Annotated in this window: 106 protein-coding genes (2 of these 106 running past the window's edge); 77 read left to right on the forward strand and 29 right to left on the reverse strand. The window is 63.4% G+C overall.

What is annotated here, in order from left to right:
• Positions 1 to 751, forward strand: partial view of a sigma-54-dependent transcriptional regulator gene (locus F0P96_RS10135; RefSeq protein WP_151078741.1) — the 3' portion only. The gene continues 638 nt to the left of window position 1, outside the view; the window shows 751 of its 1,389 coding nt (coding positions 639-1,389); its start codon lies beyond the left edge, outside the window; it ends in the stop codon at positions 749 to 751.
• Positions 752 to 887: 136 nt separating this feature from the next.
• Complete coding sequence (locus tag F0P96_RS10140; RefSeq protein WP_151078742.1) at positions 888 to 2,198, forward strand: sensor histidine kinase; 1,311 nt, start codon at positions 888 to 890, stop codon at positions 2,196 to 2,198.
• Between the two features lie 61 nt (positions 2,199 to 2,259).
• Here F0P96_RS10140 and F0P96_RS10145 read toward each other — a convergent pair whose 3' ends face one another.
• Positions 2,260 to 5,736 (reverse strand): T9SS type A sorting domain-containing protein, encoded by a 3,477-nt coding sequence (locus tag F0P96_RS10145; RefSeq protein ID WP_151078743.1) that lies wholly within the window; start codon positions 5,734 to 5,736, stop codon positions 2,260 to 2,262.
• 232 nt (positions 5,737 to 5,968) lie between these two features.
• Between F0P96_RS10145 and F0P96_RS10150 the strand changes: the two genes are divergently transcribed.
• On the forward strand, positions 5,969 to 6,652 hold the full coding sequence (locus tag F0P96_RS10150; protein ID WP_151078744.1) for a DUF1345 domain-containing protein: 684 nt from the start codon (positions 5,969 to 5,971) through the stop codon (positions 6,650 to 6,652).
• 87 nt (positions 6,653 to 6,739) lie between these two features.
• Here F0P96_RS10150 and F0P96_RS10155 read toward each other — a convergent pair whose 3' ends face one another.
• The 3 genes from F0P96_RS10155 to F0P96_RS10165 form a co-directional block, all read right to left on the reverse strand.
• Complete coding sequence (locus tag F0P96_RS10155) at positions 6,740 to 6,952, reverse strand: hypothetical protein (RefSeq protein WP_151078745.1); 213 nt, start codon at positions 6,950 to 6,952, stop codon at positions 6,740 to 6,742.
• 247 nt (positions 6,953 to 7,199) lie between these two features.
• Positions 7,200 to 8,153: a hypothetical protein gene (locus tag F0P96_RS10160; RefSeq protein WP_151078746.1), complete on the reverse strand. Its 954-nt coding sequence runs from the start codon at positions 8,151 to 8,153 to the stop codon at positions 7,200 to 7,202.
• A gap of 943 nt (positions 8,154 to 9,096) precedes the next feature.
• Positions 9,097 to 10,173 (reverse strand): aldose epimerase family protein, encoded by a 1,077-nt coding sequence (locus F0P96_RS10165; RefSeq protein ID WP_151078747.1) that lies wholly within the window; start codon positions 10,171 to 10,173, stop codon positions 9,097 to 9,099.
• A gap of 381 nt (positions 10,174 to 10,554) precedes the next feature.
• Here F0P96_RS10165 and F0P96_RS10170 point away from each other — a divergent pair, with 381 nt between their 5' ends.
• Positions 10,555 to 11,937: a lysophospholipid acyltransferase family protein gene (locus F0P96_RS10170; protein ID WP_160620226.1), complete on the forward strand. Its 1,383-nt coding sequence runs from the start codon at positions 10,555 to 10,557 to the stop codon at positions 11,935 to 11,937.
• A 243-nt stretch (positions 11,938 to 12,180) separates the two neighbouring features.
• Here the strand turns inward: F0P96_RS10170 and F0P96_RS10175 are convergent, their stop codons facing one another.
• From F0P96_RS10175 to F0P96_RS10210, 8 genes are all read right to left on the reverse strand, one after another.
• Positions 12,181 to 12,879 (reverse strand): hypothetical protein, encoded by a 699-nt coding sequence (locus tag F0P96_RS10175; RefSeq protein ID WP_151078749.1) that lies wholly within the window; start codon positions 12,877 to 12,879, stop codon positions 12,181 to 12,183.
• On the reverse strand, positions 12,863 to 13,681 hold the full coding sequence (locus F0P96_RS10180; RefSeq protein WP_151078750.1) for a metallophosphoesterase family protein: 819 nt from the start codon (positions 13,679 to 13,681) through the stop codon (positions 12,863 to 12,865). The genes F0P96_RS10175 and F0P96_RS10180 overlap by 17 nt, the downstream gene beginning before the upstream one ends.
• Positions 13,682 to 13,784: 103 nt before the next feature.
• Positions 13,785 to 14,426: a hypothetical protein gene (locus F0P96_RS10185; protein ID WP_151078751.1), complete on the reverse strand. Its 642-nt coding sequence runs from the start codon at positions 14,424 to 14,426 to the stop codon at positions 13,785 to 13,787.
• Positions 14,426 to 15,274, reverse strand: coding sequence for a metallophosphoesterase family protein (locus tag F0P96_RS10190; protein ID WP_151078752.1), 849 nt, complete (start codon positions 15,272 to 15,274; stop codon positions 14,426 to 14,428). Before F0P96_RS10190 ends, F0P96_RS10185 begins: the two co-directional genes overlap by 1 nt.
• 147 nt (positions 15,275 to 15,421) lie before the next feature.
• The gene (locus F0P96_RS10195; protein ID WP_151078753.1) at positions 15,422 to 17,083 is read right to left on the reverse strand and encodes an NAD(P)/FAD-dependent oxidoreductase; all 1,662 of its coding nucleotides are present in this window, start codon (positions 17,081 to 17,083) and stop codon (positions 15,422 to 15,424) included.
• Between the two features lie 90 nt (positions 17,084 to 17,173).
• Positions 17,174 to 18,574, reverse strand: a complete 1,401-nt coding sequence (locus F0P96_RS10200; RefSeq protein WP_151078754.1) for a sensor histidine kinase — start codon at positions 18,572 to 18,574, stop codon at positions 17,174 to 17,176.
• A gap of 125 nt (positions 18,575 to 18,699) precedes the next feature.
• Positions 18,700 to 20,484, reverse strand: coding sequence for a tail fiber domain-containing protein (locus F0P96_RS10205; RefSeq protein ID WP_151078755.1), 1,785 nt, complete (start codon positions 20,482 to 20,484; stop codon positions 18,700 to 18,702).
• A gap of 174 nt (positions 20,485 to 20,658) precedes the next feature.
• Positions 20,659 to 21,105, reverse strand: a complete 447-nt coding sequence (locus F0P96_RS10210) for a DUF2846 domain-containing protein (protein WP_151078756.1) — start codon at positions 21,103 to 21,105, stop codon at positions 20,659 to 20,661.
• A gap of 220 nt (positions 21,106 to 21,325) precedes the next feature.
• On the opposite strand from F0P96_RS10210, the gene radA reads away from it, so the two are divergent.
• The 4 genes from radA (at position 21,326) to F0P96_RS10230 (ending at position 26,157) form a co-directional block, all read left to right on the forward strand.
• Positions 21,326 to 22,711, forward strand: coding sequence for a DNA repair protein RadA (gene radA / locus F0P96_RS10215; RefSeq protein ID WP_151078757.1), 1,386 nt, complete (start codon positions 21,326 to 21,328; stop codon positions 22,709 to 22,711).
• 312 nt (positions 22,712 to 23,023) lie between these two features.
• Positions 23,024 to 24,493 (forward strand): TlpA family protein disulfide reductase, encoded by a 1,470-nt coding sequence (locus tag F0P96_RS10220; RefSeq protein ID WP_151078758.1) that lies wholly within the window; start codon positions 23,024 to 23,026, stop codon positions 24,491 to 24,493.
• A 161-nt stretch (positions 24,494 to 24,654) separates the two neighbouring features.
• A complete protein-coding gene (locus tag F0P96_RS10225; protein WP_201743843.1) occupies positions 24,655 to 25,074 on the forward strand; it encodes a VOC family protein in 420 nt (139 codons plus the stop codon).
• A 60-nt stretch (positions 25,075 to 25,134) separates the two neighbouring features.
• On the forward strand, positions 25,135 to 26,157 hold the full coding sequence (locus F0P96_RS10230; RefSeq protein WP_151078759.1) for an SPASM domain-containing protein: 1,023 nt from the start codon (positions 25,135 to 25,137) through the stop codon (positions 26,155 to 26,157).
• Positions 26,158 to 26,259: 102 nt separating this feature from the next.
• Here F0P96_RS10230 and F0P96_RS10235 read toward each other — a convergent pair whose 3' ends face one another.
• Positions 26,260 to 29,292 carry a M16 family metallopeptidase gene (locus F0P96_RS10235; protein ID WP_151078760.1) on the reverse strand — a complete coding sequence of 1,011 codons (3,033 nt, stop codon included), beginning with the start codon at positions 29,290 to 29,292 and terminating at the stop codon, positions 26,260 to 26,262.
• 381 nt (positions 29,293 to 29,673) lie between these two features.
• Here F0P96_RS10235 and F0P96_RS10240 point away from each other — a divergent pair, with 381 nt between their 5' ends.
• Entirely contained in the window at positions 29,674 to 31,614 is a 1,941-nt protein-coding gene (locus tag F0P96_RS10240; protein WP_151078761.1) for a zinc-dependent metalloprotease, read from the forward strand.
• A 75-nt stretch (positions 31,615 to 31,689) separates the two neighbouring features.
• Here the strand turns inward: F0P96_RS10240 and F0P96_RS10245 are convergent, their stop codons facing one another.
• Entirely contained in the window at positions 31,690 to 33,270 is a 1,581-nt protein-coding gene (locus tag F0P96_RS10245; RefSeq protein ID WP_160620224.1) for a family 43 glycosylhydrolase, read from the reverse strand.
• A gap of 725 nt (positions 33,271 to 33,995) precedes the next feature.
• On the opposite strand from F0P96_RS10245, the gene galK reads away from it, so the two are divergent.
• Positions 33,996 to 35,153 (forward strand): galactokinase, encoded by a 1,158-nt coding sequence (galK, locus tag F0P96_RS10250; protein WP_151078763.1) that lies wholly within the window; start codon positions 33,996 to 33,998, stop codon positions 35,151 to 35,153.
• Between the two features lie 92 nt (positions 35,154 to 35,245).
• Here the strand turns inward: galK and F0P96_RS10255 are convergent, their stop codons facing one another.
• The 5 genes from F0P96_RS10255 to F0P96_RS10275 all read right to left on the reverse strand — a co-directional run bounded on the left by F0P96_RS10255 (position 35,246) and on the right by F0P96_RS10275 (position 44,321).
• The gene (locus F0P96_RS10255) at positions 35,246 to 40,909 is read right to left on the reverse strand and encodes a cadherin domain-containing protein (protein WP_160620222.1); all 5,664 of its coding nucleotides are present in this window, start codon (positions 40,907 to 40,909) and stop codon (positions 35,246 to 35,248) included.
• Positions 40,910 to 41,561: 652 nt separating this feature from the next.
• Positions 41,562 to 42,512 carry a methionyl-tRNA formyltransferase gene (locus tag F0P96_RS10260; protein WP_151078765.1) on the reverse strand — a complete coding sequence of 317 codons (951 nt, stop codon included), beginning with the start codon at positions 42,510 to 42,512 and terminating at the stop codon, positions 41,562 to 41,564.
• A 90-nt stretch (positions 42,513 to 42,602) separates the two neighbouring features.
• The gene (locus F0P96_RS10265; protein WP_151078766.1) at positions 42,603 to 43,139 is read right to left on the reverse strand and encodes a phage tail protein; all 537 of its coding nucleotides are present in this window, start codon (positions 43,137 to 43,139) and stop codon (positions 42,603 to 42,605) included.
• A gap of 54 nt (positions 43,140 to 43,193) precedes the next feature.
• Entirely contained in the window at positions 43,194 to 43,733 is a 540-nt protein-coding gene (locus F0P96_RS10270) for a phage tail protein (RefSeq protein ID WP_151078767.1), read from the reverse strand.
• A 51-nt stretch (positions 43,734 to 43,784) separates the two neighbouring features.
• Positions 43,785 to 44,321 (reverse strand): phage tail protein, encoded by a 537-nt coding sequence (locus F0P96_RS10275; RefSeq protein ID WP_151078768.1) that lies wholly within the window; start codon positions 44,319 to 44,321, stop codon positions 43,785 to 43,787.
• Positions 44,322 to 45,193: 872 nt separating this feature from the next.
• Between F0P96_RS10275 and F0P96_RS10280 the strand changes: the two genes are divergently transcribed.
• Complete coding sequence (locus tag F0P96_RS10280) at positions 45,194 to 48,166, forward strand: sensor histidine kinase (RefSeq protein ID WP_235917450.1); 2,973 nt, start codon at positions 45,194 to 45,196, stop codon at positions 48,164 to 48,166.
• 28 nt (positions 48,167 to 48,194) lie between these two features.
• On the opposite strand, the gene F0P96_RS10285 is transcribed toward F0P96_RS10280, so the two are convergent.
• Entirely contained in the window at positions 48,195 to 48,830 is a 636-nt protein-coding gene (locus tag F0P96_RS10285; protein WP_160620218.1) for a response regulator transcription factor, read from the reverse strand.
• Positions 48,831 to 49,001: 171 nt separating this feature from the next.
• Here F0P96_RS10285 and F0P96_RS10290 point away from each other — a divergent pair, with 171 nt between their 5' ends.
• A complete protein-coding gene (locus tag F0P96_RS10290; RefSeq protein ID WP_151078771.1) occupies positions 49,002 to 50,201 on the forward strand; it encodes a hypothetical protein in 1,200 nt (399 codons plus the stop codon).
• Positions 50,202 to 50,410: 209 nt separating this feature from the next.
• On the forward strand, positions 50,411 to 54,193 hold the full coding sequence (locus F0P96_RS10295; RefSeq protein ID WP_160620217.1) for a tail fiber domain-containing protein: 3,783 nt from the start codon (positions 50,411 to 50,413) through the stop codon (positions 54,191 to 54,193).
• Between the two features lie 109 nt (positions 54,194 to 54,302).
• Here the strand turns inward: F0P96_RS10295 and F0P96_RS10300 are convergent, their stop codons facing one another.
• On the reverse strand, positions 54,303 to 56,453 hold the full coding sequence (locus F0P96_RS10300) for a glycoside hydrolase family 97 protein (protein WP_151078773.1): 2,151 nt from the start codon (positions 56,451 to 56,453) through the stop codon (positions 54,303 to 54,305).
• A 581-nt stretch (positions 56,454 to 57,034) separates the two neighbouring features.
• Here F0P96_RS10300 and F0P96_RS10305 point away from each other — a divergent pair.
• From F0P96_RS10305 to F0P96_RS10320, 4 genes are all read left to right on the forward strand, one after another.
• On the forward strand, positions 57,035 to 58,081 hold the full coding sequence (locus F0P96_RS10305; protein WP_151078774.1) for a methyltransferase domain-containing protein: 1,047 nt from the start codon (positions 57,035 to 57,037) through the stop codon (positions 58,079 to 58,081).
• Positions 58,082 to 58,133: 52 nt separating this feature from the next.
• Entirely contained in the window at positions 58,134 to 59,180 is a 1,047-nt protein-coding gene (gene arsS / locus F0P96_RS10310) for an arsenosugar biosynthesis radical SAM (seleno)protein ArsS (RefSeq protein ID WP_151078945.1), read from the forward strand.
• Positions 59,181 to 59,222: 42 nt separating this feature from the next.
• Positions 59,223 to 59,897 (forward strand): TIGR04282 family arsenosugar biosynthesis glycosyltransferase, encoded by a 675-nt coding sequence (locus tag F0P96_RS10315; protein WP_151078775.1) that lies wholly within the window; start codon positions 59,223 to 59,225, stop codon positions 59,895 to 59,897.
• Positions 59,898 to 60,143: 246 nt separating this feature from the next.
• The gene (locus F0P96_RS10320) at positions 60,144 to 60,644 is read left to right on the forward strand and encodes a hypothetical protein (RefSeq protein WP_151078776.1); all 501 of its coding nucleotides are present in this window, start codon (positions 60,144 to 60,146) and stop codon (positions 60,642 to 60,644) included.
• Positions 60,645 to 60,793: 149 nt separating this feature from the next.
• Here F0P96_RS10320 and F0P96_RS10325 read toward each other — a convergent pair whose 3' ends face one another.
• The gene (locus tag F0P96_RS10325; protein WP_151078777.1) at positions 60,794 to 63,055 is read right to left on the reverse strand and encodes a pectate lyase family protein; all 2,262 of its coding nucleotides are present in this window, start codon (positions 63,053 to 63,055) and stop codon (positions 60,794 to 60,796) included.
• Positions 63,056 to 64,150: 1,095 nt separating this feature from the next.
• Between F0P96_RS10325 and F0P96_RS20960 the strand changes: the two genes are divergently transcribed.
• Positions 64,151 to 64,792 carry a glycosyltransferase gene (locus F0P96_RS20960; protein ID WP_160620215.1) on the forward strand — a complete coding sequence of 214 codons (642 nt, stop codon included), beginning with the start codon at positions 64,151 to 64,153 and terminating at the stop codon, positions 64,790 to 64,792.
• Positions 64,793 to 64,820: 28 nt separating this feature from the next.
• Here F0P96_RS20960 and F0P96_RS10335 read toward each other — a convergent pair whose 3' ends face one another.
• Positions 64,821 to 65,843 (reverse strand): UbiA family prenyltransferase, encoded by a 1,023-nt coding sequence (locus tag F0P96_RS10335; RefSeq protein WP_160620213.1) that lies wholly within the window; start codon positions 65,841 to 65,843, stop codon positions 64,821 to 64,823.
• A 117-nt stretch (positions 65,844 to 65,960) separates the two neighbouring features.
• On the opposite strand from F0P96_RS10335, the gene F0P96_RS10340 reads away from it, so the two are divergent.
• Both F0P96_RS10340 and F0P96_RS10345 read left to right on the forward strand, forming a co-directional pair.
• Positions 65,961 to 66,791 carry an ABC transporter permease gene (locus tag F0P96_RS10340; protein WP_151078780.1) on the forward strand — a complete coding sequence of 277 codons (831 nt, stop codon included), beginning with the start codon at positions 65,961 to 65,963 and terminating at the stop codon, positions 66,789 to 66,791.
• A gap of 64 nt (positions 66,792 to 66,855) precedes the next feature.
• A complete protein-coding gene (locus F0P96_RS10345; RefSeq protein ID WP_151078781.1) occupies positions 66,856 to 68,082 on the forward strand; it encodes an ABC transporter ATP-binding protein in 1,227 nt (408 codons plus the stop codon).
• 45 nt (positions 68,083 to 68,127) lie between these two features.
• On the opposite strand, the gene F0P96_RS10350 is transcribed toward F0P96_RS10345, so the two are convergent.
• The 4 genes from F0P96_RS10350 to F0P96_RS10365 form a co-directional block, all read right to left on the reverse strand.
• Positions 68,128 to 69,009 carry a class I SAM-dependent methyltransferase gene (locus tag F0P96_RS10350; RefSeq protein WP_151078782.1) on the reverse strand — a complete coding sequence of 294 codons (882 nt, stop codon included), beginning with the start codon at positions 69,007 to 69,009 and terminating at the stop codon, positions 68,128 to 68,130.
• Positions 69,010 to 69,124: 115 nt separating this feature from the next.
• The gene (locus F0P96_RS10355) at positions 69,125 to 70,285 is read right to left on the reverse strand and encodes an acyltransferase family protein (RefSeq protein ID WP_151078783.1); all 1,161 of its coding nucleotides are present in this window, start codon (positions 70,283 to 70,285) and stop codon (positions 69,125 to 69,127) included.
• 123 nt (positions 70,286 to 70,408) lie between these two features.
• Positions 70,409 to 71,359, reverse strand: coding sequence for a glycosyltransferase family 2 protein (locus F0P96_RS10360; RefSeq protein ID WP_151078784.1), 951 nt, complete (start codon positions 71,357 to 71,359; stop codon positions 70,409 to 70,411).
• A gap of 493 nt (positions 71,360 to 71,852) precedes the next feature.
• Positions 71,853 to 72,377, reverse strand: coding sequence for a helix-turn-helix domain-containing protein (locus F0P96_RS10365; protein WP_151078785.1), 525 nt, complete (start codon positions 72,375 to 72,377; stop codon positions 71,853 to 71,855).
• 136 nt (positions 72,378 to 72,513) lie between these two features.
• Between F0P96_RS10365 and F0P96_RS10370 the strand changes: the two genes are divergently transcribed.
• The 12 genes from F0P96_RS10370 (at position 72,514) to F0P96_RS10425 (ending at position 77,819) form a co-directional block, all read left to right on the forward strand.
• Positions 72,514 to 72,738 (forward strand): hypothetical protein, encoded by a 225-nt coding sequence (locus tag F0P96_RS10370; protein WP_151078786.1) that lies wholly within the window; start codon positions 72,514 to 72,516, stop codon positions 72,736 to 72,738.
• The gene (locus tag F0P96_RS10375; protein WP_151078787.1) at positions 72,738 to 73,448 is read left to right on the forward strand and encodes a Rha family transcriptional regulator; all 711 of its coding nucleotides are present in this window, start codon (positions 72,738 to 72,740) and stop codon (positions 73,446 to 73,448) included. Before F0P96_RS10370 ends, F0P96_RS10375 begins: the two co-directional genes overlap by 1 nt.
• 115 nt (positions 73,449 to 73,563) lie before the next feature.
• The gene (locus F0P96_RS10380; protein WP_151078788.1) at positions 73,564 to 73,782 is read left to right on the forward strand and encodes a hypothetical protein; all 219 of its coding nucleotides are present in this window, start codon (positions 73,564 to 73,566) and stop codon (positions 73,780 to 73,782) included.
• 66 nt (positions 73,783 to 73,848) lie between these two features.
• The gene (locus F0P96_RS10385; RefSeq protein ID WP_151078789.1) at positions 73,849 to 74,100 is read left to right on the forward strand and encodes a hypothetical protein; all 252 of its coding nucleotides are present in this window, start codon (positions 73,849 to 73,851) and stop codon (positions 74,098 to 74,100) included.
• A gap of 13 nt (positions 74,101 to 74,113) precedes the next feature.
• On the forward strand, positions 74,114 to 74,566 hold the full coding sequence (locus F0P96_RS10390; protein WP_201743842.1) for a S24 family peptidase: 453 nt from the start codon (positions 74,114 to 74,116) through the stop codon (positions 74,564 to 74,566).
• A gap of 13 nt (positions 74,567 to 74,579) precedes the next feature.
• The gene (locus F0P96_RS10395) at positions 74,580 to 75,068 is read left to right on the forward strand and encodes a hypothetical protein (RefSeq protein WP_151078790.1); all 489 of its coding nucleotides are present in this window, start codon (positions 74,580 to 74,582) and stop codon (positions 75,066 to 75,068) included.
• A 4-nt stretch (positions 75,069 to 75,072) separates the two neighbouring features.
• On the forward strand, positions 75,073 to 75,279 hold the full coding sequence (locus F0P96_RS10400; protein ID WP_151078791.1) for a hypothetical protein: 207 nt from the start codon (positions 75,073 to 75,075) through the stop codon (positions 75,277 to 75,279).
• 146 nt (positions 75,280 to 75,425) lie between these two features.
• On the forward strand, positions 75,426 to 76,166 hold the full coding sequence (locus F0P96_RS10405) for a hypothetical protein (protein WP_160620211.1): 741 nt from the start codon (positions 75,426 to 75,428) through the stop codon (positions 76,164 to 76,166).
• On the forward strand, positions 76,163 to 76,384 hold the full coding sequence (locus F0P96_RS10410; RefSeq protein ID WP_151078793.1) for a hypothetical protein: 222 nt from the start codon (positions 76,163 to 76,165) through the stop codon (positions 76,382 to 76,384). The genes F0P96_RS10405 and F0P96_RS10410 overlap by 4 nt, the downstream gene beginning before the upstream one ends.
• Positions 76,381 to 76,575, forward strand: coding sequence for a hypothetical protein (locus tag F0P96_RS10415; RefSeq protein ID WP_151078794.1), 195 nt, complete (start codon positions 76,381 to 76,383; stop codon positions 76,573 to 76,575). Before F0P96_RS10410 ends, F0P96_RS10415 begins: the two co-directional genes overlap by 4 nt.
• Positions 76,572 to 76,973: a hypothetical protein gene (locus tag F0P96_RS10420; RefSeq protein ID WP_151078795.1), complete on the forward strand. Its 402-nt coding sequence runs from the start codon at positions 76,572 to 76,574 to the stop codon at positions 76,971 to 76,973. Before F0P96_RS10415 ends, F0P96_RS10420 begins: the two co-directional genes overlap by 4 nt.
• 3 nt (positions 76,974 to 76,976) lie before the next feature.
• Entirely contained in the window at positions 76,977 to 77,819 is an 843-nt protein-coding gene (locus F0P96_RS10425; protein ID WP_151078796.1) for a DNA adenine methylase, read from the forward strand.
• Positions 77,820 to 77,834: 15 nt separating this feature from the next.
• Here the strand turns inward: F0P96_RS10425 and F0P96_RS20965 are convergent, their stop codons facing one another.
• Positions 77,835 to 77,996: a hypothetical protein gene (locus tag F0P96_RS20965; RefSeq protein WP_160620208.1), complete on the reverse strand. Its 162-nt coding sequence runs from the start codon at positions 77,994 to 77,996 to the stop codon at positions 77,835 to 77,837.
• A 164-nt stretch (positions 77,997 to 78,160) separates the two neighbouring features.
• On the opposite strand from F0P96_RS20965, the gene F0P96_RS10430 reads away from it, so the two are divergent.
• From F0P96_RS10430 to F0P96_RS10525, 20 genes are all read left to right on the forward strand, one after another.
• Complete coding sequence (locus tag F0P96_RS10430; RefSeq protein ID WP_151078797.1) at positions 78,161 to 78,859, forward strand: hypothetical protein; 699 nt, start codon at positions 78,161 to 78,163, stop codon at positions 78,857 to 78,859.
• Positions 78,856 to 79,269 carry a hypothetical protein gene (locus F0P96_RS10435; protein ID WP_151078798.1) on the forward strand — a complete coding sequence of 138 codons (414 nt, stop codon included), beginning with the start codon at positions 78,856 to 78,858 and terminating at the stop codon, positions 79,267 to 79,269. The genes F0P96_RS10430 and F0P96_RS10435 overlap by 4 nt, the downstream gene beginning before the upstream one ends.
• Positions 79,266 to 80,192: a YdaU family protein gene (locus F0P96_RS10440; RefSeq protein WP_151078799.1), complete on the forward strand. Its 927-nt coding sequence runs from the start codon at positions 79,266 to 79,268 to the stop codon at positions 80,190 to 80,192. Before F0P96_RS10435 ends, F0P96_RS10440 begins: the two co-directional genes overlap by 4 nt.
• The gene (locus tag F0P96_RS10445) at positions 80,189 to 80,614 is read left to right on the forward strand and encodes a hypothetical protein (RefSeq protein WP_151078800.1); all 426 of its coding nucleotides are present in this window, start codon (positions 80,189 to 80,191) and stop codon (positions 80,612 to 80,614) included. Before F0P96_RS10440 ends, F0P96_RS10445 begins: the two co-directional genes overlap by 4 nt.
• On the forward strand, positions 80,611 to 81,639 hold the full coding sequence (locus F0P96_RS10450) for a DnaB-like helicase C-terminal domain-containing protein (RefSeq protein WP_151078801.1): 1,029 nt from the start codon (positions 80,611 to 80,613) through the stop codon (positions 81,637 to 81,639). Before F0P96_RS10445 ends, F0P96_RS10450 begins: the two co-directional genes overlap by 4 nt.
• Before the next feature lie 41 nt (positions 81,640 to 81,680).
• Positions 81,681 to 81,890 (forward strand): hypothetical protein, encoded by a 210-nt coding sequence (locus F0P96_RS10455; protein WP_151078802.1) that lies wholly within the window; start codon positions 81,681 to 81,683, stop codon positions 81,888 to 81,890.
• A gap of 74 nt (positions 81,891 to 81,964) precedes the next feature.
• A complete protein-coding gene (locus F0P96_RS10460) occupies positions 81,965 to 82,168 on the forward strand; it encodes a hypothetical protein (RefSeq protein ID WP_151078803.1) in 204 nt (67 codons plus the stop codon).
• A 7-nt stretch (positions 82,169 to 82,175) separates the two neighbouring features.
• The gene (locus tag F0P96_RS10465) at positions 82,176 to 82,610 is read left to right on the forward strand and encodes a hypothetical protein (RefSeq protein WP_151078804.1); all 435 of its coding nucleotides are present in this window, start codon (positions 82,176 to 82,178) and stop codon (positions 82,608 to 82,610) included.
• Positions 82,607 to 82,789: a hypothetical protein gene (locus F0P96_RS10470; protein ID WP_151078805.1), complete on the forward strand. Its 183-nt coding sequence runs from the start codon at positions 82,607 to 82,609 to the stop codon at positions 82,787 to 82,789. The genes F0P96_RS10465 and F0P96_RS10470 overlap by 4 nt, the downstream gene beginning before the upstream one ends.
• Positions 82,782 to 83,120: a hypothetical protein gene (locus F0P96_RS10475; protein WP_151078806.1), complete on the forward strand. Its 339-nt coding sequence runs from the start codon at positions 82,782 to 82,784 to the stop codon at positions 83,118 to 83,120. The genes F0P96_RS10470 and F0P96_RS10475 overlap by 8 nt, the downstream gene beginning before the upstream one ends.
• Before the next feature lie 10 nt (positions 83,121 to 83,130).
• Positions 83,131 to 83,427 (forward strand): hypothetical protein, encoded by a 297-nt coding sequence (locus F0P96_RS10480; protein WP_151078807.1) that lies wholly within the window; start codon positions 83,131 to 83,133, stop codon positions 83,425 to 83,427.
• A gap of 56 nt (positions 83,428 to 83,483) precedes the next feature.
• Complete coding sequence (locus F0P96_RS10485; RefSeq protein ID WP_151078808.1) at positions 83,484 to 83,744, forward strand: hypothetical protein; 261 nt, start codon at positions 83,484 to 83,486, stop codon at positions 83,742 to 83,744.
• Between the two features lie 131 nt (positions 83,745 to 83,875).
• Positions 83,876 to 84,169 carry a hypothetical protein gene (locus tag F0P96_RS10490; RefSeq protein WP_151078809.1) on the forward strand — a complete coding sequence of 98 codons (294 nt, stop codon included), beginning with the start codon at positions 83,876 to 83,878 and terminating at the stop codon, positions 84,167 to 84,169.
• Between the two features lie 80 nt (positions 84,170 to 84,249).
• Entirely contained in the window at positions 84,250 to 84,789 is a 540-nt protein-coding gene (locus tag F0P96_RS10495; protein WP_151078810.1) for a hypothetical protein, read from the forward strand.
• Between the two features lie 41 nt (positions 84,790 to 84,830).
• On the forward strand, positions 84,831 to 85,592 hold the full coding sequence (locus F0P96_RS10500; RefSeq protein WP_151078811.1) for a terminase small subunit: 762 nt from the start codon (positions 84,831 to 84,833) through the stop codon (positions 85,590 to 85,592).
• Positions 85,576 to 87,048, forward strand: coding sequence for a phage terminase large subunit (locus F0P96_RS10505; protein ID WP_151078812.1), 1,473 nt, complete (start codon positions 85,576 to 85,578; stop codon positions 87,046 to 87,048). Before F0P96_RS10500 ends, F0P96_RS10505 begins: the two co-directional genes overlap by 17 nt.
• A 260-nt stretch (positions 87,049 to 87,308) precedes the next feature.
• On the forward strand, positions 87,309 to 89,150 hold the full coding sequence (locus tag F0P96_RS10510) for a hypothetical protein (protein ID WP_151078813.1): 1,842 nt from the start codon (positions 87,309 to 87,311) through the stop codon (positions 89,148 to 89,150).
• On the forward strand, positions 89,150 to 89,356 hold the full coding sequence (locus tag F0P96_RS10515; RefSeq protein WP_151078814.1) for a hypothetical protein: 207 nt from the start codon (positions 89,150 to 89,152) through the stop codon (positions 89,354 to 89,356). Before F0P96_RS10510 ends, F0P96_RS10515 begins: the two co-directional genes overlap by 1 nt.
• Positions 89,357 to 90,259, forward strand: a complete 903-nt coding sequence (locus F0P96_RS10520; RefSeq protein ID WP_151078815.1) for a hypothetical protein — start codon at positions 89,357 to 89,359, stop codon at positions 90,257 to 90,259.
• Positions 90,260 to 90,294: 35 nt separating this feature from the next.
• Positions 90,295 to 90,588: a hypothetical protein gene (locus tag F0P96_RS10525; protein ID WP_151078816.1), complete on the forward strand. Its 294-nt coding sequence runs from the start codon at positions 90,295 to 90,297 to the stop codon at positions 90,586 to 90,588.
• Between the two features lie 52 nt (positions 90,589 to 90,640).
• On the opposite strand, the gene F0P96_RS10530 is transcribed toward F0P96_RS10525, so the two are convergent.
• A complete protein-coding gene (locus F0P96_RS10530) occupies positions 90,641 to 90,829 on the reverse strand; it encodes a hypothetical protein (RefSeq protein ID WP_151078817.1) in 189 nt (62 codons plus the stop codon).
• Between the two features lie 56 nt (positions 90,830 to 90,885).
• Between F0P96_RS10530 and F0P96_RS10535 the strand changes: the two genes are divergently transcribed.
• From F0P96_RS10535 to F0P96_RS10655, 25 genes are all read left to right on the forward strand, one after another.
• Positions 90,886 to 91,215 carry a hypothetical protein gene (locus F0P96_RS10535; RefSeq protein ID WP_151078818.1) on the forward strand — a complete coding sequence of 110 codons (330 nt, stop codon included), beginning with the start codon at positions 90,886 to 90,888 and terminating at the stop codon, positions 91,213 to 91,215.
• 1 nt (position 91,216) lies between these two features.
• The gene (locus tag F0P96_RS10540; protein WP_151078819.1) at positions 91,217 to 91,429 is read left to right on the forward strand and encodes a hypothetical protein; all 213 of its coding nucleotides are present in this window, start codon (positions 91,217 to 91,219) and stop codon (positions 91,427 to 91,429) included.
• Positions 91,430 to 91,452: 23 nt separating this feature from the next.
• Complete coding sequence (locus tag F0P96_RS10545; protein WP_151078820.1) at positions 91,453 to 92,340, forward strand: hypothetical protein; 888 nt, start codon at positions 91,453 to 91,455, stop codon at positions 92,338 to 92,340.
• 36 nt (positions 92,341 to 92,376) lie between these two features.
• A complete protein-coding gene (locus F0P96_RS10550) occupies positions 92,377 to 93,408 on the forward strand; it encodes a hypothetical protein (RefSeq protein WP_151078821.1) in 1,032 nt (343 codons plus the stop codon).
• A gap of 118 nt (positions 93,409 to 93,526) precedes the next feature.
• A complete protein-coding gene (locus F0P96_RS10555; protein WP_151078822.1) occupies positions 93,527 to 94,519 on the forward strand; it encodes a hypothetical protein in 993 nt (330 codons plus the stop codon).
• Positions 94,520 to 94,524: 5 nt separating this feature from the next.
• Positions 94,525 to 94,812 carry a hypothetical protein gene (locus tag F0P96_RS10560; protein WP_151078823.1) on the forward strand — a complete coding sequence of 96 codons (288 nt, stop codon included), beginning with the start codon at positions 94,525 to 94,527 and terminating at the stop codon, positions 94,810 to 94,812.
• A gap of 2 nt (positions 94,813 to 94,814) precedes the next feature.
• Positions 94,815 to 95,324, forward strand: coding sequence for a hypothetical protein (locus F0P96_RS10565; RefSeq protein WP_151078824.1), 510 nt, complete (start codon positions 94,815 to 94,817; stop codon positions 95,322 to 95,324).
• A 38-nt stretch (positions 95,325 to 95,362) separates the two neighbouring features.
• Positions 95,363 to 95,728 carry a hypothetical protein gene (locus F0P96_RS10570; protein ID WP_151078825.1) on the forward strand — a complete coding sequence of 122 codons (366 nt, stop codon included), beginning with the start codon at positions 95,363 to 95,365 and terminating at the stop codon, positions 95,726 to 95,728.
• A gap of 1 nt (position 95,729) precedes the next feature.
• On the forward strand, positions 95,730 to 96,026 hold the full coding sequence (locus tag F0P96_RS10575; RefSeq protein WP_151078826.1) for a hypothetical protein: 297 nt from the start codon (positions 95,730 to 95,732) through the stop codon (positions 96,024 to 96,026).
• Between the two features lie 2 nt (positions 96,027 to 96,028).
• The gene (locus tag F0P96_RS10580; protein ID WP_151078827.1) at positions 96,029 to 96,667 is read left to right on the forward strand and encodes a hypothetical protein; all 639 of its coding nucleotides are present in this window, start codon (positions 96,029 to 96,031) and stop codon (positions 96,665 to 96,667) included.
• Position 96,668: 1 nt separating this feature from the next.
• Positions 96,669 to 97,076, forward strand: coding sequence for a hypothetical protein (locus tag F0P96_RS10585; RefSeq protein WP_151078828.1), 408 nt, complete (start codon positions 96,669 to 96,671; stop codon positions 97,074 to 97,076).
• Positions 97,061 to 97,567: a hypothetical protein gene (locus F0P96_RS10590; protein WP_151078829.1), complete on the forward strand. Its 507-nt coding sequence runs from the start codon at positions 97,061 to 97,063 to the stop codon at positions 97,565 to 97,567. Before F0P96_RS10585 ends, F0P96_RS10590 begins: the two co-directional genes overlap by 16 nt.
• A gap of 193 nt (positions 97,568 to 97,760) precedes the next feature.
• Positions 97,761 to 101,495 (forward strand): tape measure protein, encoded by a 3,735-nt coding sequence (locus F0P96_RS10595; protein WP_151078830.1) that lies wholly within the window; start codon positions 97,761 to 97,763, stop codon positions 101,493 to 101,495.
• Between the two features lie 19 nt (positions 101,496 to 101,514).
• Positions 101,515 to 102,078 (forward strand): hypothetical protein, encoded by a 564-nt coding sequence (locus tag F0P96_RS10600; protein WP_151078831.1) that lies wholly within the window; start codon positions 101,515 to 101,517, stop codon positions 102,076 to 102,078.
• A gap of 9 nt (positions 102,079 to 102,087) precedes the next feature.
• Entirely contained in the window at positions 102,088 to 102,555 is a 468-nt protein-coding gene (locus F0P96_RS10605; protein ID WP_151078832.1) for a hypothetical protein, read from the forward strand.
• Between the two features lie 42 nt (positions 102,556 to 102,597).
• Positions 102,598 to 104,706, forward strand: coding sequence for a hypothetical protein (locus F0P96_RS10610; protein WP_151078833.1), 2,109 nt, complete (start codon positions 102,598 to 102,600; stop codon positions 104,704 to 104,706).
• Positions 104,706 to 105,662 (forward strand): hypothetical protein, encoded by a 957-nt coding sequence (locus tag F0P96_RS10615; RefSeq protein ID WP_151078834.1) that lies wholly within the window; start codon positions 104,706 to 104,708, stop codon positions 105,660 to 105,662. The genes F0P96_RS10610 and F0P96_RS10615 overlap by 1 nt, the downstream gene beginning before the upstream one ends.
• A 3-nt stretch (positions 105,663 to 105,665) precedes the next feature.
• Positions 105,666 to 106,145, forward strand: a complete 480-nt coding sequence (locus tag F0P96_RS10620) for a DUF5977 domain-containing protein (RefSeq protein WP_151078835.1) — start codon at positions 105,666 to 105,668, stop codon at positions 106,143 to 106,145.
• A gap of 30 nt (positions 106,146 to 106,175) precedes the next feature.
• Complete coding sequence (locus tag F0P96_RS10625; RefSeq protein ID WP_151078836.1) at positions 106,176 to 106,760, forward strand: hypothetical protein; 585 nt, start codon at positions 106,176 to 106,178, stop codon at positions 106,758 to 106,760.
• An 84-nt stretch (positions 106,761 to 106,844) separates the two neighbouring features.
• Complete coding sequence (locus F0P96_RS10630) at positions 106,845 to 108,374, forward strand: hypothetical protein (RefSeq protein WP_151078837.1); 1,530 nt, start codon at positions 106,845 to 106,847, stop codon at positions 108,372 to 108,374.
• Between the two features lie 3 nt (positions 108,375 to 108,377).
• The gene (locus tag F0P96_RS10635) at positions 108,378 to 109,289 is read left to right on the forward strand and encodes a hypothetical protein (RefSeq protein WP_151078838.1); all 912 of its coding nucleotides are present in this window, start codon (positions 108,378 to 108,380) and stop codon (positions 109,287 to 109,289) included.
• A 1-nt stretch (position 109,290) separates the two neighbouring features.
• On the forward strand, positions 109,291 to 110,988 hold the full coding sequence (locus F0P96_RS10640) for a hypothetical protein (protein ID WP_151078839.1): 1,698 nt from the start codon (positions 109,291 to 109,293) through the stop codon (positions 110,986 to 110,988).
• A 51-nt stretch (positions 110,989 to 111,039) separates the two neighbouring features.
• Positions 111,040 to 111,384 carry a hypothetical protein gene (locus tag F0P96_RS10645; protein ID WP_151078840.1) on the forward strand — a complete coding sequence of 115 codons (345 nt, stop codon included), beginning with the start codon at positions 111,040 to 111,042 and terminating at the stop codon, positions 111,382 to 111,384.
• A gap of 6 nt (positions 111,385 to 111,390) precedes the next feature.
• Positions 111,391 to 111,627, forward strand: a complete 237-nt coding sequence (locus F0P96_RS10650) for a hypothetical protein (RefSeq protein ID WP_151078841.1) — start codon at positions 111,391 to 111,393, stop codon at positions 111,625 to 111,627.
• A gap of 1 nt (position 111,628) precedes the next feature.
• Positions 111,629 to 112,005, forward strand: partial view of a hypothetical protein gene (locus F0P96_RS10655; protein ID WP_151078842.1) — the 5' portion only. The gene runs 304 nt beyond the window's last position; only the first 377 of its 681 coding nucleotides appear in the window; it begins with the start codon at positions 111,629 to 111,631; its stop codon lies off the right edge, out of view.

The raw sequence follows: 112,005 nt of genomic DNA on the forward strand, positions 1-112,005 counted from the left end.
GTTCGAAAGCGAAATGTTTGGGCACCGCCGCGGCGCTTTCACCGATGCCAAAACCGACCGCGTGGGCCGCTTCGAAATGGCCAACGGCGGCACCATTTTCCTCGACGAAATTGGCGAGCTGGACCTGGGCAGCCAAGTGAAGCTGCTGCGGGTGCTGCAAGACCGTACCTACGAAGTGCTGGGCGACTCGCGCAGCCGCTCGCTCGACATCCGGGTGATTTGTGCCACCAACCGCAACCTGGCCGAGATGGTGCGCGAAGGCCGGTTCCGCGAGGACCTGTTCTACCGCATCAACCTGATTACGGTGCGCCTGCCCGCCCTGCGCGAGCGGCCCGATGACGTGCCGCTGCTGGTGCAGCACTTCGTGCAGAACCTGCGCACGGCCTACAACCGCCCGGCTCTGAAAGTGGGCACCCGCGCCCTGCACTGGCTGCGCGAGCAGCCGCTGCCCGGCAACATCCGGGAGCTGAAAAACCTGGTGGAGCGCGCCGTGCTGGTGAGCGGCAAAGACGAGCTGGGCCCCGAGGACTTTCAGGCCCAAACGCAGCGTGTGGTGGTGAAAGCCGCCGAAGGCGAGCTGCCCGCCGTGGGCGTGATGACGCTCGATGAGATGGAGGCCCAGATGATTCGCAAGACTGTGGATTTCTACGCCGGCAACCTCTCGCGCGTGGCCAAAGCCCTCGGCCTGAGCCGCGGCGCCCTCTACCGCCGACTGGAGAAGTTCAACATTCCCTTCGATGCCGCGCAGTAGCTTGGTAAGACACCTGAACAGTCATGCTGAGCTTGGCGAAGCATCTCTGCCGTTTCGTTGAATCGTTGCAGACAAAGCGGTAGAGATGCTTCGGCAAGCTCAGCATGACGTTTCTTTATTGCGCGCACCCTCCCGCATGACGCTCCGCACCAAGTACATCCTGTTTGTCGTCCTCATTCACACCGCCATTGCCGGGCTGGCGTTTCAGTTTCGCGAGTCCAACGTGGTTCTGTTCGTGGCTACCGAGGCGCTGCTGCTGGCCACGGCCGTCATCAGCGTGCAGCTTTACCACGGTTTTGTGCGGCCCCTGAACCTGATTGCGGCCGGCACCGAGGCCATTCGCGACCGGGACTTCACCATGAAATTTCTGCCTGTGGGCCAGGCCGAGATGGACCAGCTCATCGACACCTACAACCAGATGATTGACGAGCTGCGCCAGGAACGCGTGAGCCAGCAGGAGAAAAGCTACCTGCTCGAGCGCCTCATCAACGCCTCGCCGGCCGGTATTCTGCTGCTCACTTTCGAAGGCACCATTGAGGCCGCCAACCCCGCCGCCGAGCGGTATCTGCAGCAGCCAGCCACTGTGCTCGTCGGCCAGCGGCCCGACGCCTTGCCGGGCGAGTGGGGCCGGGCCCTGGGCACACTGGAGCCGGGCCAGCCGCAGGTGGTGCAGCTTTCGGGCGTGCAGACCTATCGGGCCAGTGCCTCGCACTTCCTCGACCGCGGCTTCACCCGCTACTTCATCCTGCTCGAAGAGCTAACGCAGGACCTGATTCGGCAGGAAAAGCAGGCGTATGAGAAGCTCATTCGGATGATGTCGCACGAGATAAACAACTCCATCGGCGCCGTCAACTCCATTCTGCAGAGCTTCCACCACTACGCCCCGCAACTGCGCGACGACGACCGCGCCGACTTCACCGAAGCCCTTGATGTGTCGGTGAACCGCAGCACGCACCTGGCCAATTTCATTGCCAACTTCGCCAACCTCGTGCGCCTGCCCCCGCCCACGCCGCGCCCCACCGACGTGCACGAGCTGCTGCGCGCCACCTGCCGCCTGCTGCAGGTACAAAGCGAGAAGCGCCAGATCCGGTGGCACTGGCACCTCGCGCCCGGCCCGCTCTACGTCGACCTCGACGCGCAGCAGCTGGAACAGGCCCTGCTCAACATCGGCAAAAACGCCCTCGAAGCCATTGGCGAAGGCGGCAACGTGTGGGTGCACACCACGGCCCAGCCACCCGCCCTCGTCATCGAAAACGACGGCCCCGGCATTGCGCCCGAGGTGCAAACGCGCCTGTTCACGCCGTTCTTCAGCACCAAGCGCGACGGGCAGGGCATTGGCCTCACGCTGGTGCGCGACATTTTGCTGCAGCACGGCTTCGCCTTCAGCCTCACCTCCAATGCGGCGGCCGGCCGCACGGCGTTCCGCATCGAGCTGAAAAAGCCGTAGCCGCTGGCGGATTCTCTGCGAACAGAATCCACCAGCGGCTACCGCATTGCAGTGCTCCGGCTTACTCCACCAACACCCGCTGCGACACCACCGTGCCGGCCGAGGAAAGCCGAAGCGTGTAGACACCGGCTGGCTTGCCGAGCACCGGCAGCACCATTGGCGTGCCGGCCCCGGTGTTAGACGCTACCCGATCCAGCACCACGCGCCCAAACGCATCCAACAGTTGCAGGCGCACCTGCTTGGCCTGAGCCAGCTCCGCCGGCAGCAGTACCGACACCGCTTCATGGGCTGGCTGCGGGTACACATGAGCTACGGGGTTGGCTGATGCAACTCGGCTTGCCGCCGGTACAAGTTGCAGCGTAAACCGCCGGTCCAGGTTGCCGTTGTTTCCTTGGAAAGTATACCCAGCGGCCTGCCGCAGGTCGTAGGAACGGTTGGCCACGCGGTCGAGCAGCAGCACAGCCGTGCCGGGCGGTACGTTGCGCAGCGTGGCGCCAATGGTGCATTGAGCAGGCCGGGCAATTTCGAGGCTCAGCGGCACCGACACGGTGGCACTGCCCAAGGCTGGCAGGCCATTCACGGCCAGCAGATCGGAGCCGGCCCACGAGCCCAATACCGGTTTTGGTGTGGTGCTGGTGATGGGAAAAACGGCGTCGGCCGGAATCTTCCACGCATCGGCCGAGGCCTCGGCCGCCGCCGTAGCACCGGCATCGAAGTACACCGTGGTGCGGTCGGTTTCGCCCGTGGCGGTGCTCACCGCTAGCTGCACCAGGGGCCGCGCGTCGGCGGTGGGTACGAAAGCGGAAGCGCGGGGTACGCTGGCCGTGCGGGCGGCATCGGTGAAGCTGAATGCAACGGCTGGGCTACCCACCGGGCCCACTACCCGCACGAAAAAGCCCTGCATCACATCCGTAAGCGGATTGCCGATGCCGTTGACGTAGTAGCGGAAAGCGCCGGCTTGCTCGTCGTACACGTACAGCGCGCGGCCCACGCCGGCCGGTAGGGTAGGAGCTACCACGCGCCAGTCGAGCAGCGAGGGGTAGGGGTTGCCCACCAGGTTCCAGCCGCTGTTTTGGGCGCTGCGCGTGAGCGGCGGGCTGCTGATGGTGCCCGTATTGAGCGTGCCTTGCAGGGCAAACGTAGGGCTGCCCGTCAGCTGCAGGCCGTAGCCAGCACCGGCAGGCAGCACCGCCGCCAGGCTCCCCGGCGACTGCCACCCCCGCCAGAAAGCCGTGGCGGCGGCGGCATCGGCGTAGGAAAGCACCGTCGGCGTGGGGCCCGTCAGGTCGCGCAGCCGGGTTATCGAGTTGAAGCACGGGTTGACAACGGCCGCATAGCCAAGCGTGGTCAGCTGCCCGACCGTGGCCCCGGCTACGGGCGACGAGAGGTGGTAGAATAGCTCCGTTGGACTGGCGGCCCGGCCTGCTGCGGCCGTGCGGCTGCCGGTGCCGGCACCCACAAAGTGCTGCACCGTAACGGCGCCGATAATCACTCCTGTGCCCGTGGGAATTACCATGGCCTGGCCCTCGGCGTCGCTCAGCAGCACCAGGTTGCCGTTCGACACCAGATTGCCCTGCAGCGTGAGGACCTGCTCTACCTGCACCGGGCCGCTGAGCGTGGCGCCGGCTGGCCCTACCGTGAGCGAAGTCAGCTCCACCGTGCCGCCGCTGCCGCCTAGCACCTGCGGGGTGGTGCCGGTGAAGGCCACGCCGCCCCCGCCGGTTTGCCGCAGCGTGCCGCCGTTGTTGGTAAACACGCCAACGATATCGAGGGTGCCGCCGCTGATGGTGAGTGTGGCCCCATTCAGGGTAAGGTCTTGCACCGAGGCCGTGCCGCTGCCGATAACGGGTGCATAGGGCGTGCCGGCAGGCACCACGGCGCTGAGGCTGGCCGAGGGCACCCCGCCGCTCCAGTTGGCCGCGTCAAACCAATCGGTCGACACGGTGCCGGCCCAGGTGGTGGGGCCGGTAGTGAATGGCACCGGACTCACGCCCAGGCCTTCGACGGTGCTGACCGTAACATACCCCGCGCTGACGTTGGCTGGTGCCGCCGTAGTAATTTCGGTGCCGGCGGCATTCACCGTCGCCGGGGTAGCCGCAAGGCCGTTGAACGCTACCGCCGGGGCCGCACCGAAAGCCTGCCCGTTGATGAGTACCGCCGTGCCGGCCGGGCCGCTGCCGGGGCTCAGGCTGGAAATAGTGGGCGTGTTGCGCAGCCGGGCGTAGTAGGTGTCGATGGAAAACGAAGACGACCCGTTCGAACTGACGGGCCCAAAGATGGGCCGAGCCTGGAAGTTATTGGTGCCGTAGAAGCGGCCGGCAATAAAGGCTGCATCGGTTCCGTCGGCCTGGATGAACGAGATGTTCAGGCCCGACCCTGTTCCGGTGCGTACCCAGCGCAGGCCACCACCCGGCCGGAAGCTGGCCACATATACCTGCGAAACCGAAGGGATGGGCGCGGCCGTTAGGCGGGTTTCACCCAGGTCGGTAACGCCGCTCAAGAAACCCGTCATGTACACGTTGCCAGCGACATCGACAGCCAGCGCACCGGGTCCGGCCGAGTTACGGGCAGGGTCTTGGTTGGGGTCGAGTACGCGGGCCCACACGGCTGTGCCGGCGGCGTTCAACTGGGCCAGCACGCCGTTCGGGCGGGTGCTCGTCAGGGCTACGCCGCCCAGCACAATATTCCCGGAAAAGGAACCGCTTAGGTACAGAGCGCCGCCCGCACCGGCAACCACGTCGGTAACCTCAAACGGGTATTGCCGCACCCAATTGACTGCGCCAGCGGGACTCAACTGCAGCACGAAGTTGTTGCCATCGGCGGCCGAGTACGTGTTGCCTGCTACCGTGAGGGTGGGGTCAAAATCACCCACGACGTAAATGTTGCCGTCGGAATCGGTGTGCAGCCGCCGCAGGTTTAAGCCCCCGCCACTTAACCGGAGTGCCCATTGGGCCGTGCCAGCGGCATCGTAGTTCACCACAAAGCCGTTGTCTAGTTCCGGATCGGCATCAGCAGGCAGGCTTACCGCCCCGGCGCTGAAGCTCCCCACGAACCGACCGGCGCCTGCAGTAGCGCCACCAGGGCTGGTGGCCAGCAAGTTGGGTGCGGCGCTTGGATGCCGGTCCCAAAGCACCGCCCCGGTAGCATCGAGTTTGAGAACAAAGATTCCAGCCGGTACGGTGACGCTGCCAGCAGTGACGGGGCCCCCAAAGGTGCCCGATACCCAGCAGTTGCCCGCCGCATCCGTACTCATGGCTCTGCCAAAGTCGCTGCCGGTGCTGCCTAATATCTTCTCCCAATAGATGCCGCTGGTAGTGCCAACGCGCGCCACGCGCACGTGGCTGAACTGGCTGGTATTCGGTACTAAATTGTAATTGCCTGCTACGTACAAATCACCCGCAGCTGTTCCCAAGCCAATCGGACCTGAATTCACTACCTGGCCAAACCGGCTGATGAATGTGCTTTGGGCGTGGGCCGTGGTGCTCAGCCAACTGCTGCACCACACCGTCCAAAATGCCACCAAGAAAATCTTGCGCATAAGTGTTGCATATGATGTGAGAAGATTGGCGGAGGTAGGAAGATATCCTTACTGTTTTCTATGTGCAATTATTTAGAAAAATAATCATGTTAAACTCGGCGGTTTGTGGTTTCAATAAGGTAGAATACCTGCCGTTCAGGCAACAGTCGGCAACGCACGAAGCGGTAGGAGCGCCAATACCCAACCAGCGCGGTAAACGCAAGATTTCACACCTTGCGCTACCGTTTCGCCTATGGGTTCTGCCTCCATCAGCTTCCGCTTGCTCCGCCGTATGGGTGCCCTGCCGGCTTTGGTGCGCTTGCTGCTCGGGGTGGTTGCGGGGGCACTGGCCTACGGGTGGGCAACGGGAAGTCTGTCGCCGCTGACGCGCCTGGTGGCGGCCTGGGACGGTTTTGCCCTCGTCTCGCTGCTGTTGTTGTGGGCGGCCATCGTCACGGCGGAGGTGAATACCATTCGGGCTGTGGCTATGGCCGAAGACCCCGGCCGGCTCTGGACGTCGGTATTTGTGTTGGTAACGGCCGGTGCCAGCTTGCTGGCGGTGGTGGCCCTGCTCGACACCATGCGCACGCTGCCGCACGGGCAGCTGCCGCTCTACGCGGTGCTGTCGATTGTAGCGGTGGGGGCGGCGTGGCTGCTGGTGCACACGGTATTCACGCTGCGCTACGCCCACCTCTACTACGATACCACGGTGGACGGTGGCGAAGGGGGCCTGGACTTCCCCGGCGGCGAAACCGAGCCCGACTACCTCGACTTTGCCTACTTCGCTTTCGTGGTGGGCATGACGGCCCAAACCGCCGACGTGGCCATCAGCAGCCGCTACCTGCGCCGGGTGGCGCTGCTGCACGGCATCATCTCGTTCGGGTTCAACACGGCCGTGGTGGCCCTCACGGTAGGCGGGCTGGCGGGGGTGCTGTAGAGAATAACGCACCAATCACCACATAAGACGCTGCTGCAACAGGGCGTCTTTTCGCAGAGGCTGCACCGGCTGAGCCGCTGAATGTGGCTAGTGCATCACCGGGCCTTCCACCTTCGTGGCGAAGCGCTCCAGAATCTGGGCCGAGTCGTGGGGAATGCCTTCGAGCAGGCGGCGCACGGCGGAGCGCTTCCAGTTCTCCAGCAAAACCGGGTCGGAGCGGTGGTCGGCTATGCGGTTGGGGTGGTTGGCCAGCCAGGTATCAACCAAGGCAGCAGCACGTTTTTCATCGAGGGGTTCCATGGCGTTGCGGGGAAGGAAATGCACGCGGCTGCCCGGCCGGGCAGCCCCTTATAAGTTCGGAAATTCCACCCGCATTTGCACCTGAACCCACGTTCAAATGCAGGCGTCGGAAACCAGCCAAACAGGATCCGTCCTTACCAGAAACAACCGGCGCACCGGTGGCTGGCTTGCCGCCCCATGTACACGCAAGAAGGCCCGGGCACTGGTGCCCGGGCCTTCTTGCGTGTGGAGGAAATCAACAAGTCAGCTAGCGGCGCTGCTGCCCGGCGCCGTAGTCGCCGAAGCGGCTGCTGCGGTCGTCGCGGTTATCGTAGGGGTCATCGTCGCGGCGGGGGCGGCGGTCCGCGTCGTCGCGGTGGTCGTAGGCGTGGTTGGTGCGGTTGCGGCTCCGGTCGTCGTAGAGGCTGCTGGAGTAATCGTCGCCGTAGCCGAAATCGGAGCGGGCACCGTCGCGGTTGCTGCCGTCGTAGCGGGGTTCGCGCTGGCCGTCGGTGTCGCGCGGGTTGGGGCGGCGGTTGCGGGGCTGGGTGCGCTCCTCGTCCCGGTCGTAGTGGTCGGAGTAGGACGCGTAGGATTCCTGGCCGCCGCGGGCGCGCTTGTAGCTGGTGCCGCGGTAATCGTCGCGGCCCGCGTCACGGTCTCGGCCGCGCTCCTCGTCGCGGGGGGGCTCCTGGCGGGCGGTCCAGCCGCGGTTGGCGGTTTCGTAGGTAGCACCGTAGCGGGCCGAGTCGGGCTCGTTCTGGTAGCGGTAGTTGGCTTCGCGGGCCGATTCGCGCTGGCGGCGCAGGTCGGCATCGTCGTCGTCGAGGCGGCGGGCAGCCTGACCGGGGCGGCCGGCTATGCCAAAGTTGCTGTAGCCGTGGCGCGAGTTGTCGTAGTCGTAATTGGAGCGGGCGTCGTAGCGCGGGCGGCGCGGGTCGGCCTGCGAGTCGTAGTACTGCGGGCCTTCGCGGCGGTTGTCGGCTTCCTGCTGCCGGCCCCGGTCGTTGCCGCCGCGGTAGTCGCCCTCGTAGCCGCGCGGGCGGTTTTCGGTTTGGCCGCCGAAGTCGTTGGGCCGGTTGCGGGCGTTGGGTGCATTGCGCGAGGCCGGGGCGCCGTAGTCGTCATCGGGGTGCGGGCGGCGCGAACGGGCGTCGGCGGCGCGGCGGTCATCGTCGGGGCGGGCGCCGGAGCGGCGGCCGGAGTTCTGAGAATGAGGCATGGCGGTAGGTTGGTTGTGGGTAGACTGAAGTGTACCCCGGCCCGCGGGCGAAGGTTGCGCGGTGGGGCAGGCCGTTGGGCAGCAAAAAGCCCCGGCGTTGGGGCCGGGGCTTTGTTCCACTCACTGGCTGCGCACACTCACCCACGCAATGCCGGAGCAAAGGTGCGGCCGCAGTATTAGGCTATTGTTGCGGCAGGATTAGGCTTTTGCGGTTTTTTGGGGGGAGTAATGCGGGAGGAATAGAAGAACGTCAGGCAAAGGTTTCGCCCTCTAACGTTGCCCGTCATGCAGAGCGCAGCGAAGCATCTCTCCCGCTTTGTCGCATACTATCTGGCGAAGCGGTAGAGATGCTTCGCTGCGCTGCATGACGGCCGCTGAAAACAACGCGTCGGAGAATCACCCCCAACCCCTGTTCCAGCAACAACGCAAAAGGCCGCTGCCCGGTAGAGCAGCGGCCTTGGTCGCAGGGGCAAGTCCATTCACCCAAATTGCTACACTCCCACGACGGGGTAAAACCGGGCCACTGCTGGCCACGGGTGATGGTTGCAATTCACCAAACCACTCTGCGGGGGTTCACCCACCACCGCAAAAAAAGAGTTGCAACCAAGCAGGCGTTGGGGCCCCATCAGGGCCCGATTGCATCGGGTGCAGTCGGCCTCACTTCCACGACAAAATTACCCCGGGGTTGGGCGGTCGGGCGGGTTTTGCGCCGAAGTGGGCTTCTCACTGGCCGAACGCCTGGGTTTGCTATGCGAACCGCCGTAACTGCTTGCCCGGCAGCGGCCTTTGGCCCACGAAAAAGCCCCGGCCCAGCGGGCCAGGGCTTTCCGACACGGGGTGCACATCCACTCATTTGCGCCAACGCCCGCACCCAAACATGCAGCGCCGGGCATGACGGATTGGTGAAGAAACCACAAGCCCGTGTCCCGAGGCCCGCCGCTCACTACCGCACCCCAAACCGGTACACCGTGGTGCTGTGAAACACCTGCCCCGGCCGCAGAATGGTGCCGGGGAAATCGGGGTGGTTGGGGGAGTCGGGGAAGTGCTGGGTTTCGAGGCAGAAGCCGTAGTGCCGGGGGTAGGCCGTGCCGTCGTGGCCGGTGAGCGAGCCGTCGAGGAAGTTGCCGGCGTAGCACTGCACGCCGGGCTGGCTGGTGAGCACCGTGAGCGTGCGGCCCGTGGTGGGCTCGTGCACGAAGGCGGCCCGGTGCAGGCCCGAGGGCGCCAGCGGCTGGTGCAGCACCCAGTTGTGGTCGTAGCCGCCGGGCACTTGCCCGATGCGCGCGCCCAGGGCCGTGGGCTCCCGAAAGTCGAAGGGCGTGCCCGGCACCGGGCGCAGCTCGCCGGTCGGTATCAGCGTGTCGTCGACCACGGTGTAGCGGTCGGCGGGCAGGGTCAGCTCGTGGCCCAGGGCATCGGGCACTTGGCCGTGGGCGAGGTTGAAATAGCAGTGGTTGGTCAGGTTGACGGGCGTGGCCTTGTCGGTGGTGGCGTGGTACTCGATGCGCAGAGCGTTGTCGGCGCAGAGGGTGTAGTCGACGGTTACTTGCAGGTTGCCGGGGTAGCCCTCGTCGCCGTCGGGGCTGAGGTGGGTGAGGCGCAGGGCGGGGCTGCCGTCGGGGGCGGTGTGGGCGGTGGCTTGCCAGAGCACCTGGTTGAAGCCGCGCCGGCCGCCGTGCAGGTGGTGGAGGCCGTTGTTGGTGGCCAGCTGGTAGGGGCGGCCGTCGAGGGTAAACCGGCCCTGGCCGATGCGGTTGGCGTAGCGCCCGATGAGGGCCCCGAAGTAGGGGTTGGCCTGCTGGTAGGCCGGGCTCAGGTAGCCGTCGAGCGAGTCGAAACCCAGCACCACCTCGCCCAGCTGCCCGGCGCGGTCGGGCACCAGCAGGCTGGTCACGGTGCCGCCGTAGGGCGTGATGCGCGCCTCGGCGCCGTGGGCGTTGGTGAGGGTGAAGAGCGGCACGGCGTCGCCCTCGGGCGAGTAGCCAAACGGGGCCGAGGTGGGGGTAGCGGCAGCAGCCATACGCAGCGGGGGTAAGGGTGAGGACGAATGGGTAAGGATACGAGGATTGGGCGGCTTTGGGGGCCGGGGCTTCACGGGCCCCCTCTTCCGCGGACCTCACCCCCCGGCCCCCTCGCCAAAAGAGAGGGGGAGCCACGGCGGCGCGGTGCCGCGTGGTACTACGACTTCAAGTCGTAGTACCACTATTGTTGCACGACCAGCACCGGTCAGGACCAGTTCCACTCTATCCTGCCCCAGCACTAAGCCGCTTCCCAGTCAGTAGTGCGACCTAGGGGAAATATTCTAATCGGGGCCCGGATTCCCAGCCTTATGCCCAAAATCCCGTATCCTGCGGTGAAGCGCGGGCGCCCCTTGCCGCGCCGCTTCCCTTCCCCGCCGCTTATGTCGCTTTTCTACACCCTCGTGAAGCCCCCGGTGCAGCTGGCGCTGCGCGTGTTTTTCCGGCAGCTGCAGGTGCGCCACCCCGGCCGCCTCAACGCCGAGGGCCCGCTGCTCATTGCTGCCAACCACCCCAACACCCTCATGGACCCGCTGCTGGTGGCGGCCCACCGGCGCCAGCAGATTGCCTCGCTGGCCAAGAGCACGTTTTTCCAGAACCCCGTTTCGCGCTGGTTCATGGAGGTGTCGAAGTGCATACCCGTGTACCGCCGGCAGGATGCCGAAACCGGCGACGCCGCCGAAACGCCCGAGGAAATGGCCCGCCGCAACGAGCAGATGTTTGCCCGCTGCTACGACCACCTCGACCAGGGCGGCTCGCTCATGATATTTCCCGAGGGCACCAGCGTGCAGGAGCGCCGCCTGCGCCCGCTCAAAACCGGCGCGGCCCGCATTGCCCTGGGCGCCGAGGCCCGCCGCAACTTCCAGCTGGGCGTGCGCGTGCTGCCCGTGGGCCTGAACTACTCCGACCCCCGCCGCTTCCGCTCCGACGCCCTCGTGAACGTGGCCGAGCCCATCCGGGTGGCCGACTACGCCGACCTCTACCGACACAACCCCGAAGAAGCCGCCGACGCCCTCACCGAAGAGCTGCGCCGCCGCCTCGAAAGCCGCCTCGTCATCACCCGCGACGACGCCGAGGACGACCTCGTGCGACAAGTCGAGGACACCTTCGGCCAGTACCTTGTGCCCGCGCACGACGAGTCGGCCACGCCCTACGACAACTTTCGCCTTACGCGCCTGCTGCTGCGCGGCCTGGCCTGGCTAGAGCACCACGCCCCCAACCACCTCACCGCCCTGCGCCAGCACCTGCACGCCTACGAAACCACCCTGCGCCAGCACCGCCTCTCCGACGAGGCCCTGCGCCGCGGCACGCCCCAGCAGCGCGCCTGGCGCGGCGTCACCACGGCCCTGAAGCTGGTGGTGGGCTTTCCGGTGCATGTGTATGGCGTGGTGAACAACTACCTGCCCTACATCATCCCCTCGATGGTGGCGCGCCGCCTCACCAAAGACGTGGAGTTCATCGCGCCTATCATGCTGGTGACGGGTATGCTCACTTTCGGCATCCTATACCCGCTGCAAACCTGGCTGGCGTACCGCCTCACGCACAGCGGCTGGCTGGCGGGCCTGTACCTGCTGAGCCTGCCCCTCACCGGCTTCTTCGCCCTCAACTACTGGAACCGCCTCGCCGACCGCCAGGAGCGCCTGCGCCTCTATCGCCTCTTCCGCCGCCAGCCCGATACCGTGGAAACCCTCTTCCGCCAGCGCGCCACGGTATTGCGCCTGCTCGACGAAGCCCGCCAGGAATACCTGACCGCCACGGCCGAGTAGCGCGGCTTTCGCCGACACTGGAGTGGTTGACCGCCGTTGCTGACGTTGAACGACTAATTGCAGAACGTCATGCTGAGCTTGCCGAAGCATCTCTACTGCTTCGTTGCGTCGTGCGGGAGAGATGCTTCGTCAAGCTCAGCATGACCACTACTTTCTTTACTGTCGGTCGGCTACCTCCGGCTCTTTATCTGCGGAAGGAAACTAGCCTCTAGCATTGGCGTGGCCTTCTATCCAACTACCGTTTCATTTTCCCCCTCCCTTCACGCCCAGGCCCAGCGTGAGTATTTCGGACAGGCGCAGGCTACGGTTGGTGATTTTGCTGACCAGGTACAGGTCGTTGGTGCCCAGCTCGGCGTAGTAGCTGCTGCGCTGGGGCCAGCCGGCACCGCCTTCGTGGGTGAGGCGCGCGCCGAGCACCGCCCCAAACCGCAGCGCCGACGACCACCAGTAGTAGCCCTTGGGGTACTTGGTGGCGCGGGAGCTGTTGAGGCCCGGCCCAAAGGTGTAGGAAGCCAGCCCGCCGAACGAAAGCGGGTTAGCCTGCCAGCGCGAGGCGCCGAGCTGCGGGGCGTAGGGCGTGTAAGTGGTTTTGAGCGTGACCACGCCCAGGGTTTTGCCGCCGAGCTTTTTGGGCACAATGCCGAGGAGCAGTTCGGGCTCCAGTCGGCGCCGGGCCAGCCAGTAGCCGCCGCCCACGGCCACTGCGCCGGTGCCCCCCGCAATGTGCACGGTCAGGAAGAATGCGCCGTCGGTGGGGCGTGGGGTGTTGGGCGCGGCAGGTTGCGTGGCCGGCTGCGCCGCGTCGTTGGCCGGGTCGGAAGATTGGGCCTGCGCCGGGGCCGCCAGCAGCACCGCCGCAACGGCCAGCGGCAACAAGCACGCCCAGCGGTGGGATACGCCACGGGCCAGGGGCCAAGGCACGGCACTACGCAGCGGGGCCATAGCTCACGGTTTGGAGGTTGAACTGCCCCGCACCCCACACCGACAGCACCAGGTAGCGGCGCTTGCCCATGTGGTAGGTGGTCAGGTACGGAACGCCGTCGTGGTAGGGCTGCTCGGCGGTGTAGCGGTGAATGTGGGCCGCCAGGTGCAACACCACTTGCGGGCTGCTCCCGATGGCGGCGGTATAGGCCGGAATCAGCTGCGGGTCGAAGTCGGAGTCGGTGGGCGGCACGTGGCTGACGACCACCGTGCGGCGCACCCCGGCGGTGTCGGCCAGCTCACGCCGCAGCCACGGCACATCGGGCACGCGGCCCCGGAACCCCGACTCGCGGCCGTTGGTATCCACGCACACGAACTTGGTGCCGCCGTAGCGGAAGCTGTAGTTCAGCGGCCCGTACACCTGCTGGTACGCGGCCCGGCCGTTGCCCACCTGGTCGTGGTTGCCGATAACGGTGAGGTAGGGCGCGCGCAGGCCGCTCAGGCGGCGGTGCACCCAGCGCAGTTCGCGCGTCAGGCCGAAGTCGGAAATGTCGCCGCCCACCAGCACGAAGTCGATGCCGGGCTGCTGGTTCACGCTGCGCACGAAGTCCTCGGTTTCGTCGTAGAACCGCTGCGAGTCGCCCACGAACACGAAGCGCACGGTGTCGGTGGGGCTTTTGGGGTGCGCGCGCAGGCGCTGCAGGTTCTGAGCCGTGAGGTGCTGCGCGGTGGGTGGCGCCCAGGTTTGGTTGGGGTTGCTTTCGAGCAAGGTGCAGCCGGCCAGCAGCACAGTAGAGCAGCACAACACGCGAAGAAAGGACATAGGAGCAAGGCTGCGCCGGGGCGGCCCGGCGGCCCCATCAAGGGGTAATACCACCGAAGGGCCCCGGAGGTTATGGCGGCTTGCCCGGTTTCCTGAAACGCCGCTACAAATCCACCTTCACGCCAATACCCAAGGTGAGAATATCGGCCACCGAAAGCGCCTTGATGTTGCTGTACAGGCTCACCAGGTACAGGTCGTTGGTGCCCAGCTCGTAGTACAACGAAGCCGTGCGGGGCTGGCCGTTGGCTTTGGTGGGTAGCTCGTAGGCCACGCGCCCGCCCACAAAGGCCCCGGCCCGACTGCGAGCGGGCCACCAGTAGTAGCCCTTGGGGTATTTGCCGTCCAGCGAGGCGTTCATGCCCCGGCTGGCGGTGTAGTTGACCAGACCCCCCACCGACAGCGGCCGCACTTGCCAGCGTGAGGCGCCCAGCCCCAGCGTCCAGGGCGAATAGGTGGCCTTGCCGGTGAAAATGCCCATGGGCGTGATGCTGTACTTGCGGGGCACGTAGCCCGTCAGCACGTCCACATCGAGGCGGCCGCGCAGGGTGGTGTAGCCCACGCCTACCGTTACCATGCCCTGCCCGCCAGCCACCTGCCCGATGAGGTGGTGGGGGCGGTACCACGGCTGGGCAATCAGCCCGTCGGTGGTGCTGGGTACGGGCGGAGTAGGCGGGTCGGTGGGAGCAGCGGCTAGGGCCGGCAGCACGGCCGCGCCCAGCAACAACGAAAGCAGGAGCGCGCGCATTAGTAGGAGATGTTGTCGAGACGGAATCCCCGATCGCCCCAGAGCGTGAGCAACGTGTACTCGCGCTTCTCGAAGCTGTAGGAATTGATGAACGGGATGTTGTTTTCGTAGGGGTAATCGACGCCGAAATCGTGGCGGTGGCCGTTCAGCTCAAACACCAGCCGCGGCGCCCGCGCCAGGGCCTCTACGTAGGGCTGCTCCAACTGCGGGTCGAAGTCGCCGTCGAAGGGCGGCACGTGGCTGACCACGATTTGCCGCCGGGCGCCGCCGGTATCGGCCAGGGTGCTTTCCAGCCACGGAATGTTGGGAAGCGTGCCGTTGAACCCGGCTTCGCGCCCGTTGGTGTCGAGCAGAACAAAGCGGGTGTCGGCGTAGGTAAAGGCGTAGTTCAGCGGGCCGTACACCTGCTCGTAGGCGCCGCGCCCGTTGGCCACGTGGTCGTGGTTGCCGATGACGGTGAGGTAGGGCACGCGGAGCTTGCGCAGGCGCTCATCCACCCAGCGCATTTCGCGCACCAGCCCGAAGTCGGAAATGTCGCCGGCCACCAGTACAAACGCCACGTCTGGCTGCTGATTCACGCTGCGCACAAAGTCCTCGGCCTCGCCGTAGAACCGTTGTGAGTCGCCGATGAACACGAAGCGCAGCGTGTCGCCGCGGCTGGGGTTGGGGCGGGCGGCCAGCGCATCGAGGTTTTTGCGCGTGAGGTTGCGGTACTCCTCGGGCGTGCGGGTTTCGTTGGGGCTGAACTCAAGTAAGTCGCAGCCACCCAACAGGCCGGTGAGCAACAAAGCGCCCAGGCCGCGGCCGGCCCAGGAAGAAAGAAAAGAAAAAGCGGAAACGTGCGGCATACCAACAACACACGCCTGCAGGTGGGTAAATCAGGCGACTCGTGCTGTGGGCGTATACTGTGCACACCCCGTTTGGGTTGACGGTCATTACAGCCAGCGGGCAGTTCCCTCCGCCGATGAGGAAAGGAACTGCCCGCTGGCGCTACCCTATTCGTCCAGGTACTGGTGCACGAACTTGATGGCCATCGAGCCTTCGCCCACGGCCGAGGCCACGCGGGCCATGGCCCCGGCGCGGGAGTCGCCGGCGGCAAAAATGCCGGGTACGCTGCTTTCGAGGGCAAACGGTTCGCGTGCACGCTTCCACTTGGCGGCAAAGCGCGGGTCGGCCACCAGGTCGCGGCCGGTTACCACAAAGCCTTTGCCGTCGCAGAGCAGCACGTCGCAGAGCCATTCGGTGCTGGGCTTGGCCCCAATGAACACGAACAGCGCCCGCGCCGGCCGCGCCTGTACCTCGCCGGTGCGGTTCTGGCGCAGTACCACTTCCTCCAGGTGGTCTTGCCCGCGCACTTCCTGCACCTCCGTGAAGGGCAGCAGCTCGATGTTGGCGGTGCGCCCGATCTGCTCAATCAGGTACGCCGACATGGAAGCCGCCAACGACTCGCCCCGAATGACGATGAACACGCGTCGGGCGTAGCTGGCCAGGTACATGGCCGCTTGCCCGGCCGAGTTGCCGCCGCCCACCACGTATACGTCCTGGTCGCCGCAGGAGCGGGCCTCGGTGCGGGCCGCGCCGTAGTACACGCCCGCGCCCGTCAGGTGCTCGATGCCGGGCACGGCCAGCTGGCGGTAGCTCACGCCGGGCGTCATCACCACGGCGCGGGTGCGCACCTCGCTGCCGTCGGCCAGCGTTAGTACCTTGTATTCGTCCTGCACGCAGAGCTTGGTGACTTCTTGCGACAACAGAAACTCGGCCCCGAGGCGCACGGCCTGCGCCCAGGCGCGGTGCGCCAGCTCGGCCCCGCTCAGGCCGGTGGGAAAGCCCAAATAGTTTTCGATGCGCGACGATGTGCCGGCCTGTCCGCCGGGGTTCTGCCGCTCGATAATCAGCGTTTTCAGCCCCTCAGAAGCGCCATATACTGCCGCCGCCAGCCCCGAAGGCCCGGCGCCGATAACCACCACGTCGTAGAGCGCCTGCGAGGGTTTGCGCGAGAGGCCCAAGGCTTCGGCCAGTACCCCGCGCGTGGGTTGGGCCTGGGCTTTCCCGTCGGCCGTCAGCACCACGGGCAGGTCGCTGGGCGAAAAGCCAGTGCTGGCCAGCAAGGCCGGCGCTTCGGGGTGGGTTTCGAAATCGTACCACTGAAACGCGACCATGTGCGCGGCCAGGAAATCCTTGAGCTCGTGCGAAAGTGGCGACCATTGAAAACCCACCAGCCGCACTCCACTGAAGCGCGGCTTGTAATTGGCCTGCCACGCCGCCAGCAAGTCGTGCAGAGTGGGGTAGAGCAGGTCCTGGGGCGGATCCCAGGGCTTCATCAGGTAGTAGTCGAGGCGGGCGTCGTTGATGGCCCGGATGGCAGCCTCGGTATCGGCGTAGGCGGTGAGCAGCACGCGCTTGGCCTCGGGGAACAAGGTGCGGGCTTGTTCCAGCACCTGCACGCCTTCCATGTCGGGCATACGCTGGTCGGCCAGCACCAGGGCCAGCGGCTCGGCCCGGCTCTTCAGCTGGTTGAGCGCGCCCACGGCTTCGGTGCCCGAACCGGCCCGCACAATGCGGTAATCCTTGCGAAACTCGCTGCGCAGGTCGCGGTCGATGGCCGACAGCACTTGCGGGTCGTCGTCGACCACGAGCAAAACGGGTTTCTTATCCATAGCAAAAAGCGGGGTGGCTACTGGAGCGAGCGGGTGGAAAATAAAAATCAAGGGCGGCTTTCGGCGAAGCCGGACTGCCGCCCGGGCGTACTATTCGGCCAAGGGAAGCCACACGCAAAACTCGGTGCGGCCGGGCTCGGAGTGGACCTGTACGCGGCCGTCGTGGCTGAGCACGATGCGGCGCACAATGTCGAGGCCGAGGCCGGTGCCCTCGCCCACGGGCTTGGTGGTGTAAAAGGGCTCGAACACGTGGGGCTGCACGTCGGGCGCAATGCCGGGGCCGTTGTCGATAATGGAAATGCAGGCCAAGTCACCGTCGCGGCGGGTTTGCACGCGCAGCTCGCCCTCGGCCGGCAGTACGTCGATGGCGTTGTCGACGAGGTTGGTCCACACCTGGTTGAGGGCGCTGGGCTGGGCCACTACCAGCAGCAGGCCCGGCGCATAGTCGCGCAGCACCCGAATGCGCTTTTTGCGCAGCGGGTAGCTCAGCAGCGCCAGCGTGCTGTCGAGACCAGCGTGCAAGTCGGTGGGCACGCGGCCGGGCGCGCGGTCCATGTGCGAGTAGTCTTTCACGTTGCCCACCAGCTCGCTGATGCGGCGGGCGGCCTGCTTCACGTCGCGCACCAGCTGGCGGTTGCTGAGCTGCAGCTCCAGCCAGCACAGGGCGGGGTTGCGGGCGGCGGCAGGCAGAGCGCTCAGCACCGGCGCGAGGTCGTCGGCTTCGAGGCCACCCGCCAGTAGGCCGTTGGCCAGAGTGGTGGCATCGGCAATGCCCTGCTGGTCGAGCCAGTCGATCAGCTCTTCTTCGCGGTCGGACTGCTCCAGGGCCGAAAGCGAGGCCGAGGGCATGGCGGTGCGGTTGGCCAGGGCCAGCAGCGGCGCGAGTGTTTGGAGGGGCACCTGGGCGGCCAGTAAGGCCGTGAGCAGCTCGGGCTCGGTGCCGGCGTGGGTGGTAAGGGTGTCGGCAGCGCGGCTGATGGCGGCTACCGGGTTGTTGAGCTCGTGGGCGAGGCCGGCAGCCAGCTTGCCAAGGGCACGGAGCTTGTCGTCGCGCTCCTGGCCGCGCACTTCCTCCCGGGCGCGGTCGTTCATAAGGGCCACTAGGCGCTGCACCAGCTCGGGGCTCACGCGCTCCAGCTCCGGAAACCAGTCGCGGTGCAGGGCATACACCACCGTGGGCTCGGTAGCAGTGGCGTAGCCGCTGAAGGTGCGCAGGCGTGAGTAGGGCAGCACGCCGGTTACCAGGCCGGCCTCGGCCCGCAGAAAGGTTTCGCGCTGGCCGTTGCGCACGGCCGCAAACTGCAGCCCGCCCTGCACAATAGCAATCAGGAAATCGGCCGGGTCGCCGGGCTGGGCCACGGTTTCGCCGGCCGCCAGGTCGCGCCGCTCGCCGTGGGCCAGCAGCCAGTCGATAACCTCGGCCGGCAAATCGGCAAAGGCGGAAATCCGGGCCAGATCGGCCGGGGCAAGTTGAGTGGCAGCAGTAACCATGGCGGCAGGAGGGAAGGCCCGGCAAAGTAACCGGTAAAAAGTATAGTGGTTTCGATATAGTAGACGCTGCCCTACGGGTTTTGCCTTACAAGCACCTCGGCCCGCTGGTTTCGACGAACAGCGGCCTACTTGGCTTCGGCCCTGGCGCCCAGCAAAGCCTCTACGACCCGCAGGCGCTGCTCCAGAGCGGCGGCGCTGGCGGTGGTCTTGGTTTGCTGGTGCTGCAGCTGGGCCCGCGCGGCGGCCACTTCGGCCTGCAGGGCCTGAATCTGGCGCTGCTGCTCCTTTAGCGCTTCCACCAGCACGGGCGTCAATTGGGCGTAGTTCACGGCTTTCAGGCCGTCGGGTCCGGTGCTTACCAGTTCGGGCAACACTTGCTCCAACTCCTGAGCCACGACGCCGATTTGCTCACCATCGGGCCCGGCGCCGGGCCGGAAACGGTAGCGGCGGCCTTGCAGGCGCAGCACGTCGGCCAGCGCGTTGGTCAAGGGCCGCACGTCGGTTTTCAGGCGGGCATCGGAGCTGGAGGCCACTGCCCCCGTGAGGGTGAGGTTGCCTTTCACCGTCATGCCGCCCTCGGAGTAAACGAACACTTTGCGGGTGGCTTCGGAAGTGCCCGCGCCCACGATGTTGAGCGCGTCGGCAGTCAGGTTGCCGTAGCCGATGGTGCCGGCCAGGGCTTCTTTCCCGGCCAGGCCGGCGCCGAACTCCAGCGTGTTGGCGCCGTCGATTTTAGCATTGCCGGCCACGTGCAGTTTGGCTTGCGGCGTGCTCAGGCCAATGCCCACGTTGCCGGTGGCGCTGACGTCGAGGGAACTGGTGGGCGCGCCGGGCCGGATGCGGAACGGCAACCGGTTGTTGTTGGTCACGTCGCGCACGAAAAAGTTGGCCTCGTTGCCGGCCACGTCCCATACCTGGGTGCCCCAGCCACCGGCCGTGAGCTGGTCGAGGCGCACACCCGGCGTATTGCCATTGACGACGCGCAGGGTGGTGCCACTGCCCGAAGCGCCACCCTGCACGATAGCGCCGCCACTGGCATGCAGCTCGATTTTGCGGTCGATGGTGCTGGCCCCGGCGCCCACAATGTTAAGCGCATCGGTCGTGATGTTGCCGTAGCCGATGGTACCCGCCAATGCGTCCTTGCCGCTGACCTCAGCGCCAAATTCCAGGGTATTGGCTTCCCGTATTTTCACGTTGCCGGCCACGTCCAGCCTGGCCTGCGGGCTACTGGTTCCGATGCCCACGTTGCCCACCGCATTGATGTCGATGGAGCTGGTGGGGGCACCGGGCCGGATGCGAAACGGCAACCGACTGCCGTTGGTCAGGTCGCGCACGAAGAAATTGGCCTCGTTGCCGGCCACGTCCCAGGTTTGGGCGGTGAAGCCACCGGTAGAGGTTTGTTCCAGGCGCAGGCCGGGCGTATTGTTAGTGAGCAGGTGCAGCTGAAAGGCCGGACTAGCAGTGCCCACGCCCAAGCGGCTGGTGGTGCTCAGGTTGCCGAGGAAAGCAGCAGTGCTGGCCGTTAGCGTGCCGTCGGTGGTCAGGTTGCCGGTGAAGTAGCCGGCCCCGGCCACGTGCAGCGGGTAGAGCGGGTTGTTCAGGCCGATGCCTACGTTGCCGTTGTTGTTCCACGTGAGCACCGAGGCGCGGGCACCGCCGCGGTTGATGCCCAGTACGCCGCCGCCGTAGCCGTAGAGCACCGGCCCGTCGATGTTTTGGCCGAGCCAGTTCTTCGTGCTGCTGGCCACGCCGTACCAGCCCAAGCCGTGGTTGCCGTCGGAAGGAGCCCGCAGGTAGATGTCGTAGTCGTTGAAACCGTAGTTCTGGGTCGCCTGCGCATAGGCGCCGGAGGCGGTCAGCAGGGTAAGCAGCAGAGCGGCCGAAAGGGTGCGGGTGGAGAAGTGCTTCATGTATGAGGCGCGTTACAGTCGCCAAATTACAACGACTCGGCCTGCATCCCGCCGCCACGTTTGCCAACGGCGTTTGGTGGGGATTAGACCAACGTATTTGATGCAAAAAAAGCCCCGCTGGCTCCCCAAACCCCGAAGAGCAGGAAGCCGGCGGGGCCGGAAGAAACGGGCGGGCTACTGGCCCGAAGTCGACGCCGGAGCGCCGCAGTTGTCGGGCTTCAGGTCGGCGTTCTTCTTTTTGTAAGTCGATTCCGTGACTTCGGTAAACACCATTTTCACGGTCATCAGGCGGGTTTTCACGTCGCCCTGAATGTAGTACACCTTGCCGGCTTCCAGGTTCAGGTCAAACTTGTCCTGGTCGGGCAGGTTGAGGCCGCCGGCCACGGAGGTAAACGAGGTTTCGCCGGGCTTGAGCGTGGTCACGAAGAAGCGCTTGTTGCTGAGGCGGCACAGCTCGGCGCCGTTGGCGCGCACGGTAAAGTTGGTGGCGGCCTGCGCCAGCATGGCCGGGCGGTAGAACACCACGGTAGCCATGTCGGGCTTGGGCGCGGGCACGGTGCCCTGGGCAAAGCTAGAGCCGGCTGCGGCCAGCAGCAGACCGCCGCAAAGAAGATAACGCATGTAACAGAAAGGGGAAGGGTGAGAGAATTTTACCGCAATATAGTAGCACTACAGCCAGAAGCCCCACCATACCGGGCCAGTTCTGCAAACGGTCTGCATCCGGCTCATCATATATCGGTTGTCAAGACGCTGCCAATCTTCGTCCATGCCCTGAAAAAGCCGTTTCTTGCCAAACTTTTTAGCAGCCGCAAGCATTACTTTCTTTTACACGTTCCTCTGCATGGCCAAACTCAAAACCCTTTTTTTCTGCCAGAATTGCGGTGCGCAGTCGGCTAAATGGATTGGCCGCTGCCCCTCCTGCGGCGAGTGGAATACCTACGTGGAAGAAGTGGTGCAGAAGGAAGAGCTGACGCCCGCCACGGCCTGGAAAGCCTCCACCTCGGTGGGCGCCACCAGCAAAGCCGCCAAGCCCAAGCCCCTGGGCGAAATCCTCTACGAAGAAGAATCGCGCCTCGACACCCACGACGGCGAGCTGAACCGCGTGCTCGGCGGCGGCCTCGTGCCGGGCTCCTTGGTGCTCATCGGCGGCGAGCCGGGCATCGGCAAAAGCACGCTCATGCTCCAAATTGCCATGCAGCTCAAGGATTTGCGCATCCTCTACATTTCGGGCGAGGAAAGCGAACAGCAAATCAAGATGCGGGCCGAGCGCATGGGCCAGCAGCACGGCGGCCTCTACATTCTCACCGAAACCAGCACCCAGAACATCTTCAAGCAGATCGACGCGCTGCAGCCCAACGTGGTAGTCGTCGACTCCATCCAGACGCTGCACTCGCAGCTGGTCGAGTCGGGGGCGGGCTCGGTTTCGCAGGTGCGCGAGTGCACCACCGAGCTGCTCAAGTACGCCAAGGAAACCGGCGTGCCGGTGCTGCTCATCGGCCACATCACCAAAGACGGCTCCATTGCCGGCCCCAAAATTCTGGAGCATATGGTCGATACGGTTTTGCAGTTTGAGGGCGACCGGCACCTGACCTACCGCATCCTGCGCACCGTCAAAAACCGCTTCGGCTCCACCTCCGAGCTGGGCATCTACGAGATGCAGGGCTCGGGCCTGCGGCAGGTATCGAATCCCTCGGAAATTCTGCTCTCGCAGCGCACCGAAATGCTCAGCGGCATTGCCATTGGGGCCACGCTGGAGGGCAACCGGCCGCTGCTGGTGGAAGTGCAGGCCCTCGTGACGCCTGCCACCTACGGCACGCCCCAGCGCACCAGCACCGGCTTCGACTCCAAGCGCCTGCAGATGCTGCTGGCCGTGCTCGAAAAGCGCAGCGGCCTGCGCCTGGGCCAGCACGACGTGTTTCTGAACATTGCCGGCGGCCTGCGCCTCGAAGACCCCGCCCTCGACGTGGCCGTGTGCGCCGCCGTGGTCAGCTCGCTCAACGACATTCCCGTGCCCGGCGACGTATGCTTGGCGGCCGAAGTAGGCCTGAGCGGCGAAATCCGGGCCGTGAGCCGCTTGGACCAGCGCCTGTCGGAAGCCGAAAAGCTGGGCTTCAACGAGATGTACATCTCGCAGTTCAACGGCCGGGGCCTCGACCTGGGCCGTTTCGGGCTGAAAGTGCACCCCGTGGGCCGGCTCGACGAAGTGCTCAGCGGGCTGTTTGGGTAAGCGAGCGAATGAAGCCAGAAGGCGAGGAAGCAACACCGCAATCCGGTTGCTTCCTCGCCTTCTGGCTTTAAGCTCTTCTCATTACTTCCTCGCCTAGTACCGCTTTACCCCATCACCCAATCATGCGTCACCTAAAAATGTGATGTGCTATATTGGACTTTCTAAACCCGTATGCCTTATCTTAGGTCCGCCAATTGACTTTTACCGCGAATTACTACGGGTAAATTAAACTTTGCCTGTTGCGTAACCGCGGAGCGGCTCCTGCCGTGTAGTACGTTGGCTGCCTGCCCTACCCGCCGACCCAGACTCCCGATGGTTACTGTCTTTCAAAAACTTCTGCTGCCCTTCGTTGCGGCGGCCCTGCTGGCTCCCGCGGCCACCTACGCGCAGGGCACGGTGGTTCTCACCGGCAAAATCAACGGCAAGACGGCCGACTCCGTGGCGGTTTCGGTGCGCGAGCACGCCCTCGACCCCAAAGAGCAGCTGACCTACGCCCGGGTGAACGACAAAGGTGAGTTTCGGCTGGCCATGAAGGTGGACGGCCCCACCAAGGCCGACCTCGTGTACGCCGACGACGTGGCCGCCCTCTGGCTGGAGCCCGGCGCCCAGATGGACGTGCGCTTCAAGGGCGAAGACCTGGCCGGCACCGTGAAGTTCAAGGGCAAAGGCGCCGAGGCCAACACCTACCTGGCCGAGTTCGACGAGAAGTTTGTGGAAAACGACGGGCTGCAGGTGCTGCCCGAAAACATCAACCTCTACGAGCCGGGCTTCCTGTCCTTCCTCGACTACCGCCGCAAAGAGGAGCGCAAGTTTCTGCAGGACGTGCTGGAAGACCAGAACGTGTCGGCGCAGTTCCGGCAGTACGTGCAGGCCGAGGTGGACTACAGCTACGCCAACGACCGGCTTACGTTCCAGGATTTGCGCGAGCAGGTGGTAGCCACCGAGGGCCGCTTGAAGATGTCGCCGACGTACTACGACTTTCTCAACGAGCCGAGCCTGGTGAACAACCCGGCGGCCATTCAGAACGAGAACTACCAGGAGTTTCTCCTGAACTACGTGCACTACCTGGCCGCCGCCGGCGGACACAAGAAGCTCGACCCCGACTACTACCAGGTGTGCTACAACCTGGCCAAGGAAAAGCTGAGCGGCGACGCCAAGCCCATCATCATGGGCCGGGTGCTGCAGGAAACCTTCCGCTTCGGCCACGTGCGCCAGTCGTCGGCGCTGCTCGAAGACTTCCACACCCGCATCGACACCAAAAACAAATACTACCCGGTGCTGAAGGCCGATTTCGACGCCCACAAGGACTTCGCCATCGGGTCGCCAGCCCCCGACTTCAAGCTGGTTTCGACCACCGGCGACACCGTGACGCTGCGCTCCTTTGCCGGCAAGCTCGTGTACGTGAACTTCTGGCGCACCACCAGCGGCCTCGCCCTGCGCGACCTGCCCTACGCCCAGGAGCTGGCCAAGAAGTTTAAGGGCGACAACATCGTGTTCCTCAACATTGCCCTCGACGAAAACGAGCCGGCCTGGAAGCAGCTCGTCATCAGCAAGAAGCTGGCGGGCGTGCACGTGCGCGCCACCGGCGGGCAGCGCGGCCCCCTGGCCAAGTCGTACATGCTGCAGGAAGTGCCTGCCTACTTCCTCATTGCCGAAGACGGCACCTTTCTCAACACCAAGCCCAAGCGCCTGAGCAGTCGCGCCGCCGTCGACGAAATCAAGGAGTCGTTTGGCAAAGCTGCTACCTACACCAGCGTGCTGCGCTCGGAAGGCAAAAACTAACCTTGGTTCTTTCAGCGCGAAAGCCGACGGGGCGCCGCTTTTTTTGACCCAATACCACCGAAGCCGGCGCGAATAATCGTACCTTATTAGGAGTGCAGCCCGGCCGGCTGCTCCACCCTCCACGACCGGCGCTGACGGAAACCCTCAACTCCTCAGCTGCGATGGAAACCTTGTCTGTTACCCGCCCTGCCGTGCTGGCCGCGGCCCCCATTACCGTAATGCTGCCCGTGGTGAACCTGGCGCGGGCTCGGCAGTTCTACGAGCAGGCGCTGGGCCTGCACCCCGTAGGCCAGAAAGCCGACGGCAAGTTTGAGTACCGCTGCGGCCCCGACCACGGCACCGTGCTGGCGCTGTTTCCCAAGCCCAACGGCACCCCGGCCGACCACACCGCGCTCAGCTTTCAGGTACGCCACATCGACGAGGCCATTGCCGAGCTGCAGGCGCACGGGGTGCAGTTTGAAGACTACGACCTGCCCGGCCTGAAAACCGTGAACCACGTGTGCGTGCTCGGCAGCGAAAAGGCGGCGTGGTTCCGCGACCCGGAGGGCAACTACCTCTGCCTGCACGAAGACGTGGACTAAGGGTGCGAACTTCTGCCGGCCGCGGTGGTTAACGCCGGGTTGCCGACCTTTACCCTCGCCATGCGCTCCACCCTCACCGACGGCCTCAACTTTCTTTCCAAGCTCACGCCCCTGCGCGCCCTCAACGCCGTGCAGGTAACGGGCTCCTACGTGCTCAGCCGCCTCACCAAAACCTCGCTGGCGTGGGGGCTGCCGCTGGCCGTGAGCCTGGAGCCGACCACCAGCTGCAACCTGCGCTGCCCCGAGTGCCCCAGCGGCCTGCGCTCCTTCACCCGGCCCACCGGCATGCTGCAGGACAGCGTGTTTCAGCGCACCATCGACGAGCTGGCGCCGCGGCTGTGGTACCTCACCTTCTACTTCCAGGGCGAGCCGTACCTGCACCCGCAGTTTCTGGATATGGTGCAGTATGCCTCAAAGAAGAAGATCTACACTGCCACCAGCACCAACGGCCACTACCTAACCGAGGCCAACGCGAAGAAAACCGTGGAAAGCGGCCTCGACCGCCTCATCATTTCCCTTGACGGCACCACTCAGGACGTGTACCAGCAGTACCGCGTGGGCGGCCGCCTCGACAAGGTTATCGAGGGCACCAAGCGCGTCATCAAGCACAAGCGGGAGCTGAAGAGTGCCACGCCGCGGGTGATATTCCAGTTTCTGGTGGTGCGCCCCAACGAGCACCAGATGGAGGATGCCAAGCGCCTCGCTCAGGAGCTGGGCGTCGACGACGTGTGGTTTAAGACCGCCCAGATTTACGACTACCAGAACGGCAGCCCGCTCATTCCCACCATCGACTACTACTCGCGCTACGAGAACAACCAGAACGGCACCTGGAGCATCAAAAACCGCCTGCTCAACCACTGCTGGAAGATGTGGCATTCCTGCGTGATTACCTGGGACGGACTGGTGGTACCCTGCTGTTTCGACAAAGACGCCGAGTACCGCCTTGGCGACCTGAAGGGCCAGACCTTTCGCCAGCTCTGGCACGGTCCCAAATACGCCGGCTTCCGCCGCGCCCTGCTTAAAGGCCGCGACCAGGTGGACATGTGCCGTAACTGCACCGAAGGCACGCGCGTGTGGGGGTGATTGTCGCTCCACACAAGCGCAAGATTTCGTCGATACTCACAAAAAACGGGCAGCGCCGATGCGGCGCTGCCCGTTTTTTGTGGGGCTCAAGAAGCAGGCGAATTAGCCGGCGTTCATGCGGTAGGGCGCTTTGCCGTTCTTCTGGCTGTCGTCCTTGTCCTTGCCTTTCTTGGTTTTCACCTTCACCTTCTTGGTGTCTTCGGTAATCACCGGGGTGGCAGCGGCCGGGGTTACGGCCGCGGCGTCCGGCGCCGACGAGGTAACGGGGTTGCCGTTCAAATCCAGCTCCACCACTTCGTAGCCCAGCTGCTTCAGTTCCGGCAGGTACTTCTTGTCGCCGGTTACCACGAGGTACATGTTTTCGGCGGGCAGGTACTTCTGCACCGAGGCGGCCACGTCCTGCTTGGTGAGGCCCTGCAGAATTTCGCTCTGCTTCTTCACGTAGTCGGGCTGCAGGTCATATTCCACCAGGCGGGCCAGGAAGCCGGCTTTCTGCTGGCCGGTTTCGTACTTCAGCGCGTCGCTCTGGCCGATGGACTGCTTCACGAAGTCCAGCTCGTCGTCTTTGATACCGTTTTTGCGGTATTCCTCGATTTCCTTCATGAACTCCTTCACCGAAGCGGCCGTGGCGTCGGCGCGCACGCCGGCCTGGGCCGTGAAGGCGCCGGGGTAGTGCGTGCCCTGGAAGCCCGAGCGGGCACCGTAGGTGTAGCCCTTGTCTTCGCGCAGGTTCAGGTTGATGCGCGAGTTGAAGGCGCCGCCCAAAATGTAGTTGGCCAGCGTGGCGCGGTAGTACTCACCCGTGGCGTCGTAGGGCATGCCCAGGTAGCCGATGCGGATTTCCGACTGCGGCGCGGCGTCCTTGTTCACGAAGTACAGGCGCGACTTGTCGGCCTTGGTAATGGCCGGGCTGGCGGGCAGCGTCACGGCTTTCTGCTCCCACTTCTGCAGGAAGGCCAGCTTGGGCTCCAGGGCCTTCTGGTCGGCGTCGCTCACCACCACCAGGTGGCTGATGTTGGGCGCGTAGCTGTCGTAGTAGAACTTTTTCACGTCGTCGAGCGTGAGGGCGCTGACGGTGCTTTCGGTGCCGCTGGTAGGCGTGCTCATGATGTCGCCGGGGCCGTAGAGCAGGCGGGCAAACGTCTTGTCGGCAATGACCACGGGCTGCGTGTTCTGGTTGGCAATGCCTTCCAGCGTCTGCTTCTTGATGCGGTCGAAATCGGCCTGCTCAAACTTGGGGTGCAGCAGGCGCTGGTCGAGCAGGGCCAGGGTCTTGTCGAGGTTCTTGGTCAGGCTTTGCACGAAAATCTGCGTGTTTTCGGCGCCCGACGTCACCTGAATCGACGAGCCCAGTTTCTCTAGCTCGGCCGCAAACTGCTCGGCGGTGTACTTCTCGGTGCTCTCGTTCATGAGCGAGGCCGTGAGCGAGGCAATGCCGGCCTTGTTGGGCATGTTCTGCTCCAGGCGGTGGCCCCCCCGAATGGTGAGCAGCAGCGTGGTGCTCGGAATTTCGGTGTTCTGGGTGCCAATCACCTTCAAGCGGTTCGCGAGCTGCTGGTTCCAAGTGGGCGGCACGCTCACCACCGGGTTGGTGCCGGCTTTGGGCTGCTGCGCGCGGTCGAAGGTGTCGGTGGGCTTCACGTACTTCAGGCCGGCGTACTCGTCCTTGGGCGCCTTGAAGCCGTCCTTCGAAATCGTGTAGTTGTCGGCGCGGGCTACCAGGTTGGGCGTGGCCTTGGGCACCACGCTCAGCACCACGGCCTTCTTGCCTTTGATGTACTGATTGTATACGCGCACCACGTCGGCCTTCGTCAGGGCCTGAATGCGCTTGAGCTCCAGCGGCAGGCGGTTGGCGTTGCCGCCGATGGTCTGGTACTGGGCCAACTGGCTCACCTTGCCGCTCACGCTGCTCAGCGAGTTTACCAAGTCGGCTTCCACCGAGGCTTTGTAGCGGGCCACGGCTTCGTCGGTAATGGCGGCGGGCACGGCGGCAATGCTCTTGCGCACCTGCACTTCGAGGCTGTCGAGGCCTTTGCCGGGGTAGGCCAGCGCCACGATGGTGAATTCACCGGCCAGCTCCGTGGTGGGGTGGCCCGCATTGGCCTGCACGGCTTTCTGCTTCTTCACCAAGTTCTGGTACATGGGAGAGTCGCGCGAGCCGCCCAGGATTTCGGCCAGGGCGTCGAGCGGCGTCTCGTCGGGGTGGTAGTTGGGCACCGTCGGAAACACCATGCGCAGCATCGGGAAGCGCACGTTGTCGGTGTAGCTCACGTAGCGGTCCTGCGTCAGCACGGGCGCGGGCAGCTTCATGTTCTGCACCGCCGGGCCGCGCTGAATCGAGCCGAAGTATTTCTCTGCCAGCTTCACCACCTCGGCCGTGTTCACGTCGCCGCCCACGGTGAGGGTGGCGTTGTTCGGGCCGTACCAGCGCAGGAAGAAGTTCTTCAGGTCGTTTACGTCGGAGCGGTCCAGGTCTTCGAGGTACCCGATGGTCATCCAGGAGTAGGGGTGGCCGTAGGGGTACAGGTTCTTCGACACCATTTCGCTGGCCAGGCCGTAGGGGCGGTTGTCGTAGTTCTGGCCCCGCTCGTTCTTCACGGTCGAGCGTTGGTTCTCAAACTTCTTCTGCGTCACGGCGTCGAGCAGGAAGCCCATGCGGTCGGCTTCCAGCCACATGGCCGTTTCGAGCTGGTTATTGGGCAGCGTCTCGAAGTAGTTGGTCCGGTCGCGGTTGGTTGAGCCGTTGAGCGTGCCCCCGGCCGCCGATACCGTCTTGAAGTGCTGTTCGTCGGCCACGTGGTCGGAGCCCTGGAACATCATGTGCTCGAAGAAGTGGGCAAAGCCCGACTTGCCGATGGTTTCGCGGGCCGAACCCACGTGGTAGGTCACGTCGACGTGGGCAATGGGGTCGGAGTGGTCCTCGGTCACGATAACCGTGAGGCCGTTGGGCAGCACGTATTTCTCGTAGGGAATCACCAGCTCGGAGCCTTTGCGCGTCACTTTCTCGACGAGCTTGGCCCCGCCGGTGGTAGCGGCCGTGCTGGTTTTGGCTTTGGCCTGCGCCAGGGCTGCCGCGGGGGCCCCCATCGAGAGGGTAGCGCCCAGGCCCAGCATCAACAGTTGATTACGGGTCATACAGGAAAAAAAGGGAAGAATGAGGAATGCGAAGTAAGCACCAAAACCGCTGCCACGGGCCAAACGGCGTAAGCACCTGATTTTGTTCGCGCGAAGGACGCGGCGGCCCGCGCAGGGTTGCGCGATTGGCCTGGCTAAAGATAGATAGGCCAGCTTATCCGCGGCAAAAGTTCAGCTGTCCGGTAGCCCAGGGCCAGAATGTGTTGACAAGCGAACCGACTGGCAGATTTTATCAAGGCATCCTAAGAACTTAACATTATGCCAGTCGCGGCCCGTGTTTATCTTTAGGGTGCTGCAGGCGTACACTCGGTTTTTAAGTACTGCGGCCCACCTTTCGGCACACGCCGGATCCATCTGTCCTCCTTTTTTGGCTCAAGCGGTATGCGCGCTTTTCGTTGGTTGTCGTTGATTTTAGTGCTTTCGGTTATGGCCCAAGTGGGGCGCGGCCAAGCGGCATTGCCCACCCTATTGCCGTGCGGAACAGCGTCGCCTACAGCAGCGCATCTGCAAGAGCTGCGCCAGCGGGTGTTGCCCTTCGAACAGCAGCGCCAAGGCGCGCGGCCGTCGGCTGTTATTACCTACGTGCCCATTAAAATCCACGTCATCAGGCGTTCCGATGGTACCGGCGGCCTCGATGAAATGCAGATATATAAAGGGCTGGCCGCCACTAACGAGCAGTTTGTGCTGGCCAACATGCAATTCTACGTGGCAGGTCAGCTTAACTACATCAATAATACCGCCTACTACGATTTCGACTCGCAGAACGAACCAGCACTTAGCCAGGTGCATGATGTGCCCGGCGTGCTGAACATCTATTTTGTGAAGACAGCCACGTTGCGCGGCGGTGCTGTAGGAGGCTACGCTTCTAGCCAGGGACGCATGTTTATCATTTATTCCCACGCCAATCTGGACCGGACTTTTTCGCACGAATTGGGTCACAACTTCGGCCTTATCCACACCTTTGACGCCAGCAACAGTCCCAATATTGCCGAACGGGAGCTAGTTGCCCGCACCAATTGTGCCACCACCGGCGACTGGGTGTGCGATACGCCCGCCGACCCATCGGAACGGCCCGGAGCCTCTTACTACGAATGTGAGTACACTGGCACCATCACCGATGCGCAGGGCAACTCGTACTCGCCGCCTGTGCGAAATGCCATGGCGTTCAACTTCTGCGGCAACCAGTTCACGCCCGGCCAGCTCGCCCGCATGGACTCCTGGCGGCAGCTGAACTGGAACAACTTGGCGTGGTCGGGCAGCCAGGCCGCGGCGCCCAGCGCATTGGGTATATCCGTCGTATCGGTGGGCGCGGCCCAGTTCCAGCAGGTGCGCTTGCAGTGGCAAGACAACGCCACCGACGAGTTGGGCTATTTCATTGAGCGCGCAACACCGGGCAACGAATTTGCGGCTGTGGGCGTGGTGGGGGCCAACCAGACCACGTTTGTCGATGCTGGGGCGCCCGCCCGCCAACCACTGTTTTATCGCGTCAAGCCTATCAACGCCGTAGCTGGGTTCAGCAACATCACGAGCATCTTTAGCGGCTTGTCGTATGCCCTGCCGCTGTACGTCAACAAAGACTGCACGCCGGGCAGCACGTACTACCAAGACGCCGACTACCTGGAGGAAGTGCGCCTCAGCCAAGGAAGCACTCCGCTGATAACCAGCCTGAATATTCCGTGCGGGCCGTACAATGCCTTTGCCAGTAGCATTGTGCCGCTGACGGCCGGCACCAGCTACACGGTCAGCTGCAAAGCCAAAATTCAGAATAACGCCTACTACAACCAGCAATACGTGGGCATATGGATTGACTTCAACCGCGACGGAGTGTTCGACGACGGCAGCGAACGGGTAGTGCGGATGCTCAGCGCGACGCCTGCTGCCACGCTGCCGGTCACCCAAACCTTCTTGTTAACCATCCCGGCCGGCGTGTCAAACGGCGTAACGCGCATGCGCATCCGCTCGTTGCGCCGCGATGCCGACGGCAACGTGTGGGACGCTGCCGCTCGGGCGTGGGGCGGGGCCGTCGAAGACTACGCGGTGCAAATTCAGGGCGGGGTGAGTGCCACGGCCGGCGCGGCCGCGCCGGCCGCGCTACAGGTGTATCCCAACCCAGCCAGCCGCCGCTTGCGGGTGGAGCTTGCCAACGGAAAAACGTGGCAGCACGTTGTCGCTCGCAACCTGCAAGGCCAAGTGATGGAACAGTGGCTGCCAGCAAAGCAAGCGCCCGAAGGCCTCGATGTGGAGAAGCTACCCGCCGGTGTGTACGTGCTGGAAGTACACACCCCGCAAGGCATGGCCTATCGACGTTTTGTGAAACAATAAGAGGGCGAAACACGCAGAGGCCCCGGTATTTCTTTCTCATAAATACCGGGGCCTCTGCGTGCTCCGTACGGCTTTCTACCGCTGGTTGCGTAGCGCAAAGTGGTTGAACGCCACGCTAGTCGATTCGTCGCCGTAGGCAATCAGGCCCAGGCGGATGCCCCGGTCCCAGGGCGGCAGGTAGGTGCCGTTGATGGCGAAGCTGTCGAGGGGCATGGGCTGCCAGGTGGCACCGTCGGTGCTGTAGGCAAAGCGGTAGCGCTGCCCACCCCAAGCCTCAATGCGCAGCGTGAGCGTGTCGCAGCCTTCCAGCCACACCTGCGTTACCACGTTGCGCTTGCCCGATTTCACGTGCCAGAGTTGCAGCACCCCGTCGCCGGCCACCAAGGCTAGGGCGTTGTACGGGTCGCCGATGGCCCCGATGCCGCCGAAGGTGCCCGGGGGCAGCGCCGCAAAATCGATGGTGGTGGCGGCTTTGTAGGTGGCGGCGTAGGTGCGCCGGGCCACAATGCTACCCAGGCGCTGGGCGCTGGCCGTGAGGTGCAACTGCTCGTTGCGCAGCTCGGTTTCGGGCTTGTGGCCCACGGGCCAGAGCCAGTTCAGATCCAGCTCGGGGCCGCCGAAGTGTTCGTCCACGTTCAGCGTGGTTACGTCGGTCAGGGCCTCGGCTTGCGGGCTGTTGTTCTCAAACTCGGGCCAGCCTTCGGCGTTCCAGCGGAACTCGCTCAAGATACCCTGCCGGCCCACAAACTCGTGGCTGTTCACGTGGTAGGCGTGGTGGAGCAGGAACCAGCGGCCGTCTTTCTCGGCTACGGTGCCGTGGCCGGGACACTTCCAAGTGGCGTTGTCGGTCAGGATGGGATTTTGCGGGCACTTCTCCCACGGCCCCATCAGGCTGCGGGCGCGGGCCACGCCGCCGGCGTAGGTGCAGTACTTGCCGCAGCACGCATTGCCGGCGTAGAACATGTAGAAGTAGTCGAGGTGACGCACAATGGCCGAGCCTTCGACCAGCGTACCTTCCCACGGCGCGTCGTTGCGGAACAGTTCCACGCGCTTGCCAGTCAGCTTCAGCGTTTTTTCGTTGATGCGCTGGGCCCAGATGGGCGTTTCCTCGCCGCGGCTGTTGCCGTCGTTTTTCCACACGAGGTGCAGCACGCCATGCTCGTCGCGGATGGGGAAGCCGTCAATGGAACCAGCCTGTTCGCCCACCAGCGGGCCGTGGTCGGTATAGGGACCTTCGGGGCGGTCGGCCGAGGCCACGGCCACGCTTAGCACGCCGCCTTTCTTGCGGGCGGTGTAGTAGACGTAGGTTTTGCCGTTTTCGTGGAAGATTTCCGGCGCCCAGAAGTTGGAGTCGCACCACGCAGGCAGGCGGTCGGGAAACACGTGGCTCACCAGCTCCCAGTTCACCAAATCGTGCGACTTGAAGAGCGGGAACACGGCGCCCCACTCGGCCGACGTGGCACTAGCCCAGTACACGCCGTCGATGCAGGCAATGGTGGGGTCGGGAAAGTCGCCGGGCAGCACCAGCCGGTCGTAGCGCAGGGGCGCGGGAGCAAGGGGCGCGGCCGGAGCGGCGCTGGGCGTGGTCGTTTCGGGGGCGTTGAAAATCAACGCGTCATCCGAAGCCAAGGCTCCTGATTGCAGATCGAAAGACAAAGCGGAAGGGAAGTGGCGTGGTGGGGAAAAGGAAACTCCTCGAATCGAAGGCGGCGGCAGCCGATCAGATACTGGGCTTGAACCGAGCCAAAAAACACAAATCCTGCGCCGGAAAACGGCTCAAAATTGCGCTCCGGCAGGAAAATACAGGCTTTAGCAAGGTATTTTCCGGATCAAGACCAAGGGGGTGTCGGCAAACACGGCGGCAACGAGGGGAGAAGGAAGTGAAAGCGGCGTCTATGATTTTTAAAAATACACAACCTGTTCGATTACCGGATGCACAACTGGATTTTTTTGTGCGCAGAGCGGCAGCGGAGCAGCGGCTTTTCAAGCGGAGGCATGGTGCCTGCTGGGCTGGGCAAACAAGGCGTGAAGGCGTTCTGGAAGTACTGCATTGGGGCAGCTGCATGTTTGGCGCAGCAGAATATGGGCACAGACACCCAGGCTACCCCAAATGGTTCATCAGGCTAACTTGTGTTTTAGGTGTACCGACTGGTTTCTGGTAATTCCCCGAAAAAGTGAGGTAAGTATGGTTTAAAGTCAAAAATATCTGATTGCGCTTGATATATGTCGGCTGCCCGCTCGGCCTGGTGAAGCTGCAACAAGCCGGTTAGCCCGGCGCGGTAGCAACTGCCCGGGTACTAATGCAACGCGTTAACCCGGTTTTGCCGTTGTAGGGGGATGCCCGATGTTTACATCTTGGTTTCCTTCTTACCGCTGCGCCTATGAAGCTCGCCCAAGCCATTGCCGAAGATTTTCGCCGTCAGTTCGACCACGAACCGTTGCTGGTGCGGGCACCCGGCCGCATCAACCTCATCGGCGAGCATACCGACTACAACGCCGGCTTTGTGCTGCCCGCCGCCATCGACCGGGAAATGGCATTTGCCGTGGCCCTGAACAATACCGATACCATTCGGCTGCGCGCTTTCGACCTGCAGGATGCGTTTACTACGACCGTGGACCAGGTGCACCGTATAGAAAGCGCCGACTGGGCCAACTACCTGCTGGGCGTGGTGGCGCAGTTTCGGAAACGCGGCGTAGCGGTGCCCGGCTTCGACTGCGTATTCGGCGGCAACGTGCCCATAGGAGCGGGGCTGTCGTCGTCGGCGGCCGTGGAATGCGGGCTGGCGGTGGCACTGGACACACTGCTCGGCACCGGTATTGATAAGCTGGACCTCGCCTTTATGGCGCAAAAGGCCGAGCATGAGTACGCCTTGGTGCAGTGCGGCATCATGGACCAGTTTGCCAGCCTCTTCGGGCAGGAAGGCCACGTGGTGCGCCTCGACTGCCGCTCGATGGCCTACGAGTACTTCCCCTTCGATACCCGCGCCGTGCGGGTGGTGCTGTGCAACTCGGGCGTGAAACACTCCCTGGCCAGCTCTGAGTACAACACCCGGCGGCAGGAGTGCGAGCAGGGCGTGGCCATTCTGCAAAAGCACTACGCGGGCATCGAAACCCTGCGTGATGCGACGCCGGCGCAAGTAAACGCCCACCGCGACGAGCTGGGCCCGGTGCTGCACAAGCGTTGCCTCTACGTGGTGGAGGAAAACGCCCGGGTGTTGGCCGCCTGCGACGCCCTGGCCGCCCACGACCTTGCCGGCGTGGGCCAGCTTATGTACGCTTCGCACATCGGCCTGCGCGACCAATACGAGGTGAGCTGCCAGGAGCTGGACGTGCTCATGGAAGTGGCTCGGGCCACGCCCGGCGTGTACGGTGCCCGCATGATGGGCGGTGGGTTCGGCGGCTGCACCATCAACCTAGTGGCCGTGGAGCACGCCGATGCGTTTGTAGAGCACATGACCCAGGCATACCGCGAGCGACTGGGCTTGAAGCTGGAAACCTATCAAACCACCATTGTCGGCGGCGTATCGGTAATGGCCTAGCGCACTAATCTGGCTGCACACCTTCCGCCTGCAAACGACAACGAGCCCGACCATTTGGCCGGGCTCGTTGTCGTTTGCAGGCGGAAGGTAACCTATTCGTGTAGCACCTTTAGCACGGTGCGCTTGCCGCCGTGCTGAATGCTGAGCGAATACAGACCCGTGGGCAATTGGCGGCCCATCACCAGCGGAAGCACGTTCGGGCCTGCGTTCAGGTCGGCGCGCTGGGTTAGTACCGGGCGGCCCACCGCATCGTAGAGCGTGAGCGTGGCCGGGCCGGCTGCTTTGGCGGTCAGGCGCACCTGCAAGGTTTCGCCGAAGGGGTTCGGCGAAGCCGACGCCAGGGTTGGCTCGGCACCCTCTACCTGAAGCGTCCGGACGGGCGAAAGGCTGAACTGGCCGTCGGTATCTATCTGCCGCAGGCGGTAGTACAGCAGCGCGGTGGCGTAGCGGCTCAGCTGGGCGTCCACAAATTGGTAGTCGTGGCGCTGGCTGGTGCTGCCGTAGCCTTCCTTCGAGCCAATTTGGGTGAAGTTTTTGCCGTCGAGGCTCACTTCCACCTCAAAGCGGGCGTTGTTTTTCTCCGAGGCCGTGGCCCAGCGCAGCAGCGCGTCGGTGCCTTTGCGCTCCACGGCAAACTCGAGCAGCTCCACCGGCAGCGGCGACGAGCCGAAGGTGCCGATGACGGTTTGGCTGAACGACGTGATGCCGTTGAAGGTCACCGTACCGGTAGCCGCGTTGGCCGACGCGGCCGGAATCGAGGCATCGAACGCCCCGTCGCTGTTGCTGGCGCGCTTGAAGAGCTTCAGGTTCGACGGCGAGTTTGCATCGGCGGGGCTGATGTCGACGGAGCTAAGCGTGTAGGTAATGTTGGCCGAGAAACTGCTGGAGCTGTAGCGGTTCACAATCCAGTAGGCCTTGTTGAACGTGCGCTGCAGACCAGTTTCCGTGGGCTGGGTGCTCTGCGGCTTGCCTTCCAGGCGGCTCACTACCACGTCGTAGGGCGTAGTGCCCGCCGATGTAAAGTTGATGGCCACGTTGGTACCCGGGAAGGTGTAGGGGCCGTTGCCCGTTACCGATACCAGACTGCTCGTGCCGTAGCCCACCGGGGCGGTGCTGCTGGTGCGGGCCACGGAGCCGTTGAACGTGCCCACTGCGCCGCTCACCATATCCGTAGTCGTCGTGCCCGTGTCGTTGAACTGCAGGTACGATACCAGCCCATCCTCCAGGCCGTTCAGGGTGAGGTGGCGGCGGCGGCGGATGTCGGCCAGATCCAGAGCCTTGTTCCACTGCCGGACTTCGTCGATGTCGCCTTGGAAGATGCTGCCGCCGGCCGTGCCCGTGAGGGAGCCTACGTAACGTACCGGCGTTGCCACGGGGCTACCCGCCGCGTTGTCGTTGCCACGTTGCAGCCCATCCACGAACAGGGTCAGGTTGGTGCCATCGTAGCGGGCCACGATGTGGTACCACACGCCGGCCGTGAGCGAGTTGTTGCCGAGGTTGATGCTGCGCAGCGCCGTACCCGTGCCAAAGCCTACCTCCAGGGCCAGGCGTGTGGAAATGGCAATGTAGGGGGAGCGTTGGTTCTGGCCACCCGCTGGTTCCTGGCCCAGCACGCCAATCAGCGTGTTGCCGGTGCCGGTCTGCGGCTTCACCCACACTTCCTGGGTGTACGCGCTGCTAAAGTTCGGCGCCGGAGTCGTGGCGCTTAGCTCGATATAGCCGTTGGTGCCGTTGAAGCGCAGGGCATCCCCAGCCACGCGGCTGGTGCGCAGCACCTGCCGGCTGCCAGCCGGGGCCGGGTTGGTGGGGGCATAGGCCGTGCCGCCGATGGTCAGGCCGGTTGCCGTGGCGTCGAGCAGGTTGCCGTTGGGGGCGCTGGCATCCACGTCGTACACCAGCCAGAAGTAGTTGGTGCCGGTGCTCAGCTGCTGGCTGCCGCTGATGGCAAAGGCGCCGTTGGGATTGACTACCGCACTACCGAACGCAGTAGTAGTAGCAAAGGTGCTGCTGGTGCCCGTGTAGAACACCCGCGCCGCGTCGATATTCGCCACCGCCGTGGTGCCGGTGGTGGTAAACGAGAACGACTGGGCGCTCAGCGGCAGGTCGGGGCCACCGCCGATGACCACGGCCACCTGCAGAATGGCCTGGTTGGTGCTGCCCGGCAGCACGCGGGCCGTGCTGACCTGGCTGGCCGCGCTGCTGGTGTAGGTGGCCGGGTTCGGTACTATGAAGTTGTTGGTATTGGAGTTGGCACTGACGCCCTGGCCGCTGAGCTGAGCCGTAGCGTACACCGTGTGGCCGCCCACCGTCAAGGGTTGGTTGGAGGGATGAACAAGCGTCCAGTTGCCGCTGGCATCGGCCGTAGTTGTGCCGCGGTTGGTGGCGTCCACGTACACCGTGACGGTGCTGCCGGCCGCGGCCGTGCCGCTGTAAGTCGGCAGGTTGCTGGCCACGGTGGCGCCGTTGGTCGGCGTGGTTACCACCGGGGCGGCTGTCCGCACGAACGTAACGCTGTACGAGTTGCTGGCCGAGTTCAGGGTGCTGTTGGCATCCTGTGCCACGCCCGCCCCCAGGCTCACCGTAGTAGCCGTGCCGGGCGTGGCGGGCGTTGCGTTAAAAGTATAGGGACCGGCGCCGCTGCCGCTGAAGCTGGCGCTGACCACGCTGCCGCCCGTCACCGTCACGTCCGCAGCCGTGAAGCTGGTACCCACGCTTTGTGAGAAGCTCACCGAGAAGGGAATGGGCGTGGTGCCGGTGGTGCCACCCGTGGCGGCAGCCGGGGAGCTGACGGTAGCCGTCAGGGCCGGGGCCGTCACGCTGAAGGTGGCCGAGGTGAAGGCTTCGTACGTGGGGGTCGAATTCGGCTGAATGGTGCCGATGAGCACGTTGTTCGCGCCGTCGAAGAGGTACACGTTTAGCACCTGGTCGCGGGAGGTGTAGGCGCGCTGAATCGCTTGGAAGCTCACTTGGTAGGAGCCCGTGGGCACGGCCAAGGCTTGCGACATGCTGCCGTTATTGCCATTGGCGCTTTGCAGCAGGGCCACCGCGTCGCCTGCCGCGGCCGTCGAGCCAAAAGAGCTGCCGTTGCGCGAAACGCCGGCCTGGGTGCCGAAGCTCCAGGGCGACGCTACCACGGAGGGCGCGTACAGGTAGCTGGCGGCCGGCACGTTGTTGGTTTCAAAGCTGCCGTTTTGCAAGCCATTGGGCACCACCGTGCTCGTGCCGCTTTGCAGCACCTGCACCACGTCCACGAAGGCCGTCACGTCGCCGTTGCCGCTGGCCGAGCCGGCGGCCTGAATACGCAGGGTGGGTGCCGCCGGGAAGCTCTTGATGATAGTGTAGGTTTCGCCGGCCGTATAGGGCACGTTGGTGACCGTGGGCGAAATGCTGCTGGTGTTCTGCACGTTCAGCGTGAGCGTGCCGTCGCCGGTGCCGGTGTTGACGACCACCGTGTAGGTCGTGCCCGAGCCCGAGACGCTGAACACCGTGGCGCCCGTATTACTGGACACCGAGAAGTTGCTGGTCGTAACGCCCGTTACGCTGCTGGCGAAAACCACCCGGTAGCTCACCTGGGCCGTAGCCGTGGGCGAGGGCGTCAAGCGCGTCACCGAAGTAACCGTGGTGCTGGGCGGGCTGTAGGTGAGGCTGTATGGCGCTGGCGCTGCGGTGTTGAAGTTGCTGGCCGCGTCCTGGACCACGTTAGCAGGCACGTTCACTGTCGTGGCCGTGCCGGGCGTGGCGGGCGTCACCGTAAAGGTGTAGGTGGTGCCGGGGCTAGTGCCGTTGACCACGCCGCCGGTAATCGAGCCGTTGGTCACCGTCACGTCGCCGGCCACGAAGCCCGACACGTTTTCGGAGAAGGTCACCGTGAACGGAATCGGCGAAGTGGTGGTCGTGCTACCCGAGGCGCCGGCCGAACTGCTGATGCTGACCGAGGGCCGCGTGTCGTCCACATCGTTCAGGTTCACCGTTACGGTAGCCGAACTGGTCAGCGCACCGTCCGACACTTGCACCGTCAGCGCGAAGGTCGGCGTGGTTTCAAAGTCGAGGGCCGCCGCATTGGCTACCTGCAGCGAGTTGCCGACAAAGGTGAAGGCCCCGCCGGTGTTGCCGGCTGTTATGCTGAAAGTCAGCGTCGTTCCGGCATCGGGGTCCGAGGCCGCTACGGTGCCCACGGTGGTGCCGTTGGCCGAATTCTCGTTGATGCTAAAGGTCTGCGAGCTGATGCTCGGCGCCTCGTTCACGTTGGTCAGGTTCACCGTCACCGTGGCCGAGGCGCTGCGGCTTGGAATGCCGTTGTCGGCTACCTGTACCGTCAGCGCGTAGCTGGGTGTAGCCTCGAAGTTGAGCTGGGCGCTGTTGGCAACCGTAATCTGACCGGAAGAGGCATTGATGGCAAAAGCGCCGCCGGTGTTGCCCGCCGTAATGGAATAGGTCAGCGTTTGGCCCGCGTCGGGGTCGGAGGCTGTAACAACGGCACCTACGTTGTTGCCGTTGGCCGCGTTTTCAGCAACGGTGCGTGTCTGACTGCTGATGGTCGGGGCGTTGTTGAGCGTGCCCGTCACCTGAATCAGGTCCATGGCAAACTCTTCCTGCCCATCGCAGCTCAGTTCGATCTTGAAATCAACCGAAGCACCCGTCACCGCGGTGGGCAGGGCCAGGGCCACGTTTTGCAGGGCCGAATTCAGCGTTACGCCGTCAGGAGTTCCGTTCAGGTCGGCGTCGCGCTGCAGTTCGCTGCTGCCGTTGCCGTAGAAAGCCCCAAACAAAACCCACGAACCGGCACCGACGCGGTAATAGAACTTCACGTTGTCGTCGGTTTCCCACTGCGCGGCCTGGCCCGTACCCAGCCGGACGTTGAAAACGAGGCTCCCGTAGTTGGTGGCATTCACCGGGGCCAGCTGCAGCGTGCCGATTTTGAGTGGGTCAGGATTCGACAGGTTTTGGGTGCCTTCGCCGTACCAGTACCACGTGTTGCTGATGTTGCTCAGCGTCGCGGGCGAGTACACCTGCGCGCTGTTGTTGGGGTTGGCCGGCGGATTGAAGTTGGTGCGTACCCAGGCCAGCGTTGCGTCTACGAAGGAGTTGGATGCGTAGCGGGTGCCTTCGCCGTTGGTGGTGAAGTCTTCCGTGTAGGGCAGGGCCGCCGCCGCGTTCAGCGTCGTGGTAAAGGCAATGGTGCGTACCTGCCCGTTGGATGTATTGGTGCCGTCGGTGACGGTAAAAAGTACCGTGCGGTTGCCCCCGGTGGCGTTAGTTGCGTCGGAATTGCGGTAGGTAATGCTGCGAAGCAGCGTCTGGTAGTTGGCCAGCGACGACGTGCCGGTAAATGTGATACTGCCGTTGCTGAAGCCGGTGGTGCTGATGCCGCTGCTGCCCGGAATGGAATAAGACAGCACGTCCTGCCCGTTGATGTAATTGGTCTGAATGCTGACGGTGGCGCCGGCCAAATTCGCGTTGTCGGAGTCGGTAATCGTAATAGCGTTGGTTACCTGCGTAGCGGCCTGCCCTTCGCTGTAAGGCAGGTTGGTGGTTTCAATATTGGCCAGCACCGGGGCCGAAGTAGCGGTGGCAGTACCGGTTATCGTGATTTTATCGAAAGCCAGCTCCTCGGTGCCGCCTTGGTAATCGGCTTCTATTTTAATGTAAAGCGTGCTGCCATTGACCGATGGGATACTGAACGAGTAGTCAGTCAGCGTAGAGTAAAGGGTATTCGAAGTAGTAGAAGCTCCCTCGTCATTCGAAAATCCATCCAAGTCAGTATCCCGTTGTAGATAGCCCAATGAGGTAGTGCTAGTGGGGTTATTGCCAACGAACTGCCCGATAGTATTAAAGGTGATGTTATCATACGAATACTGAATACGCACGAAATCATCTCGCTCCCACTGTGCTACTGCTCGTGATACGCCGTTAATATCCGTTGACCCAGGTCCTCGGGCGTCTGCCAATCGTACCGATACTGACAGATTGGTGTAGCCGCTTATGTTTCTGCTCACTATCACAAAGCCTGCTGGTCGTGTAGGAGTAGTCGAGGTTCCACGCACCGCTTCAGCAGCCCAGAACCACGAGCCGTCCACGTTGCCAATGCTTATCTGGCCGCCGTTCGGACCGAACGAAGGGTTGCCCGTCGCAGCGTTGACCACGGGATTATCTTCACGTGTGAAGTATTCGGTGGTATTCGATGCGCTCCGAAGGTCGAAGCTATTCGACGTGTAGCGGACCCCTTCGCCATTCGATTCAAAGCTCTCGGTATACGGCAACTGTGCCCAGGCGCCTAGCCAAGCTCCGAGCACCAGTAAGAGCGTCAGTAAAAGTGTTTTCATAGCAAAATGGAAAGAGAAAATGAGAGCAAAGGTACCTCAAACGATGGGCATCTTACCTCGTGTGGGTTGATTTTTAGCGGTGTGGTTAGCTGTATTCCAGCGCAGTAGTCAGCAGCGTGCCCAGTACCTCGCCGGCCTGAATGCCCAGCGCGGCCAACTGCACCCCGGTGAAATACCCTTCGTCGAGTGCGGCCATGTCCACTCGCAACACTTGTCCCCCGCCGCAGGCCACCAGCAGGCCTTCGGCCGCGGTGGCCCGCACAACGGTGCCGGGCGGGGCGGGCACGGTAGCCGGCAGAGGCGTCACGCCGAGCAGGCGCAGCGGCTGGCCGCGCAGGGTGGCCAGGGCGCCGCGGTTCCAGGGGTTGGCAGCCCGCACCAGCCGGTGAATGGCTTCGGCGGGCTCTTCCCAGTTCACGCACAAGTCCTGCAAGGTGGCCCGGGGCCAGTAGCGACCGGGGCCTTGGGGCTCGGGCACTAAAGCAGGTGCTTCCCCGCGCAGGGCCGCCACCAGCCGCCGCCCCACGGCCACGGCCCGCCCGGCTAGCTGGGCACGGTGTAGTCCGTGCGTGTCGTGCGGCCCAATAGGTACCGGCTCTGTGAGCAACACGGGACCGGTATCGAAATCGGCTTCCATGCGGTGCAGGGTTACAGCCCCGGCTTCCTCCCCGTTCTTGATTTGCCAGAACAACGGCTCCGGCCCCCGGTAGTCGGGCAGAGCCGCAAAGTGGACGTTCAGAAAACCCAGCGGCGGCACCTCCAGCACGCGTGCCGGAATGCGCCACGGAAACGTGAGTACCAGCACGGCCTGCGGGGCCACGGGCGTCAGCCAGGTTTGTAGCGCGGCCGTCAAACCCTGGCGGTGCAGGCGCACCACCGGCAGGCCCAGCCCGGCCACCATAGCAGCCAACTGGTCGGTTTCTTCCTGCGGCGGGGCTACGGGAACGGCCACGCTGGCCACCACACCCTGGTTCACCAAGTCGAGGAGCATGGGCCAGCCCAGGGCACTGCTGATGATTACGGCCAACGACGGCATAGCTTCGGAGAAAAAAACGCTTGCCGCGCCGGCACCGGGCAGACGTGCCCGGCACCGACGCGGGTGCGTACGGTAAGCAATAAGGCCGCGCTAGTTGCGCGACGGGAAGACGCCCTGCACCGCAATCATGTAGTTCATGGCAATGAAGGGTTGGCGGTTTTCGTGGGGTTGGCTGCCGCCAGCGTTGTCGGTAGTGCCCTGCACTGCACCGGCAGCCATTGTGGTATTGGCCGTGCCGATGCCGAACTGGTTGTTCTCGCTTTTCGACATGTAGTTGCCGAGCGGCGACGTGTTGTCCGGGGCCCCGGTAGTGTGCAGCGTGCCGGTGAGGCTGTGCTGGTGGGTAGGTAGCTGCTGCGGGTTCAGGGCTACACCCTCGGTGCCGCCTACTTGCCCAGCTACATACGTGGCCGAGCTAGCCCAGGACCGACCGGTGCCCACAGCGATGCGCCCGCGCAGATCAGGCAGTTTGAAGGTCTGGATGCCGTCGCCGCCGTAGGTTACGCCAAGCAAGGAGTACAGCGCCTGGTTCTGGCTGATGGCTATGGTCTGGCCTTGGCAGAGCATCCAGCCTCGAGGGGCAAAGCCAAAGCCGGCTAGGCGAATTTCGCCGATGTAAGGTTCCATAAAAAGGAAGGGAATCGGTAAGAGAGAAGGAAAAAGGTTCGTGCCGGGAGCGGCCTAGTCTTGCGAGGGGTACACGCCAGACCAGGCAATGATGTAGTTGATGGCCGTGACGGGCTGAATGTTGTTGTGGGGCTGGCTGCCGCCCACCGGGGCCGCGGTGCCCGTAACTTCGCCTGCGCCCATCGTGGCCGTGGTACCGGGTGTGGGGCTGTAGGCGTCGTTGGCACTGGCCGCCGGCAAGGCGTTGGTGGGGTCGGCAATGCTGGTGCCCCCTTTCAATGCCTTGATGGTCGCCTTGCCAACGTGGTTATGCGCGGGCATTTGGGGCGAGAGGAGGGTCACGTTTTCCGTACCCCCCGTGGCGCCCTGCGGGTAAAAAGACAAGCCTGCGCCCTGGCCTTGGCCTACGATGACGCGGGACTGCATGTTGGGCAGCGCAAACGTTGTCATTCCGTCGCCGCCGTAGGTAGTGCCCAGCAGGTTGAAAAGGGCATCGTATTCGGAAATGGCCAGCAGCTGGCCCTGGCACAAAAACCAACCTTGGGGGGCAAAATTGCCGGCGAACATGCGAATTTCTCCGAGGTAATTTTCCATGTAGTGCGTAGAAGTGTAGCGGTGAAGACGAGGATAAGCAACTCAGCCCGCTTAAGGGCGCTGCGGAAAAATGCCGTTCAGGCAAATGGCGAAATTCAGCCCTAGGTAAGGCATCATGTTGGGGTGAGCCTGGTCGCCGCCCGCGTTGCTGGTGGTGCCCGATACCGACGCGGCCGCCATGGTAGTTGCCTCCAGGTTTTCAGAATACTGCGACGCTCCCGAGTTGGCGAAGTAATTATTGTCGGGAACGGCTGCGGCCCCGGCGCCGTCGCTCACCTGCACCGTGCCCGCGAAGCCGTGCGCGTGCGCCGGCATCTGCGCCAGCTGCAGCGTTTCCGCTTCTGTGCCTTCCATCTGGCCGGGGTAGTATTGGGTCAGTCCCGCACCCTGGCCAGCGCACACGGGGGCGCTGCCGCACAGGTTAGGCAAAGCAAAGGTCACCCGACCATCGCCGCCGTACATCGTACCCAGTATCGAGAACAAGGCCGTGTTTGAGCTGATGGCCAGCAACTGCCCTTGGCATAGGGCCCAGTTGTGCGGCGCAAAGCCGAATCCGACCGGGCGGATTTCACCGATAAATGCGTCCATTGAAGAAGTGTTGAGAAAGAAAAAGGGTTAGAGGAGAAAGGGTGAGAAAGGTCAGGGAAGCGACAATGCGCGGTTTAGCGGGCTGCTAGAAACCAAGCGACTACAGCCAGCGGCTGGCTAGGGTAAGAGGAAAACACGAATCAGATAAGCGCCGCCAACTGCCGGGCCGGGTAGCTGCGCAGGGTACGATGAGGGGTGACTACAAGCGGATTAGCGCAAGCAAACGGTACAACAAGCAGCGTTAAAACCATGGTGGTGGCTTAGAGAATGGCGCCTTGGCGCCGGATATGCACGGACAGTCGAAAAACAAAGGCCCGCACCGGCGGGTAAAAAGCTGACACCGAGGCCAAAGACACGGGCATACAGCCAACAAGTACTGCAGAGAACATCCCCGCGGGGGCAGGGTAATAGGCAATAGAATCTTCTAACGAGTGGCTAAAGTTGGGAAAAGGAATTGACTTTTTCGAGTGGTATTGAAAGAATCTTCCATCCCATAATGGGAATACTACTACTCGCAAAGCTAAATGCCAATTCAGGCGTGGGATTGGTAGGCAGCCAGCGTTGCTATTCTGTGTTGCTAAAGTGCCGCGTTGCAGGAAGCGTGGCAGCCGAAAGGCAGTGAAAAGGTGGTTGTGGTAGGTGAACGTCGCGTTTTTGGTATGCGAAGCTTACTTCAGGCTCAGCCACTACCTGGATCTGCCCATTAGCCACGAGCAGCTCTGGCAAAACTGCCGGACGTAAACAGCTTGCGAAACAAGGGTGTCTCATTGTCCCCATTTCACCAGTACGGCTTGGCGAAGCGGCTGCTGCCTCGTCTGAGAATGGGCCACTACATGCGGGTCCTGTTGCTACCTTCGCAACCGGTGTTTACTATGTCGGTGCGCGCGCATTCTTCTCTTCGTTGGCTGCTGGTTGCGTGGCTGCTGGCGTGGGCTACGCAGGCCCAAGCCCAAGCCTGGCAGCCAGACGCAGTGCTGCACCGCTTGCTGATTCACCAAATGGCGCAGGACCGGACCGGCCTGCTGTGGGTGGCGGCCGACGAGGGCGTATTCCGCTACGACGGCTACGATCTGGTGCCGTTGGCAGCGTTGGCTCCGGCTGCCGGCTCTGGCTTCGACCACGCCCAAGCCTTGGCGTTCGACTCCGAACACCGGCTGTGGCTGGGCTGTGCCCGTGGGCTGTTTCGGCTGCACGGTACCCGTCTGGAGCAGCTAGCCTTGCCCAAAGTAGGGCACCGGCCCACGCAAATCAATGCCTTGCTCCGGCACCCTCGCACCGGCGCCCTGTGGGTATCCTACGGTGACGGGTTGTTGGCCGTTTTTTCCGCTTTGGGCGGAGCCGGCCGCTCGGTTGCGCTGCCATTTTCCGATGCCGCCGCGTGGCTTTCCCCCGCCGCCGACAGCGCCGTATGGGCCGTGTCGGCGATGCACCGGGTTGCCTACTGCACCGCTGCGCAAGGCAGCCGCTTGCAACCGTACCAGCCATTGGGCCAGTTGTTGCCGGTACCCGGTACCCATCCGCAGCTGTTGGTAGGTACCTATGCGCTGCACGAAGAGCAGCCCGACGGCACCCTGCGCGAACGGTTACGCTGGCTACCCGGTGCCGACGAGCCCAACTTCCGGCCCGGCCAACAAGGAAATACCTGGCAATGGGTGGCTGCCGGCCAGCTGGTACAGTTACAATGGGAACCGGGCCACCACTTGCCGCAAGTACAGCTGAGCCCGGCCGCTTTCGAGCGCGCCGGGCAGCTGCCCCGGCAATACGCGGTGTTTACAGATGCCAACGGCTTGCGCTGGAGCACCAGCAGCGGGCAGCGCGGCTGCTACAAGCAGCGCGTCGGGGCCGAGTCGGTGGAGGCCCTGGCGTCGCGGCCGCTGCGCCGCTATAGCACCCGCGCCATCACGCGCCTACCCGATGGACGCCTGCTGGTGGGGGCCTACGGCGCAGCCCTGGTGCAACCCGCCGACAGTCCCCGCGCGGCGCTTCGGCCGTTGCCGCTGTGGGAAGACGGCCGGCCATCCGCCGCCATTTTTCTGGATGTGCTGCGCACGCGAAGCGGCCAGGTCGTTTTCGCCGAAGAAAACCACCCCTTTGGGCAACTGGACCCGGCCACGGGACGACTTCGCCGGCTGGCCATGCCGGGCGCCACTTTCACGAGCAGCCTGTGCCTGCAGCAAGACGCCGCGGGCACCGTATGGGGCGGCACCAATCGCGGATTGTTTCGCTTGGATCTTGCCGATGGGCGGGTTCAACTGTACACCCGGCCCGCCGATGCCACCCCGTTGCCTTTTGCGCAGCAGGAAATTCAGGAAATAGTATCGGCACCCGGCGGCTGGCTCTGGCTGGCTACCAGCAGTGGGCTGTATCGGCTGCATCCTGCCACGGGCCGCCTGGAGCATTACGGCACCTCCGAGCCGGCCTCCCACCGCCTTCCCACCGATGCCTTGTTGTGCGTGTGGGCTGCGGCCGACGGCGCTGCCTGGGTGGGCACCCGCGACCAGGGCTTGCTGCTGGTGCGGCCGGGGCGGGGCCTGATTCGCCAGCTCACCACGGCCACGGGCCTGCCCAGCAACACCGTGGCCACCGTGCTGGCCGATGCCAGCGGCGACCTGTGGTGCGGCACCTACGCCGGGCTGGTGCACTACAATCCGCTGCGTCAGCGCCTGGCGGTGCTCAACGAAACCGATGGATTAACCGACGCAGAACTCAACCGGCAATCGGCGTGGCGGGCGCCCGACGGCAGCCTGTATTTTGGGGGCGTGGGCGGGCTGCACCGGGTGCGTCCGGGGCAGTTTGCCGTCAGCACGCTGCGGGCACCGCGCTTGCTGCTGGCTAGCTATACCCAGCACCACAGCCGCACCGATACCGTGCGCACACACTTTCTGGCGGGGGCCGCGCCGCTTTTCACGTTGGCTCCGGCCGATGCGTTTCTGGAACTGAACTTGGCGCTGACCGATTTTCTGGCACCCGAACAGGCCCGCTTCGAATACCGCCTGTTGGGCAGCTCCGATACCCGCTGGAACCCCTTGGGCAGTACCCATGTGCTGGCATTGCGGGGCCTGCTGGCGGGGCGTTACCAGCTAGAGGTGCGCGGCGTTTCCGGGCGGGGCCTACCGGCCCAGAACCAGCTGCGCCTGCCCGTGGTGGTAGAGGCGGTGTGGTGGCGGCAGCCGTGGGCTTGGCTGCTGGGAGCCGCGGCAGCGGGGGCTGTGCTGTATGGCCTTCACCGCCGCCGGCTGGCCCGCGTGCGGCGCGAGGAGCGCCTGCGGAGCCGCATTGCCGCCGACCTCCACGACGAGGTGGGCACCCTGCTCACGCGGGTAAGCCTGCAGGCCGAGCTGTTGCGTCAGACGCAGCCCGAGGCCAACCCCACGCTGGAACGTCTGCTCAGCAACAGCCGCCAGGCCGCCGGTACCATGCGCGACATCGTATGGGGCATTGATGCGGCCGCCGACTCGGTGGGAGCCCTGCTCGACCGCATGCGGGACCACCTCGACCAAACCGCCGCTCCCGCCGGGCTGGCCACCGAGCTGCACGTGCGCGGCCTGCGCGATGCGCTGCCCCTGCCGCCCGAGCTGCGGCAGCACCTGTACCTCATTTTCAAGGAGGCCGTCAGCAACGCCGCCCGGCACGCCCGCGGTGCCTCGCGCCTCGACGTGACGCTGGCGCGGGAAAGCGGCTGGCTCACGCTGCTGGTGGCCGACGACGGACAGCCCACTGGCACGGCCACCCGCAGCGGCATGGGCCGGCGCAACATGCAGCAGCGGGCCGATTTGCTGGGCGGAACGCTCACGGCCGACGCGCAGCCGCAGGGCTTTGTGGTGCGGCTGCGGGTGCCGTTCTGATGCTTATCGGGAAATGCCACCCGGCGGCTCAGAGCTGCCCGCGGGCGTGGCGGCTCACCAGCTCGGTGCGCGAGCTGACCTGGAGCTTCTTGTAAATGCGCTTGACGTAGGTGCGCACGGTTTCCACCGAGAGGTCGAGGCGGGCGGCTACCTGCTTGTCGCCGAGGCCGTCGACGATGGCCTGCACCACGTCCCGCTCGCGCTCCGACAGCAGGTCGGTTTGCATGGCGGGGCTGGGCTTGAAGTGGGCCAGCACCTTGCGGGCCACGGCCCGGCTCATGGGCGCGCCGCCGCTGGCCACCTCCAGCACCGCTGCTTTGATGTCGGCCAAGGGCGTGTTTTTGAGCACGTAGCCCGAGGCCCCGGCGCAGAGGGCGCGGTAAATGCGGTCGGCGTCGTCGAACACGGTTTGCATGAGCACATCGGCCTCGGGCAGGCGCTGCTTGATGAGGGGCAGCGCGTCGAGGCCGCTCATGCCCGGCAGGTGAATATCGAGCAGCACTACCTGAGGAGGCTGCGCCAAGTCGGGCAGCTCGGTCAGAAAGGCTTCCACCGAATCGGCCACCAGCACGCAGCTGAGCTCGGGCTGCCGGCAGAGGTAGCCGCGCAGCAATTCGCGCACTTCGGGGTCGTCTTCGACCAGGGCCAAGCGGATGGGATTCATGAACGCAAAGGACGGGATACTGGGAGGCGGGACCAAGCCGGGGCACGTCCCCAAATGCGGTACAAGATGCAGTTGCCGGCAGGATTTTGCCTTGGTAGGTTTGCATTGGTAATTCAACGCCAACGGCTGCCCATCGCGGCGGCGGCTTCTCTTTTCTCTTATCATCAGCTTATGACCCCACGTTTTACCTTGTTGCCTTTGGCATTGCTGGCGCTGCCGGCACTGGCGCAGTCGCCCATTACCCTCACCCAGGCCACGTTTCCGGCTTCGGCAGCTACTGTAGAGAAGTACCAGGACGCGGCCCTGCCCGCGGGGCTGGGCACCCCCACTACCGGCGCCAACCAAAGCTGGGACTACCGCGCGCTGTTTCCCAGCGGCTCGGCCTACCAGCTGCTGAACCTGTCGGTGCCGCCCAGCCCGGCCTTTGCCGGCGCGCAATGGACGCGGGCCAACACCAACTCCATCGGCAACGTGTCCTATGTCTTGACGACTTACTTCAACCTGACCGCCACGGGCCGCATGGCGTTGGGGCGTAGCATCATCCGGCAGCCGTTCTCCATTGCCGCGCGCACCGGCGGTGCCAACGACTCGATTGTGGTGAACCGCCAGACCGTGCCCTACGGCGGGCCCAGCGGCATTGCCGACTTTCCACTGCCGCTGACGGCCGGCAGCCGTTCGCAGCAAACGTTCCGCATTGGCGTGGCCGGCACGCTCACGGTAGCCGCCGCGGGCCTGAACCGCGCGCCGTTTCGGGTGGTGCAGCGCTACACCTACGTCGACTCGGTGGCGGGCTGGGGCACGCTGCGCATTCCGGTGGCAGGCCGCGCCGCCGGCTCCGATCCGCTGCCGGTGCTGCTGGTGCGCAGCCGCACCATCCGGCAAGACAGCGTGTACCTGAACGGCACGCCGGCGCCCGCCGCGTTGCTGGCGGCTTTCGGTCTGTCGCAGGGTGCCGTCACCACCTTCTACCTCGACCACTTCTGGCGCACGGGCTCGGCCCAGCCGCTGCTGGAGCTGTACTACCCCAACAGCCGGTACACCACGCCCAGCTTTGCCGATTACTCCACCGAAAGCAACGTGCTGGCCGTGAAAGCGTCTTCGGGCGTAGCGGCGCAGTGGCAGGCCTGGCCCAACCCGCTGGCCGCTGGGCAGCCCCTGCAACTAGCCCTGCCGGGCGCCCAAGCCGGGCAGCCGGTGCTGCTGACGGTAACCGATGCGCTGGGGCGCGTGGTGCTGCAACAGCCGCTGCCGCTGGTGAATAGCGCGGCCATGCTGCCTGCCGCGGCTACGGCGGCACTGCGGCCGGGCCTGTACACGCTCACGCTGCGGCAGGGGACGCATCAGGCCAGCACGAAGCTCATACGCGAATAACCCCGCAACCACCGTTTGCCCCCGAGCCCCGCCGGACACCCGGCGGGGCTTTTTGGTGAGGGTGCGGCTCGTTCGCACCGGTGCGCTTTCGATACCCCCAAATGCGGTACACGGAAAAGTTGCCGCAAGGCTTTGCGGGGCGGAAGTTTGCGCCTTCGGCGACGGGCAATAGCTGTCCGGCATCAGTCACGCACTACTTCTCCACCGGTATGCAACGATTCTTACGGTTTGCTTTCCCGCTCGCGGCGGCTCTGGGATTGAACATGGCCACGGCCCAGGCCCAGACTACCCCCACGGGCTCGGTGGGCATCGGCACCACTACCCCCGACGCCTCGGCCGTGCTGGACCTAAGCTCCGTAACCAAAGGCCTGCTGGCGCCGCGCATGACGGCCAGCCAGCGCGCCGCTATTCAGGGGCCGGCCCAAGGCCTGCTGGTGTACCAGACCGACGGCATCCAGCCGGGTTTCTGGTACTACACCGGCACCGCCTGGACCTACCTCAGCCCCACCGCCAGCGGCGACGACCTGGGCAACCACACCGCGACGCAGAACCTGAACCTGGCCGACAAACTGCTTGTGGGCAACGGCGGCACGCAGGGCCTGCGCCTCAGCAGCAGCGGGCAGGCGGGCCTCGGCGGTGTAGTGCCGACCAATTGGCTGGACATTCAAGGCGCAAGCCGCTCGAACACGCACCCCAGCGGCCGGACGCTGTACGTGACCGGGGACTTCGACCAGGCCGCGAACGGGGTAGAAATCCGCCACTCCAATGCTACCCAGGGTGTGGGCATCGGCTACAATTCCATTTATGCCGCCGGCACCAATACCAACCACAACCTGAACCTGATGCCCAAGGGCACGGGCAGCGTGGGCATCGGTACCACCGACCCGGCCGCCTCGGCGCTGGTGGATATGACCTCCACCACCAAGGGCTTTCTGCCGCCGCGCCTGACTTCGGCCCAGCGCGACGCCATCAGCAGCCCGGCGGCGGGCCTGACCATCTTCAACCTCGAAACCCAGAAGCTGAACATTTACAACGCCGTGACGAGCCGCTGGACCGACGCGGTGCAGAGCGTGGCCCCGGGCACCACGGGCAGCGTGACGTTCAACTACACCGGCGGCACCCAGACCTGGACCGTGCCCGCGGGCGTGACCAGCCTGCAGGTGGACATGGCCGGGGCACAAGGCCGCTATTTTGTGCCGCGCTGCGGCAACTGCGCCGCCCCCGGCCTCGGCGGGCGGGTGCAAGGCACCCTGGCCGTGCAGCCCGGCCAGGTGCTTACCATTGAGGTGGGCGGGGCCGTGGTGAACGGCAGCGGCTGGCAGAACGGCGGCTACAACGGCGGCGGCAGCGGCTCCTACCCCGGCGGCGGCGCCACCGACATCCGCATCGGCGGTACGGGCCTGAGCAACCGGGTGCTGGTGGCCGGCGGCGGCGGCGGCGGCTTCAGCACCACCGGCCCCGGCGGGGCGGGCGGCGGCCTGACGGGCGGCAGCGCCGGCAACGCCACCGGCGGCAGCCAATCGGCCGGCGGCCAACGGGCGGGCAACCCTGCTCAGTTCTGCTACTGCAGCGCCATTCCGGCTGACCAGGGCCAGGGCGGGGGCACCACCAGCTCTTCCTGGGCCACGGCGGGCGGCGGCGGCGGCTACTACGGCGGTGGGGCCAGCTTCAGCGACTACAGCGGCGGCGGCGGCGGTTCGTCGTACGCCGACCCCACGCTCACCAGCAACGTGACGCACGTGCAGGGCGCCCGCGGCGGCTCGGGCTTCGTGACGTTCAGCTTCACCGTGGGCCCCGAAGCGCCTTACCTCAGCCTCAGCAACGCCACCACCTCGCAGGCCGCCGGCAGCGTGGTGTACAGCGACGGGTCGAAACTGGCTGGCAACGCCGCGCAACTGTACTGGGACGCGGCCGGTTCGCGCCTGGGCATCGGCACGGGCAGCCCGCAAGCCAAGCTGCACGTGGCCGGCGACGCCCGCATCAGCGGCCTGGGCGGCAGCGGCGCCCGCATGGTCGTGGCCGACAACAACGGCCAGCTCGCGGCCCAGGCCTTGCCAGCCGACGCGCAGACGCTGACGCTGAGCGGCCAGCAACTGAGCATCAGCGGGGGCAACGCCGTGACGCTGCCCAACGGGGCCGACAACCTGGGCAACCACACCGCGACGCAGAACCTGAACCTGGCCAACAAGCAGCTCGTCGGCAACGGCGGCACCCAAGGCCTGAGCGTGACGAGCACAGGTGGGCTGGTGTTGCCGGCCGGCGTGATTCAGCGCGGCGGCGCAGCCGTTACCGCCACCTCCGACCTGGGCCTGTACTCGCGGCTGAACGGTTCCTATATGCGTCTGGTGACCAATAACGCCCCCATCCGCTTTTATTCCGACGACGACGCGGGCACCACCGCCAACGTGAGCATCGAAAGCAACGGCAACGTGGGCATCGGCACCGGCAACGGCAACCCCACCAACCGCCTCGATGTGCAAACCACCGCCGGGCGTTCCGGCACCCACGCCGTGGGCCGGCCGCTGTACGTCACCGGCGACTTCGACGAAGCCGCGGGGGGCTCGGAGTTCCGGCACTACAACGGTTCGCAGGGCGTGGGCATCGGCTTCAACTCCGTGTACGCGGCCGGCTCCAACACCAACCAGCATCTGAACCTGATGCCCAAAGGCTCGGGCGGTGTGGGCATCGGCACCACCGCGCCCGGGGCGTTGCTCGACGTGAACGGCAACCAGGTTGTGCGCGGCAGCGTGAGCTTCGGGGCCAGCGTCCGGCAGATGATTAACCTGTTCAACGCCGACTACGCCATTGGGGTACAGGGCGGCACGCAGTACTTCCGCACCGGCGAGGCCTTTGCCTGGTACAACGGCGGCAGCCACAACGACAACCAGTTCAACGCCGGCGGCGGCTCGACGCAGATGGTGCTCAAAGGCAGTTTTCTGGGCCTCGGAGCTGGCTACAGCACCAGCTCCGGCCCTTACGGCCCGCTGGAAATCCGCCGCGACAACGCCAGCCCGTACATCGTGATGCACGACCCCGGCGACGCCTGGTTCTCGTTCGGTATGGACTACAACGACGGGCGCAAGATCAAAATCAACGAGGGCAACGGTTTCGGTAGCACCAACTACATGACATTTAGCGGCTCGAACGTGGGCATCGGCACGACCAGCCCGGCTTTCCCGCTGGACGTGCAGAGCACCGTGACGCCGGGCAACTACGCCTACGGCTGGTTCAACGGCAGCGGTGCCACCGGCTACACCGGCAGCAACACCGGCCCGGTGAGCATCCGCGCCGCCGGCCGCGTTGTCGCCACCGAGTTCAACGCCACCTCCGACCGCCGCCTGAAATCCATCATCGGCCTTTCCGACAACGCCGCCGATTTGGCCCTGCTCCAGCAGCTGCGCATTACCGACTACACCTTGCGCGACCGGGTGCAGTATGGCAGCCGGCAGTTCAAGAAAGTCATTGCCCAGGAAGTGGAGCAGGTGTTCCCGCAGGCCGTTACCCAGCACAGCGGCTTTCTACCCGATGTGTACGTGCAGGCTACGGCCACCGAAATGCAAGCCGATTCGCTGCTGCGCCTGACCCTGCCCGCCGCTCCGGCTACGGCCATCAAGGCCGGGCAACGCGTGAAGCTGCTAACCAAAACCGGTGAGGTCATTGGCACGGTGAAGGCGGCCGCGGGCAATACGCTGGTGGTGCGCGGTGCCCGGCAGCTGGTGGGGCAGGAAGTGTTCGTCTTCGGCCTGGAGCACGCCGACGTGCGCGCCGTCGACTACGAAGCGCTGAGCATGCTCAACGTGTCGGCTACCCAGGAGCTGGCCCGGCGGGTGCAGGAACTGCAGAAGCAGAACGAAGCCCTGCGCCGGCAAACGCAGACGCAGCAAACAGCCCTGCAGCAGCTGCAAACCCAGACGGCGGCGGCCAACGCCAGCCTGGCCGAGCGCCTACAAACCCTGGAAAGCATGATGGGGGCAAAGGCAGAAGCGAAGTAGAAAACCAAAACCTCGGGCAACAAAAAGCCTCCTCTGCTGGCAGAGGAGGCTTTTTGTTGGTGCTTGAGCGGTTGCACTGGCGCTAAGGCAACGCGCCCGCGCCTGGGACCTACTTGCCGGCTTCCACCAGGCTGATGGCGTAGCCGCCGCCGGGGGCGCAGCGCTGCGTGAGCTTGGTTTTGCTCGTAACCGTTTGCTTGCGGATCTGGTAGGCCTGCGGGTTTTTCTCGTAGTGCGCGTCCTTGGCGTCGGCGTAAATGGTGGCGGTGTACTTCTTGCCGGGGTCGAGGAAACTCAGGTCAATCTTCGAGGTGCGGCCGTTTTCGTCGCAGGTGCTGCCCACGAACCAGCTGCTCTGGCCCTTGGCCTTGCGGGCGTAGGTGATGTAGTCGCCGGGCTCGGCTTCCAGCACTTTGGTACCGTCCCAGTCCACGGCTACGTCTTTGATGAACTGGAAGGCGTCGAGATGCTTGTTGTAGGTTTCGGGCAGGTCAGCGGCCATCTGCAGGGGCGAGTACATCGTCACGTACAGGGCCAGCTGCCGGGCCAGCGTGCTGTGCACGAAGGAATTGTTTTGCGGGTTGTAGGCGCTGACTTTGGTCTGAAAGATGCCTGGCGTGTAGTCCATCGGGCCGCCGATCAGGCGGGTGAAGGGCAGGATGGTGGTGTGGTCGGCGTTCGAGCCGCCGAAGGCCTCGTACTCGGTGCCGCGCGCCGCCTCGTTGCCGATCAGGTTCGGGTAAGTACGGGCCAAGCCGGTCGGGCGCACGGCTTCGTGGCCGTTCACCATGATGCGGTGCTCAGCGGCTTTTTCCAGCACGTAGTTGTAGTGGTTGATCATCCACTGGTCGTAGTGCTTGTGGCCCAAGGGCACGATGTCGCCCACGTAGCCGGTTTTCACCGCAGTGTAGCCGTACTTGTTCATGAACTGGAAGGCCGTATCGAGGTGCCGCTCGTAGTTGCGCACCGAGCCCGAGGTTTCGTGGTGCATGATGATGCGCACGTTCTTGCTCTGGGCGTAGCGGTTCAGCTCCTGCACGTCGAAGTCGGGGTACGGCGTCACGAAGTCGAACACGTAGTCCTTGTGCTTGCCGAACCAGTCTTCCCAGCCGGTGTTCCAGCCCTCCACCAGCACCGCGTCGAACCCGTGCTTGGCGGCAAAGTCGATGTACTCCTTCACGTGGGAGTTGTTGGCCGCGTGGGTGCCGTTGGGCTTCACCTTCTGGTAGTCGATGGAGTCGAGCTTGATGTTGTCCTGGTTGGTGTACGACCACGAGCTTTTGCCCGTAATCATTTCCCACCACACGCCCACGTACTTCACCGGCTTGATCCACGACACATCTTTGAACCGGGTGGGTTCGTTGAGGTTCAGTACCAGCTTGGAGAGCAGAATGTCGCCCGCTTTGTCGCTGACGATGACGGTGCGCCAGGGCGAGTTGGCCGGCGTCTGAATCAGGCCCTTGTCGCCCACCGCGTCCGGCGTCAGGTGCGACTCCAGCACCATCGTCTTATCGTCCAGCTCCAGGTGCATGCAGGAGTAGTCGATGAGCGCCGCCTCGTGGATGTTGATGTAAAGCCCGTCCTGGCTTTTGAGCATCAGCGGCGTCTGCAGGCCAGTGGGGGAGAAGGGGGTTTGGGAGGCGTTGGGCGTGGTGGCCGCCTTCATCTTGCCGCGCACTTCCGAGAGCTTCGAGGTAACGGTGCTGTACTCCTGCGTGTCGTAGTCGCCGGGCAGCCAGAAGGCTTTATGGTCGCCGGCCAGGGCAAACTGCGTGCGCTCCTCCTTGATGGTGAAGTAGTCGAGCTTGGGCTGGCGCGGAAACTCGTAGCGGAAGCCCAGGCCGTCGTCGAACACCCGGAAGCGCACGCGCATGGTGCGCTGCGTTTCGGGCTGGGTCAGGGTCACGGCCAGCTCGTTGTAGTGGTTGCGAATAGTTTTCGATTCGCCCCACACCGGCGTCCAGGTCTCGTCGAAGCTGCGGGTCTGCTTATCCGTCTGCGTGAAGCCGGTTTGCAGGCTGGTGGTGCCCTTCAGCTCCAGGCCCAGCTTACTGGTTTTGATGACCTCGCGCCCCTTGTAGCTGAGGCGGTACGTAGGCACGCCGGCCTGCAGGTCGAAGCTGAGCGTCAGCTGCCCGTTGGGCGACTTTACTTCTTCTGCCCGGGCGGCCACGTGGCCGAGGCACAGCACGAGAAACAACAGCAGCCGGGCAGGGCCATAACCAACAAGCGAGCGGGACCGGGAAGTGCGGTGATGCATGGGCGAAAAGCCGGGCCGCCGCTGCCGAAACGCTCAGCAGCCAGACCGGATAGGCAGCGAAGTTGACGAGAAAAACGCAGTCGAGCGAAGCTTTCTTCCGCAAATTCTGCCGCAAACGTTTCCGCTTCTGGCCGCAGCTATTGATGGGTTGAACGCTGCGCCGCAGCACCAAAAGGGCCGGTAAGCGCAGCAACAAACCCCGGTTCAGGGAGGAGCCGTTACAGCGCCGCATTTGGAGCCCAGACGCCCAACTGCCTGGGTAACGGATTCGGGAAGCTCAACCGCTGAATAGACCGGCGCGGTAGCAGCCAGCCGGCCGTTTGGGGCACGTGTGCTGCTGTAATACCAGGGGCAATGCCAGGGGTTTCAGGAACCGGGGGCCGTCGGATGTGTTGTAATGGCCGGGAAGCCTCTTGTGCGGCTGGGCAGAAACCTGCCGGACGAACCCAGTACGTTGTTCTGACCCCACTTGCTTAATCCGGCACGCCAGCAGATTCCGTAGGTGGGGTCGGAAAACCCAACGGGGTGGTAGGGTGCGCTACCACATATTCTCCTCCTCGCACTCCCCAACGTTTCATTGTATGGAGCAAGACATCCAGGCCCAGGTTCGAAACTACTACGGCACGGCGCTGCAAACCAGCCAGGACCTGCAAACCAACGCCTGCTGCACCGACGACATTCCGGCCGCCCACAAGCGGGTTCTGGCCGAGCTGGAAGACGAAGTGCTGGCCAAGTACTACGGCTGCGGCGTGTGCATTCCGTCGGCCGTGAACGGCCTGACGGTGCTCGACCTGGGTTCCGGTTCGGGCCGCGACGCCTACTTGCTCTCGAATCTGGTGGGCGAGGCCGGCCGCGTCATCGGGGTCGACATGACCGAGGAGCAGCTGGCCGTGGCCCGCCGCCACGTAGAGGCCCACACGGCGCGGTTCGGCTACCAGCGCCCCAACGTGGAGTTTCGCCACGGCTACATCGAAGACCTGGCCGCGGCCGGTCTCGACGACAACTCCGTGGACCTGGTGGTGAGCAACTGCGTGCTGAACCTGAGCACCGACAAGGCCGCCACCTACCGCGAGATTTTCCGGGTGCTGCGGCCCGGCGGCGAACTGTTCATCGCCGACGTGTTTGCCGACCGCCGCGTGCCCGAAGCCCTGCGCCACGACCCGGTGCTCTACGGCGAATGCCTGAGCGGCGCACTTTATATCGAAGATTTTCGCCGCCTGCTGCGCGAGCTGGGCATCCGCGACTACCGCCTGACGGCCCGGCGGCAGCTTAGCATTGGCAACGCCGAGATGGAGCGCAAGGTGGGCCACATCAAATTCTACTCGCTCACCGTGCGGGCTTTCAAGCTCGACCTGGAAGACCAGTGCGAGGACTACGGCCAAGTGGCCACTTACCTGGGCACCATGCCCGACGAACCCCACGGTTTCACCCTCGACGACCACCATTTCTTTGAAACGGGCCGGCCAGTGCTGGTGTGCGGCAACACCGCCGACATGCTCTCCCAAACCCGTTTCGGAGCCCATTTTCGCCTCGATGGTGACAAGTCGCGGCACTTTGGGCTGTTTCCCTGCGGGCCGGCCGTGAGCAGCGCAGCTAGTTCCGGCGAAACCACCGGCCGCTGCTGCTAACTTCTGCCCCTGATCCTGTTTCGCGTTTCGCTAGTCTACTTTCGTGCCCATGATTAAGTCCCTTAAGGCCACCGGCCATCAACTGGCCGACCCCGCTTTCCAGCTGACGGTGCTCGGCCGGGACGCCGTGGAAGCCCACCACCTGCCGCGCTTCCACGAAAAGCTGCGCGAAGCAGGGCTGTTTCCGCTCGCGCCGGTGGCGCCGGCCGTGCTACAAATCAACGTGGGCAAAATGTGCAACCAGGTGTGCCGCCACTGCCACGTCGACGCCGGCCCCGACCGCAAGGAAATCATGACGCGCGAGACCATGCAGCTCTGCCTCGAGGCGCTGGCCCAAACCGGCATTCCCACGGTGGACCTAACCGGCGGCGCGCCCGAGATGAACCCCGACTTCCGCTGGTTCGTGGAGCAGATTCACGCGCTGGGCCGCCACATCATCGTGCGCTGCAACCTCACCATCATCGTGGCCAACAAGAAGTACCACGACCTGCCCGAGTTCTTCCGGCAGCACGGCGTGGAGGTGGTCAGCTCGCTGCCGTTCTACAACGCGGGCAAAACCGACAGCCAGCGCGGCGAAGGCGTATTCGACGACTCGGTGCGGGCCCTGAAAATGCTCAACGCCGTGGGCTATGGCCAGGCAGGCTCGGGCCTCGTGCTGAATTTGGTTTACAACCCGGCCGGCGCGTTCTTGCCTGGCAGCCAGAAAGGCCTGCAGGAGCAGTTCAAGCGCATGCTGCTGAAAGACCACGGCATCGTGTTCAACGAGCTGTTTGCCATTACCAACATTCCGGTGAGCCGCTACCTCGATTACCTCCTCGAATCGGGCAACTACGCGGGCTACATGGAAAAGCTCGTCAGCGCCTTCAACCCCGCGGCGGCGGCCGGCGTGATGTGCCGCAACACCATTTCGGTGGGCTGGGACGGCGGCCTCTACGACTGCGACTTCAACCAGATGCTGGACCTGCCCGTGGCCAGCCTCGTGCAGCACATCCGCGACTTCGATGCCGTGGTCCTTGGGCGGCGCGCCGTCGTGGTGAACCAGCACTGTTTCGGCTGCACGGCCGGAGCCGGCTCCAGCTGCGGCGGTACCGTGGCCTAAGCCAGCCGTGTGCTCCGACGCTTACTTCCTTATGCTCTTTCGATGGTCAACCACCTACTTGTCTTTGCCCGCCACCCAGAGCTGGGCCAGGTGAAAACCCGGCTGGCACACGCCGTTGGGGCCGAAGAGGCCTTACGTGTGTACCGTGCGTTGCTGGCCAGCACCCACTCGGCCGTCGATGCCGTGGCGGCGCAGAAAACCCTCTGGCTGGCTGGGCACGCGCCCACCGGTGAATCGGAGTTTGCCCACTGGGCGGGCTTCGAGCAGCACCCCCAGCCGGCCGGCGACCTGGGCCAGCGGATGTACGCGGCATTTGCGGCGGCGTTTGCGGCCGGTGCCACGGCGGCCGTCATCATCGGCACCGATTGCCCCGACCTCCGCCCGGCGCACCTCAACGCAGCCTTCTACCAGCTGCAGAACCACGACGTGGTCATTGGCCCGGCGCTGGACGGCGGCTACTACCTGCTGGGCCTGCGCACCCTGGTGCCCGACTTCTTCCTTCACAAGCCCTGGAGCACCGACGCTGTGCTGACCGCTACCTTGGCCGACGCCCAGCGGCTGGGCTTGCGTGTGGCCCAACTCCCGGCCCTTTCCGACGTGGACACAGCCGCCGACTTGGCTGCTTGGCAGAATTGGAAGTACGCAACCCCTTTGGCGCAAGCCCCCGCACACCAGCATAAGGATAATGGAGGGAGGAAATCAACGTGGGACCTATAAAGAGCCGCTGGACCAGCCTAATTGGCCCCACATGTGCCGATAGGCGTAGATGATTAGGTTAATAAGAAACGTCTTCCCCATAATATCTAAAACAATTGCAACCAAGAGGCATGTGGCCACTGGTTCACCGGAATAACGGAGAAACAAGACGAGCCTTTATGGCTGCACTTGTGTGTATTTTTTATATATTATCTATTGATGGATCAATCAACAATCCTTGCGCGGGCTGCTTCACCCTTGTCGCCAATGCCTCTGCTGGCCCAGCAGGTGCATACCACGCGTGATTCGTTTGGAGCGGTGGTAGCCGAATACACGTTTTTTCCTCGGCCGCAGGTGCTCTACGTGCGCTGGCAGGGCCACGTAACGAGCGACGAACTGGTGCGAGCGGCGTACACCGGCTTGGAAATCAACCAGCAGTGGCAACCCCGGGGCCTGTTTCATGACTTGCGCGCCTCAAGCGGCGAGTGGGGCGAGGCCGGACCCTGGCTGGAGCACGAGTGGGTACCAGGTATCCACGCCCAGTGCCCGCAGCTGCGCCGCCTAGCTGTGCTGCTTGATTCGGCAGTGTCTCTGCCCTATACCAACACCCAAGTGCTAACCCAATTGGACCGGCACTTTGACTTCCAGGTATTCTACTCGCTGCTTGCCGCGTGGCGCTGGATAAATCGGTGTACCGGCTCCCACCCCGAGAACCAGCGCGCCGACCCGGGAATCACAGGCAGTTCAGTACCTAGCAATGCGAACTGACCCCAAAAGGATGGGGTACCAGCAGTTGTAGTATTTGTTCTAGGTTTATTCTGAAAAAATAAAAACCGCGTTTCTATTTCAGAAACGCGGTTTTGCGTAGCACGGCGGTCAACTCGCTTAGGCAAGCCAACCGCAAGCATATCACTGCCTTATTGCTTGAGCAGTCGACCGGTGCGGAGGTAGCCGGCTTCGTCTTGCATCCGAATCAGGTACACGCCGGGTTTCACATCTTGCAGGTCAATGGGCTGGTTGGTGAAGCCGGTTTTTACCAGGCGGCCCGCCACGGTGTAGAGCGAAAACACCTGCTTGCTCTTCCACGCCACCAGCACTTGGCCTGCCGCCGGGTTCGGGTACACATTCAGGGCCAGTTCGTCTTGCGGCTGGCGCGTGGCCAACGGGGCGTAGGCGGTGCTCAGGTAGTACAGATTCGCGGTGGTGCCTTTGGCAATCTGGTGCGCGCCGGCCGGCAGCGACATCGTGAACCGACCACCACTTACCGTCTGGTTGGTGCCGTCGATCCGTACCGTACCGCTGAAGGCGTCATTGAACACCAGCGTGAGCGTAGCGGCCGCAGTGGTTGTGAAGGCAATATTTGTGGAGGACTCCAGCTTCAGGCACTGCGTCAGGTTCAAGCCGTTGTAGACCACCGTTCCTTGCGACGTAGACAGGTTGCCGGTGATGGTGTAAAACGTGCTGGTGGTGCCGGACGCGGTGAAGTTGTGCACCATCCCCGACGTGCTGCCACCGCCACCGCCCGTACCACCGCCACCACCGCCCGTGGCCGGTGCATCGCCTTGCACCGATACCAGGCCGGTTTGGTAATTCACCAGCGCCGTCTGCAGCGGCGTATTGATGGCGGAAGAAGCATCGTCAACCGCGTTGTTGAAGGTCCACTGAAAGTCGCCGCCCTTCACGCGCCCCGCGTACAGCATCACCTTGGCTTGCGCCGCGGCCGGGCCATCCGCCGTGTAGGTGTACATGACGGCCGGGTTTGTATCGAAGTTGTTGTAGGAGTTGCGTCCGTAGGCCGAAACGACGGTGCTGGGCACCACCTGCGCCCGGGTGGCAACCACGTAGGCATCGAAGTCAGCCGTTGAATTGGGGTAGCCGGCCGCGCCATACGGCACAAAACGCTGCTGCCCGTTCATATAGTTGTCGAATGCCTTGATGGTGCCGCCGTCCTCCTTGGAGAAAATCGGCATGTTGGTGTAGTCGTTGGCCTGCGTGGCGGGGTTGTACACATCGGTGCCCTGCATGGAGGTGAGCATCGGGTACTTGCAATTGCGGAAGTAGTTGCCCTCCATGAACACCGAGGAGCCCTCCGTAGAACCGGCCCCGTATTTGGCGTTGCCGTCGTAGTAGTTGTTGTAGACGTGCGCCGAATAAAACCGCACGCGCGGGTGACGGGAGTCCGAGTGGTCGTACCAGTTGTGGTGATAGGTGATGTAAAGTCCCTGCGTGCTCGTTTCGCTCAGGCCCAGCAGGTTCGACTTGCCCGTGTCCCAGAAGTGGTTGTAGGAAAACGTTACGTAGGTCGAGCGTTTGGCATCCAGCGCCCCGTCGCCCTTCACCTGGTCCGGGTCGCTGCCGGCGTGGCCGTAGAAGAAGTCCGAGTTGTGCACCCAGATGTAGTCGTTATCCTGCTGCAGGCCAATGTTGTCGCCCTCGTCGCTGTCGCAGTTCATCGTGCCGATGTTGCGGATTTCCACGTTGGAGGCATTCTTGATCCGAATGCCCCAGCCGTCGGCCACGGCGTCGTTCCCCACGCCTTCCAGCGTAATGGAGCTGGAGGCGAAGTTGTTGTTCTCGATAACTAGGTCACCGCTGAGCAAGTAGCTCGGGTCGGTAATCTGCCCCACCAGGCGAATGAGCAGCGGGCGCGCATCCCGGCCTTTTTTGAAGCCGTCCAGAATGGTCTGCAGCCCCACGCACGGGTTGGTGGTGGCCCCGGTTACGTTGAGCGAAACGGTGTTTTTGGAGTTTTGCGTGATGTAGAGAATCACCGCGTTGCTCTTCACGGTGCCGTTGGTGTTGTAGGCACCCGGCACCCGGCCGTTGCTGAAGGCAAACCCGGTGCGGTCCTGGGCCAGCACCGACAGGGAACTGGTCACCGTAGCGGTGCCTTCTACCCCCGCCACGACGGGCACAATCTTGAGCGTGTACGTTCCGGGAGCCAGGCCCAGGGCATCGGCCCGGTAGTAGGAGCCGTAGTTGCGGATCAGTTGGTTGTCGAGCTTCTGGTCGACAACGCCCGCGCCGCTGTAGTACACGTTGTAGCTCTGCGCCGTGGCCACGGGCTGCCACCGCACATACGCCGATTCCAGCCACCCGGCCGACTCCAAGACGGCCACCGTCTGCGCCCGTAGCGCCAACGGCAACAGCAGCAATAGTAAAGAGAACAAGTGCTTCATCGTCTGTGGTATTGGGGTGGAGAGTGGCGGACGCCACCAGTGGAAAGGCCCTCCCAAACCTACCCTTTAAGCTTCAGGGAACGAGCATATAAGCGTCCGAATACCTGACTAAAACTATGCAAACGTTGCCGGCAACGTTGCCGAGCTGAGGTAATTGGCTAATAATGCCTAGTCCATTTGGCTGATAATGGAGAAACAGCTCGGTTCCCAGTAGTTCATAAAGTGAACGGTCAGAGTGGTCAAGCCAAATCGATGGCGCGCAGTTATAGACACGGCAAGTATGTACCACGGAGAAGCGGATCATCCATAGCAACAGTATTGTGAAAAAGTGGGCAACATATAAGACGATTTCTAATACGAGGACAACACTGTTACCTGCCTGACTTACATACCAGAGCGCGGTGGCCTAGGCATAGCCCGCATAGGTGAGTTGTATAATTGGGCGGGTATCTTGGTTCTGGGCTGGCCAGTATTCTATAGTCAAGAGGAGCTACTCATCAAAGAGTGCTATCTGGTTAACTTGCGCTTTGTATTGATTCTGATTTTATGGAAAAACCGATACCGCCGCGTTTGCGGGTGGCATTCGTAAGCTCGTGTCCAGAGGCATGGGGCGGTAGCGAAGAACTTTGGGCTCGGGCCGCACACACACTGGCCACGGCCGGTTACGAAGTGTTAGCACTTAAAACCTTCCTCGACCCGACCCACCCCAAGGTGGAGGAGCTACGCGAGAGTGGTTGTACCCTGCGAAACTTGAGTGCGGCCCCGGCATTGCCCCGGCGCTTGCTCAATCGCCTTAAGCCAGCCACACAGCAATTCTCGAGCAGTGACCTGGAAAAAAAAATACTGGCGGATAACTTACGTCGCTTCCTGCCGCACCTGACAGTGGTTTCGCAAGGGTCCAATTTTGATGGTATCCACTTGGCCGAAACGTGTGCCGACCACGGTCACCCCTACATACTCATAGCCCAGAAGGCCGTCGAGTTCTTTTTCCCATGGGGCCCTAACCGGGAAATCTCGCAGCGTGTGTACCAGGCTGCCCGTCGCTGCTTCTTTGTGTCGCGCCACAACTTAGCTTGCACCGAAGACCAGTTGGGTATGTCCTTGCCCCACGGCGTGGTCATGGCCAACCCCTACAACGTACCGTTTGCGGTTTCTGTGCCCTACCCAAACCCGCCGGACGAAACTCCGCTGGAACTGGCCTGCGTAGCGCGGTTGTTTTTCTTTGATAAAGGCCAGGATGTGCTGCTGCGGGTGCTGGCCCTGCCTCACTGGCAAGCCAGGTCCGTAAGGGTAACGTTTTACGGCTCTGGCTTCGACCAAGCCGGTATTGCCCAGATGGCAGGCCTACGGGGTGTCACAAACGTCAGTTTTGGCGGGCATGTGGCTGATGTTGCGGGCATTTGGGCACGGCACCAGGCCCTCATCATGCCTTCGCGCAGTGAGGGCCTGCCGCTGGCTCTGGTCGAGGCCATGCTGTGCGGGCGCCCCGCCATTGCCACCAATGTGGGGGGCATTGCGGAAGTGCTGGAAGACAACCTGACGGGCTTTCTGGCGGCGGCTCCAACTGTAGCCGCCTTGGACGAAGCCATGGAACGGGCCTGGGCGCGCCGCCACGAATGGGAGGCCATCGGGGCCGAGGCCGCCCGCCGCATCCGCACCCTGGTGCCCGCCGACCCCGTGGACGCTTTCGTTACCCAGCTTTTGGCTGCAGTGCCCGAGCAGCTAACAGGCGGGTAGCAGCCGGCAGCAACTTCGGCCTTTTTTACTAACTAGGTACGCGAGGTAGCCGGGCGAGGAGGCCGTGCTTCACGTAATTGGCCGCGTCGCGCATAACGCGGAGCTTTGGCAGCGTCGAATAGCCAAACAGCACGATGTACCCGGCCAGCGCTAGGACGTCGGTAGGGTAGTAGTAGCAAGCCGTCAGCAGCAGGGCCACCGGGTAGAAAACCTCGTAAAACTCATTGAGCAGAATATGCTGATTAGGGCCCGGCTGCGCAATAACCAAGGTCATTTTCCAGCCCCGCTTCCGCACCAGCACCAAGCCACCATACAGGCCCAACGCTACGACCGGGGCCACGTGTCCTGCCCAGAACAGCAAGGTAAGTAAGGCCAGTACTTCGAGAGGAAACAGAAACCATTCGGCCAGCAGGCGTGCCCGCCGGGTTCCATTGCGGGTCACGAAGGTGCTCAGGCCCACTTGCGCATCGTTGACCGCGTCGCTCAGCTGATGCCAGATGATGTTGCGCAAGCCGCTGGCCAGGGCCCAGATACCCACCGTGGCCAGCCACAGCGGTGGCCAGGGCTGCTGCGTCCAGCAAACAACCAAGGCCGTAGCCAGTAGCTGCGGAAAAAAATGCGCCCCGGCCGCGTCGGCCAGTACCCCGGCCAGCCCCCGCCCTTTGAGGCGGAAAGGCGGTAGCGAGTAGAGCGTGTACACAACCCAGGTGCCCAGGTAGAGCAAACAAACGGCTTGGCCTACGTGCCAGAAATAAACCATAAAACCAGCACCGGTGGCGATGCACACCCCCAGTAAGGTGGTAAACCGGCCCACGGAGGCTCGCGCTAGGCGGTTGGCTTTGCCAGCGGCTAAGTCATCGGCTCGGTCGGTCCAGTCGTTGAGCAGACTGACGTAGGTGGCCGCCACGGTCAGCGCCAGAAGCAACAAAAGCAGGCGACCTGAAATTGCCCAGATGGAATGATGTGCGAGCAATGCGGTGGCAAAGCAAATAGCCAGGATGGGAGCAAACTTATAGATCCACCACTCGGTGATGCGGGCAACGGTTGCCAAGCGCCGTAAAAAATTCGTAACGAAAACAGCCATACGCAAACAAAAGAGGTACAAGATGGGGCTTTACGAGCTATCATTCTGGCTTTCCTACCGGGCAGTATCGTTCTTTACTGCCAGATGACCGAAATAATTTATTCACCGGAGTCGCCCTTGGCTTCGCCTCGCGCCTTCGGGCGGGCCGTGTTGGCCGATATAAAAGCTGTATTTCGCATCGGCTGGCAGCTTTTTGTGCGCAACCTAGTGGTGCAGTACCGGCAAAGTGTGCTAGGCTACCTGTGGCTGCTGCTGCCCCCACTGGTGCTGGCCTTGGTATGGACGGTGCTAGGCCGGGCGCAGGTACTACGGACTCAGGCCTTAGCCGTGCCTTTTCCAGTGTACGTACTTGCAGGCGTGTTTTTGTGGCAGGGCTTCGTAGAAGCCCTCAACGGGCCATTGCAGCAACTATCGGCCGTGCGGCACACGCTGGCGAAAGTACGGGTGCCGCACGAGGCCTTCGTGGTGGCCGGTATGGGCGTGGTGGTGTTCAACTTAGCCATTCGGCTAGCGGTTTTGGTCGTAGCTATGTGGTGGTTTGAGGTGCCGTTTCGGGTTACCCTGGCGCTGGTGCCGCTGGGGGCGGCGGCCCTGCTGGCGCTGGGTTTGGCGCTGGGCTGGGGAGTAGCCGTGTTGGGCATGCTTTATTCCGATATCGGCAACGGGCTGAGCGTGGGCGTGAACCTGTGGTTTCTCATTACGCCCGTGGTGTATGTGCTACCTGGGCACTACGCCCGTTATTTCAATCTGAACCCCGTAACGCCGCTGCTTACCACCACGCGCAACTGGCTGCTGCTGGGGGCATTGCCCCCCGCTCCGGGCTTCTGGACGGTGGCTGCCCTGGCCAGCATGGGGGTGGCGCTGGGCTGGCTAGCGTATCGCCTAGCCCAGCCTCACCTGGTAGTGCGGCTGTAGTCTCGGCTGGCTTTTCCTGTGCTTTCACGCCGTAGTTCCCGCTTTGTTTTCTGATTCCGCCCCTTTGCCGCTGATTACGGTCAGCCAACTTTCCAAAAAGTTCTGCGCCAGGTTGCGCACCTCGCTCTGGTACGGGCTGCGCGACATGGCGGCCGAGGTGCTGCCCTGGCGCCCCCGGCGCCAGGCGCGGCTGCGGCCGCACGAGTTCTGGGGTCTGCAAGACGTGTCATTTGAATTGCGACCGGGCGAGGCGCTGGCCATCGTGGGCGCCAATGGTGCCGGCAAAAGCACCTTGCTCAAGCTCCTCAACGGCCTCATCAAGCCCGACGGCGGCCGAATTCACATCCGGGGCCAGGTGGGGGCGCTCATCGAGTTGGGCGTGGGTCTCGACCCCGTTCTGAGCGGCCGCGAAAACGTGTTTGTGCGCGCGGCATTGCTGGGGTTTTCCCGGGCGCAGGTAGGCCCCCTGCTGGCCGACATCGAGGCCTTCGCGGGTCTGGGCGAGGCCATGGAGATGCCGGTCCAGTTTTACAGCTCCGGCATGGTGTCGCGGCTGGCTTACGCCGTAACGGTGCACCTGCGCCCCGAAGTGCTGCTGGTGGACGAAGTGCTGGCCGTGGGCGACATGGACTTTCAGCGCAAGTGCATCAATCACATGCTGGCTTACCTAGCCGGCGGCGGCGCTATCGTGCTGGTCTCGCACAATCCTTACCACATTCAGGCTGTGTGCCAGCGCGGGCTGCTGCTGGAGCACGGGCAGGTTACGTTTGCTGGCACCGGCCTCGAAACCCTGGACCGCTACTTTGCCACGCAGCTTCAGGCCCCCGGCCAGGTCGGCAGCGCAGTGCCTACTGCCTCGGCCAGCCGGCCGGTAGTCATCCGTGGCTTGCAGTTTGAAGCACAGGGCGCGCCCGCCATTACCAATGGCTGCCCGCTGCGCGTGAGCTTGGCATACGAAGCGCACCATGCCATTGAAAATGTGGGCTGGGCCTTCTACATGTGGACCAACGACGGCCTGACCTGCGTCACCGGCGGCCTTCGCCTGGAGCCCGTGACCCTGCAGGCCGGCCACCACCAGCTAGCCTGCACCGTGGTTGACTTGCCGCTCACGGCGGGCGAATACGTCGTTAAGGCGGCCATTTTCGAGTTGCATTCGCAGCAGCCCCTGGCCCTGGTAGGCTGGGAAGATGCGCCTGTGTCGTTGCGGGTGGAGGGGAGCATTGATCTGGAAAAGAACTTCCAGTCCATGCTGCGGCAGCTGGTCACGCTAAACCTGAGTTGGCACAACTAAAGAGTCTGCCGTGCCATCTCCAGAGGCTCGTTGACCGGCGTGGCGTTACGCAAACAGCCGGCGTTGCAGCGCGCGCAGCAGTCGGCCGGGCCGCAGGCGGTTGCCTACTTCGGCCAGCAGCTCTTGGTGCGAAAGCGAGGCTGCCGACGGTAGCCCACCGGCGGCGCGCGGCAAGGGGGCGGGCCACGTTACGTGGGCGGGTTCCACGGCGTTGGCCACGGCGCGGCGGCCAGTGGCTAGTACCGCCTTACGCGGACTCCAGCCTGGCTTGGTTTCGGGGTAGCGCACCACGGTAATGCTATCGAAATGCGGGGCTAGTAGGTGCACGAAATGCCCCACTTGCGGCGATACTAGGTTCTCGTGGGTTTTGCCGGTGTCGCGCTCGGTCCAGGTCCAGCTGCTGCCCGTTATCAGCAGACTGCCGTTAAACAAGTCGTCGTCCTCGTAATACGTAACCGTAGTGTTGCGCAGGTCCTCAAGGTCGAGCACCGGAATGAAGATGGCGCCGCCGGGGCGTGTCCATTCCACCATGTTGGCCACCACCTGTTCTACCTCCTTCACCGACTCGACGTAGGCGTAGGCGGCCCACATGCACGACACCAATGACCAGGCGCTGTGCCACTCCGGCACCACCTGCCGAAAATCACCCTGCCGAAAAAACAGCGCGTCGGGGCTGGTAGCGGCGGCCCGCTCCAGCATGGCCGGCGAGAGGTCGAAGCCTGCCCGCGCCACTCCCGGAAACTGGCTCAGGAAATAGCCGGTGCCGCAGCCAATGTCCAGCCACCGGCTGTCGGGGCCAAGTTGCGCGCGCATCAGGTTCAGCTCAAAATCGACGTTAATTTTCGTGTGGGGTAGCAGCAGGAAACGGTTGTCGTAGGCTTCGGCGTAGCTGCTGTCGTAGATGTGGTGTACGTCGTTGGTTTTCATACTGAAATATTGATCAGCGGGCGGGAATACGCCCGCCTGCGGGCGGCAATACAGCCGAAGAAATTAACGGGAAAGCCCGGCTGTATGACAGCCAGTGTCGGGGAATTTCCCGCCATCAGGCGGGCACGGCTATGAGCGTAGGCTTGGCCTGTTTGGCCCTGAAGAACTGGTTAAGCGGGTGCTCTACCCATTTGTACAGAGCCAGGGAAACCGCAATACCCACCGCCAGCCGTACCCAAGTATTGTCCGTGACGTAGGTAGTAAAGGCGTTTTTGTACGGTCCCCCGTGAATCAGGTAAAACACGTAGGAGGCTTTACCCAGCCAGTGTGCCGTTTTGGTTTCGAGTACCCGGCGCAACAGGCTCTGCTCCCCGGTCAGTCCGGCCAGCAGTACGGCAATGAAAAACGGCAGGGCCAACAGCTGCAATAGGCCCGCCGGTACGTACCAGATGGCTTGGGTCGGGTGGCTGTTCATGCCCCCGATCAAATACTGGGAACACGCCATAATACCGATAATAGCCAGACTACCGATAAGCGTACAGCGCCGCACAGAACGCCCTGCTGGCTGCCGCCGCAGCCACACGGCCAAGGCAACACCCATAATAAAGTCCGTGGCCCGCCCAAAATAGGTGAAGCCAATCATGAATCGGGTAGATTCCATGAACCGGTATATCTGCACGTGCATACCGACCAGCACCAGGCCCACTACCAAAGCTACCACGGGCCAGATAACGAGGAAAATGGCGCGCCGCCGCACGAGCAACAGCAGCAGGGGCGCCGACAGGTAGAACGTCTCTTCCACCGTCAGCGTCCAGGCAGTAGGCAGTTCGCCCAGGATCAGCTGGCCGAAAAAAGCGCGGGTAAGGGTAAGGTTGGCCAGTACGACGAACAGCCGGTCTTTCCAAGTGTACGTATCTACCCACGCAGAACTGACATAGGGTAGTCGAAGCGCATACTGGACGAATACGCCAGCCGTCAGCAGGAAGAAAATCGGGTAAATGCGGGCAAATCGATTGCGCAGGTACACCCGCCACCAACCCGGCGTGAGCGTCACCCAGTCCATGTAGCGGTGGGCAATCAAAAAGCCGCTCAAGACGAAGAATATGGTCACGCCAATAAACCATTGCTTGACAAAGCCTTGCAAATAGCTCGGAGGCGTTAGCTCAGCTACGTGGAAAAAGAAGACCATGCCCGCCGCTACCGCCCGCAAACCCGTTAGGGCAGGAAAGTAGCGTTGCGTCGAAGCAGCTTGGGGTAGGGAATACGAGTGGGGCACGCGGCAACTGGTTATTGGGAGCTGACAAGTAACCTGATGGGTTGAAAAACCGATGGCAGGGCCGCTTTTACCGTCACTGCCCCTGCTTAGGCTAGCACCCTTGTGCCCACCTGTGCAGTTCTGTCAGGCAAGAGGAGCGCGTCTTCTTGCAAAGCGGTAAGCTCCGCTAATCAAGCGGTGGCTGATCGTTAACGGGGCTAGGTACAAGGCAATCGACAGGTGCCGAAGCAGGTTAAGACTCTCTCGATGCTTGTAGCTATGATAGGCATAGCGGAAGTGACTGGAAGCTTGCCGCTGTTGAAAGACCCGCCGTTCTGACCAGGTTAGCTGCTGCTGATAATGCAAAAGCAAATGAGGACCGTCATGAAAGCTCAGCTCGTGTACTACGGCGGCATAGTCGCGCCCGTCGTAGATGTTTTGATCGTGTATGCGCTTTTGCCAGTGGGGCGTCAACGTAAAAGCCGCGGTTATGGGCCGTTGTAGCACGAGGTCCAGCAACAGGCTCCAATCGTCGGCAATCAGCATCTGCTCGTTCCAGCCGTTAGTCAGCGCATTGCGCCGCATGAGTAATGCCGACGACGGAGCCGGGCATGTTTCGATCATCAGACGCCTTGTTTGGGCGGCATTCAGCAGCCACCAGTTGCCAACAGACTTGGTTAAATAACGCTGTTGAGTAGAAACGTAGTGACAGAAAATTTCAAGAGAATTGGGCCCCCTGTTGGGCTGCCAGTTCATAAATACGAGGTCGGCTTGGTGCTTCTGCAACTGGTTAACGCCCGCGCTCAAAAAATCTGGATTCCAGATATCATCCGAATCCAACGAGGCGAGGAATTCCCCGTGGCACTGCCGCAGGCCCAAATTGCGAGCAGCGGCTTGCCCTTTGTTGGACTGGTGGTAGTACTCGACTTCCGGAAAGGCACTTACGACTTGGCGTGTGGTGTCCGTTGACCCATCGTCTACTACGATAATCTGTTTGAAGGGGTAGTCCTGTGCTAAAACGCTTTTGATAGCATCAGCTACTAAATGCGCCCGATTATAGGTTGGAATAATGATAGAAACAAGTTTGGATTGCATACGAAGTATCCTTACAAATCAGATAGGAGTTGGTTAGGAGGTACAAAAACCCACAGGCATCTCACGCAGCAAGCCAGTGTCAAATCCGCCTGAGGGCAGTATAGAGCTATCAGTTGCTAGGTATACACACCCAAAATGATGTGGGTAGAGTATTGGTCAAAGTTAATGGTATTTTCGGCTACTGAGCTTAGACGAACTCAAGCGCGTGAGGCCCCGTAAGGATTCGGGCCGTTTGGCTACGCCATTAGTGCTTTAAACCTGACCAGTCGCAAGAATCTCCATTGAAATAAATAGAGTTCCTGGTGTCGAGTCCAAGCCTTCAATGACAAGGTTGTATTGCCTGAATTGTCTTTTGAGAAATGAAGAACCGCGTTTCCGAAGCAGAAACGCGGTTCCAAGTAGCCGCGACGGGAATCTGAGGGGGCTAGGTAATGTCTTTCGTTTCAGCAAGTTGCGGCCGGAGCCCAACCGTGAGTGACCGATGCGGTGACCGTTACGCCGTTTTCCGCTGCGGCTCGTCGGCTTGCTCCCCCCGCCCGCTCACCCACATGTGGGCTTGGGGTTCGGGCGTGGTGCAGGCCGTGGGACGCATGGAAATCGGGGTAGCCGGGCCGGCTGTTTCATCGACCACTAGAGGCTTTCGGAGATACTCCTTGTCCTCGCGCAAGTCCTGAATGACGGCGTTCTGCAACACGATGGTTTCCTCCAGCTGCTTGATGTACTTGCCCGTCAGGCTGGCTTCTTCCGCCGTGAAGGCGTGGGGCTCGGCTTCCGGGGTGGGGTAGGGGGCCGCGGGGGCCGAGCCCCGCAACATGGCGCCGTTGCCGGTCAGCAACCAGTCGGGGTTCAGGGTGGGGTAGGAGCCCAGCATGGCCGCAATGACGCCGGCCTTGGGTTCTGTTCCGCTCTCGATGCTCGATAGAGTGGTTTGCTTAATGCCCGTCCGCTTGAACAAGTCGGTTTGGGTTAGGCCCATCTCTTCTCTGAACCTCTTGATGCGACTGCCTATGTGTTCCATAGCAAGTTGTCGTTAAGATTGTGTCCAAAACTTTGGTATTACCGTACAGCTTTGGTATGTTTACTGCCGAAGCATCGGTAATACGATGCAACAATACCGAAGTTTTGGCGAAGTACAAACGAAAAGGCGATAATTCATGCCCAAAGCCCTCAAAACCCCCGAAGAGAAAGCGGTATTTCGGTATCGCGTGGAGCAGGTAAAACCGCGCCTGAAACGCTACGCGGCCCTGTTGGTGACCTCGCAGCACCCCGAAATCAGTGCCGAGCGCGTCTACAATGTATTGCGGACTCCGGTGCGCTGCTACGACGACGAAGTGCTGAACGCCCTGGAAGAACTTGCCAACCTCAAAGTAGCCGCGTAATGGAACAGCTCGTGTATCCCACCCGCAAAGGCAACGCCGCCACCGATACGCTGCGCGTCGCCAAAGCCTTCGGCAAATCCCACAAAGCCGTGCTCAAAGCCTTTGACAGCCTGGGCTGTGACGCCGAATTCAATCGGCTCAATTTTGCGCCGATTGAATACAAGGATAGCCGCAACCGCAACCAGCGGGCCGTGATGATGACCAAAGACGGGTTTGCCTTCTTGGTGATGGGCTTCACCGGCAAAAAGGCCGCGAAGTTCAAGCAGGACTACATCGAACGGTTCAACTTGATGGAGTCGGAGCTTCGGCAGGTATCGACGGATGCGCCGGTAATTAACCTGCTGGAGCACACCCAGCGCGAAGTACAGGTGGCCAACTCCAAGAGCATCAACAACCACCAATACCTGATTGGCGGCGTGGGCTCGGTCATCGACTACAACCGCAAGAACTGCCAGCTGCACACCGGCAAACGCCCGAATGAGATTGTAAAGGCCGCCAAGGAGGCCGGGCTGCCCGCCAAGCTACGGGTATCAGCGAAGGAAGTATTGCGGCATACGCAGCCCGAAACCGCTTGCGCCATGTCGTTGGCGGATCAGATGGTGCGCTGCGGAGCGGACATTGAACAAGCCGCAGCCGTCACCAACCAAGCCAAGCAGGTATTTGCCGGCATGATGCGGCTCGGCTTCAAGCCGTCGCAGTTGGCGGCCTGATATTTTTTTGCCCGCTCCTAACGAAATATTGTTAGCACCGTATTGCATGTTACCGAAACTTCGGTATACTTGCATCATCAACAGCAACACACCCCACCTCTCTTCCCTACCCGCCATGAGCGACCAGACCGCCGCCCCGATTACGCACCGCATGAAACTGCTACTGGCGGAGCGGGCTGGCGAAGCCTTGGGGTTGCCGGGCGACTTCAAGCCGGCTGAGGTGCGTGCCTTTCTGGCCATCGACCGCAGCGCCGCCATTCAGGAAGAGCAGTTGCGGGCCGCTGGTTGGCCGCTTCCGACGGACGGACTGCTGCTCGACGACCTCCCCTTTTAAACACACCGCGGCCCCGCTGCTGGACACAACGGGGCCGCTACACAAAAACCTTTCACTCCCACAAAGATGCTACACATCAACCACACTCCCGACACCAACCGCGTCAACCCGGCGGAATACCGCTACCTGCGCACCACGGCCCACCAGCTGCACCAGCCCGGCACCTGCTTTTGGGGTACGGTGCGCGCCGTGGTCGTCTCGGCATCGGTGGCGCTGGGCCTGGACCTGACGCAAGAAGAAAAAGCGCTGCGCACCCAGGCGGCTCAGCCCACTATGACGCTCTCCCACTACTACGACGAGGGGCAGAAGGCCCTGTAACGCTGCTACGATCATGGGATACCTCAACGGTTACGCCGACAACGAACACATCGAAGACCTGCCCAAGTTCAGGCTTCCGATGCTGGGACAAACGGGCACCTTCAAGGCCTTTGAAATCAGCGGCGACTCGATGCTGCCGATTGCCTCCGGAACGGTGATTGTTGGCAAGTACATAGCTGACTGGAACGAAGTGCAGGACGGCACGCCCTGCATCGTGGTGACCAAGAAAGAAGGTCATGTATTCAAGCGCGTGGTCAACCGCTTGAGCAAGGCCGGCCGCCTGCTGCTGCGCTCCGATAATCCGGTGTACGACCCCTACGAGGTCGAAATAGAAGACGTGCTCGAAATCTGGGAAGCCAAGAGCTACATCAGCAGCACCTTCCCGATTGCCGACCTGAGTTTGAACCGCCTTGCCAGCATCGTGCTCGACTTGCAGAAGCAGGTGACGACGATGAAGCGCGCCTAACCCACCCGCTGCCATGTCGCTGCTCTCCCTTGCCTGCCTCGACCCGCGTTTTTGCGTCAACCCCAACCACCTGCCGCCCACCGAGCGGTTGGCCTACTGGTTGGCCAATCCGCTGCTGGCCTATCACCAGCCCCGCAAGATGGACGCCACGCGCCGCACGGCGGCCGGCTACACCACCGACGGGGAGCGGGAGGCCCTCATCACCCGCCTGCAGGCCGCCCGTGCCGCGGCGTTGGGCGCGGTCGGCCGCTTCGCCGCGGAGCCCGAGGTGAGTTGGGGCGCGTTGACGGGCCTCTTCAAAGACGACGCCTTCCCCGAGCTGCACGACGAAAAGCGGCAGCGCACCCCCTTGCTGGCCTACGCCAAGACGCTGCACCCGCTGGAGTACGCGTGGCTAGCCGCCCACCTGCGCCGCGTGATTGAACACCGCGCGGCGGCGCTGGAAGAACAGCGCGAAGCCGACCGCATTCAACTGGATTTGGACTACGACACCGCTGCCTAACGCCATGAACTACGCCCTCGAATGCCAAGAAGCTGCCGGCCAGCGCCTGCTGACCCGCATTTGGTGCCACCTGACGCCGCTTTGTTCCTACGCCTCCCCCGAGGGCGTGGCCGCCTTCGAAGCGCGCCGGCAAGTCAACAACCTTCAAAAATTCGGCTACCCCTCGCTTGCGGCCCTGCAGCAGGCGTTGGCCGCCACCGCCTCTGCCTAAGTGAAACCCCGCAAACGCAAACAAAGCCCCGGCTTTCCGCCGCCGGTCACACTCAACGACTTGCACCGATGAACCCCGAAGACCTGAACACCCCGACCCCGCCGGCCGCTTCCGCTATAGGAGGGGGAGGCGCGCCCGACTTGAATTTGGACCACATGCAGGCGTTGGCTGATAAGGCTACGCCGGGGCCGTGGTTGTCTAAGAAAGGCTTTATCGGCGCCAAACACGCCGCCTTTTTGGTGAATGACTACCACGACGGCATTCACATCCATTGGGGCGACAAAGGCCACGGCAACGGCACCGAACAATCATTCGACAACGCGGCTTTCGTCGCCGCCGCCCGCTCTTTCGTTCCCGCCGCCATTGCCCGCATCAAAGAACTGCAAGCCGCCACCCCCGCTGCTTCTTCCGGTGTAGGCACGACGCAGGATGAGGCCAAGGCATTGCGCAAAGCCCTGCAAAAGGCTTGTGTTAAAGCCGATAATGGGAGTTCGCATATTCCTGTGCCTGTTGATGTTGTGGATAGAATATGGGGGTTCCTATCAGCGGATACCACCCTTCGGTCGGCGGCCTCCCCTGTAGTAGCGCCGCAGCCGTGGGTGCCGATTGGCGAAGCATTGACTTGGCTTGAGAACGGCGAAGAATACGTGGTGCTGACCCGCTACAAAGGCAAACTGCACCGCTACATATTCCCTTACTACAACGACGGTTTCCACGGCCCAGCAGGCTTCTACCACCCTGGCGACGAAGAAGGTGGGCCCTTCTTGATTACCACCGAGGCGCAGTACGGAGAGGTAGTATATGTGCTGCCGTATCCCGAATTGCCCGAAGCACCCGCCGCCGCCCCCACCGGGCAAGCCACAGAGAAGGGAGGTGCTTCGCTATGAGCCAGCACAACGACTTCGAACACGGCTTCCACGAATGGGAGACGGAAGAGCGGCCGGGCACCAGCTGGAAAGCAGCCGCCGGGGCCCTGGTTGGGTTGGGCCTGACCATCGGCCTGTTTGCCTGCCTGTACGCGGTGCGCCATCGCAACCGGGTGGCGGGGCTGGCCTTGGCCGGGCTGCTGGGTTGGGCGCTGCACCTCAAGTGGACGCTGCTATGAACCAGCCCTCCAAACCCACCGGCGAACAAGCCGACGCCCTGCTGGCCGAATTAAACCACCCGTTGCTGGACTGCGACGACAAAAGTCGCCTGCTGGCCTTAATGGCTCCCAACACGGCCGATGCCTGGGACGACGCCCTGGCTGCCACAAAAGCCCTCATTGCCAAACGCGAACAAGCTACTTCGGTATGACAACTTCCCGCCAACGCGGCGCGGCGGCTTCGGCTGCCGCGCGCAAACCCGACCACTTGCCCGAACCGGTTCGGCGCACCCTCGCCCGCTGGCACGGCAAGTCGCTGGCCTTGGCCACGCTGCCCGAACTGCAGAACGCGCTCAAGTGCTTGAGTGCGCATTCCGATGCCGTGGGACAAGACGTGCGCGCCCGCCAGCTGTGTGCGGCCTTGAACCAGGAATTGACGCTGCGGCCCGGCGACGCGCCCACGCCGCCGCCGGCCTTGTACGAGACGCCCGAACAACGCCGGGCGCTCTACCTGCAATACTTGGCATCCGGACGCTCGACGCCCACCGCCCCGCACGTTCCCGCCCACAACCCCAAGCCCGCCCCCGGTGGTGGGATGATGAGCCTGTAGACGATGAAAACGCCCATTTCCTACTACGGCGGCAAGCAGCGCCTCGTGCCTGAAATCCTGCCGCTCATTCCCAAGCACACGCAGTACGTCGAGCCGTTTTGCGGCGGGGCGGCCGTGTTCTGGGCCAAGAACCCCAGTGCGCACGAAGTCATTAACGACATCGACGGGCGGGTGGTGAACTTTTACCGCGTGCTGCAAACCCGGTTTCCGGAATTGCAGCAGATGATTCGCGGCACCTTGCACAGCGAAGCGGATCATCGGCGGGCCAAAACCATAATGGACTTGGAAGAAGCCGACTCAGTAGAAAGGGCGTGGGCCTTCTGGGTGCAAACAGCACAAAGCTTTAGCAATAAACTGTACAGCGGCTTTGGTCACGGACACAACCGCAGCGATGGTGGCAAGTTCACCAACACTGTCAACAGCAAGCGCCTGCAGATTGCAGCCGACAACGGGCTCTACACTTCGCGCTTGGAAGGGGTTGAGGTATTCAGTCGTGATGCTATCGGCTTGATAAAAGCCAAAGACCGCGCTGATGTATTCATGTACCTCGACCCGCCTTATAAGGGTTCCAACTGCGGGCATTACACCGACAAAGTAGAGGTGTTCGACCGGCTTCTGGAAATACTGCCAACCCTGCAGTGCAAGTGGCTGATGAGCAGCTACCCCGATGAGCGCTTGGATGAACTGCGAAAGCAGCACGGCTGGCACACGCAAGACATCGACGCCAACCTCTCGGTATCGGGCAAGCACAATGCGGGCAAGCGCAAGACCGAATGCCTGACCTGGAACTACTCGCTGGCCGAGGAACCCATTGGCCTCTTCGCAAAAGAACACCTCGCCGCCTGACGCGCCGCCGCTCCCCTAGTGGGAGGAGGCCGGCGGGGGGAGGGTGATGGGGCCGTGCTTGGCTTCTGATTCCTGCACCAACCGCTCCATGAATTTGCGCACCTCTTTGGAGAGGTCGGAATGGTCCCGCTGGGCTGCAATCATGGCTTTGTCCCGCAGCTCGGCGGAGACCTTCATGTTAAAAAGCACGGCGTCAGCCATGTGTTTCGGGCGGGCCACTACGGTCTGGTGCATGGTTCAGCGGGCTAATGTATACCAAAGATACAGATAATATCTTTACGTATTTACTTGATAAAGATAACGTCTTTACCTAACTTCGTTTCAATCTCAGCGCCTCCGACATGGAAACCCAACAAGCAATCAAAGAACGCCCCATCTTGTTCAGCGCCCCGATGGTGCGCGCTATCCTCAGCGGCGCTAAGACCCAGACGCGGCGCATTGTGAAGCCGCAGCCCTCCCTCAGTATTGAGGCGGTCAAGCCCGAGTGGGCCGCCGAATGGATTGAAAGCATAGGCAAGCAGTTTGTTGTCAACAGAGGTCTTTGGAAGCACGATTTCCCCAAAGCTTCCTTATTGGCGCATGAGTTTGTTGCGTGCCCCTACGGCCAACCCGGCGACCGGCTGTATGTACGGGAAACGTGGGCTTGCCCGAAGCAGTTGGGCGGCTCGTTTGTGCGGGAAAAGGCAAAGTACCGCGCCGATTACGAAGACTTTGCCACCGTAGCTGTTGGTGCGATGGGTGGCTGGAAGCCTTCTATTCACATGCCCCGCACACTCAGCCGCCTCCTGCTCGAAATCGTGTCGGTACGAGTGGAGCGGCTGATGGACATTAGCGAAGAAGATGCGAAGGCTGAGGGCGTGAACCTCGTGCACGTAAACAAGAAGGGCGGCCAAGAATGGGAGAACTACTTGGATGATTGGGCCTTTGAATACTTCGCAAAGGATTCCTACGCTACCCTTTGGGAGAAGATAAACGGGCTCGGCAGTTGGGCTACCAACCCCTGGGTGTGGGTGGTGGAATTTAAGCGAGTGGAAGCATGAACCGCCGCACCCCTCTCCACCGCACCACCCCCTTGCGCCCCGCCGGCGGCTTGCCCCGCGTGAGCCCGAAGCAGGGCCAAGTGAACCGGGCCAAGCGCCGGGTGTACGACGCCACCAAGGCCGCCACCTGCTTTAGCTGCGGGGAAGCCTGCCAGGCGCCGGCGCTGACGCCCAGCCACATTCTGACCCAGGGACGCCACCAGCGGCAGCGTCTGAATACGCTCAACCTGGTATGGGAATGTTGGCCCGTGCACTGCCTCTGGGAGAACAACAAGGCCGACTACGCCCGGCGGTTTCCCGAAGCCTTTGCCAAGAAGATGGAGCGCATGCAGCAACTCGATCCGCAAGCCTACGCCTTCTTCCGCATGAAGAACGGCGGGCTGTTCACCGCTAACGGGGTGGAGCAATGAAAGCGCCGTGGTTTCCCCTGTACACCGGCGACTTCCTGGCATCCTCGGATGTGCAGCTGATGAGTGCCGCCGAAGTGGGTGCCTACCTGCTGCTGCTAATGCATTCCTGGCAGTCGGACACGCCCGGTTATTTGCCCAACGACGAAGGCCGGTTGCGGCGCCTGTGCCGCATGACGCCCGACCAATGGGACGACTGCAAAGACCTGTTGCTGGGCAAGTGGCCCGTAGCCGAAAACGGCTTGCGCTTCAACACCCGGCTTTTGCTCGAGGCGGCCAAACAACAGGACCGACGCGAACGGTTGGCGGCCAACGGCCAAAAGGGCGGTCGGCCGACGAAAAACCAAAAGGTTACGAATGAAAACCTACAGGTTTCTGAGGAAAACCAAAAGGTTATTAAATCAAAACCATCTGGTTTGCTTTCACAACCACAGTCACAGTCTTCTAACGAAGACGAAAAGGCGCCGCCTCCGGACAAAGCCAAGCAGGTAGCCCAAGCCCTTACCAACCCAGCCGACGAACAACACTGGCGCGACGGGCCGCTGACCAAGCCCCGCCCGTTCGCCGTCATCTGCGACCGGCTCGGCTACGAGGGCATCGACTACGAGTACTACCGCAAAGCCATGCTGGTCGCCGCCGAAGACTCCGACGTGAGCCGCACGATAGCCCAGTGGAACAGCTGGATTCGCAAGTGGCTGGAGCACCAGACCAAAGACGGCCCGCTGCGCCGCCTGACCGACACCATGCCCACGGAGCCGACGCCGAAAACGGAATGGCCCCAACCCGGCAAGGAACGCCCCGGCCAAGTGATTGCCATTGACTGCCGGCCCTACGACGACGTGGCCACCCGCATGAAAGTGGCCTCCTACCAGCAGCACTGGCCCACCGCCATCATTCATCCCATCCAAAACCGCCGCTACCCATGAACCTGCTGACCGCCGCCGCCCGCGTAAAGGCCCGCCTTGCATCGGATTGGGAGTGGCTGCAACGCCAATTCGACCGGCTCGACACCACGGCCCCGAACGCCGCCGCCCGCCTCGTTTCGCTTGAGACCCGCCGCGAAGGCATGACCGAGCAGCTGGACTTGGTGGAAGCCGCCGAAGCCGCTGCCGACGCCCTGGCCACGGCCCAACACGAAGCCGCCCGCAACCTGCGCCTGCTTGACCGGGTGCTGGACACGTTCGAGTTTCAGTTGCCGCCCTTGCCGGCCGAGGTGCAGCAGGTCCACGACCGCCGCAGCGCCCTTATCGCCACCCTGCAGGCCCGCTACCCCAACGGCGTGCCGCACTTCGCCCCTGGGTGGGATGCCCACCTACTCGCCCAACAACCCCGCACCAAAGCCGCATGACCGCCTCCCTCCACGACCTGCGCAAACCCTTGGCAGTACAACCCGCCGCGGCAGCCGCCAAGCTGCTGGTGCTGCCCAAAGACAAGGTAAAAGCCGACGCGCTGAACTTCTACAAGTTCGGCCACGGCAACGGCGAAACGACCCACTGGCCTGCCCTTGACCCGTTTTGGAAGTGGCTCAAGAAGGAAATCACCATCTGCACCGGCTACCCCAACCACGGCAAAAGCCGCTTCGTGCACCACCTGATGCTCATCAAGGCCGCCCGCAAGCAGTGGCGGTTCCTGCTCTACGTGGCCGAAAACGAGGACGACTTCTACGTGGACATGGCCCAAATGCTCGTGGGTCGCACCGCCAACTACGCCGCCGGGCACGACCGCATGACGATGGACGAGCTGACCCAGGCCCTCGATTGGATTCTGGAGCACTTCGTCGTCGTTACCGCACCGGAAGGGGCCACCCCCAAAGCCTTGATTGACGAGTTCGTGCGCCTCGACAAAACCGACCGCGCCGCCGGCGGCAAGGGTTTCGACGGCATCCTGATTGACCCCTGGAACCAGCTCAGCCACGAGTTTGCCACCCGCGAAGACCTGTACCTGTCGGAGCAGCTGAGCATGCTGCGCCGGGTGGCGAAGGAACGCGACTGGTCGGTGTGGGTAACGGCCCACCCGGCGGGCAACGTGAAGGACAAAAACGGCAAGCTGGCGTGCCCCGATGCCTACTCCATTTCGGGCGGCAAGATGTGGAACAACAAAGCCGACAACGTGCTGGCCGTCTACCGCCCGGCCTTTCCCGACCCGATGACGGAGCTGCTGGTGCACAAAATCAAGAAGCAGGGGCGCGTCGGCAAGCCCGGCACGCTCACGCTGACCTACAACGTGCCGCAAAGCCGCTACTACCCCGAAGTAGGCGACGACAGCCACCCGCTCGATTCGGTCAGCTTCAACGCGCCGGGTGTGCCGCGCAAGCTGACCGACCTGCCGCCGTCCTCTTTCGACACCGCGGCCCAAGAAATGCCCTGGAATTAACGGCCCCGCCGCCTCCCTCCTTACCCAGTAGCCCCGAGACCATGAAAGCCTTCCTCCGCTGCCTGTTCGATAATCCCGCTAAGCGCTTTCACCGGCTTACGCACCCGATTGCCGTGGTGGCGCACTCGCCGGATTCCATCATCCTACAGGACCACTTTAAGCACACAGAGGTCTTTGTCAAAAGCGAGCCTGTTGGTTGTGCGCTGCTCTTCGCCTACAAAACCGGTGACATCCTGACCATTCCACGCTAGCCCTCGTGCCCTCCCATGAACGACACCCCCACGCCCCAGCTTCTTTCCTAACAAGAGCCACACGACCTACTGCCATGCCCCGCATCCAACACAAGGACTTAATAAACGGCTGCCATCTGGTGGCTAAGGACAACCCGACGCACACCGCCCTCGTCGTCGGCAAATTCCAATCACCGCGCGGCGAAGTGCTGTATGAACTGCGGGAAGAGTGGGTGCCGAGGGATTTCCCCGTTCGGTATGACCTGTCCACCATCCGCCGCTACTTCACACTCACCTAGCCCCACCATGAACGACACCCCCACACACCACGCCCCCGCACCGGGCGGGCCGCCGGACTTGTTGACCGATGAAGCGGCGCTGATGAATGCCTTGATGGTCGCCGCCTTGGCAAAAGGAGGCGTCAAAGGCCGGGTTACTGCCCTGATGAACGTCGCGCTTAACTACCAAACACAAGCCCAAACCGCCCTCGCGGCCCTCACCCTAGAGCGAAACGCCTTGGAAGAAGCCCTGACGCTGCAGCGGGTGCAGACCGCCGACGCGCTGCGGGAGGCGACCCGGCCCCTGGTGCTGCCGCAAGACGCGCCGCTGGGCATGAAGGACTACACGGACCTCGCTGAGAGGCTGAATGCGAGGCTGCAGCGCCGATTGGAAGAGGCCGCCCGCCACCTCGGCATCGACCTAGACAACGATTCTCCCACGCCTGAACCTGTACAGCAATGAGCTACCTCAAGAAGATTCTCCCGTTGGCGCTGATGAGCGCCGCTCTGGGTGGGGGGTTAATGCCTGGGCTCCGGTTCCCCGAGCGCATCAACCACGAAGAGACAAACGAAGGCGCTGCCGAGCGCAACCGCAAGGCTGCTGCAAAACGAGCCCGCAAAGCCGCCAAGCGGAATGGCTAGCGCCCGCTTCAAGACCCTGCCGCCCAACTGCCGCATCGTCTCAGAGACGCCACGCCCCGCCACGCGCCCACAGGTGCCGCCTGCTGCGACTTCGGCCGCCCAGACAGACAAGTTAGTGCCGGAACCGGCCGATGCTCCTGACGCGCCTAAAAAGCCCCGAATCGTCGCCACTCCCGACCAAACCAAAGACGCCGCGCTGCGCCCCCGGTTCGCCCTGGCCAAATGGCCCGACTACGAGGGCCTGCGCTTCACCGCCCACGGCCTCACCACCGCCCAAGCCGACACCCTGTGCCGCGCCGCCGAAGCCGCCGGTATTCTTCCCCAGTCCTAACCCCGAAGCCATGAAACTGATGAAATTGACGCTTGAGTTTACCAGCGAGATTGAACTTGCCTACGACGAAGAGTCGCCCGAATTTCAAGAAGCCTTGGCCTCCTACCGCGAGTTGGCAACCGGCGACCCGGACACCACCGCACGGGAGATGGTGCAGCACGTGGCCCACCAACTGCGCGAATGGGGCGACCACCACCGCATCATTGAATGCGTCGGGTACGTCGGCTTGCTTGGCAGCCCGACCCCCGCAGAGAACTACAGCGGCATTCAGGTTGGCCCCGATTACGCTGAAAGATGGGCCCTGTAGCTCTAAAAACCAACCTTTTGCCCCTCCGCCGCGCCCGGTAGGCGCGAACCCCTGCGATGAGCCAAGACATTCACATCAACCAAGTCATCGACCACATCCTGAAAGAGGCGGACCTGAGAACCTTGCAGGCCGGGCAATCAGGCGAATACGGCGACCGAGGCGCGACCGATTTGCGCACGGCGGTGGAGTACTACCGCTACGGATTTCAGGGTGTGTTGCCGCCGGCTTGGCGTAAGTATGCCGACCAAGTGGCGGCTGAAAACGACCCCGAACACGCCGAGTACCTGCGTCTAAAAGCCAAGTTTGAGCGCAAATGACCTCTAAACCGCCCTTCTCCACCCCCTCTGCCTTCCTGGGCACCCCCAATCTGGCCTCTTCCCCTGCTGTTCCGGCACCGACCCCGGCACGGGTGGTGGAGGGAGGGGGGCGGGTGGCGTTGCCTCGAAATGTGCCAACGCTCACCGTTTACCCTGATGGACGGGTAACACCCAGCAGCGAAGCCGTGGCCTTGTTTGGGCGCGACGCGGAAGGCATTTGCTTCTACGAGCCGCCCAAGGTTCGCCCCGGGTGCACCCCGCAACTGTGGCAGGTCGGCGCCGGCGAATGCCACCTGTACCGCACGGCAGGCCACGGCGGGCACATTCAACTACGTGCCGCCGGCCAGTGCCCGCCCGCGGGCCGCTACCTCTTTACGCCGGTGCGCGACAACGCCGCCCGGTACGCCCTGGTGCCCATCGGATAAGTTTTGCGGGGCCGTAGCACTATTTCCGCTTTCCGCCCGGCGTTCCTTCGTGTAGCCCCGTTCCCGCTACCCGAAAGCCCATGCTCCGCCTCTACGCCAGCGCCACGCCGAGCGCCCAACCCTTCTACACCGGCCGCGAAACGCCCGCCTCGGCCTACGCCCTGGAACAGCGCCTGCAACGCGCCTACCGCCAGGCCCTCTTCGCCGCCGACCTCGACACGCTGCTGGTCGCCTGTTTTGGGGAAGGACTCCGGCGCAAGCAGGTACACGCCGCCGAAGAGCGCCTGCAGTACGAGGTACCCGAACTCATTGCCCGCATGGACGCCGACGAGCTGCCCGAAGCCGCCGCCGCCCTCGATGCGCTGCCGCTGGCTGACTTCGTGGGACACGTCCTGAAGCTGGAGCGCCACCTGCTGCAGCGCGAAGCCGAGCTGGCCACCGACCGCCCCGACGACAAAGGCCACTGCCGCGCCGCCGGCCTGGGCAAAGGGCAGCCCCGGCGGGTGAAGCTCACGCCCGCCAAGCCCGAGCCGGTGCACGAGTTGCCCAAGCCCATCCTGCGCACCCAGCGCCGGAAGGCCCGCTACACCGACCCCGCCCAGCTGGCGTTGTGGCCCTAGGCTTTCGGCCGACGCATGCCCCTCAGACCTTTGATAGCGCCATGAGTATTGAAGCGGACGACGCAGTAGACGAGCAAGGGTTTACCACCAAGCAGCAACGGTTTGTGGAAGAGTACTGCGTGGACGGCAACGCCACCCAAGCGGCAAAACGCGCCGGCTACTCCCCATCGACGGCGTATTCTATCGGGTCGGAGAACCTGAAGAAACCTGAGATTAAGGCTGCCATTGCCGAGCGGCTTGCCTCGCTCGCGCTGGGCCCGGCGGAGGTAACCAAAATGACTTCCGAAATAGCGCAGTCGCGGCTCAATGACTACATGGTTATTCGGGAGGTGCAAGGCTATGAGCAAGTAGAACAGTATGTCACGGTACTCATCAGCCACGCCCGCAACGAGATCAAGCACCTAGAGGCCTTCATTGGGCGCAACAAGCTCACCAAGGAAAGTCGCAAGCCCTTTGATGAGAAGATAGCGGCGCTATACGAGAAGATAGCCGAATACGAATTTGAGGTAGACAAGTGGGGGGATGATGTTACCCGGCTGGTGCCCGGCCGCCCTGTTGTGCGCCGGGTTGCCGAACTGGACTTGGTTGCCCTGGCAGAAGCCAAAGATGGCGGCCGTATCAAATCCTTCAAGCACACGAAAGAGGGCGTTGTTGTCGAGACCTACGCCGCCGATGCCGCGCTGGATAAGCTGGCCCGCATGCACGGCCTCTACGAGAAGGACAACAAGCAACTGCAGCCGCAGCGCGTCGTGCGTCGCATCGGCGGCAAATCGCCCGTAGCACCGGATGGAACGGGAGCTTGAGTTGGAAATACTGCCGGACGCGGTAAACGAGCGGTTCTTTCCCCTGTTCGATAACTACGACCGGTACCTGCTGCTGTGGGGCGGTCGTGACAGCAGCAAAAGCGACTTCGTGGCCCTGAAGCTGTTGCTCGACTGCCTGACGCTGCCCTACTTCAAGTGCATTATGGCCCGCAAGATTGGCGACACGGTAGCCGATAGCCAATGGGCCACGCTCAAGGCCGTAGCCGAACGGGAAGGCATAGACGATCTGTTTACGTGGGGCATCAGTCCCTGCGTGATTCGCTGCAAGGGCAGCAAAAACCTCTTCGTGGCCCGCGGGCTCGACAACCCCAAGAAGGTGAAGTCGACCAAGGACCCGACGCATGCGTGGTACGAAGAGGCCAACGAAATCAGCGAAGACGACCACGACATTGTGGGCACCACCTTGCGCACCTCGCACGCCGGGGCAGTGATCCAGGAGGTGTTCACCTTCAACCCTGACCACCAAGAAGACTACAAGAGCTTCTGGATCTGGAAGAAGTTCTTCGACGCGACGGGCCACGCCAACGACACCAGCTTTGCGGGCAGCATCGACGTGGAAGTGGACGACGAGGTGGTGCGCCGCCCGTTTACGGTGCTGCATTCCAGCATCCGCGACAACCGATGGGCGCCCAAGGAGCGGGTGGCCCAATACAAGGGCTACGAATTCACCAATCCGTACCGGTACCGCGTCTGGTACTTGGGCCTGTGGGCCAAGAAGGAAACCGGCAACGAGTTCTACCCGCGCTTCAGCCGGGCCACCCACGTAAAACCCACGGACTACGTACCGGGCGTCAACATCCTGCAATCGTGGGACGCCAACAGCCTGCCGTACTGCGCCATGCTCTGCGCCCAAGCCCTCGACACGCGCAGCCAGGGCGGGAAGCTGCAGCTGCGCGTGTTTCGGGAATACGCGCTGCGCAGCCCCAACAGCGGCATTCGCAACACGGGCCGGCAGTTCCTGTTGGACCGGCAGGCGCAGGGGTGGCAGCAGAGCAGCGTGTACTTGACGGGCGATGCTTCGCTGCGCAACCGCAAGGTGGGGGAGGAACGCGAAAGCAACTTTCAGGACGTGCAATCGGCCCTGATGGGCTTCGAAACCGTCGATGGCAACCGCATCCCGGGGGCCTTGCACGGCGATTCGGCCGACCTCTGGCTACGGCGCAACCCCAACGTGGACCGCCGCCGCGACTTCATCAACTACTTGCTCGCAGGAGGCTTGCACAACGTAGAGGTGCAGATTGATCCGGCGTGCACCGAACTCATTGCCGATTTGGAGCTGACCCAGAAGGGCATCGACGGCAAGCTGAAGGAGAAGTACCACGACAAGGTGCTGGGCGCGACCTACGAGATACGCGGCCACTTCAGCGACGTGTTCGACTACTGGCTGTGCACGGTGTTGGCCGGCCAGTACGAAGCGTTCAAAGACGGGCGGTAGCCCCGGGGTATATTGGCCCCATGAACCTGCATTACCTGATTACCTATTGCTACCGGTGGCAACGAGCCACAGAAGAAGATCTATTGATTCCGGCCCCAGACCGCGCCACGGCTCTTCGGGCTTTTCGAAGCAGGTTTCCGCGTGGTTCGGGCGTGCTGGTTAAACGCGTGGAAGCGGTCTACAAATAAGCACAGCCTTTCCGCCGAACCCCGCCCGCGGTTGCTTTGTCGTGCGGCCTTGCCACGCGGCCGCGCCTGCTTATGAACGTAGAACAAGCCCGCGCCCGCGTCGAACCGCTGATTCTGACCGGCGGCACCCATCCCGACTACGCCCACTGCGTAGCGCACGCCGCGCGCAACCGCAAGTTCGCCACGGGCAACATCGCCTCGCTGCTCCGCCGCTACGTCAGCCGCGAGTCCGAAGCCGAGTTTGCCGTGCGCCAGGCGCTGACCATCAGCACCGCCCCGGCCGTGTGGAAGGAGCTGAGCACCCCGTTTCAGCAGGTCAGCCGCCTGAAGGGCAGCAACGTGGAACGCCGGTTCGACTACCCGGCCGACCTCTCCGACGACGAGCGCACCCGCCGCACGGCCATCCTGCTCTCGGCGGTCGATCAGTACTACGCCAACCGGCCCATTGAGGACTATTTGGCCGAGCACGTCGTGCAGTCGGAAGCCATGACGGACCCGAACGCGTGGCTGCTCACGGAGTTTCTGCCTTTCGACTTCCGCACCGAGCGCGCCCGGCCCTACCCGGTGCTCATGCCCTGCGAGGCCGCCGTGGACTTCGCCCGCGTGGCCGGGGTGGTGGAGTACGTCACGTTCCGCCTCGACGTGAGCGTGGACGGCATTACCGGCTCGCGCTACACCTGCTACCTCGACAACGAAAGCATCGACTACTGGCCCGTGCTCACCGTGGGCGGCGCCCAAGTATCCACGCTGCCCGCCGGCCGGCCCGCCGATGGGGTCTTGCGCAGCGAGCAGGGCACGCAGGTATGGGAGTACCGGGTGTTGCGCCACAATGCCGGCCGGGTGCCCGCGGCCCCCATCGGCTACGTGCCCGACCCCGAAACCCAGCGCCGCACCTTCGTGAGCCCCTTGCACCCGGCCCTGTGCTTCCTGGAAAAGGAACTCAAGACCGGCTCGGAGTTCGACGTGGTCATGGCCAAGGTCATGCACCCGCACAAAACCCAGTACGTGCCTGCCTGCCCGGGCGACGTGGCCCACCAGCAGGCCTGCATCAACGGCCGCAACCCCACGACCCAGGACACCTGCACCGTCTGCCACGGCTCCGGCCAAAGCCCCATTGCCACTTCGGCACTCGACGTGAACACGTTCCCGCTGCCCAAGGACATGGCCGACCTGAAGTTCAAGCTCTCGGAGATGGTGCACTTCAGCTCGCCCGACATCGGCATTCCCAAGTTCCAGATGGAATACGCCGAGTACCTGGTGAAGCGGGCGCAGCGGACCTTGTTCAACACCGAAACGCTCTCGCAGGTCACCGTCGCCCGCACCGCCACCGAGCGGCTGGCCGAAGCCGACCAGAAGAACACGGCGCTCATGCCCTTGGCCGAATGCCTCTCGCGCCTCTACGTGCACGCGGCCACCGTCTCGGCGGCCTACGTCGACGTGGCGCAAGGCTTGTCGGTGGTGTACGAGTACCCCAAGGACCTGATTCCCCCGAGCCTGCAGGACCTCGAAGCCGCGTTTGGCGAGGCCCAGAAAGCCGGGCTCGACACCATGTACCTGGAGCAGAAGTACCGCGACATCATCCGCCGCAAGTTTGCCGACAACCCCGAAGAGCGGCGCAAGATGGAGGTCAAGCTACGGTTCGTACCATTCGTGGGTGGGTCGGATGCCTACGTGCTCCAACTGGCCGCCTTGGGCTACATCACAGCCGAAGAACGCGTACTACGCACCCACCAGGACAGCATTTTCTACCGACTCGAAACCACCAACCCCAACTTCTACGACCTGGCCCCCGCCGCGCAGCAGCAGTTGGTCGACGCCGAAGTGGCCGCGCTGCTGGCGAAGCTGCCCAGCGCTACGGGGTCGGGCACGTTCCCCCGCGTAACCTTTAACCCGCCCGCCGCGGCAACCGCCTAATGACCACACCCCGACGCAAGCCCGAGCAATGGCTGGGCACGAGTGCCCAATACAAGCGCCTGCAACGCCGCGGCGTCTTGGTCCCCGGCTCGCTCAATGCCGCCGATGGGTCGGTGGGCGTTGCCACGGCCGCCGGCCCGGTTGTCTGCCGCCTCAACGAGTTCATCGTAGCCGAAGCCACCGGCTACAGCGTAGCGCCCGCGTAAATGAGCCCCGAAGAAGCCGCCCGCCAACGCCTCGCCGCCATTCAGTCGTTGGAAGACGAGCTGGCCGGGCATTTGTCGGCTATCCAACGGCGCCTGTACGAAGGGCTGCTGCTGCGCCTGCAAGACACGCTCGACAAGCCCGAGCTGCTACCGGGCCTGCTGGCGGAGTTCACCCAGTCGGTGTACCTGCCCTTCGTGGCCTACTACGGGCAAAGCGTGCTCACGCTCGCCGGGCTGCAAATCCGCTACTTCTCCGCCGTCGACGGCTCGACCAACTACGCCGCCCTCCGCCGCCCGTTAGAAGCCTACCTGCGGCAGTCGTTCGGCATCGATGCCGCTGGCAACCTGACGCCGGCCGGCTACTTGGCCACGTTCGTGGGCGACACCTCCGCCCAACGCGCGCTGCTCCAGTACGCCTACCGCTCCCAAGCCGCCGGGGTAGGGCTGCGGGAGTACCAGCAGGGCTTGAGCGACCTGGTGCAGGGTTCCAGCGACAAACCCACCCAGGGCCTCTACCACCAGTTGCACCGCGACGCGCCCGACACCTACCAGCGCGCCGACCGGGCCCTGCAAGGACTCGCGGCCGAGGAACTGCAGTTGCAGGCGGCCTTGTACCAGGGCGGGCTCATCGACAGCAGCCGCCCGTTCTGCGTGGCGCGCAACGGCAAGGTGTTTCTGCGGGAGGAAATAGCGCGTTTCGGCACGGCGAAGGATACCTACGGGGGCTACAGCAACAAGAAAGCGGGGGAGTTCCACGGCAAGAACGCCGACTACAACCCGCTCACCGATGCCGGCGGCCACAACTGCCGCCACGGGTACCACTTCATTCCCAACAGCGTGGCCATGCGCCTGCGGCCGGAATTGAAAGAAGACGGGAAAGGAGTACTCTATATCGGGGAATAGTGGTAGGTTGGGGCTTCACTTAACCGCTGCTATCAATGGCAAACGAACAAACTCCATTACCAGAAAACGAAGTGGTTGCTATCAGCATGTCACAGGCTGAACACATGCTTGCCTCCATGCTTGTGCTTGATCGAATCGAACAGCGCGTCAAGCAGCAGCACGAAATGTTGTTGCTGATTCTCTCTAAGGTCGCCCCGGGCGAGTACAAAGAGGAGGATTACGACTTAAAGGGCGGTGGTGATGGCGCCCTAGTGGCCTTGAAAGGAATTGAAGCTGACATTCAGTTCACCAAGCAACTCCTTGGCATGGGCAAAGCCACCGGCAAGTAGGCTCAAGCACATCCACACCGAAGCCCCGCCCGAACACGGCGGGGCTTTTTGTTTACATCCGGCTCACCGTGCGCAGCCGCCGGTTGAAGCCGCTGACCACATACGGGCCCACCGTGGCTACCACGAAGCCGCTCGGCGCCAGCTGCAACAGGTGTCGCCGCAGCCACAGGCGAATCAGGCGGGAGCCGTAGGGGTGCTTGGGAGTGGGCATGCCCAAAGGTAGGGCTTTCGGGTAGCGCATCGGGCGGCGTGGTTTGAGTCCACAAGCAAGTGGTTCTCACCCAACGCCTCCCTGTTATGTCCAAAACCCCATCCCGCCCGGGCCTCTCCAACAAGAGTGAGGCCGAGCTGCGCGCCATCCACCTCGAAGAGGTCGGCTCTGAAGCCGCGCCCGAACTCGACACCCGCGAGAAGCTAACGGAAGCCATCAAGGCCCACCGCGACGCCAACCCGGTTGGCACCGAAGAAACCGCCGCCCCTGCTGCCAAAGGCCGCGAGGCCCTGGTGAGCAAACGCCACAAGGAAACCGGCCTGGTGCAAGAGTTGCCCCAAGCAACCTGGGACCTGATCGGCAAGGAGGTGGAGCAATACGAGTCGGTGGTAAGCAAACCCTCTGACCTCAAGTAGCATGGCAACGAAACGCTACAAGCTCCAACTGGGCCAAGCCCCGGCGGAAACGGTCGGGCAAGAAGTAATCGACGCCCTCAAGCAAAACCGCACCCTACACAAGTACGACGTGACGGAGTTGCCCGCTGAGAAAGAGGCCGCCAAGCCCTCGGACTTGCGCCCCGAATCGGGCGAAGGGGAAAAATCAGCCAAGAAAAACACACCCGCGGCTTAACGCCGCACAACACCTATCCAGCAATGGACGAGAAAGTAATTGGGATTCTGGTAGCCGCCGCAGGTGTTACCGCCACTGAAGCTGCCGAGCTTTTAACCACGGATGAAGGCATTGCCGAACTGCAGTCGAAGGTCACGGCTAAGCTGGCCGAAATCAAAGACAACGCAGACAAGCGCGCCACGAAGAAAACCCGCGAAGCCGTAGAGGCCGCCCTGAAGGCAAAAGGCATTGAAAAGCCATCGTTTGCTTCCCTTTCCGACCACTTGGACGAATTGGAGAGCAAAACAGTGGCCTCAGCCAGCGCCGGTTCGCTCACCGACGATCAGGTGCTCAAGCACCCGGCCGTGGTGCGCTACAAGAACCAGTTGACCCTCGAAGCCGATCAGAAGGTGCAAGCTGCCAAGCAGGAAGCCGCCGAGGCCTTGAAAAAGGACCGCGAGGCTTTCACGCAGCAGCAGACCGATGCCAAGGTGCGCGCCTTTGCCGAACAGCAAGTAGATGCCTTGAAGCCGGTCTTCAGCAGCAACCCCGCCATTGCAGCCAACCAGCGCAAGGACTTGGTGGAAAAGTTGGTGAAGGCGGCGAAATGGCAAGCAGAAGGGAATGAATTGCGCCTGTTGGACGAAGACGATGAACTGCTCAAGGATGCCGCACAAAACGTGGTGAAACCGGAAGCAAAAGCGCGCGAAATCATCACCAGCTACTACGAGTTGCCCGTGTCACAGCCCCGCGAAAGCGCCGGTGTGTCGCAGGAACAAGTAGGCCGCTCGACGGCCACGACCTACGCGGGCCCCAAAAACCAGGAAGAGTACGACGCACAACTGCTGCTCACGGCGCCGGGCGCTGATCGACAGAAGTTCATTGCCGACTACAAAGCCTACCAAGAAACCCAAACGAAAACCGCAGTCTAAGGCCCTTCGCGCCGGGCTGCTCATCCCCTCTGTATCATGGCTGCTGGCGACTTCTCTGCCTCTACCTTGTCCACTGTTATCGAAAAACAGGAGGACCTTTTCAAAGACCCCCGCAATTCCCGGCTGTACGCCCCCAAGGCAGAAGCCCTGCTGGAAATCATCCGCATGCAGACGGCCAACGTCTCGCTGTTGAACACGTCGGCCCAGAACAAGGTCAAGATTGCCTTCGTCAACACGTCGGCCATCACGACCCAGGACTGCACCAACGAATGCGCCCCGGACGGCACGCTGCTGCAAACGGCCGCCCAGGAGTTTACCCTGAGCCAGTGCGTAGAGGCTACCCCGTTCCGCGTGGAAGTGCCGTTGGGCGCCGAGCCGGATAGCGTGTACGCCAACGGCGTGTACGGCCTGCCCGACGCGGTTGCCGCCGGCATGCTCAAGCAGGAGAAGGAAATCGTGGAGAAAATGGCGGCTGTGTCGCTGGGCTTGGTGGCCGCCAAAGCCGGCACCAACCAAGACCCCGCCCCCGAGTACGGCGCGGTCATTGCCGGCACCAACACCACGATTCCCGCCGCCAACTGGACGGCCAATATCTTTCCGTTCTTCCAGCTGGAAGCCGAGTTGAACCGCTTCGGCATGCCCTACATGCTGCACGGCCGCAACCTGTACCTGGAGAAGCTCAACGCTGTTCCCAACGCGCAGAACGACGACCAGCGCGACGAGCAGGCCAAGTACGACCTGATCGAAAGCGCCTGGGACCCCTTCAGCTTCCAGCGTGCGGCCCTGACCAACATTTCGCTGATGGTCGACGCCGGTGCTATTGCCTTCGGTGCCCGCAACGAGTACGGCGCCGCTGTGGTGGAGGCCGAAGCCAACGTGCGCGTGTTCAGCATTGCTTCGCGCTTCGTGCCCGGCGTGCGCTTCGACGTGAAGAAGATCCGCAAGTGCGTGAACGGGGTGTACTTCGACGTGTACACGATGAAGGCCCCGTACTTCGACATCATCAACAACCCCGCGAACGGCATCACCGGCGACACCGGCGTGCTCAAGTTCACCAAGGGGGCGTAAGGCTCTGCAGTAGCTGATGTAGGTGCAGAAGCCCGGCCGCTTGGTCGGGCTTCTCTCGTTGGTGGCTTTCGGCCGCACGGCCCGGCGGCGTCTTTTGGGTACCGCTACTGCTCCGACCATGCCCAACCCCTCCGACTGCCTGCACGGCCTGCTGGGCCTCTCCCAATCCGGCATTGCCTGCTTTCCGCTGCCGGCCGACGCCGCGTTCATCACCGCGTCGACCACGGGCCTCTACCTCGACACGGTGGAAGGCCTCTCGTTCAAACCCGGCCTGAGCCAAACACCCGGCGCCGACTTGTACGACCGGCTCCGCCGTGCCCGGCAGCAAGCCATTGAGGTGATCTACACCAACCTCGCCACCCGCGCCAAGAGCCAGGCGGGCAAGCTGCGCTACAGTGAGGCGGGCACCTTGGGCGGGCCGGGCAACGGCCAATTCGCGACCGAAGGAACGGCCAAGCTCACGCTGCCCACCGTCTACCGCCCCAACGGCCGCTACCAGCTGCAGAGCCTGCAACTGCTCACCGACCAAACCGTGAGCGGGGTGCCGGTGTACTTGAACGGCGAGCTGCTGGCCACCGTCACGACCAACGCCGCGCCGGTGGCCCTGGTCGACAAATACATTCCCTTCAGCGGCGAAGCCTACGTGCTCGAAGCCGCGCTGCCCGCCGGGGTGCGGCCGCGGCTCAACACGCTGACGTGCGGGTGCGGCAACCCGTTTGTGAATGCCGTGCGCGCGGCCCTGGTGCCCGGCGCCAACGTGAAAGCCCCGGCCGGTGGGTTTGTGGTGAGCGTAGCCGAGCAGTGCACCGTCGACGCCTCGCCCGTCTGCTACGCCCTGAGCCAGAGCGACGAACTCGCCCGCTACGTGGGCATTGCCTTGATGTACAAAACGGCCGAGCACGTCGTGGTGGGGTTCATGGCAGAAGCGGGTTACAACCGCTACACCAGCCTCGAACCCAAGACGCTGCAGGCGCTGGCGGAACTCTACCACACCAAGACCGACGAGTACCTAAGCTGGCTGCTGAGCGCCGAGGGCATCGGCTCGGTTGCGAATCCTTGCTACCAGTGTGCCGCCCCGGCTTGGCACCCCACCATGCAGCGCGTGAACTAAGCACCATGAAAAAAGCCCTTGGACAATTCGCCGGCGTCGTCGGCTTGGCTGCCGCCCTGTTGGCCGGTGCTCCGCAACAGCAACGCCCCGTGGAAACCACCACCGCCGATGTGCGCACAGTAGGGGAAGCGGGTGCGCCCGCCGCCGCACCAACGCAACAGCAGGCACCTTTGCAAAACCGCGCATCGGGTGTGCTGGACCAAATCCTGATGCATGTTGGCTACGACCGAGTGCGTCACAGGAGCCACCGGCCCACCCGCCGCTACCGCCGCCGCTTTCACCGGGGCTACTAACCGTGGACACGCTGGAACACGCCATCGAACGGGCCAAGGCGCAACTGCAGTTGCAGGCGCCGCGCGTGGTGCTGACAATGGCGCAGACGGGGCTTGCCCTGGTGGTGAACCGGCTGCAGACCGAAGGCTTAAAAGGGCGGCGCTACAGCACCAGCCCGCTGCCCAAGTTCTTCTTCCGGCCCACCAACGCGGCGGGCCGCGACTACGTGAAGCGCAGCAAAAAGCCCACGTATGCGGGCCTGCGGGAAGCGCAGGGCATGGAAACGCGCTTTGTCAACCTGACCTACACCGGCCGCATGCTGCGCAGCTTGGCACCCGTGCCGGCCGGCGTGGTGGCCAGCATTTTTCAGGCGCGCATCGTGGCGTCCGATGCCGAAAACGCGGCCAAACTGGAGCACAACCGCCGGCGCGAGGGGGATTTTCTGGCCCCCAACGCCGCCGAACAGCGCGAGGTCGACACCTACGCCCAGCGCGAGCTAGACCGCATCATCCAAACCGAGTTGAACGCATGAGGCGCGGCCACTACAAATGCCACCATGTTCCCGTGCCGATGTACTTCGGGCACCTGTACGTGCTCATCGGGCATGACCTATCTGCGACCTATGCCGCCGCTGGGTTTACCGACAGCGCCACCCCGGCCGGAGACAACCCCGAGGACTTCGAGGCCATTGTGTGGCATGCCTCGACCGGCAATAAGGAAGGCTTCTTTGCCATTCTTCGGCCCACGGCTACGCCCGAAACGGTTGCCCACGAGGCGCTGCACCTCTCGCACTACATCATGCGCAGTCGCGGCATTAAGCCCGACCTGAACAACGACGAGCCGCATGCCTATTTGCTGGGCTGGCTGGTCCGGCAAATGCACTACGCCCTGACCAGCAAAGAACTTGTTCCCGCTGCCACCATTAGCCTCCCCTGATATGAGCGACTACCGAAAGGCCCACGCCGTGCGGATTTGGCAAGACAAGCTAACCCGTGAATTCGAAGAGCAGCGCAGCTTCTTGTGGGAGGAAGTCATTGGGTTTGAAGGCCCGCTGGGCATCACCGGCGAGGAAGGCGAACCCATCGAATGGCAAAACCGCGCCCCCAAGTGCGTGGCGTACCTGGCTGACGGCTCGGTCCTGTGCCTGCTCGGCAGCCTGGAGCGGTGGAACAAACGGTGGGATAAGTATTTCAAAGCCCGCGACACGGCCGCCCTGCTGCCTTTCCTGAACTGACCATGAACGAAGCCCTAGCCGACTACCTCGCCGCCCGCGTCTATTCGCTGCCCTTCGTGGAGCGCAGCGTGGGGCTGGCGCGCACCTACGAACACCAGCTGCAGAACGGCGACGACTGGCGCACCGTGCGCCTGCCCGTGCCCGTCTCGTTCACGGCCGCCGAGTGCGAGCAGAACCCGCGCTACCTGGTGCCCGATGCCTCGACGGCTTCCATCTTCTTCCTGGAAGACTACGGGGCCACCCCGGCAGTCATTGCCCCGGGCATCAAGGGCTGGGAAAGCCGCCTGCGCCTGATTGGCCTCATCAACCCGGCCGGCCTGGTCGGGGAGTTGCACGAAACCGACCTGCTGGCCTCGCTGCTGGCCGTGCTGGGCGACGGCAAGACCGTGCGCTACCTGGGGCCGTTCCTCGACGTGCGCCTGCGCGCCACCGTGCTGCCCGCCGACGCCTCGCTGGTGAGCCGCTACACCTACGACACGCCCATGCTCTACCCACCCTACCGGTTGGTGGGGCTGGAGCTGACGGTGCGCTACCGCCTGGCCCGCGCCTGCACCCCGGCCGATCTGCCCACCCTCATCAACCCCAAGCCCGCGCCCGAGCCGGCGGGCTTTACCGGGGTGCTGGAATTTGCCTTGTCCTGATATGCTGACCCTGCATGCGTTTTACGTGGCCGCTTGTGCGGTCGTCTTTGCCGTGGTCCTGGTCGACACCGGCATGCTGTTGGAGCCCCTGCAGCGGGCGGTGCGCGAGTGGCACATGCGCTGGTACAACACCCGCTGGCAATCCGCGGATGAAGACGGCACCCCTCGCCAAGCCCTGAACACGGAGCACTTCTACTGGCAAGGCAACGACCTGGATAGCCGGTGGTGGTGGAAGCCGCTGTGGGGCTGCGTAAAGTGCGTGGCCGGCCAATGGGCCCTGTGGGGCTACCTCGTGCGCTGCTGCGTGCTGCACGACGCCTATTCGCCCTGGCAGCACGCCGCCTTCGTGAGCCTGACCATTCTTTTTGCCTGCATCCTGACCAAAGCCTACCAATGGAGCCAACAGTAACTGTTCCTCAAATCATCCAGCCTCCCCTTAATTGCCTCTCTTTTGAGGCAGACGGCAGGGTATATACCCGCACGGAAACGCTTTGCTTAGGTCGACACCGCATCTTGCAACGCTTTCAAACAGAGTTGTTGTTCGACACGACATTGCCCGGATTGATCGAAACCGTGACCGCGGCAGACAAAGAATTCAATAGCGGCAAGTTGGCAGACGGCTTCTTTAATTTTGGGCATCTCAAACAAAAGATCAACCTCATAGGGGGCAATACCGTCCGCGCCGCTGAAATCGTAGGGCTCTTCTATAACACGGCCGAAGAAGACCCTTCGGTGTATGACCACGCTGCCATGCAGCAAAAGGTGTATCAGGCGTGGAGGGCTGTAGACCGGGATTTTTTCAGCGCGCAAGCATGGCGCTTGCTGTTGCTTACCTCCACAGCTTACCCGCCTCTGCCCGTGGAGGAGAACGAGGCAAGCACCCCGACAGACGCACGTTAGCCCAGCGCCTTTCCGCACTAGATGATTATTGGGCGGACCTCTTTCTGTGCATCTCTTCCGGGCGACCTGAGGCCTATCCGGCCTTGAATGCTATGAGCGCGCACGAGTTCTACCAGTTGCTTGATGCCAAGAAGCGCCACCCCGACCTGTAACGCCCCTTTCGGCTGGCCCGGTTTCGGGCGTGGTTTGAGGCATGGACGTAGGGACCGTATACAAGCTCGATATTTCCGAGGCGCTGGCTGGATTCGACAAAATCAGCCAAGCCGATGCGCAGTTTCGCGCCACCGTGCAGCAAACCGGCGCCCAGGCCAAGAAGTCGTTTAGCGACGCCGCCCAAGCCGCCATCGACCTGCAGAACAAGCAGGCCGCCGCCACCGCCGAAGTGGCCAACGCCGCCGTGGTGCACCGCGAATTGCGCGGGGTGCTCAACGACTTGCGCGCCGCCGAGAAGGATCTGGAAAAGGAACGCCGCACCAGCAAAGCCGGCGAGCAGGCCGCCAAGCTCACCGGCGAGTTGCGCCGCAACCGCGAGGAACAGGCGCGGGTGCGGGCCGAAATCAAGCTCACCGAGCAGGCCATCAACGAAGAAAGGGAGGCCGCCAGCCGAATCAAGGAGGAGCTGCGCGCCCAACAGCAGGCACAGAAGCTTACCACTGCCGCCGGCCGTGATGCCGCCGCGGTGGCAAAGCAGCGCGCCAAAGAGGAAAAGGAAGCAGCGGCAGCAGCTGAGAAATCCGTTCGCTCCGCCGGCATATTGACCCAACTGGAGCAGAAGCTTACAGACCTGACCGAACGCCGGGCCAAGGCCTCCACCCGCACGGAAGTGCGCGGGTATAACAAGCAGATCCAGGACACCCAAAAGGAGATTGCAGACCTCAAAGGAGAGGCCGACAAAACCGGGGGCGCTGTAGGCGGTATGTTCGGTCGATTCGCGGGGGCGGCTGGCGCGGCGGCCGCTGTAGGTATCGTTGTCGGCTTCGTAAAGAACCTGGCTGACCAAGTCATTGAGGCTGGCAAGAAAGCCGACGCAACACTGGGCAAGTTGCAGTTTGCCCGCGGCGGCGACCTGGAAAAAGCGGCGGCAGATGGGCGGCAACTCGCATTCGAGGCCGAACGGTTGGGCCTCAACCTGAACTCGGCCGGCGCCTCTTACGGTAGCTTTACCGCCGCAGCCGCAGCGGGCAACTTGCCGCTGGCTGAAGCCCGCCGCCTGTACTTGGCCGTGGGCGGGGCTGCTGCTGTGCTTAAGGTCAGCTCTGAAAACACGGAAGGCGCGCTGCTTGCTCTGCAACAAATGGTGAGCAAGGGCACTGTATCGGCTGAAGAACTCAGGGGGCAGCTCGGGGAACGGCTGCCCGGCGCATTCGCCATTGCTGCCCGCGCCATTGGGGTAACCGAAAAAGAACTGGGCAAGATGCTGCAGCGCGGCGAAATTGCTGCCTCAGACTTCCTCCCCAAGTTTGCCCGGGAGCTGGAGAAGACCTTTGGCGACGGCACCGCGCAGGCTGCCAATTCATTGCAGGCCAACACCAACCGCATTGACAACGAATGGCAACGCTTTCTGCTGCGCTTCACCAGCGCAACGGGCCGCGCCGTGTCGTCCATTGCCAAATTCAGCAAGCAGGCCAACGATTTTCTGGATGGGCTGACCCCAGAAGGCCAAGCGGACCTAGCAGCGACCAGGGCCGCGGCAGGCGTTAAGCGTTATCAAACCCGGCTGGAAAAGGCACTCGACCAGACGGCGACAAGCGCCAAACAACGGGGTGGCAACGTGGCGGAGGCGGTTGAGCGCGGGCTCGACGTGAACCAAGCGCGCCTGCAAAAGAGCCTGGCGGAAGCAGAGGCCGTGATGAAGAAGTACAGCAGCCCGGGCTACATTAATGAGTTCAACGCAGCGGGTGGCGGGGGGTACAACGAATTGCGTCCACTCATTGAAGCTAACCAGCGGCGGGTAGCCTTGCTTCGGGGCGAATTACAGGCATTGCAGGATGTGCGCGTGGCCCGGAAGAAGGCCACCGAAGACGAAGACAAGAACCTGCAGGGCCTAATTGAAAAGCAGCAGTTGCTTATCAAGAACCTGCAAGACCGCCAAAAAGCTGCCCGCAATGAAAACGCCGGGGATGGGGCAGACTTTCTGTTCGGTAAAGGCGGACTGAACCAGCAGTTGGCCGCCGCCCAAAAGGAACTCGACCGGCTGCTGGGCAAGGTGGAGAAAGGCGCCAAGCAGCGCGCTAACGCCCTGGCAGCTGCCTTGCGGGCCCTGTACGCCGAAGAGGAGCGGCTGCGCAAGGACGCGGCGCGCATGGAGCTAGCCCAACTCAAAGACGAGGGGCAGGCCCGCGCTGCCGAACAACTGCGCCAGTCGTTGGCCGAAATCAACCGCACCGAGCAGCTGCTCAAAGACAAGGAAGCTGCCGTGCGCAAAGCCGGTGGCCGTGGAGGCAATGCCGATGGAGTCATTGACGGCGTGCAGGCCAAGCAGTTGACCGCGTTGCGCCTGGCGGCCCTCGATGCGTATTACACCGACCTGCTGCGCATCAGCGAAGCCCGCGAGCAGCGCCTGTTCGACCTGCGCGCCGATAGCGACGCCAAAGAAGTAGAGGCTGTCAACCGCAAGTACGACAAGCTCGTAGCGGCTGCCCGGGGCAACGCGACCGAGTTATTCGCCATTGAACAGGCCCGCGAGCGAGACCTGTTGGCGCTGCGGTTTCAGCAGCAGCAGAAAGCGATTGACGAAACGGCCCAGATAGGCCGCGACACCGTGGCGGCAACCATTGGCGAGGTGTACGGTACCGGCACCGGCATCAGCGAGATTGAGGCAAAGCGCGCCGAGAAGAAAGCGTTGCTCGAAATCGACCGCAAGCACGCCCAGGACACGCTCAACAACACGCTGCTGCTCACCGGCAAGCAAGGGGAGATAAGCCGTCAGGCGGCTGAAGCCGAGCTGGCCCGCATCAAGAACGCCCTGAACGCACTGGAACAGGAGAAGCGGCGCCACGCCCCCGAAGACTTCCTGTACAAACTCATTCTGGGGGAAGACGACAACGAGGAAAACCGACGCGACTTAGACGAAACGGTTGCCATAGCCGAGCAGACCTACCGGAAGGTGTTGGAGGCACAACTTCAGTCCGCGCAAGCCTCCATCGATGCCAAAACGCGGCAGGTGGATGAGGTGCAACGCGAGCTGGACCGCGAGCTGGAGTACCAAAAGGCCGGCAGTGCCAGCAGCGTCAACGCCAAGCGGGAAGAAATTGCCCAGCTCAAAGCCGAACGCCGCCGTGCCATCGAAGACCAAAAGCAGGCCCAGCGGATTCAGTTGGTACTCGACAGCGCCGAACAATCCTCCAGCCTCTTCACCGCGTCGGCCAACATCTACAAGGGCACCTCCAAACTCGACGCGGTTTTGCCGGGCTTGGGGGTGGCAGCTGGCACCGCCATTACGGCGCTGCTTGTTGGGGCTTTCGTGGGCAGCAAGCTGAAAGCGTTGCAGGCCATTAACAACCAAGGATCTGGTTATTTCAAAGGGGGATATACGGGGGGCGACTCCATTCGAGAAGAGCGGGGCCCGGTACACGGCAAGGAGTTTGTTTTCGACAACGAGAAAACCAGCAAGTACCGCTTTAGCCTGTTCGAGCCCCTGCACACCGGCAAGCCCATTGATTGGGGCCATCCGACCCTGGCGCCGCTGTTGCCCGACCTCGACGCCCCGAAGCAACTGCGGGAAGCACGCCAAGCAGCCTTGCAGGTGCAGCACCACCACACCTTCGCGCCGTTGCAGGCTGGCATTGACCGCATGGAAGCGCGTATGAAGGCCGTGGAAAGCCACGTTTCCCGCTTGCCCTACACCCAAACCACGATTATGCCGGACGGGACCGTGGTGGAAACCAACCTGGAGAACGGCGGCACGGCGAAGACACGGATTGTATAAAATCCGTATCATAGCAGCCATGATTCGTTGCGTTATCCTCCTGATCCTGTGTTGTGCTTACCTGCCGAGCCTTGCGCAACTGCCCGATGATTATTTTCAAAAGCTGCCCCTGTCACAGCCAGACACCATCCACCTAGGCTTTTCCGAAGAAATAGACAAGCGTTATGGGTTTAGGGGCCTGCGTTTTGAAACGCCCTTCCAACAAATAAAAGGGCTGCAGTACACCGGCAGCAGCGGCCCGCACAAACTGTATCGGAAGGTGCCGGAGAACAAAACCCTCGGCAACTGCAAGCTCGACGCTGTTTTGTACGCCTTTTACAAAGGACGACTGGCCAGCATCTTGGTAACGACCAGCGGCGACGACAACTCCGTGGAACTCATTCGCATGTTGACGCTTGCATACGGCGAGCCGTTTCACGAAGAAGAAAGCGATAAATGGTTGTGGGAGGGCAAGAAGGCCGTCGCGCTCTTCGGCGTGAACGATGACGGCTCCACCTCGGTCTACATCAGCAGCAAAATCATGTCGACCCAACTAGAGCGAGACGAGAACACGAGGCGGCAGCGCGCCGCCTCCGGCTTATAACCCACTCCTATGAAAACACTGCTTGCCCTTGCTTCAGCGCTCATCCTGCTCGCCGGCTGTGATTCCGACAGCAAAAAAGAGGATGCCAAACCATCGGGCACCCCCAAGACGCTGACATGCACGATTGAAGGCCGCTCGTTTAGCCGCACCGCCAAGGCGCGGTTCCAAGCAGCTTCGGCTTCCACCGCCAACCGCGACGTGCTGAGCATTTCCACCGACGCGCCGCCCGCAGGCTCGCCCAACGAATACGTTACGGTCTTTTTCAACAAGGCTCCAGGCGCCCCCAACAGCGACTACAAGCTGACTTCGGTGTACTACGATGCCACGACCAACGCCACCATATACGAGGATGAGGGCCCGGCTACGCTAAGCAAAACCGCCAGCGGGTGGTCGGGTACTTTTTCGGCCTCGATTACGCGCCCTTCCGGCGTGGTGTTGAAGGTGGAAAACGGCGTATTCACGGACATACCCGAGTAAGGCTGCCTTTCCGCCGCTCGGCTTTCGGGCGTGGTTTGTCCCATGCCCGTCTTCGACCTCGACGCCCCCCGGCGGTTCTTCCTTACCGTGCGCGGCCGCACCGTGCCGGCTGCTCCCGTGCTGGAGCAAGTACTGACGCGGGAGCCGGGAAGTGACGATGCCGCCTATTTCCGCGACAAGCTCGGCAGCGAGTGGTCCTTTACTGGCGACGACTTCGCGCTGCTCTACGCGCTGGAAAACAGCAAAGACCGGTGCGAAGAAATTGGCATCCGCATGGAGGTGCCCTTGGTTGCGTCCGGTTTTGCCACGGTGTACCGGGGTGTCTTCACCTGCACCGAGGTAAGTTGGGACCTGGACCGGTGTACCGCCACGGTGTCGCCCACCGCCGACGACGGGTACCGGTTGCTGCTCGAAGCATGGGAAAAGGAAGTTAACCTGCTCAGCGCGCCGGGCTTTAACGGCACGGGCGCGGCGCTGCAGACCATCACGGCCAATATCCGCAACCTGGTGGGCAGCAGCGACCCGTTGCAGCAAACGGGCTTCAAGGTAGCCTTCAAGCGCACCGACGACACGGCCGTAAACGACGAATTGGGCGTTGACGGCTGGGCGGAGTTTCTGCGCAACAAGAGCTACATCAGCGCCCCGCTAACCGGCGGGCCCGTGACCGCCTCGGGAACCCGGGACCATACCGTTATTCTGTTTCGGTACGAGCTGCACAACGTTGCGCTGACACTCGAACCGTTGAGCGGCGAGTACATCGTGCCCGACAAAAGCGCGGCCGGGTGGCAGTTCTTCAACCGCGACGACTCGGTTTCGCCGCCCGTTGCCTCCTATGTCAAGACGCCCGAAATCAGCGGCTTCAAGCCCTACCTGATCGGCACCTACAACGACTGGAAGCACTTCGGCAACGGCTCGCGCCCCAAGTACGGCAACGACCTGCTGCTGCTGCCGTGCGGCCAGAAGCCCAGCGACTACCAGTTCAGCAACAGCGACTATTTGGAGGTAACCGGACCCGAAGGCGCCCACAACGGGAGCCAACTAGGGGATAGTTGCTGGCCCTGCCTCAACACGCGCCGCGTCACCACGCAACCCAACTGCACGAGCTTGTGGTGGCGCTTCGGGGCGTTCCGCTTCACCCGCTGCTTGCCCTTGGTCGACGCGCTGCACCACGTGCTGCAGCAAACCGCCCCCCAGCTCACGCCGCCCAGCCCGGCCCAGCTGTCCACGTTCCTGGTGAGCGCCCTGAACCCGGCCACCGGGGCGAGCGGCATCTACAACGAAGTGCCCCGCCTGTGCGTGGCCGCCGGCTCCGACGTGAAGCGCTACGGCGCCTCCGAGCCGGCCACCCGGCTGCTGATCAGCGCCAAGACCTTCGTGCAAGACCTGTGCACGCTCTACGACCTGCGCTGGGACCTCGACCCGGGCACGGGCTGGTTTCGCCTGGAGCACCGCAGCTTCTTCGAGGCCCGCAGCGCCAACACGCTGGACTTAACGGCTTACCCGAATGCCACCCTGCCCGGGCGCTACAAGGGCCGCACCCAGGTGCTGCCCGCCCGCGAGCAACTGGCCATCAGCGCTGCACTGAGCGAAGAACCCGCCACGGGCCTTTCGTTTGCCGCGGCCGAGTGGGTCTACGACGGGGCGTGCGTCAACCAGCGCGAGGGCCAAAACCGCAGCGTGCGCAGCGTCTCGCGTCTGACGGGGGATGTAGCGGGCATGGTCTTGTCGGGCAACGCGTTGCCCGACGAAGCGGTGGTGCTGCTGGCCAGCCTGCCGTCGGGCGAGTTGTACGAGGGCAACCGCAAGGTGTCGGCGTCGGAACTGTTGCGCCGCTACCACCGCCACGGCCGCGCCCGGCCCCAGGCCGTGTTTGGCCCCACGGGTGCCCTCTTCGACATGGCCTCGGTGCGCCCGGGCCGCGAGCAGGACGCCTGCACCGTGCCCCGCCGGGAAGGGCTGAGCGGGCTTGATGCCACCGCCCGGCTGGTTACCAACCTCTCGGCGCAGGCCGAGTTGGGCAAAGCCACCTGGGACCTGTCGACGGGCAAGGTGACGGTGGTGCCCTTGCTGCCCGCCCTTGCCAGCACCGCCGAGGGGCCCTTGCCCGCCGAGCGCCAGTTCAACGATTCCTTTTCCGATCAGTTCGCCTGATGCTCAACCCGCACACGTTCCCCTTCGCGGCCGCGGGACGGCCCTTGCCCGACGCCGAGCTGCCGGCCTGCGCCGAGCAGCCCTACAGCCTGCCGGCCCCGGCCGACCGGTTCCTGCCCTTCTGCCTCACGCGCCCCGCCAACCCGGCCAGGCGCCTCGACTGCGCCCGGGTGGTGCGAGCCGACACCGGCGCCGTGCTCGTGACGCTGAGCCTGACCGGCGGCACGTACCCGCTCGACGTGGAGAAGCGCACCGATGGGCAGACGGATTACTTTCTCTACTACGGGGCCATCGTGCCGGGCCTGAGCCTGCCCTGCGGCATTCCGCTGCGGTTGGTGGTCGATGAGTTTACCAGCGTGCGGTTTTCGGCCATTGCCGACCTCTCGGGCTATTTGCTGCTCGAATGGTACCACGACGGGCCGCTGGCCGGCATTCCCTACGGGGCTGGGATGCGGCAGCGCCTGTACGTGGAAGCCGGGGCGCTGCGCTTCGGGCCGCCGCGGCAGGACATCGAAGAAACCCAAGACAAGGCCACGGGCACCAAGCGCACGGATTTTCTGGCCCTTACGCGCACGGCTACGTTTACGGTGCCGCCCGCGGCCTCGTACCTCGTGCAAGCCGTGCACGCGGCGCGGGCCCACCGCTACTTCGAAGCCGGCGGGTTGCCGCTCGCCGTCACCGACACCAAGCAGAGCGACTTCGGCACCGACGTGTGCCGCTGGACGCTTGACGTGACGGTGGAAGACGTGGACGTGTTGGTGGCCCGCGGCTGCCCGGCCCCGCTGCCGGTGCTCGACGTGGCCCCCTATACGCCCCGGCCCTACGTGTGCGGCGACACGAGCGACGTGGCCCCCGACTGGCAGCGCAAGCACCCGGTCGAAACCGAATGCGAGCAGGACGCGGCCCCGGAGTGGCGCCGCAAGGTCCCGTTCGAAACCCAGTGCGAACCCCTCTGACCTATGGCCAACACCGGCCGCATCCGCTACCGCGAAATCGACCAGAACCCCAACAGCCCCACCTTCAACACGGAGCGGTGGAGCGACTGGGTGACGGACGAAACCGCGTGCCCGCCGCCGACGCGCTACAACTCCGCCACGATCAGCGAGCTGGTGCAGCGCAACGACTGCACGGGCGGGCTGACGGGCACGTTTGTGCGCTACACGGTGGAGGCGGGGGCGTTCTTCAGCTACATCAGCCAGGCCGATGCCGACGCGCAGGCCCAGGCGCATTTTGACGACACCTACCAGGCCTACGCCAACGCCAACGCCACCTGCCAGAGCGGCAGCAGCGGCATTACGTGGCTGCCGGTCTACACCGGCACCTGCTTTGCCTGCCTGATGGAAAACAGCCAGGACCCCACGGACCGCCGCCCCTCGACGGCCGCCGAAAACACGCAGTACTACACCGGGTTGCCGTGCGTTGCCTGCGAATCCGAATAATCTTTTCTCACCCCAAACCCCAACCCCGTCATGGCTGTAAACCCCGACGACCCGACCATCCCGGTCAACTGCGAAGACGCCGTACTGCCCACCGGGCTGGCGGCGGCCGATTGCTACACGCCCGAACTCAACTACGGGCCCATTGTCAACCTCTACCTGACCAAGACGCCGTTTGCCGCCCCGCCGACGCTCGTGGAAGTCACGCGCCGCTTGGCGCTGGCCAGCACCGACGACGAGCAGCTGGTGGGCCCCATCGTGGTGCAGCTGAGCCGCGCCGCCGCCACGGGCAACACCATCCGCGTCAACGGCGTGGACTACGACGCGGCCACGGTCTCGTCCTACGACGTGACCATGCAGGACACGAGCGACGCCAACTACGACCTGGCGCGCGCCACCCAGGGCGGGGGCATCAAGCGCTACGTGTACGGTGTGGATCAGAACAACAACTGGTTCGGCGGCCAGAACGGCATCACCGGCGGGCAGAGCACCATCAAGCTGCGCGTGGTGCTGCCCACGGGCGAAACCGACCTGCAGACCCTGACGGGTACCGTGTCGGGCCTCGGCAAGTTCGACCCGAAACGCATTGCCTCGCCGGTGGCGGCCGTCTTCGGCTAAGCCGCGCAGCCTGTGCCGCAAGCGCCTGCCTTTCCGCCGGGAAGGGCAGGCGCTTTTTTTGGTGCAGTACCCAGCCCCGAATCGATGCCCGCCAACCTGCCCAAGACCCGCCCGCAACTGGATGATGAGTTGGTGGCCTTGATTACCGACCTGCTCAACAAGCAGAACACGGCGGCGCGGGTACGGGCCATCATCCGCAGCATCCACGCCTCGTTCTACAACAAGGCCGACGACGTGTTTTCGGTCGACAAGATCAGCGGGCTCAGCGAGTACCTAGCTTCACGCATCATCACCAGCACCAACAAGCTGCGCGGGGCGCCCAAGATTGTCGACTACTTGGAGCCGTTCGCCGGCATGCCCGCCCGCTGCATCACCCGCGCGCAGTTGGCGGCCGATTGGCTCACGCTCGAAAACGTGTGCTACGTGCGCAACACGGCCACGGCCGCCGAGTTGGAAGACGACCCCAACGCGGTGCAGCCGGGCAGGTTTTACGTGCTCTCCGCCTCGCGCTTTGGGGAACTGTCGGTGTTTCGCAACGGCGGCGGCGGCAACGACGCAGCGCCGGGCGCCCGGGCACGTGCCTCGTGGGTGGAGCAGAACACCGAAGCCGCCCAAGGGGCCGGCATCGAAGAGTACGATCCCAACTACAACGCCACCGGCACGCCCACGGGCTACCCGGCCGGTGTGACGCTGAAATACCTCTCCGAAGGCAAGCTGTACTTCGTGCAGACCCTGCAGGCGCTGCCGGTGCCCGTGCCCGCGCCCACGCTCGAAGACGACGACCCCAACTACGTCAGCACGCCGGCCCCTTCGCCGCTGCAGCACCAGCAGAACACCGACTCGGGCACCACCTCGCCCGTGTGGTCGTGGGGCCCAACCTCCTCCGACAACCAGGACAGCGGCCCGCAGGTCTCCCCGGTGCAAGTGGCCCAGATGACCAAGGGCGGCCCGCGCATCGCCACGCGGTTTGTGGATTACAACGAAGCCGACCCCGCCCGCGTGGCCGGGTGGGAGGTGTGCCCGCGCTACGATGCCCGGTTTCCCGAAGCCGCCCCCGGCGCGCCCGTGGGCACGCTGAACCGGTGGGTGAAGGTGGCGAATTTGGATGATGTGGGCGGCGGCGGGGCGTACCTGCCTTTGGCCGGTGGCACCGTAACTGGGCAAACCACTTTTGAAGACGGTCTCGTGCTGCCGGACAACACCACCGGCAAGCTGCTTCGCATCTGGGCGGACGACGACCTGCATTTCAGCTACTACGACGAAGGGCTTACCAACGAAAACCAGATCGTCAGCATCAGCCAGAACGGGATTTACGTGGGCTATGGCGGCTTGGTGGTAATCGGCGCTCCCGGCGGCACCACAAGCGCCGCCCTCTCGGCCTCCAACGAAGGCTTGCTGACAGTGGGCGGCGCCCCCGTCGCCGCGCAAGCCTACTACGTGGACAGCAGCATGAAAGCCGCCGTGAGCGGCGGCACTTTCACCAACGGCGAACTGCAAGGCGCGCAGCCGGTGGGCTCGCTCGCGGGCATGCGCTTCACCACCGCCACCTACGGCTACGAGTACATGCCCGGCGCGTCCGGTGCCTTGGTGTGGAACCGCTTTATGAAACTCTAAGCCATGCAACAGCCAACGCATCCGGCCTTAGAGGCCACGAAAGCCGCCGCCGTAGCCGAAGTCAAAGGCCCCGACAAAGTGGTGGTGAAAGCCGGCGACCCGCCCGTGGCCGTGCCCAAGGTGGACGACCTGTTCAAGGCCTTTGAGCAGTACCGCACCGTCACCGTGCCGCAGCTCATCGCCGCCGCCGTGGCCACCGCCACGCAGGCCACGCTCGAGAGCGTGCAACTGGTGCTCAACCAGCAAGCCACGGCCAACGCCAACGCGCTAACGGCGCAAGCCCAAGCCTTTGCCGCCTCCTTGGGCGGGTATGCCACCACGGCCGCGCTCGACGGCAAGGCCAACGCCTCGACCGTGCAGGGCCTGAGCCAAACCCTCAACACCTTGACCGGCACCACGCTGCCGGGCCTGCAGCAAACCGTCACGCAGCACACCGCCGATTTGGGCAACCGCCTGCGCAAGGACCAAGCCGACGCCACCGCGTTTCCGCTCGGCGTGCCGGCCTCGCAGGACATGGGCAAGGCGGTGCAGAAGTCGGAGTTGGCCGGGGGCATCCAGCGGCCCTACCGGGTCTTCCAGAACGTGGGCAGCACGCCCGTTAGCGCCTACCTGCGACCGGGCCAAACGGCCCCGATTGTGGACGCCTTGGGCTTGGGGCAGGTGTACGCCCTGCTGGTGGTGCGCATCAAAACGCTGGTGAGCCCCGGCCTGGCCTCGACCATCACGCTCTACCGCAACGGCACGAGCTTCTACACCCAAACCATTGCCCTGGCGTCGCTGCCGGTGGTGGGCAAGGTGCTCGACATTCTCTCGCTCACGACCACGCTGCCGGCCGACGTGGTGCTGCCGGCCACCATCACGGCGTCGGCGTCGGCCGGCTCCTTTGAAATCATCATCGACGGCATCCTGAAATAACATGGCCATTCCCAACCTACCGGACGGCATCGACGCGAAACTTCCCTTTCTCGTTACCGATGCGCCGGCCAACAAGAAGATTTCCGCTACCCAGGACTGGAACCCGTTGGCGGCCGGCGTGAAGGCCTCGATTGCGGCCCTCAACACCAACGTACTGGAGATTCCGGCCAACTACCTGCCCGGCTTCCCCGGCGGCACGGTGCTGCAGCTGGTGGCGTGGGTGTACCAGAACGCAGGGGGCGGCAACATCGAAGAGCCCGTCACGAGCAAGACCATCACGCCCACGGCGTTCAGCCGGAGCATGGGCACCAAAGCCGCCACGGCCAACCACGCGGCCTACTCCGAGCTCTGCGACCTGCACATTGCCCAGACGGGCGGCACCTCCGCCACGGTGGCGTTTTGGTCGGACATGCCCACCAACCCCACCGGCAGCAACAACATGGCCTTCGCGCCCAACAACGACGGCAACGTCTCGCCCATCGGCATTGCCGTGGAGTTCGACGGCGAAAAGGTCTTGGTGGACGGGCAGCCCTTGGCCCTGGCGGAGGGCATCGGCCTGACCACCTTCACCCTGCCGCTGCCGGGCGACGGCACGCTGACGCTCAAGGCCAGCATCCTGCAAAACCACAACGCCGCCGGGGTGCTCTCCGGGGCCGTGCCGGTGTCGGTGACCATCAACGGCGCGAACGTGACGGCCGTGCAGGTGTTCCCGGCCCGCAAGCCCAACGGGGCCGTGCACTGGGGCGACAGCCGCGTGGGCGGAGTGCAAACCACCAACCCGGCCTACACCAGCCTGCTGGCGCAGGAGCAAGCCCTGCTGTCCGAATGGGACATCGTGGCCGACGCGGCGGGCGGCAACCGCCTGAGCGTGCTGCTGGCCACCGACGAGATGCAGCAGGCCGAAGCCCAGCGCATCGCCACCGCCTTGCAGCCCTACCCCGGCCGCAAGGTGCTGCTCCACGGCCCCTGCGACGCCAACGACTTCGGGCAAACCACCGTGCCGTCCGCGACGCTGGCGGCCCTCAACGGCTCGTACTTCGACAAGCTGCACGCGCTCGACCCCGAAATTGAAATCATCCACCTGACGGGCCCGCTCGGCTCCGAAGCCGGCATGGCGGGCGAAACCCCCGACCAGTTCCGCGCCGGCCTCAACGCCGCCGCCACCGGCCGCCCCTTCGTGAAGAACCACACGCTGACCGGCGCCACCACGGACGGGGTGCACTTTTCCGATGCCGGGGCCGCGGTAGCCGCCGGGCAGGTGGCCGCGAAGGTCAACGAAGGCGCCACCGAAGAGCCGGAACTGGTGTGGCAGCGGGTGGAGTTGAAAACCGGCATTCCCGGCTTGGTGCTCAACGGCGCATGGCTGGACGAAAACGATGTGAGCAACGTCTACCCGGACGGCGACGGCGACGGCATTGCGTTGGGCTTCGGCAAGACCGGCTACGCGCAGTACACGCACCCGGCCCCCATTCAGGGCATTCGCTGCTACGGCCCCAAGTTCGGCAACGGCGCGGTCTACACCGGCACGGTAGACGGGGCGCACAGCCAGACCGGCACCGAAGACAACGGGGAGTTGATTCTCAAGCAACTGCTCTACGAAGTAACGGGCCTCACCCTGGGCTCCCACACGCTGCGCATGACCAAAGGGGCGGGCGACTACTTCAACCTCGACTATGTAGAGGTGCAAGTGCCCGCCTAACCCCACCGGGCCGCCACGCCCGCATCTTCCACTGCTACGACTTATCCGCCTGTGCCTCCCGACAATGACGACGCCATGCTCCACGACCACGAGAGGAAGATTATCCGGCTGGAGGCAAAAGTGGAAATCCTAGAAACCGATCAGCAGCGCCTCAAAGATGAGTTGGCGGTCTACCAAGCCGCCACCATCGGGGCCAACAAAAAGCTCGACGCCATCATGCACGCCTTGGTGGGGGACGAGTCGATGAAAACCACGGGCCTGGTGCAGCGGGTGGAAGGCATTGAAACCGTCACCAACTGGATCAAAGAGCTGAAGTGGAAAGCCGTGGGGGCCTTGGTGGTGATTGGCTGGGCCATGGCCTTCGCCTACTGGGCCCTGGAAAAAGTCTTCAAATAATATGCTATGCGCTTCACCCTGCGAAACTTCTACCACCCCGCCCCGCGCCAAGTGCAGCGGGTCGCCGCAGCCCTGAAAGGCATCAGCGGCATCGTCACGCTCTCGGCGCTGGCCTCCGAATACAAATGGCTGGCGGGCGGCGGATTGCTGCTGGCTATCGTGGCCGAGACCATGGAGAAGCTCAGCGGCGACCCCGACACGCCCGCCCCGCCCAAAGACGACACCCCCAACGCGCCCGAATAGCATGAAAACCTTCCTCAAGTGGTTCGGCCTGGCTTGCCTGATTGGCTTTGCCCTGAGCCTGTGTACCAGCTGCACCCGCCGCCCCCAACCCTCCGACCCCGAAACGGCGCACCAGCACCAAGCGCAACACACGCCGGACGTGGGCGCGAAGCCACGTAATTCCACGCAAACACCGGAAATACGTGGCAACTACGTGGAATTACCCGCTGCCGCGCCCACAACAGCAGTAGGTCGTTTTCTGCGCACGGTGAATCCGGTAAACCGCAGCCAGCGCCGCTACAACGCCCGCGAGTTCAACCGGGCTATGGCAAAGACCGGCAAGCAGAAGTGTAAGGGCTGCACCATCGTCTACGGCTCGGTCGACAACCTGAGCCAGAC

This window comes from Hymenobacter busanensis (genome assembly GCF_008727865.1).
Taxonomy (GTDB): domain Bacteria; phylum Bacteroidota; class Bacteroidia; order Cytophagales; family Hymenobacteraceae; genus Solirubrum; species Solirubrum busanense.

What these genes read in the sequence shown, in the direction of transcription:
- F0P96_RS10140 (WP_151078742.1), top strand. Translation starts at nt 888, where the DNA reads ATGACGCTCCGCACCAAGTACATCCTGTTTGTCGTCCTCATTCACACC.
- F0P96_RS10145 (WP_151078743.1), bottom strand. Translation starts at nt 5,736, where the DNA reads ATGCGCAAGATTTTCTTGGTGGCATTTTGGACGGTGTGGTGCAGCAGT.
- F0P96_RS10150 (WP_151078744.1), top strand. Translation starts at nt 5,969, where the DNA reads ATGGGTTCTGCCTCCATCAGCTTCCGCTTGCTCCGCCGTATGGGTGCC.
- F0P96_RS10155 (WP_151078745.1), bottom strand. Translation starts at nt 6,952, where the DNA reads ATGGAACCCCTCGATGAAAAACGTGCTGCTGCCTTGGTTGATACCTGG.
- F0P96_RS10160 (WP_151078746.1), bottom strand. Translation starts at nt 8,153, where the DNA reads ATGCCTCATTCTCAGAACTCCGGCCGCCGCTCCGGCGCCCGCCCCGAC.
- F0P96_RS10165 (WP_151078747.1), bottom strand. Translation starts at nt 10,173, where the DNA reads ATGGCTGCTGCCGCTACCCCCACCTCGGCCCCGTTTGGCTACTCGCCC.
- F0P96_RS10170 (WP_160620226.1), top strand. Translation starts at nt 10,555, where the DNA reads ATGTCGCTTTTCTACACCCTCGTGAAGCCCCCGGTGCAGCTGGCGCTG.
- F0P96_RS10175 (WP_151078749.1), bottom strand. Translation starts at nt 12,879, where the DNA reads ATGGCCCCGCTGCGTAGTGCCGTGCCTTGGCCCCTGGCCCGTGGCGTA.
- F0P96_RS10180 (WP_151078750.1), bottom strand. Translation starts at nt 13,681, where the DNA reads ATGTCCTTTCTTCGCGTGTTGTGCTGCTCTACTGTGCTGCTGGCCGGC.
- F0P96_RS10185 (WP_151078751.1), bottom strand. Translation starts at nt 14,426, where the DNA reads ATGCGCGCGCTCCTGCTTTCGTTGTTGCTGGGCGCGGCCGTGCTGCCG.
- F0P96_RS10190 (WP_151078752.1), bottom strand. Translation starts at nt 15,274, where the DNA reads ATGCCGCACGTTTCCGCTTTTTCTTTTCTTTCTTCCTGGGCCGGCCGC.
- F0P96_RS10195 (WP_151078753.1), bottom strand. Translation starts at nt 17,083, where the DNA reads ATGGATAAGAAACCCGTTTTGCTCGTGGTCGACGACGACCCGCAAGTG.
- F0P96_RS10200 (WP_151078754.1), bottom strand. Translation starts at nt 18,574, where the DNA reads ATGGTTACTGCTGCCACTCAACTTGCCCCGGCCGATCTGGCCCGGATT.
- F0P96_RS10205 (WP_151078755.1), bottom strand. Translation starts at nt 20,484, where the DNA reads ATGAAGCACTTCTCCACCCGCACCCTTTCGGCCGCTCTGCTGCTTACC.
- F0P96_RS10210 (WP_151078756.1), bottom strand. Translation starts at nt 21,105, where the DNA reads ATGCGTTATCTTCTTTGCGGCGGTCTGCTGCTGGCCGCAGCCGGCTCT.
- radA (WP_151078757.1), top strand. Translation starts at nt 21,326, where the DNA reads ATGGCCAAACTCAAAACCCTTTTTTTCTGCCAGAATTGCGGTGCGCAG.
- F0P96_RS10220 (WP_151078758.1), top strand. Translation starts at nt 23,024, where the DNA reads ATGGTTACTGTCTTTCAAAAACTTCTGCTGCCCTTCGTTGCGGCGGCC.
- F0P96_RS10225 (WP_201743843.1), top strand. Translation starts at nt 24,655, where the DNA reads ATGGAAACCTTGTCTGTTACCCGCCCTGCCGTGCTGGCCGCGGCCCCC.
- F0P96_RS10230 (WP_151078759.1), top strand. Translation starts at nt 25,135, where the DNA reads ATGCGCTCCACCCTCACCGACGGCCTCAACTTTCTTTCCAAGCTCACG.
- F0P96_RS10235 (WP_151078760.1), bottom strand. Translation starts at nt 29,292, where the DNA reads ATGACCCGTAATCAACTGTTGATGCTGGGCCTGGGCGCTACCCTCTCG.
- F0P96_RS10240 (WP_151078761.1), top strand. Translation starts at nt 29,674, where the DNA reads ATGCGCGCTTTTCGTTGGTTGTCGTTGATTTTAGTGCTTTCGGTTATG.
- galK (WP_151078763.1), top strand. Translation starts at nt 33,996, where the DNA reads ATGAAGCTCGCCCAAGCCATTGCCGAAGATTTTCGCCGTCAGTTCGAC.
- F0P96_RS10260 (WP_151078765.1), bottom strand. Translation starts at nt 42,512, where the DNA reads ATGCCGTCGTTGGCCGTAATCATCAGCAGTGCCCTGGGCTGGCCCATG.
- F0P96_RS10265 (WP_151078766.1), bottom strand. Translation starts at nt 43,139, where the DNA reads ATGGAACCTTACATCGGCGAAATTCGCCTAGCCGGCTTTGGCTTTGCC.
- F0P96_RS10270 (WP_151078767.1), bottom strand. Translation starts at nt 43,733, where the DNA reads ATGGAAAATTACCTCGGAGAAATTCGCATGTTCGCCGGCAATTTTGCC.
- F0P96_RS10275 (WP_151078768.1), bottom strand. Translation starts at nt 44,321, where the DNA reads ATGGACGCATTTATCGGTGAAATCCGCCCGGTCGGATTCGGCTTTGCG.
- F0P96_RS10280 (WP_235917450.1), top strand. Translation starts at nt 45,194, where the DNA reads ATGTCGGTGCGCGCGCATTCTTCTCTTCGTTGGCTGCTGGTTGCGTGG.
- F0P96_RS10285 (WP_160620218.1), bottom strand. Translation starts at nt 48,830, where the DNA reads ATGAATCCCATCCGCTTGGCCCTGGTCGAAGACGACCCCGAAGTGCGC.
- F0P96_RS10290 (WP_151078771.1), top strand. Translation starts at nt 49,002, where the DNA reads ATGACCCCACGTTTTACCTTGTTGCCTTTGGCATTGCTGGCGCTGCCG.
- F0P96_RS10295 (WP_160620217.1), top strand. Translation starts at nt 50,411, where the DNA reads ATGCAACGATTCTTACGGTTTGCTTTCCCGCTCGCGGCGGCTCTGGGA.
- F0P96_RS10300 (WP_151078773.1), bottom strand. Translation starts at nt 56,453, where the DNA reads ATGCATCACCGCACTTCCCGGTCCCGCTCGCTTGTTGGTTATGGCCCT.
- F0P96_RS10305 (WP_151078774.1), top strand. Translation starts at nt 57,035, where the DNA reads ATGGAGCAAGACATCCAGGCCCAGGTTCGAAACTACTACGGCACGGCG.
- F0P96_RS10315 (WP_151078775.1), top strand. Translation starts at nt 59,223, where the DNA reads ATGGTCAACCACCTACTTGTCTTTGCCCGCCACCCAGAGCTGGGCCAG.
- F0P96_RS10320 (WP_151078776.1), top strand. Translation starts at nt 60,144, where the DNA reads ATGCCTCTGCTGGCCCAGCAGGTGCATACCACGCGTGATTCGTTTGGA.
- F0P96_RS10325 (WP_151078777.1), bottom strand. Translation starts at nt 63,055, where the DNA reads ATGAAGCACTTGTTCTCTTTACTATTGCTGCTGTTGCCGTTGGCGCTA.
- F0P96_RS20960 (WP_160620215.1), top strand. Translation starts at nt 64,151, where the DNA reads ATGTCCTTGCCCCACGGCGTGGTCATGGCCAACCCCTACAACGTACCG.
- F0P96_RS10340 (WP_151078780.1), top strand. Translation starts at nt 65,961, where the DNA reads ATGACCGAAATAATTTATTCACCGGAGTCGCCCTTGGCTTCGCCTCGC.
- F0P96_RS10350 (WP_151078782.1), bottom strand. Translation starts at nt 69,009, where the DNA reads ATGAAAACCAACGACGTACACCACATCTACGACAGCAGCTACGCCGAA.
- F0P96_RS10360 (WP_151078784.1), bottom strand. Translation starts at nt 71,359, where the DNA reads ATGCAATCCAAACTTGTTTCTATCATTATTCCAACCTATAATCGGGCG.
- F0P96_RS10365 (WP_151078785.1), bottom strand. Translation starts at nt 72,377, where the DNA reads ATGGAACACATAGGCAGTCGCATCAAGAGGTTCAGAGAAGAGATGGGC.
- F0P96_RS10370 (WP_151078786.1), top strand. Translation starts at nt 72,514, where the DNA reads ATGCCCAAAGCCCTCAAAACCCCCGAAGAGAAAGCGGTATTTCGGTAT.
- F0P96_RS10375 (WP_151078787.1), top strand. Translation starts at nt 72,738, where the DNA reads ATGGAACAGCTCGTGTATCCCACCCGCAAAGGCAACGCCGCCACCGAT.
- F0P96_RS10380 (WP_151078788.1), top strand. Translation starts at nt 73,564, where the DNA reads ATGAGCGACCAGACCGCCGCCCCGATTACGCACCGCATGAAACTGCTA.
- F0P96_RS10385 (WP_151078789.1), top strand. Translation starts at nt 73,849, where the DNA reads ATGCTACACATCAACCACACTCCCGACACCAACCGCGTCAACCCGGCG.
- F0P96_RS10390 (WP_201743842.1), top strand. Translation starts at nt 74,114, where the DNA reads ATGGGATACCTCAACGGTTACGCCGACAACGAACACATCGAAGACCTG.
- F0P96_RS10395 (WP_151078790.1), top strand. Translation starts at nt 74,580, where the DNA reads ATGTCGCTGCTCTCCCTTGCCTGCCTCGACCCGCGTTTTTGCGTCAAC.
- F0P96_RS10400 (WP_151078791.1), top strand. Translation starts at nt 75,073, where the DNA reads ATGAACTACGCCCTCGAATGCCAAGAAGCTGCCGGCCAGCGCCTGCTG.
- F0P96_RS10410 (WP_151078793.1), top strand. Translation starts at nt 76,163, where the DNA reads ATGAGCCAGCACAACGACTTCGAACACGGCTTCCACGAATGGGAGACG.
- F0P96_RS10415 (WP_151078794.1), top strand. Translation starts at nt 76,381, where the DNA reads ATGAACCAGCCCTCCAAACCCACCGGCGAACAAGCCGACGCCCTGCTG.
- F0P96_RS10420 (WP_151078795.1), top strand. Translation starts at nt 76,572, where the DNA reads ATGACAACTTCCCGCCAACGCGGCGCGGCGGCTTCGGCTGCCGCGCGC.
- F0P96_RS10425 (WP_151078796.1), top strand. Translation starts at nt 76,977, where the DNA reads ATGAAAACGCCCATTTCCTACTACGGCGGCAAGCAGCGCCTCGTGCCT.
- F0P96_RS20965 (WP_160620208.1), bottom strand. Translation starts at nt 77,996, where the DNA reads ATGAAGGTCTCCGCCGAGCTGCGGGACAAAGCCATGATTGCAGCCCAG.
- F0P96_RS10430 (WP_151078797.1), top strand. Translation starts at nt 78,161, where the DNA reads ATGGAAACCCAACAAGCAATCAAAGAACGCCCCATCTTGTTCAGCGCC.
- F0P96_RS10435 (WP_151078798.1), top strand. Translation starts at nt 78,856, where the DNA reads ATGAACCGCCGCACCCCTCTCCACCGCACCACCCCCTTGCGCCCCGCC.
- F0P96_RS10440 (WP_151078799.1), top strand. Translation starts at nt 79,266, where the DNA reads ATGAAAGCGCCGTGGTTTCCCCTGTACACCGGCGACTTCCTGGCATCC.
- F0P96_RS10445 (WP_151078800.1), top strand. Translation starts at nt 80,189, where the DNA reads ATGAACCTGCTGACCGCCGCCGCCCGCGTAAAGGCCCGCCTTGCATCG.
- F0P96_RS10450 (WP_151078801.1), top strand. Translation starts at nt 80,611, where the DNA reads ATGACCGCCTCCCTCCACGACCTGCGCAAACCCTTGGCAGTACAACCC.
- F0P96_RS10455 (WP_151078802.1), top strand. Translation starts at nt 81,681, where the DNA reads ATGAAAGCCTTCCTCCGCTGCCTGTTCGATAATCCCGCTAAGCGCTTT.
- F0P96_RS10460 (WP_151078803.1), top strand. Translation starts at nt 81,965, where the DNA reads ATGCCCCGCATCCAACACAAGGACTTAATAAACGGCTGCCATCTGGTG.
- F0P96_RS10465 (WP_151078804.1), top strand. Translation starts at nt 82,176, where the DNA reads ATGAACGACACCCCCACACACCACGCCCCCGCACCGGGCGGGCCGCCG.
- F0P96_RS10470 (WP_151078805.1), top strand. Translation starts at nt 82,607, where the DNA reads ATGAGCTACCTCAAGAAGATTCTCCCGTTGGCGCTGATGAGCGCCGCT.
- F0P96_RS10475 (WP_151078806.1), top strand. Translation starts at nt 82,782, where the DNA reads ATGGCTAGCGCCCGCTTCAAGACCCTGCCGCCCAACTGCCGCATCGTC.
- F0P96_RS10480 (WP_151078807.1), top strand. Translation starts at nt 83,131, where the DNA reads ATGAAACTGATGAAATTGACGCTTGAGTTTACCAGCGAGATTGAACTT.
- F0P96_RS10485 (WP_151078808.1), top strand. Translation starts at nt 83,484, where the DNA reads ATGAGCCAAGACATTCACATCAACCAAGTCATCGACCACATCCTGAAA.
- F0P96_RS10495 (WP_151078810.1), top strand. Translation starts at nt 84,250, where the DNA reads ATGCTCCGCCTCTACGCCAGCGCCACGCCGAGCGCCCAACCCTTCTAC.
- F0P96_RS10500 (WP_151078811.1), top strand. Translation starts at nt 84,831, where the DNA reads ATGAGTATTGAAGCGGACGACGCAGTAGACGAGCAAGGGTTTACCACC.
- F0P96_RS10505 (WP_151078812.1), top strand. Translation starts at nt 85,576, where the DNA reads ATGGAACGGGAGCTTGAGTTGGAAATACTGCCGGACGCGGTAAACGAG.
- F0P96_RS10510 (WP_151078813.1), top strand. Translation starts at nt 87,309, where the DNA reads ATGAACGTAGAACAAGCCCGCGCCCGCGTCGAACCGCTGATTCTGACC.
- F0P96_RS10515 (WP_151078814.1), top strand. Translation starts at nt 89,150, where the DNA reads ATGACCACACCCCGACGCAAGCCCGAGCAATGGCTGGGCACGAGTGCC.
- F0P96_RS10520 (WP_151078815.1), top strand. Translation starts at nt 89,357, where the DNA reads ATGAGCCCCGAAGAAGCCGCCCGCCAACGCCTCGCCGCCATTCAGTCG.
- F0P96_RS10525 (WP_151078816.1), top strand. Translation starts at nt 90,295, where the DNA reads ATGGCAAACGAACAAACTCCATTACCAGAAAACGAAGTGGTTGCTATC.
- F0P96_RS10530 (WP_151078817.1), bottom strand. Translation starts at nt 90,829, where the DNA reads ATGCGCTACCCGAAAGCCCTACCTTTGGGCATGCCCACTCCCAAGCAC.
- F0P96_RS10535 (WP_151078818.1), top strand. Translation starts at nt 90,886, where the DNA reads ATGTCCAAAACCCCATCCCGCCCGGGCCTCTCCAACAAGAGTGAGGCC.
- F0P96_RS10540 (WP_151078819.1), top strand. Translation starts at nt 91,217, where the DNA reads ATGGCAACGAAACGCTACAAGCTCCAACTGGGCCAAGCCCCGGCGGAA.
- F0P96_RS10545 (WP_151078820.1), top strand. Translation starts at nt 91,453, where the DNA reads ATGGACGAGAAAGTAATTGGGATTCTGGTAGCCGCCGCAGGTGTTACC.
- F0P96_RS10550 (WP_151078821.1), top strand. Translation starts at nt 92,377, where the DNA reads ATGGCTGCTGGCGACTTCTCTGCCTCTACCTTGTCCACTGTTATCGAA.
- F0P96_RS10555 (WP_151078822.1), top strand. Translation starts at nt 93,527, where the DNA reads ATGCCCAACCCCTCCGACTGCCTGCACGGCCTGCTGGGCCTCTCCCAA.
- F0P96_RS10560 (WP_151078823.1), top strand. Translation starts at nt 94,525, where the DNA reads ATGAAAAAAGCCCTTGGACAATTCGCCGGCGTCGTCGGCTTGGCTGCC.
- F0P96_RS10570 (WP_151078825.1), top strand. Translation starts at nt 95,363, where the DNA reads ATGTACTTCGGGCACCTGTACGTGCTCATCGGGCATGACCTATCTGCG.
- F0P96_RS10575 (WP_151078826.1), top strand. Translation starts at nt 95,730, where the DNA reads ATGAGCGACTACCGAAAGGCCCACGCCGTGCGGATTTGGCAAGACAAG.
- F0P96_RS10580 (WP_151078827.1), top strand. Translation starts at nt 96,029, where the DNA reads ATGAACGAAGCCCTAGCCGACTACCTCGCCGCCCGCGTCTATTCGCTG.
- F0P96_RS10585 (WP_151078828.1), top strand. Translation starts at nt 96,669, where the DNA reads ATGCTGACCCTGCATGCGTTTTACGTGGCCGCTTGTGCGGTCGTCTTT.
- F0P96_RS10590 (WP_151078829.1), top strand. Translation starts at nt 97,061, where the DNA reads ATGGAGCCAACAGTAACTGTTCCTCAAATCATCCAGCCTCCCCTTAAT.
- F0P96_RS10595 (WP_151078830.1), top strand. Translation starts at nt 97,761, where the DNA reads ATGGACGTAGGGACCGTATACAAGCTCGATATTTCCGAGGCGCTGGCT.
- F0P96_RS10600 (WP_151078831.1), top strand. Translation starts at nt 101,515, where the DNA reads ATGATTCGTTGCGTTATCCTCCTGATCCTGTGTTGTGCTTACCTGCCG.
- F0P96_RS10605 (WP_151078832.1), top strand. Translation starts at nt 102,088, where the DNA reads ATGAAAACACTGCTTGCCCTTGCTTCAGCGCTCATCCTGCTCGCCGGC.
- F0P96_RS10610 (WP_151078833.1), top strand. Translation starts at nt 102,598, where the DNA reads ATGCCCGTCTTCGACCTCGACGCCCCCCGGCGGTTCTTCCTTACCGTG.
- F0P96_RS10615 (WP_151078834.1), top strand. Translation starts at nt 104,706, where the DNA reads ATGCTCAACCCGCACACGTTCCCCTTCGCGGCCGCGGGACGGCCCTTG.
- F0P96_RS10620 (WP_151078835.1), top strand. Translation starts at nt 105,666, where the DNA reads ATGGCCAACACCGGCCGCATCCGCTACCGCGAAATCGACCAGAACCCC.
- F0P96_RS10625 (WP_151078836.1), top strand. Translation starts at nt 106,176, where the DNA reads ATGGCTGTAAACCCCGACGACCCGACCATCCCGGTCAACTGCGAAGAC.
- F0P96_RS10630 (WP_151078837.1), top strand. Translation starts at nt 106,845, where the DNA reads ATGCCCGCCAACCTGCCCAAGACCCGCCCGCAACTGGATGATGAGTTG.
- F0P96_RS10635 (WP_151078838.1), top strand. Translation starts at nt 108,378, where the DNA reads ATGCAACAGCCAACGCATCCGGCCTTAGAGGCCACGAAAGCCGCCGCC.
- F0P96_RS10640 (WP_151078839.1), top strand. Translation starts at nt 109,291, where the DNA reads ATGGCCATTCCCAACCTACCGGACGGCATCGACGCGAAACTTCCCTTT.
- F0P96_RS10650 (WP_151078841.1), top strand. Translation starts at nt 111,391, where the DNA reads ATGCGCTTCACCCTGCGAAACTTCTACCACCCCGCCCCGCGCCAAGTG.